Source organism: Sulfurovum sp. UBA12169 (assembly GCA_002742845.1).
Lineage (GTDB): Bacteria > Campylobacterota > Campylobacteria > Campylobacterales > Sulfurovaceae > Sulfurovum.
Genome location: DLUH01000005.1, coordinates 458437 through 573779 on the forward strand (window position 1 = coordinate 458437; position 115343 = coordinate 573779).

Here is a 115343-nt window from a genome sequence, read left to right on the forward strand (position 1 = left end):
GTGAACCCAATATTCCTAACTACCTTGAAGGCAAACCAAACCAGGGTCCCAAAATAAAAAATGGGATGGTTTTCTGCATAGAGCCTATGGTATGCAAAAAAAGTGGCAAACCGGTAATACTAGGGGATCATTGGTCGGTGGTGAGTGAGGATGGATTGCGAACGAGTCATTATGAGCATCAAGTTGCTATCGTAGATGGCAAAGCGATGATATTGACTCAAGCATAATATGGACAATGACAGTTTTAATAGCATACATTTCATAAAGGAATATAATGGCAAAAGATGACGTAATAGAGATAGACGGCAAAGTGGTAGAGGCGCTTCCCAATGCAACTTTTAGGGTAGAGCTTGAGAATGGTCATATTGTACTTTGTCATATTGCAGGAAAAATGAGGATGCACTACATTAAAATCCTTCCGGGCGATAAAGTAAAAGTGGAGCTAACGCCATATAGTTTAGACAAGGGTCGTATTACATTTAGATATAAATAGTATTTTCTGGCAATATGTCTTTTTTCAAGATGGTACCCAAGGTGAACCCGTGGGTATATTTTCAGTCCAAACTAAATTTCATAAGCATTAATTAATAATTATTTAGATAAAATCACTGTCCCTTAAACTCTAGGGATTTAAAACTGCGTGAAGAATCTTTGATTAAGTAGCACCGATTACTCAAGGATTGGATTATGATACTCGATAGTCCACGCAAACAAAGAGTGCCTTGTGCACTCTAGGTGCAAAAATATCGTAGGAGTAACCAATGAAGGTTAGACCATCAGTGAAAAAAATGTGCGATGACTGTAAAGTTATTAAGCGCAAAGGTATCGTACGCGTGATTTGTAAAAATCCAAAACATAAACAAAGACAAGGATAAGTATGGCACGTATAGCAGGTGTTGATTTACCTAAAAAGAAAAGAATGGAGTATGCCCTTACTTATATTTTTGGTATAGGGCTTACAACGTCAAGACAAATTCTTGACAGAACTGGCATAGACTACAGCAAAAGAGTTTATGAACTTACAGATGCTGAAGCAGCAATAATTCGTAACGACATTCAAGAAAATGCCATGGTGGAAGGTGATCTTCGCAAGAAAGTAGCACTTGACATCAAGGCACTTATGGATTTAGGAAACTATAGAGGTCTTAGACACAGAAGAGGACTTCCTGTTCGTGGACAAAGCACTAAGACTAACGCGCGTACTAGAAAAGGTAAGCGTAAAACTGTTGGCGCGGCATAAGGAGTAAATGAATGGCTAAGAAAAAAGCAAAAAAAAGTATTGCTAAAGGTATAGTGTACGTAGCTGCAACATTTAACAATACCGTAATTACAGTAACTGACGAAATGGGAAATGTTATTTCTTGGAGCAGTGCAGGCGCATTAGGCTTTAAGGGAAGTAAAAAATCCACACCTTTTGCAGCAGCAGAAGCTGTAGCAGACGCAATGGAAAAAGCAAAAGAAAACGGCATCAAAGAAGTGGGCATTAAGGTACAGGGCCCAGGTTCTGGTAGAGATACAGCAGTTAAATCTATTGGTGCAACAGAAGGTGTCCGTGTAACATTCCTCAAAGATATTACACCGCTTCCTCACAACGGATGCAGACCTCCTAAAAAGAGAAGAGTGTAATTTAATTAATAAATTAAAAATAGTAGTTTAGGTATGCATTGCAGCGCAATGCTTATATTTTTTACGAAAAATAAAAAGGTAATATAGATGGCAAGATATAGAGGTCCTGTTGAAAAACTAGAAAGAAGACTTGGTGTTGATCTTGGATTGAAAGGTGAGAGAAAACTTGCCGGCAAAAGTGCATTGGAGAAAAGACCATATGCACCAGGACAACATGGACAAAGAAGAACAAAAATTAGCGGATACGGTCTCCAGCTTAGAGAGAAACAGAAAGCTAAATTTATGTACGGCGTAAGTGAAAAACAATTTAGAACATTGTTTAAGGAAGCACATGCAAAAGAAGGAAATACGGGAAATATTTTGATCCAGCTTCTTGAGCAAAGACTTGATAATGTTGTGTATAGAATGGGATTTGCTACGACAAGAGCATCCGCAAGACAATTTGTTAATCATGGACATATTGTGGTGGACGGAAAAAGAGTAAATATTCCTTCATACAGAGTAAAAGCAGGTCAAAAAATTGAAATTAGAGAGAAAAGCAAAAGCAATTCTCAAATTCTTAGAGCAATCGAGTTGACTAACCAAACCGGTATGGTTGAGTGGGTTGATGTGGATAAAGAAAAACTTTTCGGACTTTTTACAAGAATTCCTGAAAGAGAAGAGATTTCAATCCCAGTTGAAGAGCGTCTAATCGTCGAGCTTTATTCTAAATAATCTTAGTAAAGGCTAGTTAATGAGAAAAATTAAAGTTGCACCATATATGCCAACAGAGGTGGAAGTAAAAGAAATTGATGCCAATAGAGCTGAAATTATTGCTTATCCCTTTGAGAGTGGATATGCAGTTACACTTGCGCATCCGCTAAGAAGACTTATCTTGGGAAGTTCTATCGGTTATGCACCTATTTCTGTAAAGATTGAAGGTGCTGCTCATGAGTTTGATAATATCAGAGGTATGCATGAAGATGTTGCTGTTTTTATTATCAACCTTAAAAATATTCGTTTTAAAATCAAAGACGAAAGCGATAAGGTAGAACTTAAGTACAGTTTTAGTGGACATAAAGAAGTGACTGCGCTGGATCTTAACAATGATCAGATTGAAGTGGTGAACGGAGATCTTCCTCTTGCAACACTCAACGAGGATGCAGAACTTAACTTTACGGTGGTTATCGCAAAAGGGATCGGCTATGTGCCCAGTGAAGATCTTAGGGATGATGTAGACAGAGACAGCATTGCTTTGGATGCATTTTTTACCCCGGTAAGAAAAGCAAACTATAAGATCGAACCGGTACTGGTAGAGGATAACCCTAATTATGAAAAAATTACGTTTGACATTGTAACAGATGGCCAGATCGGACCGGTAGAGGCATTTACCAATGCATTAGAGGTTATGAATAAGCAGCTTTCCGTATTTGGCGGTGTGCTCAATGTTGATATCGGCAATACTCCGGTGAAGAGAAACAACGATGACAGTGAACTTAAACTTTTCCTGCAGCCAGTGGATAGTCTTGGATTGAGTGCCAGATCATTTAACTCACTTGACAGAGCAGGATTAAAGTTTCTTGGCGAATTGGTATTGATGAGTGAAACAGAGATTAAAAATATCAAAAATCTTGGTAAAAAATCTCTAGATGAGATTAATGAGTGTCTTATCGAGCATGGATTTGGTTCAGAGTTTGAACTCCCGGACAATACAAGAGCAACTCTTGTAAAGAAATTAGAGCAACTAAAAGCATAGTTGTACAGACAATAAAGGATTAATATGAGACATAAGCATGGTTACCGCAAATTGGGCAGAACGTCTTCTCATAGAGCGGCACTTCTAAAAAATCTTTCTATCGCTTTAACAAAAGAAGGCAGAATAGAAACCACATTGCCAAAAGCAAAAGAACTTAGGGGTTACTACGAAAAGCTGATTACCAAAGCTTCCGTAGGTGATTTTAATGCCCATAGAGCTATTTTTGCGATGTTGCAAGATAAGGAGTGTACCAACAAACTTGTAAATGAAATTGCACCTACTTACAAAGAAAGAAACGGTGGATATACAAGAATTATCAAAACACGCATAAGAAAAGGTGATGCAGCACCTATGGCAATTATAGAACTCGTATAGTCGCCATTCTGCAAAACAGCAACTCAGGGCTTTGCCTTGAATTGTACCTCGCCCTGAATTTTCAAAAAAATCTCTATGTTGTCAGTATTGACAAACTCAATCTTTTAGTGTATAAAACACAATAAAATTATATGGAAACATTTACGATGCTTCTGTTATAATTAAATGGTATTTATTTGCACCAATAATAAAACAAAGGAGAGACTTTGATCCCTTTTACAGATGAAGAATTACAACCTGCGGTACAAGGAGTGGTAGAGAAGGTTAGGCCTTCTATCAAGCTTGACGGAGGCGATATTAAGCTAATAGCTATTAAAGAGGGTGTTGTATTTGTGCAACTACAGGGTGCATGTGTGGGATGCGCAAGCAGCAATACAACATTGAAATTTGGGGTAGAGAGACAAATGCAGACGCTGATTCATCCCGAACTTAAGGTGGTTAATGTGCCGGCCGGATTTGAAGATAAACTGGATCAATTGAATTAAAATGAGCAAAACAAGTAAACAAATCTTATTGCAAAGAGCAGAAAATGAATTTCTAAGAGGTGAATATGCCAATGCTTTGAGAAATTATGGGCTTATACTTAAAGATTATCCAACACTTGATGAGGCAAAAGTAGGGGTATACCTGAGTGACCTGGGCATTGAAAGAGAAGAAGAGGCGCAAGCATTATTTGATTATTATCAAATTATTAAATACCAAAAAGATAATGCCGCCCAAATTATTGACAGCATTATCACTTCACTGGAAGATACCAAGCTAAAAGTGCAAGATCTTTTAGCCGATTCCCTGGAAGAAGAGGTTGAGTATGGGGAGGGAATACGCTACGGTGATTTTCTTGAACTCGTCGAGCAAAGAGGCAGCTTTAAAAAAACATTTGAAGATATTATGTTTTCTACCAAAGTGGTAATTACAAATAAAGATGAATTTATTGATTTTGTTACGAGACTCTCCGGAGAGGGATTTGATGAAATGGCACTTAACTATCTCGATGCAAGCGCAAATCTTTTTGGGAATGATCAGGATATTTTAGCTCTTTATCATATCGTCAAGGGAGTGAAATAGTGAAAATACCTTTTGAAAAAGAAACATATCGCTTTTTAACCGACGATACCCACGAACTAGATGGTCATACGCTTTTTTTAAAAACATCACAAAACAATCAATACTATGAGGCTCTAGAAGAAAAACCTTCTATTGTTACGCCCGAAGAGCTTATTGCTTTTTGGAAAATAGACAAATTAAAGGTCGTGGGGGTAACGGGCACAAACGGCAAAACAACAGTAACTGCTGCTATATATTCTTTTTTGATCGATCTTGGAGAAAGACCTGCTTTACAGGGAACACGTGGGCTTTTTGCGCAAGAAAAGCGTATTGAAGAGAAGAGCATGACCACCCCGTCTGTTCTGGAAACACTTAACAATATGAAGAAGACCATGGATTTAGGCTGCAACTATTTTATTATGGAAGTCAGTTCACATGCGATAGATCAAAAGCGTATCGAGGGAATAAAATTTGCACTCAAAGTGCATACAAACGTGACAAGCGATCATCTTGATTATCATGGTACTGTAGAAGAATACAGAAGGGTTAAAAGTCTCTTTTTTGCCGATGAATCCCCAAAACTTCTCAATAAAGATGATATTAAAAATATCGCCTACAATCCCATTGGAGCACAAAGCTATGGCGTTGATCAGCCTGCTACGTTTAAAGTGCAAGCCTTCTCGCTGCTTGATGGTATTACGGCGGGAATCAAGCATTTAAAAGAAGAGGCGACCTTTCATTCTCCCATGGTTGGGCTTTTTAATCTTTTTAATCTAATGGCGGCGGTCGGTTCTGTAGCCATGCTTACCGGAAAAAAAGTAGAAGAAATCTGCGAAGTAGTAGAAAATTTTGCCGGAGTGGCAGGTCGCATGGAGGTGGTAAGCCGCGACCCGCTTATCATTGTCGATTTTGCACATACTGATGATGGAATGTACCAAGTGCTTGATTCTATCAAAGATAGGGATATCTCTGTTGTGTTTGGAGCGGGAGGAAATCGTGATAAGAGCAAACGCCCCCGTATGGGTGCGGTGGCGGGTAAGTTTGCCAAGAAAATTTATGTTACAAGTGATAATCCACGCGATGAAGTGCCTGAGATGATACTCGAAGATATTTTGGCAGGCCTTGAAGGCAAAAATCATGTTGTAGCCACGCCGGACAGAAAGCTGGCGATTAAAATGGCACTTGATGAACTTAAAAAAGGAGATGCGCTTTTAATCCTGGGTAAAGGGGATGAAGATTATCAAGAAATTAAAGGGGTTAAATATCATTTTGATGACAGGGAAGTTGTAAGAGCACTTTTGGCGCACGGCGCATAAAGCCGAACTCTTATCAGGCGGTGAAATTTTACCTGTAGATAAATTGGTTAATCTGCAATTAAGCAATTAGGAGTAGAATACTCTTAATTAAAATTTAAAGGATTTGTGATGATAGGCAGTATACCCCAACCAGCATTTTATATTTTCAAGTGTCAGCAGAGTGCACCTCCGGGAATGCCGAAACCAAGCTGCGTAAGCCAAAATGATCCGGAATCCCAGCAGCTTTTTCAGCACTTGGCGCAAAGTCTGATGATGAAAGGAATTATCGGTACTGTGCAGCCGGTACAGACGGGATGCTTAAATCGTTGCCAGCAGGGACCCGTTATGCTTGTTGAGCCTGGACACACAATGTATGTAGGATTGACAAAAGAAAAAATTGACCGCATTATAGAAGAACATATTATCGGCGGAAATGTGGTGAAGGAATATGTAATAGCTGAAGAAATGTGGGGGGAACCTACCCCGCCGGCGAGCATAGCCAGATAACAGCTGCTGTTAGTAAAAAATTGTTCGCCCCATACTTGCTTTGGGGCAACTTCATAGGTAATCATAAATTCAGAGACAAAATGAGAAGACGACAATTATTGTTTCACCTTCACTCCACAATTTTGAGTATAATAGTAATGAACAGATTTTGGTATAATTGCAAAAAAGTAGAGAAATGCAAGGTGTCGCTTATTTTGAAGGAGAACAGATATGAACATTACGATGCTTTATAGCAAAATTCATAGAGCAACAGTTACGGATGCAAATTTGAATTATGTAGGTTCTATAACAATAGATCAAGAACTTTTGGATGCTGCCAAGATGCGAGTGGGTCAAAAGATAGATATTGTCAATGTCAATAACGGCGAGAGGTTTTCTACCTATATTATCGCCGGAGAACGGGGAAAGGGTGATATTTGTCTCAACGGGGCTGCAGCCAGAAAAGTGCATAGGGGTGATAAGATTATTATTATTGCCTATGCGATGATGAGCGAAGAAGAGGCAGACAGCTATGTGCCAAAGATTGTGATCCTGGATGATGATAACACCATTTCACAAACTTTTGAAGGATTGAAATAGATGTTTGAAGGATTAGATTTGGGCAATATGAGCAAAATGCTCGAACAGATGCAGGAAAAAGCCAAGACACTTCAGGAAGAAGCCAAAAATATTGAGTTGACAGCGAAAAGCGGCGGTGGGCTCGTCGTAGTAAAAGCCAATGGCGCAGGGGAGATTATAGATGTTGAGATCGATGACAGCCTATTGGAAGATAAAGAATCGCTGCAGATTTTACTTATAAGTGCAATGAATGATGTGATCAAAATGGTAGAAGACAATAAAAAGTCTCAGGCGCTGGGAATGATGGGTGGATTCAATCCTTTCGGATCAAAATAGGTTTATAGTTTTTTGACATCGACAAGATAGTTGAATTCCTTGGATGATTGCAGTTTAACGATTGCTCTTGATGTTAACGAGTGATATCCATCTAACTTAATCACTTTTTTAAGGATTTTGCTTATTTTCATCTTGATTTCTCCTTTATAGTTTTTTGATCTCTCTTTGAGATAATAAAATCATACAATAGCAAGATTACCAAACGGTAACATAGGATAGATGATGAATGAAATGACAGAAGTGATAGCCAACGATTCTCTGGTAAAAATGAAATCAATGCTTGAAAACGGAGCAAGTGCAATCAAGCCGATCCTCATCGGGGAAGAGTATGATCTTGAAGAGTATGACGAGATCAGCCCGCTTTTTTATGCGATACGCAAATATGCTTCTATTGAAATGATAGAGCTTTTGCTTGCGCATGGAGCAAATATTTATGATGTCGATAGAGATGGAGTGAGTGCTCTTGATATCGCTATTAAGTTTAAGCGCAAAGAAGTTGTCAAACTTTGTATAAACAAAGGCATTGATCTAAATCAGACAAAACGAAAAAGCGGTATCTTGCCTCTGATGCTGGCTTCATGTTTTAGTGATTTAGAAATGATCGCACTTCTCATTGAGTCAGGCGCCAAGTTGGATGCAAAAGACGGCTCAGGAGCAACAGCAAAGGACTATGCAAAAAAACTAGGGCAGAAAAAGGTCGTTGAATTTTTAGAAGAAAAAGGAGCCAAGTTTAATCTCTATCCCAATGAATAATGTTGCCTGATTGAACCAATTCAATCTTTGAAAACACAAGCAAGCCGCGGCTTGCTTCCGCATCCTTTTTAACCTTCGGTTTATCATCGTGTAAAAACTTCATCTCAAAATACTCTGATTTTATATATTGCCAAAATGTTATCAAATGGTCTCGTTTGTTATCAATATGTTACGCCTGTTATTTATGATTCATGGCAAATTTGACAACAAGGAATACGCAATGAGTAAAAAAATAATTTTGTCGGCATGTGTTGCTTCGGCAATATTTATGTTTTCAGGATGCGACAGCAGCAACAGCGAAGCAGACGCGGAGGCAACCGGAACATTTATTGATGCGGCAGTTGTGGGGTTATCGTATACATGCGACAAATCAAACAAAAGCGGCGTAACGGACGGGGAGGGAAAATTTACCTGTAAAGTGGGAGACAGCATCTCATTTAAGCTTGGCGCTATGGAATTTGGGCCGGTTGAAGTGGAAGACGGCATGATCGTAACACCTTATATACTGTATCCTAAAAATGATACAGCAGCAGTCAATCTGGCGCAGCTTCTCCTGACGCTTGACAGTGATAATAATCCTGATAATGAAATTGTACTTGATCCAAAACAGGTAGAAGAAATTATAACCAATCCGCTTGATGCAGCAAGCAGCGAGTTTGAAGGAGATGCCCAAACGCTTCTTCGTCAGGCAGACCTTGTGCTGGTTGACGAGAAAACAGCGGTAGATCACCTTAAGAAATCCGATACAGAAGCACCTATTGTAACACTGCTCGGCGAAGAAACAGTTACTATCATGGCAAACGCGGCAAAAACAAGTTATGCAGATGCAGGCGCAACAGCCTATGATGCTTTTGAGGGCGCAATGGATCCTAAAAAGTCCGGTTCGGTCGATACTGCAACAGCAGGCACTTATATTATAACGTATACTGCGACGGACAAAGCAGGCAATAGCGCAAGCAAAACAAGAACCGTGATTGTTCAAGAAGCGCCAGTAGCCGATACGACACCGCCTACGGTAATACTAAACGGGGAAACGACCGTCACCATAATGGTGGGCGCAACGTATAGTGATGCAGGAGCGACGGCAAGCGACAACGTAGACGGCACATTGACACCGATCATGAGCGGAAGTGTCAATACAGCTGCAGCGGGTACCTATGTGATTACATGGACAGCTACGGATGCAGCAGGCAATGTGGGCACGGCAACTAGAACGGTCATTGTTGAAGAGGCACCTGTTGTTGAAGATACAACACCCCCGCAAATCACCCTAAACGGAGAAGAGCTGATAACGGTTTACAAGGGAACAGTCTTTACAGATCCGGGAGCAAGTGCAATCGATGAGGTTGACGGAAGCATCAATGTGGTATCAAGTGGTATAGTAGATACCCAAACGGTCGGAGAATACACGATAACGTATACTGCAACGGATGCAGCAGGGAATACAGCGACCCTAACAAGAACGGTTAAGGTAGTCGAATGCCAGAATGTTAACCCGATTACGGGCGGATGCGAAGACGAGCCCACGGCGCCAACGGAACCTACAGAGCCTACTGAGTGTCAAAATGTTAACCCGATTACGGGCGGATGCGAAGACTAAAACAAATAATAAAGGAGAAAAAATGTATTTTAAATCAAGATTTTTAGCCAGTTCAGTTGTTGCAGCCTCTGTTTTAAGTGGGTCGCTTTATGCAGCCGAGTATGCCAATACGAGTTTTTATGTTGCGTATGATAGCGCCGATAAAACGCAATATGCGCTAGTTATGCCTTCTGTAAATAAAATTTATACACATAAGGCAGGGCAAATCCAAGTTGAGGATCTTACGCAAATCGATAATCAGTTCAGCAGTTTTCCTGCTTACAATAACGGAGAACTTTGTTTCCCTGCCCTTAAAGAGGGCGCTACGGGAGATGGCGGTGCATCGACAATGGCCAATCATTGTTATGATGTAAATTTTTATTATATTCAAAAAGAGATCATTCCTACAGGTGCCGCATTCATGCTTTATTATGATGTTGGAGAGAAGGTTTATGAAGGGCTTGCGGGAAAACCGGATACCTTCCTTGTGGTTAAAGACGGGGAGACGATCAGCAATGAAAACAGTATCACCGAAGACGATTATGAAAATTTCAGTTTTGATCATACAACGGCTACAGCAACGATAGTGGACTCTGCTGTCAAACCCCAAGAGGCACTGCCAAGCAGCATTGCGGGAGAAATGATATTAACAAAAGACAAACTATGGCTGATCGATGGGCTGGTAGTGGTAGAGAGCGGCGCGACATTGACAATCGAGCCCGGTACGACGATTGCGGCTTATGACGGTACGGGAGAACAAACTTCTTATATGATCGTAGATAAAGGTGCGAAGATCATGGCTGATGGTACGGAAACTGAGCCGATTATATTTACTTCTACAAAAGCAGCGATTGACGGCGAAGCGCCTGCAATAGGACAGTGGGGCGGCTTGACAATCATCGGACATGCGGCTAACGATCAGGTTAAAGCGTATGAAGTCAATGCGGACTTTGTAGCGGATGCTACCAATATGGAAGATAACTCGGGTATCCTCAGACATGTGAAGATCCTCAACTCAGGTATCACAATGGAAGTCGATAAAGAGATCAACGGCCTTTCTATGGTGGGCGTAGGTTCGGGAACAGTCGTGGAGAATATTACAGTGGATCTTTCAGATGATGACGGTATCGAGCTATGGGGCGGCACAGTTAATCTGACAAATGTCAATATTACAAGATGTACAGATGACTATTTCGATGTTGATGACGGATTCTCCGGAACCGTAAAAAACCTCAATATCGCAACCACCACAGGCAACGCTGCAGTTGAGATGTCAGGTACGACACATGCGACGTTCGACGGATTTAACATTGTGCAAAACGGTTCGGCAAAAGAAGGCGGTATTTACTTTAAAGGTGATGGCATAGGCGGACATTTTAAAAACGGTACAATCGCAGACAACGTAAACGATACTTACGGCGCGTTCTATTCAATGAGCGGCGACAAAACTTCTGATACCGTCGATGCGGCCAACATTTCATTTGCCAATGTGACAATCGAAGGCACTTCTACAGGCGCTAGATTTACAGGTACTTCAGCGGCTACGCTTGAGGGGATTTTTGATAACGGTACAGAAAATACGAAATAACTCTTCCAACAAGCAGTATCAGCTGCTTGTTGTAACTGCAAAACCCCAATCATACAAATCCTTAAAAAATATTTTCATTCTGTAACCATTACGTTACAGGTTTTCATTAGAATTTCGCAAAATTACATCCTTTGGAGTATATAATGATTACTACACCCAAAAAGCTGCTGTTTTTGCTGGCAGCTTCACAGACTATCTTGTCTCCTATGCTTATGGCTGAAGATCAGATGGTTCAATCAATTATGCAATTAAGATCGGAAGTAGAGAAACTCTATACACAGATTGATGACAATAGAGATGCATACAAGTCGCAAATGAAGTCAAATGCATTGCAGGTTTCAGACAATGAAGCACAGATCAATCGCCAGGAAACCTCCTTGAAGCTTACAAATCAAAATATCGAGAAGGTGCAGAAAAAAATTGAAATGTTGGGAAATTCAACCATGGATTTTAAACCTATTGTTTTTGATGCGTTGGATGCACTTGAAAATGTGATCAAAGCAGGGGTGCCGTTCAAGATAGATGAACGAGTATCAGCTCTTCGCCAAATCAAAAACGATCTTCAAAGCGGTAATATTACCCAAGAAAAGGCGTTGGCACTTACATGGTCAAGCTATGATGATGCATTGCGCCTGACTAAAGAGATAGGCCAGTTCAAACAAGAGATTGTACTTGAGGGTAAATCTACTATGGCAAAGATCGCAAAAATCGGTTCTGTAATGATGTTCTTTGCAACTCCTGATAATAAAGTAGGGTATGTCAAACAAAACGGAAATCAGTATAGCTATGTTATTGCCAAAGATGACACAGAGCGTTCACAGATTATCGATTTTTTTGATTCTTTGCAAAAACAGATCCGTACCGGATATTTTACGCTGCCAAATGCACTACTACTTAGAGGAGCAAACTAATGAAAGCATCATCTATGATTAAATTATTTTATATGATAGCAGCATTACTGATGGTATCAACAGCCGCATATTCAAATGAACTTGAAAGAGCATATCAAAAAGAGTATGCCTATTTGAAAGCGCAGAAAGAAGAATTGGAAAAACGATTGATATCAGACAAGGTGCAGCAAGAAAAAGACCTGAATGCCTCAAAGCAGAAGATAGAAGAACTTCAAAAAAAGTTATTGGAGATATCCGAAGCATCAAAAGTCAGTGGCGAAAAACTTGAAAAACTCAATAAAGAACTTTCAGAAAGGGAAGAAAACGGCGGATTTGCAGGCGACGTAGTAAATCAGGCACGCATGACGCTTGAACCTTACGGGATTGTACTTGCCGATGACAATAAAACGACTGATCTCCAAAAGATTCAACAGGCATTTTCCTCGTCGATAAAGCTTTATGGCGAACTCTCTTCCCTGAGAAATGAAAAAGGCGAATTTTACCTTCCGGATGGGAAAAAGGCACAAGGAGATATCGTTAAAGTTGGGAATATCGCTGCCTACGGTATCTCAAAAATGGCCGCAGGTGCGCTGGCCCCGGCAGGAGACAGCGCTTACAAGCTGTGGAATGCAGCAGGATCGTCTGATGATGCAAAAGCAATGTTTGCCAAGGAAAAGACGGGCAATATCGATATCTTTGTATATGAAAACCTTGATAAAGAGGTGGATTATGTAAAAGAAAAAACCATAGAAGATACGCTTGCGGACGGAGGGATGATCGGGTATATCACTTTTGGTCTTGGTCTTTTCGGGTTGATACTTTTGGGATTGAGAGCGATTAATCTGATTCAGGCAAGTTCCAATGTCAATGAAATTACGTCGATTGTCGTTGAAAAGGTTCAAAGCGGAAAAATACATGAAGCACTTGAGGCGATCAAAAAGTATGAAGGCTCAACCGCAAGGGTGATCAAGTCGGCGCTGAGAAATATCGATAAAGACAGAGAACATATCGAAGATGTCATTATGGAAAATATCCTTAATGAAAGCAGCCAAATTGACAAGTTTGGAAGTTTTGTGCTGGTGATTGCAGCCGTTGCACCGTTGTTGGGTCTGCTTGGCACAGTGACGGGTATGATTGAAACATTTGATGTTATTACGGAGTTCGGTACGGGTGATCCAAAACTTCTTTCGGGAGGAATCTCCGCTGCGTTGGTGACGACTATGCAGGGTCTGATCGTAGCAATCCCGCTGCTTTTACTTGGAAACCTGCTCTCAGGATGGGCACAGAATATCAAAAATTCAATGGAGCAGAATGCCCTGCATATTGTAAACCTTTATGAGAAACATAGGGGTTGATATGCTCTCTCTACTTGAATTTATCAGCAGATTTGTTGAGCTTATGAATGCCGGAGGATCAGTAATGTGGGTCCTTTTTGTGCTGAACCTGTTTCTTTGGTATGGGCTTGGATACCGGTATTTGCTGCTCCAGAGAGGAACACAAGGAAATGTCCGCCGTTTGATAGACAAGCATTTATCCAGAGGCGAAAACCAATCTATGCGCGGCGTGCTCGATTATGCTATTGCTGATGCATTGAGCGCTGCCAACGAAGCAAAAGCTATCGGTGCAGATATACGAAAACATATCGACGGTGCTTTGCTTCCATACTATTCTGAAGTGAATACCTACAGAATTTTAACCAAGACGATTGTCGTACTTGCGCCACTGGTCGGACTTCTCGGAACCGTTATAGGGATGATAGAAACGTTCGATGCGCTTCAAAACAGTTCGATGTTTTCGCAGGGCACAAGCATATCGGGAGGTATTTCCAAAGCGCTCTTTACTACAGAATTGGGGCTGGTTGTAGCAGTACCAGGCCTTATCATCGGACGTATCTTCGATCGTAAGGCTGAGCGTTTTGAACTTGAATTTGAACAGATCACAGATATTATCGCTACGAAGGATGCAGCATGAGAATTAGGCCTAAAAAACAAGAAGTGGACAATATTGACGTATCCCCTCTGATCGACATGGTATTTATCCTGTTGATCTTTTTTATGGTAACAACAACATTTGTCAAAGATATGAAGCTGGACATCAACCGCCCCTCTGCAACAAGTGCCAGCAAGGCTGACTCTAAAGTGATACGTGTTTATATTGACAATACGAGCCAGGTCTATATAGACAATCAGCCTATACAGCTATGGGCGACCCAGAGTAAGATCAGAGATTTGCTCCGTACGTCTACCGATAAATCTGTACTAGTGATAACCGACGAGACCATTCCTGTTGAAACCCTCATAGACGTGGTTGACGAATGTCGTATGTCGGGTGCAAAAGATGTAGCAGTTTCTACCTCCAAAGAGATGGGATAATCCTGTCATGAATCGTGAAAAGTTTATAAAACGCAGAGCAAAGAACTATGCATTTCTGACAATGTTGGCCGGAATGGCCCTCATGGTGATACTGGTTGTCTCTTTTAATGCAAAGGTTGAGAAAAAAGAGAAAAAAGTAAAAGAACCTATGCGTTACGTAAAGGTTGCCAAACAGCCTCAAAAAGTGGAGAAACCCAAACCCAAACCCAAGCCGCAGCCCAAAGCGCAGCCAAAAGCACCGCTTCCGGATATTGGCGCAATGCTGGGAGGCATCGAAATGAACATACCGGAATTTGCCTCATCAGACATCATGGAAGATGGCAAGAATATATTGGGCGATGTGGCATCAGATGCGGCGATGAGCGAAGGAGCTGTCGATACAAAACCCAGGGTTGTTTCACGCGGACCGCTTGAATATCCCCAAGAAGCAGCAAAAAAGCGCATCAAGGGATTTGTGATGGTCAATTTGCTGATCGGGAAAGACGGAAGCGTAGAGATTGCCAAGGTGATTGCTTCCTCCCCTGCCGGTATATTTGATCAAGCGGCTTTAAGCGGTGTACGAAGTTGGCGTTTTGCTCCGGCCAAATATAAAGGCAATCCTGTCAAAGTATGGGCGAAACAGAAAGTTCGCTTCGATTTTAATTAAGGTGAAAAGATGTTAAAAACACTATTTATGTTATCGCTTGTTCCTTTTTTACTCTATTCACTTGAGGCAAAGGAACCTGCTGAACAAACGATCAACCATATGGAAATAGCAACCATTATGTATTATGACGGGAAATATGATAAAGCGCTTGAAGAACTCCAGGAAGCCAAGAACTCCCATATAGACATAGAGTGGGACAAATATTATTCAATGAGAGGTTTGATTTTTCTCAAAGAGGAGAAATACCAGGAATCCGTTCATGAATTTTTAGAGGCAATCAGGGCCCTTCAAAAGAAAGTCTATACTCCGCCGGCTGAAGAAAAACCTAAAAAAGAGGTTCTCTTTTCAGTCTTTTCAAAGGACAAAAAAGCAGATGAGGCAAGGGTTAAAAAGCCTATTTTTGACCCGGAAAAACTAAGAAAAGACCAAATTGAAGAAATTTATATTTATTTGTCTCAAGCCTATTATAAATCCGGCCAATATCTCAACGCCGTCCAGGCATTAGATGCTGCAGGAGATAAGGGGAGCGAACATGCTTCGCTGTTTACACTTAGAGCAGAATGTTACTGGAAAGCAGATCAAAAAGGGTCAGCGATAGAAGCTTTAAACCGTGGCACGCTGCTTTTCCCCGATGACGTCACTTTATTGAAACAAAAATTTTATTATTTCGGAGAGTTAAAGCTGTACCAAGCAGCAATTAAGGCAGCAAAAGCCTATATGAAAAAAGTTCCCGCAAAAGCCGAGGAATATATTCTCCTGGCACAAATGCTCGCCGGCGGCGGAGAATCCAATGAAGCGATTAAGATTTTGGAAGAGGCAAAGCTGAAATTCCCCTCATCGGCAAACATATATATCCTATTGGGACACTATTACAATCAAAATAATATGCCCTATACGACTGCGGATTTGTTTGAAAAAGGATCGTATTATGATTCAAAATATACAAAAGAAGCTGCCGAAATGTATAGAAGGAACGGTTTGCTTGCACATGCTCTTTATTTGAATTCAAAAATGACAGACAAGATCGAGAAAACGAAACAAAAAGTAGCCATCTATGTAAGCAGGGGCGAGTTTGAGATGATTATCGGACTTAGGGATGCATTGGATCGTTACGGATTGCTTAATGATGACAATATTCGTTATGCGTTGGCCTATTCTTATTATGTAGTTAAAGATTATGAGAGTGCAGAAACACATTTGAAGAAAATTCAAGATGATGAACTTTTCTCCAAAGCAACGGTGATACGTAAAAATATAGAGAAATGCAGAAGCAACAGCATGGAGTGTATCTAGATGAAAAAAGCAGTACGTTTTTTGCTTGTAATGATCTTGCCGGTCATTATTTTTGCCAGTGAATCAAAAGAGGGTACGCTTTCTGTATTGCTCTTTAGTGATGGAAAACCGCTTGTCTCCAATGAAGTGAAGATAGATGGCAGCAGTATATATAAAACAGATGCAGACGGAGCAGTGAAAGTAACGCTGTCAGCCGGGAAGCATCAGGTGGAAATTTTTGGCAAAACCCCCTCACGTGAAAATCTTGGGTATTTTAAAAAACCGGTTTTGGTCAAAGAAAATAGAAATACCGAAGTGATCGCGACGTTATCCAAAAGAGACGGCAACAGTATTGATATCGATACGCCTGTAGCTGTTTCCGTCATAAAGGACAAAGAGGAAGAAAAAGCGACAGGAACCGGAATTTTAAGCGGCAGGGTAATGTCTTCAGAAGGCAATATACCAATAGGCGGTGCAAGAGTATTTGTAAGAGGTACCGATGTCGATATGCGAACCGATGAGAGCGGATATTTTACCGCAACCGTACCATCCGGAAAAGCATTAAGCATTTCAGTCGTACACTCGGCATACAGTGCAGCTACGATAGGGGGAATAGTAGTCAAAAAAGACGGGAAAACATCCAAAACGGTCAAGTTGACTCCGGCCAGTATGGAATTGGAGGAGTTTGTCGTGCTTGCCCCAAAAGTAGAAGGGAGTATCGCCGATATCATGCAAGAAGAGAAAAAGAGCAGTGCCGTAACCAATATACTCGGCTCCGAAGAGATGTCGAAAAAAGGTGACAGTGATGCGGCAAGTGCGCTAAAAAGAGTGACGGGTGTAACGCTGATCGGCGGAAAGAGTATTTATGTGCGGGGGTTAGGCGATAGATACAGCAATATAGAAATGAACTCTATGCCCCTGCCTTCTCCGGATCCGACCAAAAGAGTGGTACCTTTGGATATTTTCCCTTCCGGTGTTATCGGTTCTATGAAAGTTCAAAAAAGCGCAACGGCAGATATCCCGGCAAGTTTTGGAGGGGGATATGTGGATATCAGGACAAAAGACAATGCAAACGATGATTATGTCAAAGTCACCTTGGGTTTAAAGGGCAACAGCAATACGGGAAAAAATGTAGTAGACTATCAAGGAAGCAGTACCGATTGGACCGGTTTTGATGACGGGTATAGGGACATTGACCAGAGCATACTGGATGAAACACGCATTGTTATCGGAGAGAGCCCCACTTCATTTACGACTCGGTACTATCTCAAGGAAGAGCTTTCTGAGTTTATACAGAACTATGTAGGCGACAGAAAATACAACATTGAATACAATCCGCTTCCTCTTGGCGGCAGTGCGGGGATCGAATTTTCTAAGCATTATGATATAGACGACGAGAACAAGATTACTGTTTTTGGAAACTATGAATATTCACAGGAGCATGAGTATCGTGAAGAAACAATCGCAAAATATGAATATGACCAAGAAAATGGCACCATGTATGACAACCCGAGCAGCACCGGATTTGCACTAAGATCCTTCTCGGACTATTCTCAGGCGGGAATATTTAATATCGGGTATAGTTTTGCAGATGTTTTTAATGTCAAATATACCAAGCTTTATACCCATAACGGACTGAAGGGAACTAAATTGTCCGTAGGAGAATTCGGTTCAAACCCCAATGAGATCTTTAATTATTACGATTTGGAATGGGAAGAGAGAACCTTGCTCGCAGACCAGATAAACGGAGACCTTAAATATGAAATTTTTGATACAAAAAGCGAGTTTGGCTTTGGATATGAAAAAGCATCCGCGCAATTGAACCAACCAAATAATTTTAGGTATATCTATGTAGATGACGACGGTTTGGACAGCGGGGAGCCTGCATATCTACAGAAGACATCAAACCAGTTTGCCAAAAGACTCGCTTCAAATGACGATGTAGATGCATTCTACCTTAAAAATAAACTTTTTATAGACATTTTTAGCGAAGAGGATTATCTTGATATCGGTTATGCCGGAAGTATCAAAAAAAGAAAATCACAACTTGACTCATATGGTATCAAAATCAATGGGGATGAAACAGAGTTCACTGATCCTATTGATACGATCTATGATGAGTATGTCCGTCCGGATATCTGGTTTGATGATCGACGCTTTACCTTGGAAAATAATACGCAGGCCAAGAACTATTTTGATGCGAATGTCGATGAGTCAGACTGGTATCAAAGTATTTTTTTAAAACCGGTTGAGTCTTTGGAGGTATTATTAGGATTAAGAGAAGTCAATGTTGAGCAGAAAACCACTTCTTATTATTTATATTCGCGCAGGGAACATCCTGGGGAAGAGTATGACCCAAGCAAAAATAATACCTATCAGAAATATGACCGTATTCTTGAGCTGGAAAACGAACTGTTCCCGAGCGCATCTTTTAAATACATAGTTGATGAAAATAATACGATAGATGTGGCATATGCAAAAACCTATATTCTTCCGGATTTGCGCGAAGCATCAAGCGGTATATATTCGCATCCTTACGAAATTGCCGACGTAAAAGGAAACCCGGATTTAAACTATACGATGATAGAGAGCTATGATATCAAGTACAGTCATTATTTCTCGTCAACAGAAAATATCAAAGTCGGTTTATTTTACAAAAAACTTGATCAGCCGATTGAGGATACCATGGTGCCTTCTTCGTCATTGCCAATATATTCATTTATGAACTCCCAAAACGCTACAATGTATGGAATTGAGTTTGACGGGAGAAAAAAACTCGATTTCATCAGTGAACGGATGAATGATTTTTACGTGTCAGGAAACTTTACCTATACAGATTCTGATGTGACCATAGGCCAGGCGCAAGAAGAGCTCCTGACATCAAATCATAGACAGCTGCAAGGCCTCTCCCAGATGGTAATCAATCTTGGACTGTCCTACGAAATAAGCGAAAGAAGTATAACGCTGGCATACAATAAAATGGGTGAAAGAATTCGGAAATTGGGAATGAAGGAAGATGGAGGAGAAGTAGTATACCCTGACTATATGGAGAATCCTGCTGCCATTTTTGATGTGGTATGGATTGAAAATTTTGATAACGGGTTTAATCTCAAGATGAAGTTTGGCAATTTGCTTGACGGCGAAACCGTTTGGTATCAGCAGGATGAAGATCATGCAACAAATAGATATAAGACAGGCAGAACATTCAGCTTCAGCGCCTCGTATAAATTTTGATATACGTTTTCAATCAAATTTGAATACAATAGGCTAAGCGATATAAATAAGAGGATATATTGATTGAAATAAGAAAAATTTTAAATTTTTGAATGGATTGTTACCGTTTTGTAACTTTTTTATTTTAAACTTTCAGCCAAACAAAACAAGGAAAAGAGATAATGAAAAAAATCGTACTTTCTGCGGTCGCTATTGCAATGATGGCAACCGCAGCAACTGCAAGCACAAGTTCTGAACTCAAAGAACTGAAAGCGCAAATGGCAGCCATGGCCGAAAAAATAGCCCAGCTGGAAGCAAAACAGGTCAAAGCAACCGAGGCTATTGAAGTGCAAAAGGTTGAAAATGCATCGCAGCTTACTTCCAAATCGCCGGTCATTGAACTCAGCGGCAAGCACTATCTTGGGTTTGTCAGCGATAATGCAGACGATACAAATGAGTTTGAAACTAGAAGAAACTACCTTCAGGTGAAAGGTTTCTTTGAGGACAATCCGAAGAATTACTTCAGGATCACACTTGATACGTTCCAAAATACAGGCGAAACAGACGCAGAAGATGGAGATAGCTGGGAAGTCAGGCTGAAGTATGCCTATCTCTATCTTGACAACGTGCTGCCTTATACGGGCGTAGAGATCGGCCAGTCGCACAGGCCGTGGATCGACTATGAGGAGCATGGCGGATGGAACTACCGTTCGATCTCCAAAGTTTTTGTTGAGGCAGATGAGGGAGCACACTTGACAAACTCGGCAGACCTCGGTGTAAACTTCAAGACAAAAATGCCTCATTTCTCATCTGAGCTTGGACTCTTTAACGGCGAAGGGTATCACGACTTGGAAAACGGAGACGGGCTCAGTGCCGAGTGGAGACTGACAGGCCACCTCCTCGGTACAGGCAAAGAGAAGAGAAAAGATGATATGACTTACGCGGACATATCGTTCTTTGGGCAGTGGAATGATGAGAGCAACAAACACAAAAACGAAGATCTAAACTGGTACGGGATGCATGCAGTGTACAACCAGCCGGAGTTTTTGGTGGCGGCTCAGTATGTCAGTACCGAAGATGCGAATGCAAAATATGCCGGTGACGGATGGTCTGTCAACGGCGAGTTCAGGCTGGCAACGCTTTCTAAAAGCATGAAAGACTACGGCATCATCGGCAGATACGACAGCTGGGACCTTGACAACTACACAGAAAAAGAAAGAAGAAGAACCATCGCCGGCCTTACCTACCAGTACAACAAATATGTAGAGTTTATTGCCAACTATATGAATGAAGAGATAGACGGCACTGATGAAACTGATGCCTTCATGCTTACGACAGAGGTAAACTGGTAACGTTTGTTTTTAGGGCGTAACTCTCATTTGAGAAGGCATCATTTTTGGTGCCTTTTTCTGCTTTTTACTTATAATTGTTTAATATTCTCTTCTTTTTCTTTTTTTGTTCATCACTTTATGCGCCAAGAGATGCTATACTTTACTCTATAGATTTGAAACAGGGGTAAATGCATGAATCACATGCTGAAGATAGGTTTGGGTGCGGGGTTTGCTATGGTTGTGGCATTTTATGTTCACAAAACAATGGGTAGTATGCCTCATGGCGGATTTTTGGTTCTGGCAGCGGTATTTGGCGCTTACATGGCGATGAATATCGGAGCCAATGATGTAGCAAATAATGTAGGACCCGCGGTGGGTGCGGGAGCACTTAGTATCGGCGGTGCCATTTTGGTTGCTTCTGTTTTTGAGGCGGCCGGCGCACTGATAGCCGGCGGCGATGTGGTGGGAACTATTAAAGAGGACATTATAGATCCTGCTGTTTTTGGCGATAATTCAAGCATGTTTGTCTATGCAATGAGCGCCGCACTTTTGGCTGCCGCACTTTGGCTTAATCTTGCAACATGGATGAAGGCGCCTGTTTCAACAACACACTCGATTGTCGGAGGTGTTGTGGGGGCAGGGATTGCCGCAGGAGGTTTGTCTGTTGTTTCATGGGGAACCATGGGAGGTATAGTGGCTTCATGGGTTATTTCTCCTGTTTTAGGAGGAGTGATTGCCGCAGGTTTTCTTTATATCATCAAATCAAAAATTTTATATAAAGAGGATAAGCTTGCAGCCGCCAAAAAAGTGATTCCTCTGCTTGTTGCTATTATGGTGGCTGCATTTGTCACCTATTTGACACTCAAGGGACTGAAGCACGTCTGGAAAGACTTGGTGGGGGCAGTGAGTTTTTTGCCGCAAAGTGATAAGCCCAGCTTTTCTCTTGCGCTCATTTTCGGCTTTATAGGAGGGGTGATAACCTATATTGCAGTTAAACCTCGGGTTGCAATGAAAATTGCAGGCATGAATGATGACAGAAGCGATTTGAATCTTCTTTTCACGCTCCCGCTTGTGTTCGCAGCCGCGCTGCTTAGTTTTGCTCACGGGGCAAACGATGTTGCCAACGCGGTAGGGCCTCTTGCTGCGATTTATGATGCGATGGCCAACATGGCGGTTTCCCAAAAAGCAGCCATACCTCCGTGGATCATGGTAGTAGGAGGCTTGGGCATCTCCATAGGGTTGGCATTGTTTGGTCCCAGGCTTATCAGAACGGTAGGAACCGAAATCACCGAACTTGATCAGATGAGAGCCTTTTCCATCATGATGGCAGCAGCAATAACCGTTGTGGTTGCTTCACAGCTTGGGCTGCCGGTTTCTTCTACGCACATTGCTGTAGGTGCAGTATTTGGCGTAGGTTTTTTAAGAGAATGGCTTGACAGTCAAAACATGAAAGAAAAACAAAAAGTATTGTTTGTTGAAGTAGAAAAACATCGCATGCTAAAAGAAAGACTAGAAGTGTTGACCCACGAGGAGTACAAAGACCGCATTGAGCTTCTAGAGGAGATTAAGGCGCAAAAGAAAAAGGTTAAAAAGATCAAAAATATTTTGAGAGAAAACTATGTAAAGAGGGACATGATAAAAAAAATCATAGCAGCATGGGTGATCACAGTTCCTGCCGCAGCAATGCTCTCCGCAATCATTTTTTATGTGCTTAAGGGAATGGGCGCATAAGGACAAGCACATGTTATCAAAATGTAATCATAAAACAGTAGTATCGGGCGAATGAAAAAAAATATAGAAATCATTTTGATAGAAGACGAAGAGGATATTTTAGAATTGCTTGAGTATCATCTTGCCAAAGAGGGATACGAGGTAACCGGTTTTCTCTCTACGGAAAATGTAGAACAGTTTTTAGAAGAAGAGAGTCCTTCGCTTATGATTGTAGACCGTAATCTTCCCGGGATGGAAGGGAGCGAATTTGTTTGCAAGTTGCGACAATTGGGCTATGAGATCCCTATTATTTTTTTAACCGCAAGGGATCAGGAAGGTGATCTTGAGGAGGGATTTAGAAGCGGGGGCGATGACTATATAACAAAACCGTTTAGCATTAAAGAACTTTTGCTGCGAATAGAAGCATTACTCAGAAGAAGCGGTGCCACAACAAATAATACAGTCCGATACAAAGATATGATGCTCGATCTTCAAAAACATCAGCTTTTCATCAATGAAGAGCCTGTTGATCTAACCAACTTGGAGTTTAGACTGCTTCATGCATTCATAAAAAATCCAAAACGGCCGCTAGACAGAGATTTTTTGCGAGACAAGGTGTGGGGGAACGACAGTGCAACCTTTCATGATAAAACGATCAATGTGGCACTCAATAGACTGAAGAAAAAAATAGATCCTATGAATAAAAAGAACTATTTTGCTCCTGTGTGGGGCATAGGATATAAATTGCTTTAATTGTTTCTAAAATTTTTAGTTGCCTTGCAAATCTCATGCCCCATTTTTTTATCAAAACCTCTCATTAAATCATAAACCAGAGTGCGGATCACGTCTGCAATGACAGAATTTCCGTCATCCAAAATTTGATTCCGTTATTCTAAACTATATTTTGGATTCAATAAATGAATTATTAAGAGGGCTCAATTTTTTGTAATCAAAATGTTATCGACTTATTTTATACTTTACACAATCCAAACGGATAACCTATTTTCTCAAGGAAAACACATGACATTTAAAAAAGTAATGACGACACTGGCGGCAGCGTCGTTTGTGCTTAGTGCCGCAAATGCCGACGAAATCAAAGGAAGAGGCGCATCGTTTCCCGGACCTGTGTATCAGGCATGGACATCAGAATATTACAATGCAACCCAAAACCAAGTAAACTATACACCTACAGGATCCGGAGACGGGATCTCTTCAGCTTCAAAAAGAATGGTAGACTTTGGCGGATCAGACAGCCCTTTAAAATCAGAAATTCTTAAAAAAGCTAAACTATTTATGTTTCCTACAGTAATAGGCTCCATTACACTATCATACAATATTGAGGGAGTGAAAGACGGCGAACTAAAACTGAGCCGTGCGGCAATTTCTGCGATTTTTTCAGGGAAAGCATCTTTCTGGGATGATGAAATCATTGCAAAAGACAATAAAGATCTTAAGCTTCCTCATGAGCCTATTACGGTAGCGGTTAGAGCAGATGAGTCAGGAACCACTTACAATTTTACCTATTTTTTAAATCAGATCGATCCTTCATTCAAGGTAAGCAAACAGCCTACCTGGAAAGCTGCAAAATTGGTAGCAGGTAAATCAAATTCAGGCGTATCTGCAAATATCCAGCAGATTAAAAATTCTATCGGCTATATTGAATATTCTTATAAAATTAAGCTCGGATTGCCTGCGGCGCAGATAGAGAACAAAGAAGGCAAATTTATCGTTCCGACTTTAGAGTCTTTCCAGGATGCGGCAAAATATGCTACATGGTCACCTGAAAATGACTTTTATGCGGTTATCGGGGATCCTGCAGGTGCAACTTCCTATCCTATCGTAGCGGCAACATTCATTTTGCTTCCTTCGGAAAAAGCAGATACCAACAAAAAAGTCACAGCGTTTTTTGATTGGGTGTTTGCAAACGGAGACAAGGCGGCGGAAGAACTTGGATATGTACCGCTTCCCGCATCGACAAAAGATCAGATAAGAGCATATTGGGAAAACAAAAAGATCAAATAATTTTTCTCCTTCGATACAATGGTGCAACGTCACCATTGTTTTTTTGTTATCAAAATGTAACCCTTTTCCTATAAAATTCCCATAATTTAAAATTAAGGTTAAGCATGAACGGAAAAGTCTTTAGGCAGCTCTCTTTGCTTTCTGCAACACTCACATTTTTCTTGCTGATCGGTATTTTTGCAATACTTTTTACCTATGCGCAGCAATCAATGCAAACATTCGGCTTTGACTTTTTAACGATTGAACACTGGGAAACGGATGAAGATGGCTATGGCGGTATATTCGGAGGATGGGTGCCCATTGTCGGTACGCTTTTAAGTACGCTGATTGCCATGGCTATTGCCACTCCGCTAGCGATGGGAATTGCAATTTTTTTAACTGAAATAGCCCACAGTAATCTCGTCAAACCTGTTTCTATGGCGATAGAGCTGCTTGCTGCTATCCCCAGCATTATTTATGGCATGTGGGGACTTTTTTATTTTGCTCCTATTATTCAAGAGTTGTTCGGCGGGAATGGTGTAGGATTGTTGACAGCAGGGGTCGTTTTGGCCATCATGATCCTTCCTTTTATGGCAGCGATCACCAAAGACGCAATGAATACAACACCGGGAATTCTTAAAGAGTCGGCCTATGCTATGGGAGCAACGACATTTGAAGTAATTAAAGATGTGGTGATGCCATATTCAAAAGCCGGCATTATTGGATCGGTTATACTGGCTCTGGGACGTGCGCTGGGTGAAACGATGGCTGTAGCCTTCTTGATAGGTTCAGTGATGAGCGTTGCGCAGAAGGTGACTGATTCAACTATCTCTATCCCTGTTTTGCTTGCCAACAATTTTTCCGAAGCGCAAGATTTGCAGCTTTCAAGTATGTACTATTTGGCGCTCATTCTTTTTGTTGTCAGTTTTGCCGTTATTTCTCTTGCGAAATTTTATTTTTTAAGAAGGGGAGTAAAATGAACCGCTTGCTGCTCAATAAAGTGATTCTGCTGGTTTCAACCGCATCGGCAATCATAGGAATAGGTTTTCTTTTTTGGATTTTGATTACTCTGGGCTATAAGGGGATAGACAGTATCTCGTTGACAACATTTACAAATGATTTGGTCAACGGGGGGATACGAAATTTACTTGTAGGTCAGTTTACTATGGCGCTGATTGCTACGCTGATCGCGGTTCCTCTGGGTATGATGGCAGGTATCTATTTGCGAGAATATAGCGGAGGAGGGAAGCTTGCGATGGTGCTTCGAAACCTCAATGATGTGATGATGAGCGCGCCTTCTATTGTGATTGGGGTATTTGTTTATGCCTTTATGGTCGCACCGTTTAATACTTATAATGGATGGGCAGGGAGTGCGGCTTTGGCTATCATGATGATTCCTATTATTGTCAACACCACCGACAACATGCTTTCCCTGGTGCCACAAGAACTCAGAGAGGCAGGTATTGCATTGGGCGGGAGCAGGCACAAGATTATCGTCCAAATTGTACTAAGGTCTGCAAAAACAGGAATAACTACAGGTATTTTGCTCTCTTTCGCACGTATTATCGGAGAAACTGCACCCTTGCTGTTTACCTCGGCAAACAATCAGTTTTTTACAATGGATATGAATGAGCAGTTTCCTTCTTTGACGGTCAGTATCTATAATCTGGCTACCTATCCGGATGAATCAAGCAGACAATTGGCGTGGGCCGCCTCATTTATTTTGACAGTGATCGTTTTGACAATCAATCTTTTGGGCCGCTATGCCACAAGAAACAAGAAAGGCAAATAATATGAAACAAAACATTATGGCTATGAAAGCAGAAAATCTTACTTTTACCTATGCCGGAGCTGCGTCCTCCTCTTTAAACAGCGTGACCTTGCCGATCGAACGCAATAAAATCACTGCGCTGATAGGACCAAGCGGATGCGGCAAATCCACACTGCTTCGCTGCATGAACCGAATCCATGATGTATATCCGGGAAATAAGTATGAAGGGAAAATTACACTTCATACCGCGTCTGGAAAAAATCAAAATGTACTAGAACTTAAGAAAGAGAATGAACTGATTGCGCTTCGTCAAACCGTAGGAATGATTTTTCAAAAGCCTACCCCTTTTCCTATGAGTATTTTTGATAATGTGGCCTATGGCCTAAAACTTTCAGGCATCAAAAATAAAACTGAACTGCAAGACCGTGTAGAAAAAGCGCTTAAGGGCGCAGCGATATGGGAGGAAACCAAGGATAGGCTGGGCGGGAGCGCAATGGGATTGAGCGGCGGACAGCAGCAAAGACTTTGTATTGCCCGAGCAGTAGCGCTTAAGCCTGAAGTGCTGCTTTTTGATGAGCCTACTTCGGCATTGGATCCTATCTCGACAGGAGCAATAGAAGAGTTGATTGCAGAGCTTAAATCGGAAATATCGGTGGCTATCGTGACTCACAATATGCAGCAAGCCAGCCGATTGAGTGATTATACGGCATTTATGTATCTTGGCGAACTTATAGAATTTGACAAAACAGAATCGGTATTCCTCAATCCTTCCAATAAAATGACAGAGGATTACGTAACCGGCAGATTTGGATAAAAACACTGCTTTTTGCGTAAATTACATAACAACCAAATACCAAGGAGAATTGATGCTAAGTATAGAAAATAAAGTTATACAGGTACGAGAAAAAACCGCTGCTGTATTGGAAGAGATGATGATTTCACAAAAGCTTGCCTTGCATGCATTGAGGGTCTGCGATGAACAAAGTTTTGAGCAGGCAAATATTCCTCTTGATTCAATCGATAAAAAAGTTGAAGAGATAGACAATCTTGTCTTGACAGCATTTGTACGCTTTTCCCCCGAAGCAAAAGATCTCAGGGAGATGGTCGCATTTTTAAAGATTACTTCCTCTTTGCAGCGCATTGCATCGAACGAAACAAATTATATAAAAAATATGAAAATCTGTAATCCCAAGGCGGATCCGCAAATAAAACGTATCATAAAAGAATCTCTTTCGATCAATCAGTGCACGATTCAAGCCATGAATTATACGATTGAAATGATCCGTGAGACAGAAGACAAAAATAAACTTTTAGATCTTGAAAGCAAGATTGATGTGGAGTTTAGTAAAACAGACGATATCTATTCAATGCTTGAAAAAGATGTGCTGCAAATCATGCATCAAACCCACGAAGTCAATGATGAATTTATCAATTTGCTTAAGTATATCAGAAAAAATATGAAGATTATCGACAGGCTTCAGGATATTGCTTCCAAATTACTCTTTGCCAGAATTGGCGGCAAACTTTAATTTTTGCTTTGATAACTCCATAGTGGTTTCATAGCCAAGATGAAACATCTCTTTAAAATTTTTAAAACGCAAGAGCGCGTAGTTTGAGAGCTTGGGGTCGGTGATGTAAAAATCACACAGTTTGAGGTGCTCTTGAATGGAGGCATGCCATGTCAAAAAGAGGGTGCGTTTTATGCCGCCGATGAAAGAAGGGGTAAACCCGTGAAAGAGCGGATGCAGATCCACTCCGATGATAGGATGATTGTACTTTAGCAGCGGCGCAACGGGAAGATTGTCCATGACACCCCCGTCTGCTAGATAGTATGCCCCATAAAGGAGCGGTTCAAAAAGGGGCAAGACGGCGCTGGAGGCAACACACAAAGGAATGGCTTCTCCTTTATCGAAACGTATAATCTCCCCGCTGATAAGATCCACAGCCGTAATATGCAATTTGATACGCGTTTTTTCAATATGCGAGATGGGGATAAGCTTCTTGAGAATATCTTGCTGCTGATCAATACGAAAGAAACCATTGCGAAACCCTTTGAGTTTAAAAATTTTCTTAAAAGCTTTGGATTCAAAAATTTCTAGTTGTTCTCTGGGTGCTACTCCGGCCGCATAGCTTGTGCCGATAATCGCTCCAATACTGGTCCCCGAAATGGCTTCAATAGAAAAACCGTTCTTTTCCAGTGCTTCAAGTACACCAAGATGAAAAGCACCCCGTGCAGCCCCACCCGATAATGCTAAACTAATTTTCATGACCCAACCACTCGGTAATTTCTGTTCATTCTCTCGCCCCTCAACCGCGATTTTACGGATATGCTCCATAATGATATCATTATATCTTTTATATTCCGGGTACTGTGGAAGTAGCGCTTCAAAGTCTGAAAAAGAAGAGAAATTATTTAAAGGATTGCAGCAGAAAAGGGAACGAAAAACAGCATTATATTCATGCAAGAAAAAAATATAGCTTTATGTTATTGAAATGTAATCAGCCTTTTTTATAATGATGAAACTTATCTCTAGGAGAGCTATCCATGCAAGCGGAATGTAACGTTTCAGATGAACATCTTGAAGAACTTTCAGCCAGAATCGCTAAATCATTTTTTATTACCGAAGAAGAAGCTTTAGAACTTATTTATGAAGAGTGGGAGAGAGTCGAAGCATTATTTGCAATTCATAAAAAAATAAACTTGGTACATCTGTATCTTATCGGCGAGATCAATGAGCTTTATAGGATAGCCTAATGCAGATAAGTATAGAAAATTATATAGAGCACCACTACCCGCAAATCACACAGGCCCCTCGGGCTTTAAAGCAATTGCTTTTCACCGGTTTGAAAAAATTTTTTCATGAAGACCAGATCAATATTTTTTTACGGGAAAATGTACAAAAGGATGCGTTTAGTTTCATCGAAGCAACGATAGATTATTTCGATATTTCAATTGGGCTAAAAAAAGAAGAACTCCGCCATATTCCCACCTATGGAAGGGTCGTAATCATTGCCAATCATCCTTTGGGCGCGTTGGACGCGATGGCGCTTATGCATCTGCTTAAAGACATCAGAAGCGATATCAAGATCGTAGCAAACGATTTTCTTTTAGGACTTGAAAATCTTAACGATGTACTTATTCCTGTGGATAATATCACCGGAGGGATGAATAAAGAGACGATTAGAAGCATATACCATGCTCTTGAAGAAGAACAGGCAGTCATCATTTTTCCTTCCGGGGAAGTCAGTCGGGCCCGACCAAGCGGCATTAAAGACACATCATGGAAGAGCGGTTTTTTAAAGATTGCTTCGAAGATGAAAGCACCGATCCTTCCGGTCTATATCAAGGCAAAAAATTCAAATCATTTTTATATCCTTTCTATGCTCAATCGCTCTTTGGCAACCATAACGCTTCCTCATGAAATGTTTAAGGCCAAAGGTAAAAAAATAGAATTTACGATAGGAAAATCCATACCGTTTGATGCCTATCATGTTCCTTCTTTGGGAAGCAATGATGTCGTAAAGCTTTTACGAAAACATTTTTATCATGTTGCCAAACATAAAAAACCGCTTTTTAAAACACAAAATGAGATTTCGATACCCGAATCTAGAAGCGAACTTAAGGCCGAACTGAAATATGGAAAGATTTTGGGAGAGACTTTTGACGGCAAAAAAATCATCCTGTACGAATCACCCATCGAAAACTGCGTGCTTAAAGAGATAGGAAGATTAAGAGAAGTGAGTTTTCGCCATGTGGGAGAAGGGAGCGGTAAAAAACGTGACCTTGACGAGTACGACTATTATTATAAGCATCTCATTATTTGGGATGATGAGGCTTTGGAGATAGCCGGGGCATACCGTTTGGGCGAGTCAAGAGAGATCATAGAAGAGTTTGATACAGAGGGGCTTTATACCAAAACACTTTTTGATTTTGATGAAAACTTTTTGCTCTATCTGGGCAGAGGATTGGAGCTTGGAAGAAGTTTTGTTCAACCCAAATACTGGAATAGCCGGGCACTGGATTATCTGTGGCAAGGCATTGGCGCATATGTGAAGCAAAATCCCCAAATCCGCTACTTGTTCGGGGCAGTAAGTTTGAGCAATGCATTCAATGACAAGGCCAAAGCGTTGATGATTTATTTTTTTCAACATTATTTTGGCTCGTCGGAGAAATTGGTTGTTCATAAAGTTTCCTATAGCATCCCTTTGGAGCTGAAGGCATATTGCCAAAGTTTGTTTGCGGGAGATAATTACAGAGAAGATCAGCGCAGGCTTAAGGAAGAACTGAGTTTAATGGGGTATGCAATTCCAACGCTCTATAAACAGTATGCGGAAGTGTGCGAAGAGGGCGGAGTGAAGTTTTTAGATTTTGGGTATGATAAAGATTTTAACAATTGTATTGATGGGCTTATCGTCGTGGATTTAAACTATCTCAAACCTGCAAAAGCAGAAAGGTATTTTAGATAAAAGATGTCAATTTGACATTTTTATAGGATCTTTTCTTTCAACTCGCTACAATTGCATCATGGACAAACAACAGACCCTCGAATATTATTTTGGATACAGCGCATTCAGGCCCCTGCAAGAAGAGATTGTAGATGCCATTTTGGCAAAGCGGGATGTTTTGATGGTCTTGCCTACGGGAGGAGGCAAATCCCTTTGCTATCAGCTTCCTACGCTTTTACTAGAGGGAATAACAGTCGTTATCTCCCCGCTGCTTGCACTCATGTATGATCAGGTGACCGCACTCAGAGCCAACGGCATTAGTGCGGCAATGCTAAGCTCTATGCAGGATCTCGAAGAGAGTATGCAGATACAAGAACAGCTCAAAAAAGGTGAGATCAAGCTGTTGTATGTTGCCCCGGAACGATTAACCAATGAATATTTTTTAGCACTTTTGCGTCAACTGCCTGTCAATTTCTTTGTGGTGGATGAGGCGCACTGCGTAAGTGAGTGGGGGCATGAATTTAGAGAAAATTATAGACGGCTCTCTTTGCTCAAGGAGCAGTTTCCTTCTGTACCGGTTGCAGCTTTTACAGCAACGGCGACCAAAGCAGTTGAGCAAGATATCATCGCAAATCTAGGTTTGATAGGCCCCAAGCGTGTGAGAGGTTCGCTCTTTCGCAGCAATTTGACGATAAATGCCCGACACCGCATTGGGGATGGCAGAGAACAATTGATAGAATTTCTTAAAGAGTATCAAGGTGATTCAGGAATCATCTATACTCTTTCTCGCAAATCCACCCAATCAGTTGCGCATTTCTTGCAAACCAAAGGCATTGTGGCAAAAGCCTACCACGCAGGCTTGCCAACTGAAGAAAAAAATAGTGTATATAGCGATTTCGTTGCTGACAGAGTGCAAATAGTGGTCGCTACCATTGCCTTTGGGATGGGTATAGACAAGAGCAATATTCGTTTTGTCGTACACATGAGTTTGCCTAAAACATTGGAAAATTTTTATCAAGAGATAGGCCGGGCAGGCCGGGATGGACTGCCATCAGAAACATTGCTGCTCTTCTCTGCTCAGGATATTGTTCAGCAAAAGATGTTTATTGATGATTTGCCCCAAATGCCCTACAAGGACCATGCGTACTATAAACTTGAGAGCATGGTGCGTTTTGCCAATTCCGAGGGATGCAGACACCAAAGCATTGCTGCGTATTTTGATGACAGGATTGAAACATGCAAAGATGGGTGTGACAATTGCGGTACGCCTTCGGCTGAAAAGATAGATATTACCAAGGCTGCACAAAAGCTCCTGTCTGCTATTTGGCGCACCGAACAAGCGTACGGCTTGCATTATGTGATCGATGTGTTGCGCGGAAGCAAAGAGCAGCGTATTGTGAAAAACGGGCACCATAAACTCTCTGTATATGGCATAGGAGAAGAGTATTCAAAAAGCCAGTGGCTTACCATAGGGGACAAATTACTGGAGCTTAATGCCATTGAAATGGGGGAATTTAAGGTGTATAGATTAACATCTTTTGGCGCAGAAGTGATCAGGGGCATGCATTGCATTGATTTAAAAAAAGAGAGGCTCAGCGTTAAAAAAGCGGAACTTAAAAAAGCCATAAGTTCTTTTCATGATTATGATGAGGAAATATACGGCAAACTCAAAGAGCTACGCATGCGCATTGCATCGGTTAACAATATCCCTCCCTATATCATTTTTTCAGACAAAACACTTAAGGATCTCAGCATAAAGTTGCCGCAAAACAAACATGAAATGCTCGAAGTGCATGGTGTTGGGGATATAAAATTTGAGCGCTATGGCGAAGAATTTTTGACACTGCTTGCTTCGAGGGTTTGAATGTTTAGTAAACCTCTTTGCGGCATCGATGAGGCGGGAAGAGGCCCTTTAGCGGGTCCACTTGTCATGGCCGGAGTAGTACTGGGTGTATCCATGAAAGGTGCGGGATTGATGGATTCCAAAAAGCTCACTGAAAAAAAAAGAGAAGCACTTTATGAGGAGATCGTTAAAAATGCCCGTTTCCATATTGTCTCTTTTTCGGCGGCACAAATTGATGCATGGGGACTTTCAAAATGTTTACAAAAAGGTTTACAGAGTATACAGGAGCACTTGCCGCAGTGTGATTATCTTTTTGATGGAAACAGCACGTTTGGAGCAAAGCAGATAAATACTATGGTTAAGGCAGACGAAAAGATAGCCGAGGTCAGTGCGGCGAGTATTTTGGCAAAAGTAACGCGAGACAGAGAGATGAAAGCTTTGGCTCAAAAATATCCGCAATACGGTTTTGAAAATCACAAAGGATATGGAACCAGAGAGCATATTCAGGCGCTCCGCAAGTATGACAGATGCGAGGTGCATCGCCGAACCTTTCGGATAAAAGAACTCGATGAGCCGTCGTTGTTCAAATTTTAAAATAGCATTTTATCAATAGATACAATAAAAACGAGTTTTTGATAATACTTCATTTTTTCTTCGGGCAGAAATATCATGGACGCCACATCCTCACTTTGGTTTCTTGCATAAAAAAACATACAAAGCTCAGATGAGAGATAAATATTTTCTTTATTTTTTGCTATAAAGCGCTTTGAGATGTTCCATTTTTTTACCCATATTAAGAAGCACCATATCGGCAAGCACCAGTGCCATCATTGTTTCACAGACAACGGCACCTCGGATTGCCACGCAGGGGTCATGACGGCCTTTGAGTTCGCATATAACCTCATTGTTCTGCGTTGTAATGGTTTGCTGCGGTTTAAAGATGGACGGGGTGGGTTTAAAGTGTGTTTTAACGATAACGGTATCGCCATTGCTGATGCCTCCGAGTATGCCACCGGCATGATTGCTTTTAAATCCGTTCAAAGTAATTTCGTCATTATTTTGGCTGCCTTTGAGGTGGGTGCTGGCGATGCCCTCGCCGATCTCTACAGCTTTGGCAGCATTGATACCCATCATTGCTTCAGCTAGCGCCGCATCAAGTTTGTAATAAAGGGGTTCACCTAGTCCCACAGGAACGCCTGTGGCTGTGGTCAGCACAACGCCTCCTACGGAGTCATGGTTATTTTTGGCATTAAGAATGGCTGCCTCCTGCGCTTTTTCCATAACGGGATCAAGGGCGTAGAGTTTGCTGGTTTTTGCATGGGCAAAATCCTGCACATGGCTTTTGATGCCGTCCACTTCACAAAGCCCGCTTTGTATGATGATACCAAGTTCCCGCAGCATCAGTTTGGCTATCGCTCCGCCTGCGACTCTTGCGGCAGTCTCTCTGGCCGAGCTGCGGCCTCCGCCTCTATGATCCCTTAATCCGTATTTGTGAAAGTAGGTAAAATCTGCATGCCCGGGCCGAAAAAGATCTTTGATATTGTCATAATCTTTGGACTTTTGATTGGCATTATAGATGACCATTGCAATAGGTGTGCCCGTGCTTAACCCTTCAAAGACACCGGAGAGTATCTCTACTTTGTCTTCTTCTTTCCTTCCTGTTTCAAGAGGGCTTTTGCCCGGCTTTCTGCGATCAAGTTCAGACTGGATAAATTCCTCATCTATGGGCAAACCGGCAGGCAAACCGTCAAGGATGCAGCCAATTGCTTTTCCGTGAGATTCTCCAAAAGTGGTAAGCGTGAGTTTTTTGCCAAAAGTATTCATATCTTTAATGCCTCCAGTGCGATCTGTGCTGCTCTTTGTTGCGCCTCTTTTTTGCTTTTTCCTTTTGCCGTTGCAATGGTGGTATTGTCTAAAATAACTGCAATTTCAAATTCTTTTTTATGATCGGGGCCAAAAGAGCTCAACAACTCATAAGAAGGGGTCACCCCATGTGTCGCCTGTGTCAATTCCTGTAAAGCAGTTTTGTAATCTTTTGAAAGCGATTGCAAATCGATTTGAGGATAATTTTCTTCGAGTAAGGCAACTGCAATTTCTCTTGCAGCCTGCAGACCGCCCTCAAGGTAAATCGCCCCAATGATGGCTTCAAAAGCGTTGGAAAGCAAAGAAGGCTTTTTTCGTCCGTTGTTATTTTCCTCAGCCGGAGAAAGAAAAATGTAGTTGCCTAAATTGATCGCTTTTGCCAGTAGCGTAAAGCCGCTTTCGTTGACAAGTGATGCCCGTATTTTCGACAAAAAACCTTCATTAGAATTTGGAAATTTACTAAAGAGATACTCACCTACGATCAGATCAAGGACGGCATCTCCCAAAAATTCAAGCCGCTCATTATTGTAAGGCTTTTTGTAACTTTTATGGGTTAAAGCCTCAATAATCAATTGCTTATTTTTAAATGTATAATTCAACCGTTTTTCAAGTTGACTGTAGTTGTTCATGATAAACCCTCTTTCTTTTTTATTTTTTCCGCTTCATATTTTGCCAGTTCATCGCATCTTTCGTTTTCAGGATGTCCGTTATGGCCTCGCACCCATGTTCCTTTTATGGTATGCAAAGCGGAAACATCAAGATATTCCTGCCATAGATCTACGTTTTTAACTTTTGCGAAATTTCTATTCACCCAACCGGGAAGCCATTCATTGATGGCTTTAATGACGTAAGAACTGTCAGAGATGATTTCGACGTCACAAGGCTCTTTGAGCAGCTTAAGTCCTTCAATGACGCCTTGAAGTTCCATACGGTTATTGGTTGTATGCGCGTCGCTTCCACTGTATTCTTTGCGATGGCCTTTAAACTCCAGTATACCCCCATAGCCGCCCGGACCGGGATTGCCAAGGCTGGAGCCATCAGAATAGAGAGTAATCTGTTTGCGGGTTTGCTTTTGCAATATTTTCCTCAACTTTTATAGAATTAATCGCCATACAGTTTGGACACCGGTTAAAGGATACCGGAAAGCTTTGTTTGCATTTATTGCACAAATAAGTAAAGCTTAAATCTCCACCTTCAAATCCGCCCTGCTTGGCTGTTGCCAGCAAATCAAGCGTAAAAATACCGCTTTGGGTGCAGGGATCTTGCAGATATCCTTTCGCATAGTAAAGTGTTGACAACGCCTTATGGGATGTAATTATATCCAAATCGAGTTGAGCCTGGGGTAAGAACCATAGGATGTCCATGATCTCCTTTAGTCGGCGAGTATCGACGTATCTCCATGCGCATTGAGTATCGAGTTGAAACATTGCATGTATTGCCGCCCTATAGAGTACATTTTTTTCTTCAAGAAGAGCGGTAAGACGAGCTATTTTTTCTTTTGCGGAAATTTTTTTATTTGAAATCAGTGCCAAAAAAGTAAGATAGTTTTTAAGATCATGCGTTTCTTCATTGAGCATTTCGAGCGGGTCCATCACCTCTTTTGCACGATCATACTCATGCATCATTTCATAAACCACGCCAAGCTCATAGAGTACTTTAGAGTTGCGGGGCTTGAGACGGAGTATCTCGGTATAAATAGATTTTGCCCGCTCCAAAAAACCTGCATTAAGATAGGTTTTCCCCAACCTTTCCATCAATTCAAGTTTACCGAACTGTTCAGGTACATTTTTCATCAGATACAAATAGATGCTGATTGCTTTGGGGTATTCACCGCTGTTCTCAAAAGCTTTGGCGAGCAGCGTAAGAGGCTTTAGCATATGGGGCTCAAAAGGCATGGTCGCTGTTTCAAGAGTACATTCTGCCCCATCAAATTTTTCTAAAAATTTTAAGAAATTTCCCTCTTCTTTTTGTTGTCTGTAAAGTCCCCATCCATACGTGGCAACTGCAATAATAAGACTGACAACCACAATAAGAAGGATGCTAAAAAGCGGATCATTATAGGCGGGTAAAATCTGTTCCAAATGTTGCCTTTGTGGTGAGCTTTATAGCCTAACCTCTTTAGAGTTTGGCAATAGATTATAGCAAATTAGATATAATGTTAAAATGATAGATAATACCTCGATAGAATCTTTAAAAGCCAGCATTGATATCGTGGATGTGATAGGCCATTATATAGAATTAAAAAAGACTGGAGCCAATTACAAGGCATGCTGTCCGTTTCACGGAGAAAAAACACCCTCTTTTGTGGTAAGTCCTTCCAAGCAGATTTATCACTGTTTTGGGTGCGGAGCAGGTGGAGACAGTATTAAATTTGTGATGGAGTTTGAAAAGCTTTCTTACCCTGAAGCGATTGAGAAAGTGGCATCGATGTATAGCTTTTCTTTGGCGTACACGCAGGGAAGCAGTGATTATAGCGATACAAAACGTGTGCTTGAAGCTTTGGAAAAATGGTATATAAAAAACCTTGATAGAAATCCTACAGCGACAAAGTATCTTTTAGGCAGGGGGGTAAGCCATGCTTCCATAGAGGCATTTGGGATAGGATACGCGCCTGGAGGAGCAGAAGTGATGCAGTTTTTACAAAGCAGTCTTCTGCCGTTACCAAAAGCAGAAGATGCGGGGATCATTGCTAAAGGAGAAGGCGGGAGGATGTATGCCAGACTGGTTGAGCGTATCACTTTTCCTATCTATTCGCCTAGCGGGGGATTGGTAGGATTTGGAGGGCGAACCATCACAAACCATCCCGCCAAATATATCAACTCGCCTCAAACGAAACTTTTTAATAAGTCAAAACTGCTTTATGGATATGAGCGTGCCAAAGACACTATCTATAAGCATAAAAAATTGATCGTATGCGAAGGCTATCTTGATGTGGTGATGTTCCATCAGGCAGGATTTCATGAGGCTGTTGCTACAATGGGTACTGCGTTGACAGCGGAACATTTGCCACTGCTGCGCAAGGGGGATCCTACAATCATCTTGGCATACGACGGTGACAATGCCGGAGTGGCAGCGGCACTGAAGGCAGCGCAAATGTTAAGTGTTGCGGGATTTGACGGCGGGGTTGTTCTGTTCCCTGGAGAGCAAGATCCCGCAGATCTTATTGCCAAAGGAGAAACACAAGCTGTCGCCAAGCTTCTTCGTGAAGCGAAACCGCTCATCCCTTTTGTGCTGGAAAAATTGATCCAAAGGCACGATCTCTATAGCCCCAGAGAAAAAGAGGCAGCTTTTAGCGAAGTTAAACAGTATCTTGAGGGATTAAGCCAGATCATCAAGGAGGCCTACATGCCTATGGCAGCCACACTTTTGGGCGTAGCTCCTGTGCATTTTGGCAATCAGGCAAATACGGTTAAAACAAAAGAGCGTTTCAGCCAAAAAAGAGACGACGTAGCACAGCTAAGCATTCTCAAAACGCTTTTGGAAAAACCGAATCTCATAGATGATGTCTTAAATGTGGTTGACGTGAATATGTTTGGAAAATATACAGAACTTTTTAGGGCACTCATTAAGGGAGAAAAGGAACATCCTTATCTGATGGGTCTTTCTATCAATGAGAGTTTGCAGGTAATGAGTGAATCAGAACTCAAAGACATTTTGCGCAATTTTTTAATCAAGCACTACGATGTGAGGCTCAAACATATCGTTGCAGACGCAACTATTCCTTTTGCAAAAAAGAGTTTTTTGATACGTAAAATAAAAACCGATATAATACCCAGATTAAAACGAGGAGAGCTGGTAGCCTATGAGAGCGATATCTCTATTTAGCGGAGGACTTGACAGCATGATTGCTATCAAGTTGATGAGGGATCAGGGTATCGATGTGACCGCGGTACATATCAAGACAGGATTTGGCGGTACAAAAGATATCGGTGTGATACTCAAAGAACGTGCTAAGATGGCAGGAGCTGATTTTCGTACAATCGATGTACGGGAGGAGTATATCCAAAAGGTATTGTTTTCGCCCAAATACGGTTATGGAAAAAACTTCAATCCCTGTATAGATTGTCACGGCTATATGTTCCGTGTAGGCAAAGCCGTCATGGAAGAGTTGGACGCTTCATTTATCTTCTCGGGCGAAGTTATCGGTCAGCGTCCGATGAGCCAGCGTCATGACGCGCTCAAGCAAGTCAGCACGATTGCTGAGGATAAAGAGGAGAAACTTATCCTGCGTCCGTTGTCTGCGAAATTGATGGAGCCGACAACGCCCGAACTTGAAGGGTGGGTCGACAGAGAAAAACTTCTTGATATTTCAGGAAGAAGCAGAGAGCGCCAGCTGGCGCTGGCAGCATCGTATGGATGGGAAGACTACGAGAGCCCGGGCGGAGGGTGCCTGCTCACAGAAGCTCACTACTCTGAGCGTATCCGCGAGTTTATAGCGTATGATGAATTTGAGGTTGAAGATATCGAGATCCTGAAATTTGGCAGACAATTCAGGCTGCCAGACGGAGCCAAACTGACAGTAGGAAGAGACCAAGAGGACAACGCAGGATTGGAGCGCATCCAAAGCGATAAGTACGTCAGTGTAAAACTTCCTATATCCGGACCTTTTTCGCTTTTAAGTGCCGATGCGAGCAAAGAAGAAAGAGTTTTGGCCGCCAGAGTGGCCATTACGTATGCAAAAAGCAAATCCGAAGAGCGTTATGCCGTTGAGGTAAACGGCGAGACGATAACCGTCTCTCCTTTTGCCAAAAAAGAAGAGGCCCAACGATACTTTTTTAATGCGAAAAAATAAAAAACAAAACGATAAAATCAAAAAAAGGAAAATAGTATGAAAACAGCAAGTGCCAGACATATTTTAGTAAAAGACGAAGTCCTCTGTAATGAACTTAAAAAGAAGATCAATGCAGGAGAAATCAGTTTTGAAGAGGCCGCAAGAGACCATTCGCTCTGTCCATCGGGAACTAAAGGCGGGGAGCTTGGAAATTTCAGACAAGGACAGATGGTTCCTGAATTTGATAAAGTGGTTTTCAGCGATGAGGTCGGAGTTGTTCACGGACCGGTAAAGACACAGTTTGGCTATCATCTTTTAGAAATCACAAGACGTTCATAAAATGTAAAAAAAGATAGGTAATTTTTACCTATCTTGTGGTAAAATTCTATTCTTCCAACTTGTGGGGCATTAGCTCAGCTGGGAGAGCGCTTCGCTGGCAGCGAAGAGGTCAGCGGTTCGAGCCCGCTATGCTCCACCATATAATAATCTTAATTCTCCAAATAAATCTTAAAGACAATAAAAATTATTTACACTGCAAACTCTAATCTCGTCTTGTTTTGATGTATATGTTTTATGCTTATGAAAAATATATATTAAATTTAATAAATTTATTAAATCATTTTATTGCATAGTAAATACATCTATTTTTTTAATAAAATATAATAAATTTATATTTAAAACAAAAATATTATGCTAAAATGAATTTCAATAAAAAAAAGGAGTCAGATCATGTTAAGAAAAATAGCAGTAATAGGTTTCATGGCATTCTTGTCCACATCACTTTTTGCGTATGATCTTAAATCGAATATGCAGCTTCTCAATTCAGAGCTTGGCGAAGTGCATAATGGATTTATCACAAGCGACAAAGAAAAGGTAAAAAGTGCCATTAAGAATTTTGCCAAACATTCGCAAGAATTGTTGGGAAATAAAGATAAATTTTCTGAAATGCTTCCGGAAAATAAAAAACATAAAGCCGGCGAAGCTGTTATGAGTGCACAGATTATAGCCCACAATGTTCAAATTATCCTGGATGCCATTGACAATAAATACAACCAGTCAGGCTTGGTGCGCAGAGAAGAGTCTCAAAGGGCTTATACTTACATAGAGCATGCATGTTTTCGTTGTCACAATATTCTGCGCGATGAATACTAAGATATAAAAAATTCTCTCCTGGTAGAATCCACTTTCGGTGAGGGTGGACGCCAAAAGAGAGTCTCGATCTCCAGTAAATAAAGGGATACGAGCATTCTTTTTTGTTTCCCTCATTCCCATCTCGGAGACGATGGGAATGAGGGAATGCATACTTGTATTTCGCACCACCAGAACTTCCCAATACCAAGCAGCCCTTTAATGCCTTCAAAAGCGAAAGAAACAGCCTTGTTCAGAAAGCGTATCAAGGAGGATCTTCGTATAAGATAAAGTATTAGAGCCGAACCAGTTGATAGTGCAGAAGATTATTAGGAGAGGGAAGCAATGATAGCATTGGCATCGCCTGGTTTCTTGTCTCGGTACGTTTCTGGGCCTATGGTTTAGCTTTTTCTTTATGGTAATGATTTTTTTACATATGTGATTAGACCTGTTTTTTTGGGAAAGATTGACGGATGAGTCCATTCGTATGTATAATGTTGATATGGGGGAATTTGAAATAAATTAAAAAAACCGATGATAAATTTACAGAATTATTCAGACACTATCGTGAAATGACTGTGTTTTAAGAAATACACATATCTTTAAAGAGGCAGATGTTAAGATGAAAACTATAAAATACTTATGGCTGCTGATACTCTTTACCACTTCTTTTTCACCTCTCTTCTCGGCTTCGAAAGCAGAAATCAGCAGTATAAAAACAGCGGTTATTTTTAATACACTCTGTGCAAGGTGTCATGAGGGCCAATGCAGCGGGAGACTCAGTTACGACACGGGGAGCAGCACAGTGGTCAGGCATATAAAACGCTATGCAGAAGATGCAAACATTTCCAAAGAGGAGACAGAAGAGCTTTTTAACCTTTTAAATCACATGAAAACAGAGTGCGCATTGTGGATGCCGGATAACAGGAAGTGGGATTCAAAGAACCTTGCGTCTTTTGCCCTGTCTTCGGCCAAAGGTTATTTTATTCCTCTGGGCATTCTGAAAGAGGGCAAATATCACGTCGAGATCAAGATAAAAGATAAGATTCTCTTCAAGGTTGAAGTCCTTTCAGATGATTTTGAGCATTATCTTTATGTATCGGTTTGTCCTGATGAAAAAGAAAAGACGCTTCAGTTTACGATAGACAAGCCCGCCAATATTTTTTTACGTATTCAAAGTATGGAGTCTTTGCAGATTATCGATCTGGAGATTAAAAAGGACAACTAGAAAATTGTTTGCGCACAATTCTATCACAATCGAAATTTAAACTTCCGGAAGTCCGTATTTTAGATGTTTTTTGTACTTTTAAAAAGATTGATGGCGGGAGCAGAGGGGATTAAGGCTTCTATTTTTTGGCGGCTTTAAAGCGTGCGAACGAATAAATCTATGACCGCGGATAGATATGGTCACTTCTGCTTTCTTTTAATGCCCCAAATTTTCGTTTATTCTGCTTGTTGAAAAAATCCCTGTCGGCGTCATGATATTGTCTATCGTTTTGACAAGTTCCAGAGTTTCGTCGTCGTAAACTCTGATCTTGTCGTCGTCCCAATCGCTCACAAAAACATAATCCCCGTCGGCGTCGGGTTCGGGGTGCAGGGTATATGTTCCGTCTGTTATTCTCTTGAGTACGTTAAACGGCGTAGTTTTTTCATGAACTGTGATCTCATTTTTTGAAGGCCCAAACATTGTGTCAAACCAAACATACTTCATCAGCGCCGTAGTCCTTGGATGCATTCCGCCGGCACTTGCGCTCACGCTTCCTAAAATTTCGAGGGTGTCCGGAGCGAAGATCGTATTTTTGCCCTCGCCCATATGGACGATCGAAGTATATTTTTTCCCATCAACCTCCCATGTTGCTGCGGATCCAGGGTGAGGCATAAGCCCTGTTTGTAGTTTTGCTTTGATTTGCATCGTGTTTGTATCTATGGCGGCTAAATGATCGTAAGAGGCTACAAAATAGGTGGAATTATCGTTTGAAAAATATCCATCGTGGAGCATCTCTCCCACGTCGGTTGCTTTCGTGATTGCAAAAGAGGGATCGTTATAATCTATTTTCCAAACCTCTCCGCCCTCTTTCATCGCCAAAAAGAAAAATCCCTCTGTATCGTTGACCGAGCAAACTCTCGAATGTATATCACTTGAATTTATAAATTTTATAAATTCAAGTGTTTTCGCATCAAGGATGACCGCCCCCTTTGGAACATAAAGTCCTGCAATCAAATATTTGCCGTCATTTGAAATCGCAATCCCCCTTGCATCAATCCCGACTCTTGTTTTGGTAGTAGCTTTGAGCGAATACAGGTCATATCTGTAAAGCCAGCCGTCTCTTCCAAGGTTGTAGGCAAATCTTCCGTCGGGGCTGAAAGTGTAGCCGTGTGCCCTGTATCCGGATTCAAACCTTCCGGCGATGCTTAGCGTATCGCCGTCGATGATCGCTATGCGCGAATAATCGCTCTCCGTCACAAGGAGCAAATCGCTCACCCTATGGGAGTGGATTGGGGCTGAAGGGAGGTTTGATTCTTCTATTAAGACTGATCTTGAGGCATTGATGTCGCCCTCATTCCATTCATAGAGTTCGTGTGAAATATCAGCATACCATTTATCGCTCTTTGAGCCGTAGCTACTAAAATTTTTTGCCAAAATTTCGTCGGTGATTTCGTCATAAACATTTTTTACCGGCTCCAAAACAGTATCTCTGCCGTAAATAAAACTTTGCTCCCCCACGATTGTTTTATAAGCTTTATTTAGAACCAATGCCCTCTGCACAGACGGATACAATAGGTGCGAAATATCGGCGTGAAGGGTTTTTATCTCGTCGGCTTTCAAAATACCCTCTTCATTAAAAAACTTTTCGTAAGCCTCTTTGTTTTCTCTAAATTCATCAGCCCCGCCGGTTGTGTCAAGATAAACGCTAAATTCATACGAGCCGTCTTCCATCACTCTTTCGGCGATTCCCTCAAGTCCTTTTTGGCTCCAGTGGCTCCACCCTTTTTGGAAAGCTTTATCGTCAAATTTGCGCTTGAATGCAAAAGTTCCGTCATCTGTGGCTCCGATCCCCGTATGGCAGCCGATACAAGATAGAGTCTCTTCATAAGTTTGTGGCCTTAAAAAGCCTTTTTCATCTTCGATAAATCCCTGATATGTCCATCCAAGACCGCCCATGAGACCATCTTCGCTGTTCCCTTCGACTTTTTTGAGCCTTTCAGGAAAATCGGCCTTTTCTTTTTCTTCGGCCATTACTGAGTTGAAAAGTTGCGGATATGTGCTCCAATATGTTTTTTTGCCGTATCGCAACTCTTTTAGCCGGGGGGAGAGTTTGGTTTTGTTTTGATCGTCAAAATCAACATATCGCACAGTATGCAAAAACTCGGTATTTTCAGGATAAAGCCCCGGCGCTATGTGGATTGCGTTTTTTTCAAGTTCTGTTTTTGCTTTTCCGACGTACGACATTGAAAAATCGTAATATTTCGAACCGTCATATTTTGGTGTGACCCATTTGTAAACGATTTTGTTGCTTTTGTCGAGTCTGCCGTTTTGGTTAAGGTCGACACCATAAAGATTTTCGTCTATTTCATCGATTGGGATATCTTTTCTTTTTATAAGGGCTTCAATGATTGCCAGGTTGATTTTGTAGATATTTATATCAAGCTCCCCTCGATTGTTTTGCATAAAAATTTCACCAAGCCGTATCAAAACATCATCCGTCGATCCGTTTGTAGGCCAAAAAGTTCCCAAAAAAGGATAATACGCAAACGCTCTCCATCCCGTATAGCCGCCGTCGTATTTTCTGTCAAACCCTTCGTTATCGAAATTGAAATAACAATCGGGCGTATAGCCTCCCCATTTACCGTCCTGATTGTAATCCCATTGCGCAGGGGGATTTTGGAGTATTTGGGCAAGTTCGATCGAACCGTCTTCTTTTAAATAATTGTTTGTTCTAACGTATGAAAGAATTTCATCATCGTTTATTTGTGAAATTAAAGTGCTTTTGTCTTTGAAAAGATTTGACCACCTGTTTTTGAGGGCATATTCCGGAAATTCGTAGCTTGTCTGCAAATCGTCGTCGTTAAGGTAGTTTGGCTCTATTCCTTTTGTGTGACAGCTATAGCATGGGTTTAGGATGTTTCCTTTTTCATCCTCTTTTTTGGTGTAGCATTGGGAGGGGATATAAGCTGCTTCGTTTTCGACTATCGTGCGGCTGGTTAGATCTAAGAATTGGCGTTCGCCGGTTTGATATGAACCGCTACTTTTGAAGGAGTATTGATCGGTTAGCTCTAAAGAATTTGTGTCCGAACCTTCGCTGCCGCATCCGATGGCGGCAAATAGCGTTCCTATCCCAAGCAAAGCCGGCAAAATAATAAAATTATTTCTTTTCATAATTTACCTTATAAATGTTATTAATTGCCATAATATTCAAAAAAGATTACGAAATTAAAACATTTGCTGCTTGAAATTGTAGTCAAAAAGTAATTTTTTATTTGTAAATTTTTGAGGAAATTTATCTAAAAAAAGGAGTTCATGTGAGAAAACATATATCTATAATTGCGGCAGCTTCAATAGCTGCCATGTTAAGCGGATGCGGAGATACAGGAAGCGATGATTCGGTTACAGTAGCCACTGCCACAAATCCGCAAGAGACGATTTCAGGAACAAATACGGTTTCTTTTACATCGATCCCAACCCCTACAACCGACGCTCAAAAACTAACTTTGCAGCATTCGGAAACGGTAACGATTAACGGCACGGTAAAACCTATCGATTTTTCGGTCATTATGGCAACAGACACAGCCGATAACGGCGAAATTTTTGGCCAAGCAAAAGATCAAAATGATCAGCCTATAACTTTTGCTGACGGAAGTCCGTATATTTGCAACGGAACAAACGACGGGGTGGGATCGGGGCTTGATTTTTCATCGATTTTGCAAAAAAACGGCAAACTTTACATGGTAAGCCAGTTTGAGTGTCAAATCGGTGCCATGTATAAATTTGAGCTTAACCAGGACACGACAACCGGAGCGTTAAGTGCAAAACCGGGAACGCTTGAATTTGTCAGCCAAAAAGATGAATTTGGCGGATTTGTCCACTGTGCCGGACAGGCAACCCCATGGAATTCGCACCTTGGATCAGAAGAGTACGAAACGGACGCCAGAATGGTGGAAGAGACTGCCGGAGCCGACGGCAAAACCGGAGATATTTATTACGATGAAACGGCTAAATTTTTTGGCGGAGATGCAACAAAATTAAGTCCTTATTTTTACGGCTGGAGCCCGGAGGTGAAAATCGGAGCCGACGGTAAAGCAGTTTATGCAAAACATTATGCAATGGGGCGTTTTTCTCATGAGCTTTCGTTTGTAATGCCCGATAAAAAAACCGTATATATGTCGGATGACGGCACCAACGTAGGTCTTTTTATGTTTAAGGCCGACAAGGAAGAGGATTTAAGTGCCGGAACTTTATATGCTGCAAAATTCATCCAAACAAGCACTGAAAATGGCGGAACTTTTACGGTTGAATGGATCGAGCTTGCCCATTTAAATGATTCTGCAGTTAGGGCTGAGGTTACAAAAATGCCGAAATTTTCGAATCTTTTTGATGCAGTCGATCCGGTTGATGGTGTTTGTGCCGAGGGTTATACCTCTGTCAATACCTCTTGGGGACATGAGTGTTTGAAGGTAAAAGCAGGCATAAGCGAAAGTACTGTTGCCGCCCTTGAAACCAGAAGATATGCGGCGATGAAAGGGGCTACGACGGAGCTTAGAAAAGAGGAAGGCATTTCTTATGATCCGGTGCGTAAAAAGCTTTATGTAGCTATGAGCGAAATTGATAAAGGGATGCTTGACAATGGGACCGGCAAATATGACATTGGCGGCCCAAACCATATTAAACTCTCAAAAAATGTTTGCGGAGCGGTTTATGAGTTTAGTGTTAACGAATCTATGATTACTACTGATATGCAAGCGGTTGTTTTGGGTGAAACGATAGAAACAGATGCCAACGGCAATAAATGCCACCTCGATAAAATTTCAAATCCGGACAACGTAACAATGTTGCCCGGAACTGATATTTTGATGATCGGCGAAGATACAAGCAGTCATGAAAACAATATTATCTGGGCTTTTAATACCCAAACAAAACAGCTTGATAGGGTTATTGCGACTTCAAGAGGTGCTGAAACTACATCGCCGTTTTGGTATACAAATGTAAACGGCTGGGGTTATATGACGGCTGTCACTCAGCATCCAGACGCAGATGCCGCCGAGACGGGGCAATCAACGGTGGGAGTTTTAGGGCCGATCAAGTTTAAATAATCGAGAGGGGCACTTTCCCCTCATTTCAATTTGTAGCTTATAATCATTGGGGGCAAATGCAGTAAGTGCGGCAAGCAAGACCTGATGTACTGCACTGCAATTTCTTTCACATTTTTTATTTTGTTGCTTTTTAAAGATTTTGCTCTATGCTTGACAAAAGGAATATCGGCATCATCTCACACCCATTATTCCATTATATTTCAGGGATAATTTTCTTTGTTCGGTGATAGATTTGAACCAATAAGCTTTGGATTATAAGAAGTCTGTTTTTGGTTTTTTTGTTATAATTGAAAAGTTTTATAAATAAGACATAGTAGAGTGGCACATGAAAAATAGCGGCATCCTTATTGTCATTACGTTATTAAGTATTTTTTTATTTAAAACTTGCGGAAAAGAGACACAAGAAAATTATGCAAATACTATAGAAAGCCTTAAAAAAACGGATCTTGATAGTCCTAAAAATACCTACGACAGTCGTGTCGAGGCGCTTAATATAGCCAATACAATACAAAATCCTGATACTTATCTAAATAGTCGTGTCAATGCGCGGGAGTCAGCAAAGAGGTCGGTACAGGAGAGCAACAAATGGATGGAAGAACAGGATAAAGCCATCAAGGCTTTAACAAAGTAAGTGCAGAAAAAGTTACTCTCATCAGAAAATAAGAGGACGGGCGATAATAATTGTTTTGACTCGTTTGCGTTTTGGTAATTCTTTTAAGGTCAGAAAGAATCATTTTATCTATGACGATACAAAAGCAGTTGCAAATTTTAACTGCTTTGAGTTTGATGATAGAGAGAACATTGAGGTAGCGTATGATTTTTACAGGATTGCCCAGATAGTTGCCTTTGCCTGCCCGACAAGATGTCTTGGTGACGGCAGAGAGGACGGTAAATGCTGCAAGAGTTTGAGTTTCGGGCCAAAAAGGGAGGAAGAGAAGGATAGCCTTCAATCTCAAACTCTAAAAACATCTTACTTTTTCAAGCTTAACCAAATGTTAACGTTGGCTTTCTTTACTTGCGGGATTTGTTTTTACGCCATTGGTAAATACCGTATAGGCTGATGGTTATCCAAAAAAATTCTATGACAAAAGAGGCCAGATTCCAATTGTGCATAAGAGAATACGCGATCAGTATAGAGCCAAATGCATTTAAAAAAGAGTACCAAAACCCTTTTGCGTCCATCTTTTGGATTTGGAGTAAAAAATAAGTGCTTACAACGATACTTACGCCTATGATGCCGATGATGTTTGCTATCATGCTTCTCTGTCTTTTTGAGATGCATTGTAGCATAATGTATGGCAAAAGAGAATTTATAAAAAACGTACCGTTTGGGTTTATTTTTTTAAAATAGATATAATCTTTTATTTATCGTTCTAGCGATACAATCATACGTTTAAAAACAGCCATATTTTATGAAAAATCCTAAAATTCTGCAGCTTTTTATAATACAAAATAAAGGAAACAGAATGTTTGAAAAAAGTGTATTGCTCGAAGGCAATGAAATGTTTGCAAACAGCTACTTTAAAAAACACGAGACGCAATTGCTCGAGTTGGTCAAAAACGGACAAAATCCCAAAGCATTGTTTATCGGCTGTTCTGATTCGAGGGTGGTTCCCGACCTTATCATTCAAACAAATCCGGGCGATCTTTTTGTGATTAGAAATGTCGGCAATTTCGTGGCTCCCTATAAGCCTGATGAAGATTATCACTCAACGGCGGCAGGGATAGAGTATGCAGTCACAGAGCTTGAAGTTTCAGAGATCATCATATGCGGGCATACGCATTGCGGCGCTATCGCAGCGCTTTACAAGGACATGGAGGACAAACCGTTTATCCATACGAAAAAATGGCTGACGCTTGGCAATAAAGCAAAGTCTCTGGCTATTTTGGCGCTTGGAAAAGATGCCCACGAAGAGGAGTTGAGAAAATTGACGGAAAAATTTTCCGTCATTTCACAGATAGAAAATCTGCTTACCTATCCTTATGTAAAGAAAAAAGTCGACAGAGGAGAGCTGCATATCCATGGCTGGATGTATGATATCCAAACAGGGGCCATAGAATATTATGACCCCGATGAGTGTGAGTTTAGATCTCTGAATGAAGCTTCGGAGTAGCCCGGGAAGGGAAGACACGTATTTTAAAGAGTTTTGGGGATAAAAAATCTTTTGACGCTTGACCAAAAGATTAGAATCTATAGGAAATTTGGGTAAAAAGTCCATAAGCATCGTCATCAGTGATAGATGCATTGCTCCGGCTCGCTTCTTTAATATAATCTCCGCTTTTAAAATACCCTATGCCGGCAAGAAGATGAATGGACGGACTGTATTGGTACGCTGCAACGATGTCGATCTCATCTCCGTATTTATCAGACTGGATGGAGGGAATCGTGTAGCTCATCCATTTATTGGCGGGTTCATCGGCATAAAAGGCATGGTATTCGAGTTTGATATTGGTTTTTGGCAATGGTTCTATGATCGCAAAAAGTTCGTAATCTTTGAGATTTGACCAGGACATCAAATTGAGCCTCCCGTAGTACACGTCGCTTGCTCCAAAGGCGGAATCAAAAGTTTCGCGATCAGCTGTGGCAGGATCATCTCCGCTTGCATAGGTGTAGCCTAGCCCAAGTTTTGTAGAGAGGCCTTCAAAACGATATCCGCCGTCTAGATGAAAACCAAAACCGTCGATATCCGTAGCAATTGCACTAAGATCCGTGTATTCTCCAAAAGATTTGAGACAGGTCATGTCGTAGAAATATCCATAAAAGTCTGTATCGTATATTCTTACACCCGCATAGTAATTTCGGAGTGACTGATAATTTTCATTGCCTGTTTTGTTTTCTTTGTAAGCAAATATCGGCTCGATAGCACCGGTTTTTCCATAGGCATAGTGTCCGTACATCCCGCCCCCATAATATCCGTGGCGATGATCCAAACTAAACTCATCAGGGTCATGAAGTATCGTGCCGCCGTAAAAAAAGTCTAAAAAATTACCCTCATCTTTAAAAGAAACCTTAACCGCATCCCATATCCATTTTCCTGAATTTTTCCATTCCCCGGGACCAAATACCCTGCCGTCTCCGTAGGTAATTTTCTGACGACCCGCTTTGACTGTTAAATGGGAGGCTGCATAGTGAAGATACGTTTCGTAAAGCTCAAGGGTATCTTTTTGCGGATTATGCTCTTGCATAAACTCTTTGTTGTACCAATCTTGATCATCAAAACCCCACCCTAGGACTCTTGAATCCTGCATAGAGAGTCTGGCTGTCCAGTGTTCATCAAATAGATATGTCATTCCCAGTCTTAATCTTGTGAACAAATAACCGTCTTCGCTTTCACCCAATTTTGGAGCGGCACCATAGTATTTTTCATTCATATGGTTAAAATACTCAAATCTAAGTCTTATCTCTCCGTCAAATTGCAAATCCGCACAAAGAAAGCTTTGAGATAAAAGTAGGGCCAAAAGCGGCAGTTTGGTTTGTTTCATGCGGTTCCTTTTTTTTTACGGCCAGTGGTATATAAAAATATATATAACGCTCAATAAAACAATAAGTTTTAATTTCAAATTTTAACACGTTAAAACTTTATATATTTTTATATATAACGAATATACGGGATCTTTTTGTGTCTTTTAAATGGGGGTAATGATCGGATTGAATGCTTTTGATGACAGAGTAACCCTTTGTCCTATCCTTAAATCTTCAATCTCCTCTTTTGTCGAGACCACCTTCACCACATCCTGTCCCACCAAAATACTCACGATAAAAATGATATCGCTTTGAGCGATATCTACAATTTCACCCGTAAATTTGAACTTGCCGCTTATCCTGCTTCCGCCGAATATATCGTTTGGCGTTCCTTTTCTGAGCACTTTTCCTTCTGCAAGCTCCAGGACAAAATTTGCCAACTTGTAGACTTCGCTTATATCGTGACTGACTAAAATGGTAGTGAGATTAAAATATCTTTGGATTTTAAGCAGTTCATCTTGGAGTTTGGCTCTCATCACAAAATCAAGGGCCGAAAGAGGCTCGTCAAGAAGAAGTATTTTTGGCTCTCTCACCAATGCTCTTGCAAGCGCTACTCTTTGTTTTTGGCCTCCGGAAAGAGAATCCGGTTTTTCATTCGCTAGATTTGTTAACTCGGTAATTTCAAGTATCTCATCCGCTTTAAATGTTTTTTTCTTGTCTTCAAGCGCATAAAGGAGATTTTGTCTGACACTCATATTGGGGAAGAGGGCATAATCTTGAAAAACAAAACCGACTTTTCTTTTTTGCGGAGGAAGGTTGATTTTTTTGCTGCTGTCGTACCAAACTTCATCGCCTATTACTATTTTACCGCCGGTTGGCTCAAGCAGCCCTGCAATCATTTTCAAGATAGTACTTTTGCCTGCTCCGCTTTTTCCAAAAAGAACGGTAAGTTCGCCGTGATTGAGCTTGGTGTTGATCTCGAGCGGAATAATTCCGTCCGCACCTCTTAAATCTTTTGAAAGTATGAGTTCATTCATGATAGTTCGGCCTTTAGAAAGTGTTTATTGATTGCATAGACAAAAAGCAAAATAGCAAAAGAGATGATAAAAAGCGTAAGCGCATAGTGATTTGCAGCGCTATAATTTAATGATTCTACTTCATCATAAATGGCAATACTTGCCACCCTTGTTTCTCCTGAAATATTGCCCCCCATCATCAAAACTACACCAAATTCACCTACGGTGTGGGCAAAGGAGATGACAATGCCTGTAAGAAGTGAGGGGCGAATGTTGGGCAGCAGCGCTCGAAAAAGAACATTGATTTTGCTTTTGCCTAACGTGTAAGCGGCTTGTGCAAGATTTTTGGGCAATGCGGAAAATCCGCTTTGTATAGGATGCACCATAAAAGGGAGCGAAAAGAGAATAGAAGCGACCACAAGGCCTTCAAAGCTGAAGACCAATCTCAGGCCCAATGATTCATCCAGCCATTGCCCAAAGGCATTTTTGGGGCTGAAAAAAACAAGCATATAAAATCCAAGTACACTGGGAGGCAGTACTAAGGGCATAGAAACCACAGCTTCAAATACCGGCTTGAATCTGTTTTTTGTAGTAGCCAGGTAGTATCCAAGCGGTATTCCTATCATCAGCAGAAACAAAGTTGTCACGCCTGCCAGTTTGAAAGTAAGCGACATGGTCTGCATAAAGCTTTCTTCTATCATTTGGTGCCTTTTTGGAGGGTTACCTCGTTTGCTTTGACAAACCATAAAAACTCTTTGCCGGTTTGAATTTGAAGTCTTTGAAGTGACGAGGCGGTGATAATCGATATGATATCGTTTCCTTCAAAATCAAAAAAGACTTCGCTGAGAATCTCGCCTTGATTGATCTTTTTTACCGTAGAGACAAAAGCATTGCTGGCGCTTACGATAGATTCATTTGTCCCGATAATGACTTCGGCTTCTTTGAAAAGCACTTTGATCTCTTTGCCGATGGCGATATCGCCAAAAGAGTCTATATCGATGACGAGAGAGACAAAGGTATGACCTTTAAGATCAATTTCTATTTTTGATAGCTCGTTGACGGTTTGTATTTGTTTGATTTTGCCGTGCAATACATTCATTGGTTATCTTCCTGTTTGGAAATTTTTATTTGGATATCCAGCGGTTTGGCATGATACGGGGATGAGGTGACCAGAAAATCAACCCCGCACTGTGCATATGCATAGGCGTTTTGCACAGTGATGCCGCCTGTTGCAGAGAGCAGCAGATGCGGGTATTGGGATTTGAGCGATACACATTTTTTGAGAGTATCAAAATCCATTTTTTCGCACTGCAAAATGTCTGCTCCCAAAGAGGCAAAATAGCGTGCTTCTTCATAGGTATCCACTTCTACGGCCACTTTTTTTTCAATAAATTTTGTTTTGAGCTGTTTGAAATGTGCTTCAAGTTTTTGTTTCTCTTCCAAAAAAATCAAATGCTGTTTAAAAATCAAAATAGAATCATACACGCCCAGTCTGTGAACAGATCCTCCCCCTGCCAAAACCGCTTTGATCATCATCTCTTTGGTATTGGGGAAGTTTTTTCTTGTGGTTGCAACGGTGATGTTTGGGTTTGCTTTTCTTGCATGAAGGAGCATATGGTGCGTATAGGTAGCAATGCCGCTTAAATACTCCAATAAATTTTGGGATATTTTCCATGCATAATGAAGGTTTTGTGCATTTGAGGCGCACTCTAAAATCAAGCTGTTTTTTACGACAAAATCCCCGTCTTTTGCATGCAGTATAAATTCGATAGAGAGTTTATTTAAAATTTGGGTCACATAGTCCAGGCCGCAAATGATCATGTCGTCACGGGCGATACATTCCATTTTGCCTTTATGCTCTCCTATATCTAAACCATAGGTGGTGGCATCAAATATCTGTATGTCTTCATTCATTAAATTTTCTATATTCATTTTATGCTCCTTTTTTTAATTAATAACATTTTAAAAGCCGACACAATCAGCAAACACCCTAAAAACAGCTCTATAAATAAACCATTTGCATGTCCCAGCAGGAGTACTCCCAGAAATGCACCGATGATGGAACCTCCGGCCATACACAGTGCAAAATCTTTGTTGTTCGCTATTGGATCAAGACCTAATTTCTTATGGTATTTGTAAAGCGATACCAGCAGTGTGGGGATACTGATAAGCAGGCTTAAGCTTCCGGCCAGTTTTATGTCAACACCGTATATTAATACGATAGCAGGAATGATCAGCTCGCCCCCGGCAACCCCAAGCATACTGCTCACAAGTCCTATAAAATACCCGCAAACGACGCTTAAAAGAAAGCGTATCGGCGGTGAAAATCCAAGTTTAAAGTCGCTCTCGAGGCAAGAATGGAGCATTAAAACAATACCAAGAAACAATAAAAAGACAAAAACTATTTTCTTAAGCATTGCCTCGTCGACCCTTGAAACCAAATTGGCTCCAACATAAGAGCCATAAAGTGACCCCATCAGGATATTTAAAACAATAAAAACATGGGTCCAAACTGACAAAATGTCAACTTCAAAGGCCCTGAAAATCAATGAAAAAGCAACGGTTACCAAAGAAATGGCAAGGTTTATAACTATAGCGCTTTTTAAATCAAATTTAAAAACAATATTAAGCAAAGGCAGCCTAAATTCTGCACCGCCTAAACCTATAAGCCCGCCCAAAGACCCAATAGCTGCGCCGCTGATAAAACTATAAAAATTTTTCAAAAAGTATCTCCTAAAGATAAGCAAATTTTCTAAGCCCCAAAAAGAGGCCGATAGAAATCACACCCAAAAGAAGCGACAATACGATCGCCTTATCGATCTCCCCGCTAAAAGAGTAGTTGTAGATAGCTAAAGAGATCGTATCGGTTTTGCCTATGATGTTGCCTCCGAGCATCAGGGTGATACCGACCTCGCCGAGTGATCTTCCAAAGCCTAAAAAGACAGAGACCAAAATTACTTTTTTAATGTTGGGCAGCAGGACAAAAATAAGCGTATACAGCTTACTTTTGCCAAGCGTGTAAGAAGCCTCTGCATACCTTTTTGACTGTTCATCTATGGCGGCTTGAACGGGTTTTACCACCAAGGGCAATCCGGCCACAAAAGAGGCTATCAAAACGCCCGTCATGCTAAAGATAATCTCTATATCAAACCGGGCAAACAGTTGGCCTATGATCCCGTTTTTGCCAAAGAGCAAGAGCAAAAAAAACCCCAAAGCAATCGGAGGGAAAACGATCGGTATCGTGACGAAAATATCAACAATAGATTTAATAAAAGTTTTGCGTCCGCTCAAATAGTAGGCGATGCCGATCCCTAAAAACAGGTGCAATATAATCGTGGCGACGCTTACTTTAAGAGATAAAAGTGATGGTTGATAGAGCCATTCCATCGATCAAAGCCCTTGTTCGTTTAAAATATTTTTGGCTTTATCCGAAGATAAAAATTCTATTAAAGCGTCTGTTTGGGGACTTTGTCTTCCGCTGAGCACAACACCGATTATTTTAATGGGAGAGTAGAGATTTTTTTCTATTTCAATCATTTTTCCCACATTTTGTTTTATGCCAAGATAGTCACTCTTGTTAATAAAGCCGGCATCCAGGTCACCGCTTACAAGATATGAGCTCACTTGCGGGGCGGCCTGGAATACATTCAATTTGTTTTTGAGCGTATGATGCAGATTCGCATGGTTTAAAAATTCATCGGCAGCTTTTCCGTATATGGTTTTTTGGGTATCTGGCAATCCTATTTTTTTGATTGTCTCAAGCGACAACGCTTCAATATCGGAGACGTTTTGGTGATTTTTTGAAAAAACAAGCACCAAAGATCCCATGCCAAGTTCAATTTTTTGAGAATAATCTATTTTGAGTTTCTTGATAAAATCTTCATCGCCAACAAATACCGCTATCTTGTCACTGTATTTTATCTGTTTGGAAATTTGCTGCATATTGCCGTATATTTGATTGACTTTAATTTGTGTTTTTTGTTCAAAAACAGCGGAAAGCTCACTGATAGCTCTTTTGTATCCCGCTACACTTGCTATGTATATTTCATTTGCCGCTAAACCGGCAGATAGGGCAAGAAGCAGAAACAATGTTCTCATTGTGCTCTCCTGAAGCCATATTTTTCTAAAATGACTTGACCTTTTTCGGAAAGAACAAAGTGTGCAAACTCTTGTGCCAAGGGTTTATTTTTAGCATATTTCGTGAGCACAAAAGATTGATAAAGCGGGGCGTAGAGCGACTGGTCTACAAGTTTGTATACCCCCTTGGGAGCATTTGTTTCTTTTAGCAATGAAAACGCAATAAGTCCCATATCAGCAGCGCCGCTGTCTACAAAATGAATCGCCTGGGATAAATTCTCACCCAGAACAATTTTATGTCGGACAGCTTCAAGCAATGAAGCATTTTTGAGTACTTCCATGGCCGCTGTTCCATAGGGAGCCACTTTCGGATTTGCTATCGAGATCTTTTTTATTTTGTCAGTTGCTGCTGTTTTGATCCCTTCATCGATCAGTTTTTGATCCAGCGAATAAAAAGCCAACACGCCTATAGCGTACACCGTGGATGGGGTGATGGCATTGCCGTCGGCAACGATTTGTTCAGGGTATTTAGAATCAGCAGAGAAGAACATATCATAGCGCATGCCGCTGTTAAATTGCGTATAGGCTTTCCCGGAAGAGCCGGCATAAAATTTAATTTCATCGCCCTGTCTTTTTTTTAAAAATTCAGTTCGCAGTTCTTCCATTGCATATTTGGTTGCGGTTGCTCCAAAAATGTTTAGTTGATCGGCAAAAAGAGTTATGGAGCAAAGCATTAAGAATGATAGAATTGATTTTTTCATTGTTTTTCTCCTAGTTGTTTGATGACGCGCTAAAGCCATATTTTTTCATACTCTCAATGGCCTCTTTGGTTTCCATAAAATCATAAAATTTTCTTGCAAGCGGCAAGCTTGACCCCGCTTTTGTAATGCCGTATCCTTGAGTGAGCGGATCGTGAAGCCTGTCGTCTATGAGATAATAGGCATTGTGATCACTGTTTGCTATGGCCGGCGCACATGCAAGGGAGAGTGCGATGATACCTGCATCTGCCGCGCCATTTGCTATAAATCCGGCTGTCTGAGAGATATTTTCTCCCATCACGAGCTTTGATTTGATGTCATCATAGATACCGGCTTTTTGCATCGCCTGCTTTGCTTTTTCACCGTAAGGCGCATGGGTTGGGTTTGCAATGGCAATTTTTTGAGCCCATGAAGCTTGTAAATTTTCAAATCCGAGCTCCGGTTGAAAGTTTTTATGTTTGCTCCAAATGACAATCCTGCCAACCGCATAAAGCTTTGGCTTTGTAGCCACATCCCCCTTTGCATAAAGTTGCTCTACAAAATCCATATTTGCAGAGAAAAAGAGATGATAGGGGGCACCGTTTTCTATCTGGCGCATCCCTTTTCCTGATGAACCGTAAATGATTTCGATCTGATCTTTCGGATTTTGTACTAAAAACAAATTTTTAATACCATCTAGTGCAAACTTCAAATCGCTTGCCGCAAATACAGTTATCTTGTCTGCCGACAACATAGTGCATAACAGCATGCTTGTCAGTAACAATTTTTTAAACATTTGATCTCCTTGAATTAAAACAGATAATTAATTTCAAATCTCAAGTCCCTATAGGAAGGGTCATCCTTAGGTGAGCCGTCCATGGCAACCGTATCGTCTTTCCCGTCACTAAACCCCATACCTATTTTAGTAGAAAGATTTGGTGCGGATTTGTATGTCTTGATGAGATGTATCGTGAACACGTTGCTGTCTGCCTGCACTCCCGGCTTTGTGTCATCAAAATTTTGTATCGCGTAGCCGGCTTTGGCTTTTAGTCCCGAAATAAGCCCCGCTTTTCCAAAATCGTATTTGCCGTCTATTGCAGTTGTTTTGGTGTTTGCGTAGATGTTGTACTGTCCCATGAGTCTCGTGTAGCCGCTGGTTGGAAATTTTCTCCAGGGGGCGATGAGGTCTCCTTTGTCTCGAACCTGAGTGTAGCCTAACCCGATATCCCATACACCTTGCAACAGGTCGATTTTTGCACCAAACAGACCGCTGTCAAGACTATTTGGATCATCATAGCCGATGGTATTTGTGACGAGATTTGCACCGCCTATTTTGCCCGCCCCTTTGTCCATTTGATGCATGTATCGTAGTGAAGAAGTGATGTTTACGTTATTGTTAAGATGAAACGTATAGGCTCCATTGATGGTTGCTGAAGCGATCAGTTCAGGCACAGCAGTATAGTTAAACATCAGTTCGAGATCGGAGTTTACCGCATGTGCGGCTTCGAAGATAACAAGCCGGTCATCGATCCCCTCTGCCTGGAGCTTGGAGAGGGTCAGGCCTTGGTGCATGGCACTGTCATCATTGTCAGCCCAGCCGGCACCCAGCACTGTCGGATTGTCTCCGTAAGCAAGAAGATGATGGAATGTTTCATGATCTCTGAGTTTTTGACGCGTAAGATAGGCTGTTTTGACGGATAGGAAAGGAATATTTCCAGAGTGTAGCGTGATGCCTTCAAAGGTATTGGGAACCATTTTGGTGTCATTGCTTGCGGTTAAAAAGCTCTCAAATATCTGGCGGCCCGCCTTGATGGAGAGTTGTTTGTTTTTGTATTCCAGATACGACTGTGCAAAGGTGGCCAAATCAAACCTTCCTCCATGAAGCACTTCGAAGCGTGAAAAAAGATCTTTGCCTGACTTGACAAATCCGACATCTTCTGCATCCATATGCAAAGGATTGTAAGAGGTGTAAAGGCCCGCAGTGAAACCAAAACCGTCAAGATAGGCGCTTTTGTAAATCAAGCTGCTGCCAATTGCGGTTGCCCAGTTGTTTTGATTTTGATCGGTTTGTATTCCCCAATTCCATTTAAAGCTGTTCAGACGAAGTCTTCCGTAGAATATACCTTTCTCAAACATCTGTGTAAAAGTTTCTGCAGACCCAGGCAACTGGTTGTACACTTCTGTCATATTGGTTTTGAGTGTACGTTTAGGAATTTGGTCGGATGCATCGGCTATTTTTGTGTGCAGAAGGAGGATTGATACAATGAGGCAAAATCTAAAAATTGACATCATCCTCTCCTTTTTGCTCATTTTTAAAATCATATCGTTATATAACTTATAACATAACGATTTTTTAAAATATTTCAAGATCTTTTGATGATTTTTTGTACAGTATAGTTAATCTATATGGCTAATAATGCATTTGAAATATCAAACGAAGCCCAGATTTTATCTTTTAGGGCTAAAGACTGCTCTCTTAAATTTTCGGTTGGGATAGATGCGATAAGCGTCTGCTTTCCTTCAAGCAAGACTGTGACTTCGCTTTGTGCTTCATCTTCTTCAATGCATGTAATTGTCCCGTTCAGATAGTTTTTTGTCTCTTCCGGGGCAGCCGGTTTGGTTTTAAATAAAGAGATCCAAGCGGCTTTAAGCAAAACATAGAGTGCGGCCCCTTTTTGGATATCCATCTCTTTAAGGCTCTGCTTGGTGATTATAACAGCAACTTGTGTTTTGTCGTCTATCTTTATGATGAGTTTTGCCTGATTTTTGTTTGTTTTGATTTCTAAAACAGTGCCCAGAAGCTGATTTCTTGCGCTGGTTCGCAAAGTCAGTTTGGAGATAAAAGCGGAAAACTTATCGTTGTCATCAGTATAATGCTCGAGTGTTTCAAAAAAGAGATGCTGGGCATGCTCGATCTTTTTATAGAGGGTGATGTATTCTAGTCCTTTAGGGGTAAGGCGTGTGCCTCCGCCTCCTTTGCCTCCTGTGGAGCGTTCCACTAGCGGTTCTTCGGAGAGTTTGTTGATCGCATCGATGGCATCCCAGGCAGCTTTGTAGCTCATTTTCATGATTTTGGCAGCGCCGGAGATGGAGCCCGTTTGATGAATATGTTCAAGCAGTTCAATGCGCCCTCTGCCTAAAAAATTTTGTTTGGCTTTGCTGATCCAAAGTCTTCCGTCGATATGGTTATGCATGAATACCCTTGCTTTTTTGATCCGGTATGGGGAGTAAATAAATGAATATCGAAAAATACAATTGATAAAAAACAATTCAAATTTTTCATTTATCAAGTATGTATATCAATTTATGGATTGAAAAAGTATAGCAAAAAGAAGATTTTTTTACAATAGTGTAAGTGGTGACCCCACGGAGACTCGAACTCCGGTAACATGGATGAAAACCATGGATCCTAACCGCTAGACGATGGGGCCAAAACTATTTAAAGAAAAAACAAGTTAAAATGGTGACCCCACGGAGACTCGAACTCCGGTAACATGGATGAAAACCATGGATCCTAACCGCTAGACGATGGGGCCATTACAACTTGTGGACGAAATTATATAAATTGAGCGCTTAAAAAACTCTTAAAGTGAGAAAATTTAAACAAAAAAGGAAAAAACATTGAAAATAGTATCTTTTGTATTTTTTATAATGGGTATATTCTTTCTTGGCGCGTGCGCACCCAAACAGTATATAAAACAAAATGCGGCCCTGATTATTTTTAAAACACCGGCATTTCAGTATGCTGATTTGGGATTTATTTACGAGAATAAAGAGGAAACAAAAGTAGAAATTTACAGTAATGCTCAACCATTAATGTCGCTTAAAATATTAAAAGAAACAATTTGTATGAGTTTTTTGAAATGCATGTCCAAAGAGACATTCAATCAAAAAGTACTAAGTGCCTACTATCCTCAAGATACCCTTGCGCATATTTTTCACGGAAAACCTATTTTTGAACAGACGGGATTAGAAAAAAATCGTAACGGCTTTACGCAAAAAATCGTAAGTCCAAAAAAATATGACATTTTTTATAGTGTTTTAAATGATGAAATTATTTTCCGTGATACAATCAACCAAATACTCATCAAGGTGAAAAAACAATGAAATTTGTAGGCGCGCACGTCAGCATAAGCGGAGGGATAGAAAATGCTCCTTTAAATGCCAAAGCTATCGGGGCAAAAGCTTTTGCCCTTTTTACAAAAAACCAAAGACAGTGGGCAGCAAAATCTTTGCTGCAAGAAAATATTGATGCTTTTCATCAAAATCTAAAACTCGCAGGCATTCTGCCCAAACATGTGCTTCCGCATGACAGTTATCTGATTAATCTGGGGCATCCTGAAGCCGACAAGCTTGAAAAATCCCGCGAAGCATTTATCGATGAACTGGAGCGCTGCGGTATATTGGGGCTTGACAAACTCAATTTTCACCCCGGTTCGCATTTGACAAAGATTAATAAAAAAGATCCTTTATATGATGCGTTGTTGGCAGATGCGGAACAATCCTGCCTGGACGTGATAGCTGAATCAATGAACAGGGCCATAGAGGCAACCAAGGATTCCGGCGTCAAGCTTGTGATAGAAAATACTGCCGGCCAAGGCAGCAATCTTGGGTATAAGTTTGAACAGTTGGGGTATCTAATCGATAAAATTGATGACAAAAGCCGTGTAGGGGTCTGTTTGGATACCTGTCACACCTTCACGGCAGGCTATGATCTGCGCACCAAAGAGAGCTATAATGAAACAATGGAGGCATTTGAACGCATTGTTGGATTCAAATTTCTTAGCGGTATGCATCTTAATGACTCTAAGCCAAAACTGGGCTCAAGAGTGGACAGGCATGCTTCTTTGGGCCAAGGGGAGCTTGGCTGGGATACGTTTGAATGGATTATGAATGATCCGCGTATGGATGACATTCCTTTGATACTCGAAACGATCGATGAATCTCTTTGGGCAGAGGAGATCAGAGGATTGTATGCGCTGATCAAATAATATAGATAAAATGAGTTGCCATAAAGGAGGGCAAGGGGGATGAATACAACAAAAGGGTGGATACTGAGTGTTATGACAGGCACGATGGCTATGGCAGGAGGGTATAAGATCCCTGAGCAGTCGCTTAATTCGATGGCTTTGGGAGCGGCATATGTTGCCCATACCACTGAAGCGGATACGGCATATTTTAATCCTGCAAACATGAGTTTTATGAACGAATCGCAATACGTTGAGGGAGGTCTGACGCTGGCGCATCTTCCTTCAAATATTTATACGCTGATTGATCCGTATTCAGGGGAGTCTAAGACGGAAGATATCCTTATTCCCCACTTTCATTATGTATCCGCATCTGCAGGAGATTTTAGGTGGGGGGCAAGCTTGACGGTACCTGCGGGGTTGACAAAACGCTGGGATACGCCTTATCAAAAACTGTATGCCAAAGAGTTTACACTGAAAGTTTTAGAATTTAATCCATCGCTTTCCTATAGGGTGTCGGATCATTTGAGTATGGGCGGAGGAGTAAGATTTGTTTACAGCGAAGGGACGGTGAAAAGCGAAGGGGATGTTTCACGGGACATGGAAGGCGATACGTTTGAGACAGGATACAATCTGGCACTGGCATACAAGCCTGTTCCGGATGTCGATTTTGCAGCAACATACCGATCCAATATCGATCTTAATGAAGAAGGAACCGCAAAACTTTTTTACGGAAGCGCTTTGCTTTACAACGGCGATGCAAGCGTTTCGGTTCCTCTGCCCGCTTCGCTCAATATCGCCATCAGCAAAACATGGCAAGAAAAGTTCACTTTAGAATTCAATTATGAAAAAACCTATTGGTCAAAGTATAAGACATTGGATTTTAAATATGGCGGCACAGATATTGGGCCATTGACACCTTATTTTGATGACCCTATTGCCAAAAACTGGAAAGATACCGATACCTTTAGGATCGGAGCAACCATAAAAATGGACAATCAGTTGACAGCCATGTTCGGTTTTGCAATTGATGAGACCCCCGTTCCCGTAGAGACCGTCGGTTTCGAATTGCCCGACAGCGATGCCAAGATCTTTTCGATGGGATTTCGCTATCGGCAAACAGACAATCTTTCATGGGGTGCTGCATTTCTTTATGACAGCAAAGAGAGTTTTTCTGTGCCCGCAGGCGTTAATCCAAATGCGGTACTTGCAAATGGCGGAAGCTTTGATGAAGGAGGAGCTTTCTTGACGACCATAGGAATTTCTTACGAGTATTGATATGGATGAAGTGTTTAATAATTTTTATGAGCTGATCTCTTTTAGAGCACAAAAGGACAGAAGAAAAGTAGCGCTTCTTATTGATGAAGAAAAAATCAGGTATGGCCAGCTGCTTGAAAAAATAGATGCGTTTGCAGGATTTTTGGCACATAAGGGCATTAAAAAAGGCGATAAGATCGCACTTTTTTTGCGCAACTGTCCAGAGTTTATCTATAGTGTTTTTGCTGCTTCAAAAGTCGGGGCTATTGTTGTGCCGATCAATACTTTTCTAAAAGAAGAAGAACTTTCTTATATTCTTGAAAACAGCAAAACGACCATACTGATAGCTTCTGCAGCTTATGAAAAAATAGTGAAAGCAAGTCGTGCTTATGCACTATGCGCAAATGTGATATGGGAAGGGGATCTTGAAACAAAGAGCAATTTTGATTGCGAATACAAAGAGGCTATAAATTCAACATTTCATGTATCACAAGCAGGCACGACACCCGAAGATATAGCGGTGGTCATCTACACCTCCGGGACTACCGGCAAACCAAAAGGGGCGATGCTAAGCTATAAAAATATTTTTTCCAATACTCGCTCAGGAACAATTACAATCAATGTTACGTCCAAAGATCGAGCCATTGTTTTTTTACCGATGTTTCATTCTTTTACTTTTTCTATAGGGGTAATGCTGCCGTTGTATGTGGGGGCAAGCATTGTCATCATCAAATCCATACAGCCTTTTTCAAATATTTTTAAACAGGTATTGCTTAAACGTGTAACCATTTTCTTCGGAATACCTGATGTATACAATGCGCTTTCAAAAACAAAACTGCCTTGGTATTTTATGTGGTTTAACTGTGTGCGCGCTTTTATTTCCGGAGCAGCGCCCTTACAGCCCAAAACGCTTGATGCAATGGCAAGCAAATTTAAAAAAGCAGTTTTGCTCGAAGGGTATGGTTTAAGCGAAGCATCACCCGCGGTCAGTATAAATACATTTAAAAAACAAAAAGCCGGATCAGTAGGAACGGCGCTATACGGGTATGAGATAAAGATTGTAGATGAAAATCTGGTTGAAGTGCCACGGGGTGCAACGGGTGACATTATCGTCAAGGGGGATAATGTCATGAAGGGCTATCTTGGGCTCCCGGAAGCTACAGCCCAGACCATCGTCAATGGGTGGCTGCTTACCGGCGATATGGGGTATATGGACGAAGAGGGATTTTTGTTTATTGTTGACAGAAAAAAAGATTTGATCATCTCAAAAGGAATTAACATTTACCCGCGTGAGGTTGAAGAGGTAATCAACGGCTTTAAAGGAATCGCTGCTTCTGCAGTAATAGGGGCAGAAGATGAAAAAAGCGGCGAAATACCTATAGGGTATTTGGAACTTGAAGAAGAACTCGATCACATAGACGAAGCAGAGCTTAAAGCCTATGTGCGTCAACACCTTGCCGATTATAAGATACCTAGACAATTTCATATTGTCAAGGCATTGCCCAAAAATGCAACGGGAAAAGTGCTAAAGCGCGCATTAAAAGAGCAACTAAAAGAAAAGCATTTGTTTGAAGATTCGGGAGTTATTAAAGCGATCGTCAATGCCAGACTGTTTCTTGAGGAGGAGATAATAGAAGGAAAAGTATTGCTTTTTGGCAAGAAGATTGTCGGTATTGTCGACGTGCCTCCTGAAAATATAGAGATCATTGATGCAAAAGGGGCTTGCGTGAGCGCAGGTTTTATCGATTTGCATATTCATGGCTCTGGTGGCGCGGATGTCATGGATGCCACACCTTTGGCATTGGAAACGATCTCTTCAACACTTCCGCAGACGGGCACAACCTCTTTTTTGGCTACAACGATGACGATGTCAACAGAAGCGATATGCAATGCTTTGAAAAATATTCAAGCAAGCAAACAAAAGGTAAGCGGCGCAAAGATATTGGGAGCGCATTTGGAAGGGCCATTTATCAATCCCTTAAAGCATGGCGCACAAAATAAGGCATACGTGCAAACACCCAATACGGCATGGATTGAGGCATATGCGGATGAGGTGAAAATGATTACGCTTGCTCCTGAAGTGGAAGGAGCACAAGAGTTTATTCGGTATATTGCAAAACAATATCCTTATATTGTTTTAAGCATTGGGCATAGTGATGCAAGCTATGAACAAACCAAAGCAAGTTTTGCGCAAGGCATTTCTCATGCGACACACCTCTTTAATGCAATGAACGTTTATCATCACAGAAAACCGGGTGTCGTCGGCGCTGTATTTGATGCGGACGTTACATGTGATATTATTGCAGACTTGGTACATACGCATCCTTCTGTCTTGGCGCTTACATATCGGCTTAAAAAAGATAAACTGATCCTTGTTTCTGATGCAATGCGCGCAGGATGCATGAAAAACGGGACATATGATTTGGGCGGACAAAAGGCGGAGGTTTCAAAAGGAAAAGCGTTGCTCGAAGACGGCACGCTCGCGGGCAGCGTATTAAGGCTGAATGAGGCATTGAAAAATATGATAACCTTTACTCCCATGACGCCGCTGGAAGCAGTGAGGAGCGTGACAGCGCTTCCCGCCCAAAAGCTCAGCATAAAAAAGGGAGCACTTAAAGCGGGGTATGATGCAGATATAGTGATGTTTGATGAAGATTTTAGTATCATGCTAACAGTCATTGACGGAGAAGTAAGCTATCAAAGGGGATAAATGTTTGGATTTTTTAAGCGCAAAGCAAGGGAGATAAAGTCTCCCGTAGATGGAATGGTGGTAGCACTTGAAAGTGTCAAGGATGATGTTTTTTCCCAAAAAATGGTGGGAGACGGGGTGGCTGTGATACCAATGTCTGAGATATTTACAGCACCTATTGACGGCGTGGTCGTAAAAATTTTCCCAACCAATCATGCCTATAGCATTAAATCAGATAAAGACTTGACTGTTATGGTACATATTGGTTTGGATACGGTTGAGTTAGAGGGAAGAGGGTTTGAGCGCCTTGTCAATGAAGGGGATACCGTTTCTTGCGGGGACGCGATCATTCGGGCAGATCTGCCTTATTTGCGCCAACATGCAAAAGATATCATCACGCCGGTTATTATTTCTGATGAAAGTGATGTTAAAAAGATCGAAAAAAAATACACTATTGTCAAAAGCGGCGATAGTATAATGGAAGTAATGTGATACCGGAAGTTGACAGCTATTACCACTATATTGCATATGCAGTTATTGTTGTTGTTTTCTTTTTGGTCTTAAAGTTGCCTAAAAAGAAAGATTAACGCTTTAGTGCCTCTTTGATCGATTCGGCAATATGTTGCGCTTTTGTGCCAAGCACGATCTGGATAGATGTATCGTCAGGCCGTATTACTCCTTTGGCTCCCAATGCTATAAATGCTTTTTCATTAAGCCCCTTGTTTTGTTTGAGACGCATTCTTAGCCTTGTAATGCATGCATCTGTATGGATAATATTGTCTGCTCCTCCCAATGCATTGATAAAGGCCAAAGCTTCATTGCCGGCTTGGGGCTTGGGTGTTTCTGCGGATTCTTCAAATAGTTTCAGCCTAAAATATTTGATAACGTAATAGCTGACAACAAAATAGATAAGCGCAAATACTATTCCCAGCGGAAGGATAAGCAGTGGGCGGGTAGCAAGTGTATAGTTGATGAGATAGTCTATAAATCCTGCAGAAAAACCAAAGCCCGCATGGATATCAAGTAACTGCGCCAAGGCAAGTGCCAAGCCTGTGAGGAGCGCATGCACAATAAAAAGAAAAGGCGCTTCAAACAAAAATAAAAATTCCATAGGCTCGGTAATTCCTGTAAGAAAAGAGGTAAAAGCAACACCTCCTAAAAGTGCTCCTGCCTTTTTTCGATATGCTTTTGCTGTACCAAGGTACATTGCCAGCGCCATGCCTGGCAATCCAAACATCATGACTATGTAAAATCCCGACATATACACGCCGGCAGTTTTGTCTCCTGCAAAAAAACGGTGCAGATCGCCGTGCGCAATGATCTCTTGACCTTCTTTGATGTAGCTGTAATCGCCCAATTGAAACCAAAAAACAGAATTAAGAATATGGTGCAATCCTAAAGGAATAAGCAGACGATTGAGAGTGCCGTAGATAAAGGTACCCCATGCCTCCAGCCCTATAATTGCGCTGGAAAACGTATCGATACCGCTTTGAGCATAATGCCAAAAATACCCGGCCAGCACCCCCACAAAGATCGCAGCAAAAGAAGTGACAATAGGTACAAAGCGTTTGCCTCCAAAAAAACCGAGATACTCGGGAAGTTTGATATCATGAAAGCGATTGTAAAGACTGCCTGCAAGTACGCCGATGATGATGCCTATAAATACACCCATGTTGACGTTCTCATCGATGTTTACATAGACTGCTTTGGCTATCAGTACGCCTATTGCACCAGAAAGCGCAGCGGCTCCGTCGTGGTTTTTGGAAAGTCCATAGGCGATTCCGACACCGAAAAGAAGATCAAGATTGGTAAACACAGCATCTCCGGCACTTTTCATCACCGAAGCTATTTGTCCGTCAAAAATGTCACCAAAGCCCAAACGAAGCAATAGTGCCGCAACGGGCAGTACCGCTATGGGGGTCATCAAGGCTTTGCCGATACGCTCAAACAGGCTAAACATGCCGTATCTCCTCTTTAACGGTGCTGATCATTTTGGGAGAGACGCTCAATGTCTCGATCCCTAGAGTTATCAGTTTGGGTATTGCCTTAGCCTCTGAGGCAAGTTCTCCGCAGAGGCTAAGAGGTTTAGCAGCTTCTTTGACAATCTTTTCCAGCACATCAAAAAGTATGCTCGAATGCGCATCGAGTTTAAGCGTGGGGTGGGTACGCTCAACGGCAAAAAGATATTGGCTTAGGTCATTGGTGCCGATCGAATAAAAATCAACTACACTATTGAACCGCTGCAGCAAAAAGAGTACCGAAGGAACCTCTATCATAATGCCAAATTGGATAGAAGAGATATCAAGTTCATGCTTTTGAGCGATGCGATAGGCAAACGCTTTGGCTTCAATAAACTCCTCTACTTGAGCAACCATCGGGAACATAATTTTTATAGGTTTTTTTTGTGCAGCAACAAAAATGGCATGCAGTTGTTCTTCAATGATTTCAGGATGTGTCCGGAAAAGACGTATGCCCCGTACGCCCAAGAAAGGATTGTTCTCATGCGGGAGCCGGATGTACGGCAATGCTTTGTCTCCTCCTATATCCAGTGTACGAACAGTAATGTTGTCAAAGAGGGCAAAGATCTCCTTATAGGCGTGCACTTGAGTCTCAAACGAGGGTTTTACCTGGGTAAATAAAAATTCACTGCGCAAAAGACCGATGCCTTCGGCGCCTTCTTCTTTGGCTTCTTTGGCACTTTTGACATCCGAGACATTGGCAAGAAGATGAATTGGTTTGCCTTGTGTGGTGAGCGCCTTTTTGAAACGTTGAGACCGGATATGTCTTTTTGTGCGTTTATTCTTTTGTAAACGCTCTGTCGCTTTTTGTAAATCATTTTGGCTTGGTGTGTAAATCAGTACCCCGGCATAGGCATCCAATACAATCACATCAGGAACAAGAGTACACTCTGTATCGTCGGGTAAGGCAAGGATAAGCGAAGGTATCCCTGCTGCGCGCAGCAAAATAGCAGCATGTGAACGTAAAGAGGATTTCTTAAGGATGACACCTTGCACCCGGCTTTGTGTCAACTGCTCTATTTGGTTAGGAAGAAGATCCTCTGCAAAAAGAATAAAAGGTGTTGCCGGAAGTACCATTTTTTCTTCTATTCCCAAATGTTTTTTCACGCGCCAAAGGAGATCTTGGTAGTCGCTTATTTTGGCTTTCATCGAAGTTTCCCCAAGAGAACATGAAGCCTGTTGAACGGCATCCTCAAAATCTTCCAGCGTATTATTTTTTTGTGTCAATGTTTTGAGTAGTTCTTTTTGTGCAAGATAGATACTCGCATCAGGTGTTGTTTGGTGTAGGGTGTGCAGCATGTCAAGCTCCTGCAGGCTATTTTTGAGAGCCTCTTGAAAGCCTAAGCTGTTTTGTGTCGATACCTCTTGTGTCGTATGCTCATACAGCTTGGCTATAGCAATGCCTTCTGCGATGATGTCTCCTTCGAGAATTTTTCCTTCATAGGCAATCTTTTCTTTTTGTATCGGGTGTATTTCCTGGTCGTTTTGCATGAGAAAAGAAAACTGTTTTGTCAAGGCCTCAAGCGCTTCTTCTGCTTTTCTGCCTTGAGTGATAAGCGTAAAGCAGTCTTGTGTGTCCAGAGAAAGCGAAAGCAGCGCATTAATGTTTTTGGCATCGACTTTTTTATCCTTAAAAGAGGCGAAAATACTGCATGGAAACTGTTTTGCCGTACTGGCAAAAGAAGCCACGGGCCGCAGATGAAATCCATTAGCTGATGTAACGCACAGGTGCGCTTGATAGGGTTTATAAAAAATTGTAGTTAAAAATGACATTTATATATTATTATCGCATAGGCTTATGGTGTACTTTTGGTACACGGCATAAAGAGAGTACGGTTTAAATATAAAGATATATTTACCGCATCCGTCAGCCTGTGCATACTTTATTCCTTAAGGATGGGGTGTCTTAGTCAAAGTATAGCAAATCTTTGTTATACTCAAAGAAAAAATAGGAATTTTAGTGAAACACCTTATTGATTTCATCGAAACAAAAGATGTCTGCAAAGCATCGATTTACGAGCACCTTAAATGCACCAAAGAGGAGGCGGAGCTCATTCAATATGTGTGTAAACGCTATGTCAAAGGACTTGAAGAGGTTTCCGTGCTGGAGATGCTCCAGGAAATTTTTTCAGAGAAAGATTATATTTATCTTAAGAAGCTGGCATTAATAAAAAATCTTTTGGATTTAGGATGGATTATTCAAATCAGTTTCGGGCAGATAAAAGCCCATGAAGCGTCACAGCTTGAATTGCTGAATGTCTCGATAGCCCCGAGTATCTCTTTGCTGCGTTTGCTTGAAGAGGGCTCTTTGGAAATATTTCTTCCGGAAGTGAAACCCTATACGGATCATCTTGAATACCTTCAGGACCAGTTTGACATGGTAGCACTGCTTCATAAAATAGCCACATACAAACAAGGGCTTGCAGACAATTCGCTCAGTATCGGACGCTTGAAAAACAAGTTGACTCTTTTGACTGCACGCATAGAAGAGCGCGTGAAGATGACCCAAACACCTATTGTTGTTGAGGAGTTTTTTAAAGAAAAAGGACTGGATGAAAAAGAAAAACGCCTTTTTTTGGCACTTCTTAAAGAGGAGTATAGCGGGGGTGAGGGGCATTTTAGAGATATGAATACGCTTATAGAGCTTATCAGTTTTGATGAATATGAGAAGATAAAAAACCGTGCATTGCTTGAAGACGGGGCAAAACTTATCACCGAAGATATTATTGACTATGAAGAGATTCTCAATATGTTCGGAGGAGTGAGCCGTTCATTTTACCTTCAAGAAGAGGTAATGCAGCGCATCATTCATCCCACTAAAAATAAAAAAGTTACCAAACTCAAGCTGGACGCCTTGGTTCAAGAGCAGGAACTTTTCGAATACCTTAAGCCCGTCACAACACTTGATGATGTGGTATTGCATCCCAAAACAAGAGAGACGCTCAATACGCTGATCAAACAGGTGGACAAAGAGGTATTTAAAAAACTCAAAGAGTGGGGAATAAAAGATAAACGCAAGGGGATCGATGCGCGCATTATTTTTTATGGCCCTCCGGGTACGGGAAAGACAATGACGGCAATGAGTTTGGCAAAAACACTCAAAAAGCCTATTTTGTCTTTTGACTGCTCAAAAATCCTTTCAATGTATGTAGGAGAGAGCGAAAAAAATGTGCGCAGAATATTTGATGATTTTAAAGAGTTAAGCCAAAAAGCTAAAGTTGAACCGATATTGCTGCTTAATGAAGCCGATCAGTTTTTGGGTTCAAGAAGTGAAGGCCTGGCAAGCAGTGCAGATAAGATGCATAACCAGATGCAAAATATTTTTCTTGAACAGATAGAAAAATTTGAAGGTATACTTATTGCTACAACCAATCTGCTCGGCAATATTGATAAAGCTTTTTCACGCCGTTTTAACCATAAAATAGAATTTAAAAAACCGGGCAAAAGAGAACGGTTGAAACTGTGGCAGTTTATCCTTCCGCAAAATGCAGAATATGAAGAAGGCTTTGACGTCAATATGCTTGCGGTACATGAGCTTACCGGCGGGCAGATCAGCCTTATTGTTAAAAATACAGCATATAAAGTGGCTGTACGCGAAGAGAGTCTTTTTGCAATGCAGGATTTTCTCGAAGAGATAGAAAAAGAAATGGGCTCTAGTTTCGAAGGAGAGAAGAGCATGGGATTTAAAATCTGATTTTTAGATAGATTTTTAAAACTTTTTCTTTGTTTCACATGGTTACATACCTAAAACTAATTTTTTAAAGCATTCAAACACCAAAACACTTTAATATTCTTTTAGATAATATGAAAGCAATATTCTGAGAATACTCTCATAATACGATGCCTTACTTTTTTAGTGAGTGTGCATCAGTGCGGGAGGAATCTGGGGTGAGGGGATGCAAAAGTGGGCAGAAAGTGCCCTCCGGTGTATACTCCATCTTCAAGAAGAATGACAAAAAAGGGGATTTATGATGACTCATGTAATTACAGAACATCCGTATTTTGGGGTATTTGTTCTATTTGCACTGACGGCAGTTGCATTTCCGGCAACGCTTTTTTTAGCACGTTTTATCAGCAGAAAGCTTGCAAGGCTCGATACTGAAAAACTCAAACTTACGATATATGAATGTGGACCTGAAGTAACAAAGCAGCCCAACACCATCTCTTCTCAATTTTATCTAATAGCACTTTTATTTATTTTGTTTGATGTTGAGATTATTTTTATGTTCCCGTGGGCAATTGATTTTAAATTGCTTGGTTGGTTTGGTTTTGTGGAGATGATACTGTTTATCTTGTTACTCGCAATCGGTTTTGTATATGCATGGAAGAAAGGGGCACTAGAATGGCACAGCATCAAGTAAATTACACTTCATCGGCAGGTTTGCCGATTGCATTGACTTCGGTTGATAAACTCGTAAACTGGGGGCGCTCAAATTCACTTTGGCCGTTGACTTATGGTTTGGCATGTTGCGCAATAGAGATGATGGCATCAGGAGCAAGCCGCTACGACTTTGATAGAATGGGAACTATCTTTAGGGCTTCTCCCAGACAAGCCGATGTGATGATTTTGGCAGGAACGCTCTCTAAAAAACATTCAGAGTTTGCCAGAAGATTGTATGACCAAATGACAGAACCCAAATGGGTTATTTCGATGGGTTCATGTGCCAACACCGGCGGTATGTTTAACACCTATGCAACCGTTCAAGGGGTTGATCGTATTGTGCCGGTAGATATTTATCTGCCCGGATGTGCGCCAAGACCGGAAACGCTTCAGTATGCATTGATGATGCTTCAAAAGAAAATTCGTAAAGAGTCAGCTGATATGAAGAAAAACAAAAAACAAAACTTGAGGTTAGTGTAATGAGAAAATATACGCCAAAAGATAATGTCCAGGCAAAATCTTACTATACAGACAGATTTTGGGTAGCTCCGCGCGTGCCCAGAGAGGCAATAGAAGAAGGGACACATTTTGAAAAAGTGGTTGCTGCTTTGGGGGCACAAGCTAAAGAAGTCTATATCCAGCTGGGCCAGCTTGTCGTGCATATAGAAGCTGCCGAAAATTTTCAGGTAATAAAAATGCTTAAAGAGCAATGCGGATATGTGCAATGTTCAGAGCAAAGTGCTGTTGACTACCTTGCCAAAGACGGCGAATTTGAACTTTTTTATCAGCTTTTAAATGTCCATGAAGCCAAAAGGGTCAGAGTGGTATGCCGAATCAAAAAAGATGAGGCAATTGAAAGTATTGTACCGTTGTTTAAATCTGCCAATTTTGCGGAACGGGAAATGTTTGATATGTTTGGTATCAGAGTAAACAACCATCCTTTCCTGAAAAGAATTATCATGCCTGATGACTGGGAAGGGCATCCGCTCCTTAAGACATACCCGTTGCAGGGAGACGAATTTGCCTCATGGTATGAAGTGGATAAAATCTTTGGAAAAGAGTACAGAGATATTATTGGGCCGGAAAATAGAGATCCTGCGCGTATAGACAGGTACGATACAAAACGTTTCTCCAGAATAGGATACGAGGTGCCGTTTGGTGCAGATATTTCCGGCGGCGAGACAGAACAGCCGATCGAATATAGCGAAACTTTCATGGTAAATTACAATAAATCATCTAAACAATTAGATGAGAGAAAGTAGGGAGGGAAGATGCAACAGCCGAATAAACTAACCCCATTTTTTGAAAACCTCAATTTTGAACGCGAAAACAACACAATGGTCATTAACTTTGGCCCGCAGCACCCTTCTGCTCACGGTCAGCTCAGGCTGGTACTTGAGCTCGATGGAGAGCTTGTGATCAAAGCCTATCCGGATATCGGGTATCTGCACCGCGGAATTGAAAAAATGGCTGAAAATATGACGTATAATGAGTTTTTGCCTACAACCGACAGACTTGATTATATTGCATCAACGTCAAACAATTATGCTTATGCCCACGCGGTAGAAAAGCTGCTTGGCATAGAAGCCCCCAGAAGAGCACAGGTCATCAGAACTATACTCCTTGAAATCAACCGTATCATTTCCCATCTTTTCTTTTTGGCAACACATGCGCTGGATGTGGGCGCTATGTCAGTTTTCCTCTATGCTTTCCGAGAGAGAGAGTTTGCAATGGATTTGATGGAAGACTATTGCGGCGCAAGATTGACCCATTCGGCAGTACGTATCGGCGGCGTGCCGCTGGATTTGCCTGCGGGATGGATTGAAAAGCTCGCTGTCTACGTTGAAAAATTGCCGGAAGCGGTTAAGATGTATGAGGATTTACTTACAGAAAACCGTATTTGGAAAATGCGTTTGGAAAATGTTGGAGTTATTTCAGGGGAAGAAGCACTCAATTGGGGATGTACAGGGGTGATGCTTAGGGGATCAGGGATTAAATACGACATTAGAAAAGAAGAGCCTTATGAGTTGTATTCTGAATTGGATTTTGATATTCCGGTAAGTGACAGATGCGATTCTTACGGGCGTTATAGACTCTATATGGAAGAGATGAAAGAATCTGTAAAGATTATCAAGCAGCTTATTCCTATGTATCCGGAAACTGAGCCTCAACTCATGGCGCATGCTCCTCAATATATCTCTGCACCCAAAGAAGAGATTATGACACAAAACTACGCGCTTATGCAGCATTTTGTATTGGTTGCGCAAGGGATGAGACCACCCAAAGGAGAAGTCTATGCACCCACAGAGTCTCCAAAAGGCGAACTTGGTTTTTATATCAAATCAGAGGGAGAGCCGTATGCTTACAGGCTCAAATGCAGAGCGCCGAGCTTTTTCCATACGGGGCTTTTGCAAGAGATTTTAGTGGGGACATATATTGCAGATGTTGTAACCATTATTGGAACAACCAATATTGTATTTGGTGAAGTAGACCGTTAAGGAGAGCAGGCATGAAAAGATACGACTTAAGACATCTAAAAGATGATTTCTACGGAAGAATGGTTGAGCTTATTGAGAAGGGGCTCAATGTTGGAGAAGTGGGGATATTTCTTTTTGAGGTGGGGGATTTTTCTTCTATCCAAAAAAGCGCTGATGTCGTCAAGGCAGCCGGGCATGACCTGATGAACTCGCTTAAATTCAATGAAGTTGATTGGACAATCGTTGTAAAAAAATCTACTCCACAGATACAAAAAGAGCGTCAGGAACAAATGAAAGCGGCACAAGAAAATGCAGAGCAAAATGCTCAAGAAGTCGAAGAGAAGGCCGAATAATGTCAAAGATTGTATTCTCTACTTGGAGGGATGAGTTTATCGATAATCGCGGCAAACCATCAGAAGAGTTGAGTGAATCTGCGTTTAAACTGCCCGAAGCATACCATGGGGACAGGGATTCAAAAGCGTTCATCGGATGGGACGGTGTTGCCATTTTTGAAGAAGATATTGATGCAGTTGAATTGGCATCCCAGTACGCAGCTCAGTATCAGCAGTATTCTGAAGCATGCGGGCGTTGCGCACCGGGCAGATGGGGCGGAAGAATTCTTTATGACCTGCTTGATAAAATAGCACGCGGAGAAGGCTCGCATGATGACATGGTACATTTAAAGGAGATCAGTCAGACGATGATGATGACCTCTAAATGCGAAATAGGCAAAACAGTACCTAAGCCCATTCTGGATTTGATGGAGCACTATAAAGATCAATTTGATGATGCAATCAATCATCAAAAGCCATCAAAACATTATGGAGGAGATACCAGCTATATTGCAAAGGTGACCGCTCCTTGTACCGATATGTGCCCATCTCACGTCGATATACCCGCTTATATCGAAGGGGTAAGAGATATGCTCTTTGGAGACTCTTTGGCAGCAACAAGACAAACGATGCCTCTTGCACACACTTGCGGACGCGTATGTCCTCATCCATGCGAAGATGCCTGCCGCCGTACAAATCTTGATGAGCCCATTTCCATTATGGAACTCAAAAGAATGGGCGCAGACTACGAGACAGACCATGGGTTGCCTTGGCATCATCCGTATGCACCCCAACCATTGAGAAATGACGGAAAGAAAGTAGCCATTATCGGTGCCGGTCCGGCAGGACTTACCGCCGCTTATTATTTGGCGCTCGAAGGCATCAAGGTAGATATTTTTGAGGAACTGCCTGTTCTTGGAGGAGAAGTGGCAGTGGGCGTACCTGAGTATCGAATGCCTATAGATAAATACAATAAAGACATAGAGCTTGTAACCTCTTTAGAGGCAGTAGATGTATACAGCAACCATCGTGTCAATGCTGAACGCCTGAAGGAAATAGATGCAGAGTACAATGCAACACTTTTAGCTTTTGGAACAAGACTTTCAAAAAAGGTGTATGCTCATAATGAAAATCCAAAAATAGGTGGATATTGGGGTGCTATCGCAATGCTAGACCAGGTGAATCTTTGGAATAAGTATAAAATAGGTGAACCCGCATCCAATCAGCTTAAAGATAAAGTCGTTGTATGTGTGGGCGGCGGATTTACTTCAATGGACGTGGTAAGATGTTCTATTCGCGAGGGCGCAAGAAAAGTAATTATGCTCTACCGTCGCGATGAAAAGACAATCATCCGCAATACAACCTATGAAGAGTATCACGAAGCGGTAGAAGAGGGAGTTGAGTTTATTTTCCACTCAGCAGTTGAAGAGATATTTGATGATGGAGAAAAGATCACCAAGCTCAAAGTCAACCGATTTGAACTTGTTCCGGATCCAAACGGCGGAAGAGCAGAGCTTGTAAAAATAGAAGACGGAGATTTTGAAATAGAATGTGACTACCTTATTCCGGCAGTATCTCAGGCGGCTGATTTGCAATTGCTTCCTGAAGAGTGGAATATTGAACTTACCTCCTGGAATACGCTTCTAACAAACGGCAAAGACTACATGACGTCACGTCCAGGACTTTTTGCCGCCGGAGATTGTGAATATGGACCAATGACTATTGTTAATGCAGTTGGACAGGCAAAAAGAGCAGCTTCGGTAATATCGCGTTATATCTATGAGGGAAAAATAAGTCTTACAGACAATGAAATCATGGAAGACCATCTGGCTAAACTCAAAGTGTATGACAAGAATGAGAAAATTACAGGATGGATGCCCGGACTGCCTCGTGCAGTAAGCGAAAAATTGAGTGTAGACGAGAGAAAGACGAACAATAAAGAAGTAAACCTCGGCTTTAGCGGCGAAGAGGCGATAGCAGAAGCGGAAAGATGCATGCGATGTTATTATATTTCTATGGTGGCGGTATAAAATGAATGTCCATAATTTTATTGATAAAAACAAAGAGATCACCGTAACTATAGACGGCAGACTATGTCACAGCACATTCGGAAAAACGATACTCCAGATAGCAAGAGAAAACGATATCTATATCCCGACAATGTGTTACCTCACCAAAGTGCTTCCCATAGGGTCATGCCGTATGTGCATGGTAAAAGTGGAGGGTGTGGACGGCTTTATTCTTTCGTGCCAAGAAAAAGCAACCGACGGCGCAGTGATTTATACACAAACTGATATGCTTTACAAAGAGCGTCAGAATATTATGAAACTTTATGGCGTCAATCATCCTTTGGAATGCGGTGTATGTGATAAAAGCGGAGAGTGTGATCTTCAAAATAAAACGACAGAATTTGACATTAAAGAACAAAATTTTACAGCAAGAGACCAAGCTAGACAAGTAGAGAATTGGGGGCATGTGTCCTACGATCCTTCACTTTGTATTATGTGTGAAAAGTGTGTGAGAGTTTCCACAGAAATTACAGGCGATGAGGCGCTACAAGTCAAATTTGGAGGATATTCCTCATCTATCATCAATGTCAAAAAAGAAAAAAATTATGCTTCTCTTGGAGAAGCAGCAGCAGTATGTCCCGTTGGCGCATTGGTGAGTACAAATTTTAAGTATACATCCAACGCATGGGAATTGGACAAAATACCCAGCTCCTGTCCTCATTGCGGCGGCGGCTGCCAAATGTATTATGAAGTAAAACGCGACAAGATTTATCGCGTAACCAACAACTATGAATTTACGAGTATGTGCGGGGCGGCCAGATTTGGTTTTGATTATGCCAATGGAGAAGTTGTTAAAGACACAAAAGCATTTCAAGCAGCACTTGAAGCATTTAAAAATGCAGGAAGCATTCTTTTTTCAAGTGTGATATCCAACGAAGAAGCATTTATTTTGCAAAAGATTAAAGAAAAGTATGGTTGTAAACTTATTTCGCATGAGGCAAGAGCTTACCAAAAATTTATGCAGTCCTATAGCGGGGTAAGCGGAAAAAATCTTTATAACGGAACGCTCAAAGCGCTCTCTGAATCAAAGGGAATTATCGTTTTAGGAAGCAAAATCAATGATGATGCGCCGATAGTCAAATACCACATCAACATGGCAAGCAAATGGCATAGAGCAAGAGTGGCTTATCTGCATCCCATAGAAGATACAGAAATAAAAAATATCGTAACTCAATTTATCAAATATGAAGCCGGCAGCGAAGAGGGTGTTGCGGCATTGTTGGCGGAGACTTTACTCCAAGAAACAGAACTTCCCGAAAATATTAGAAACTTTTTAAATGATTTGGATATAGGTAATTTGAGTGCCGAATGCAATGTGGGGGAGGAGGAGTTGTTTACACTCAAGCAATCACTCAGTAAAAAATCCGGTTTTTCTTTGGTCGTGGGAGCAGATCTTTATGCGCACCCGCGTGCCGCTCATATTGCAAAAATTATTGCATTATTTGAAAAATATGCAGGCTTTAATGTGTTGTGCATCCCGCCTGCAGGCAATGCAATGGGTGTCTCGTTGATTTGTGAGCTGGATGATACGATTGAAGGGCCAACGGTAGGCTATAATGTTTTGGCAGATTTTACTCTGAGTGCTTTGGGCGAAGGCGATTTGGATATGCCTGCAATGAATCAACAAGAAGGAACGCTTACAACTTTTGATAAGCGTGTTGTGCCCATGCATGTAGCATTGCCTTACGGGGGTTATGTTTTAAATGATATTGCCAATGCATTGGGATTAAAGGCGGCATACACTATTGACTATACCAAAGAGCTTCCTCAAAGCAAAGGCTTCAAATGTATAGAGTTTGACAGTTTGCCTGATTCTTTCGATCTTGTCGGTAATGAAAATAGGGGCTACCTACTCCAATCTACGGAGATTCAAACAGATGAACTACTCGAAGAGGTGTTGGATATAGAAGAGTTTGACGGTGCTGTAGTGTATTGCTGTAATACATCAGAACAGTTTTCTCCGTTTACGGCAAAATGTGATTTACTTGATAGTAAAACAGCACTTTGGGGTTCACAACAATTCGCAATGGTTACAAAACTTCAAGAAGGCGACCATATATCTTTTACAATAGATGGAGTATGTTTCACTAGAATGTTTAAGATTGATACATCCATGAAAGGAACAATTGCGATTAATCCTACGTTTGATATGGGATTAAGTAGTGCTTTGCTATCCTCTTATAGGTTTAGCAGGTTAGAATTTGAAAGAGTAGGAAGAAGCTAAAATGAGCGATGGAAAAACGGTAGAAAACTTGATTACTATAACAATTGACGGGAAAGAGTATAAGACAAAAGAAGGTGAGTATATTCTTAATGCCGCACGTGCAAACGATGTTTTTATTCCTGCGATTTGCTATTTAACACGATGTTCTCCGACATTGGCATGCCGCCTTTGTCTTGTAGAGGCTGATGGCAAACAGGTATATGCATGCAATTCAAAAGTAAAAGAGGGATTGGAGATAGTTACGCAAACACCGAATATTCTTGAAGAGCGTCGGGCAATCATGGAGGTTTATGACGTCAACCATCCCTTGCAATGCGGTGTATGTGACAAAAGCGGAGAGTGCGAACTTCAAAATTACACACTTGAATTAGCAGTAGATTCGCAAAGCTATATGATTCCTGATACCAAAAGAGAAACAGCCAACTGGAGCTCGGTACTGCATTATGATGCAGGTCTATGTATCGTATGTGAGCGCTGTACAACAGTCTGTAAGGATATGATTGGTGATGCGGCACTCACGACGGTCAAGCGGGGGGGAGCAGAATTAGACAAGACCTATAAAGATACGATGCCAAAAGATGCTTATGCGATGTGGAATAAATTGCAAAAGTCAGTTATTGCGCCAAGTAACGGAACAGAGCACACCAATTGCTCGGATTGCGGTGAATGTATTGCTGTGTGTCCCGTGGGAGCACTTTCAAGCAGAGACTTTGTTTATACTTCCAATGCGTGGGAATTAAAACGTATCCCTGCAGTCAGTGCCCATTCAAGCGACGGATTTCAGATTTATTATGAAGTTAAGCCTACATCCATAGAAGATAGAAGCGAAAAAATATACCGTGTGACTAACGAATGGAATTATGTCTCTCTTGATGGATCTGCACGTTTTGCTTATGATTTTGAAAACAGAGGTGTGACAAAAAATAAAGAGGCGTTTGCACATGCGATTGAAGCTTTTAAAAAAGCAAAAACGGTACGTTTTAATTCTGTGATTACAAATGAAGAAGCACTTATGTTGCAGACACTCAAAGAAAAAATGGGATTAAAGCTTTATAATCCGGAAGTAAGAGCATTTCAAAAGTTCTTAGCATACTATACAGAAGCTTCAGGCCAATCACTTTACAGTGCCGATATGGATAAGATTATGAAAAAAAGTGATTTTGTGATATCGGTGGGCATAGCACTCAGAAATGACAGCCCGGGATTAAAATACGCTTTTAACAATGTACAAAAATTAAATAAGGGTGCAGGACTCTATTTCCATCCTGTTGGAGATACGTTGATCCCCGGTTTTGGCAAATCCGTTGAATGTTTTGTTCATAAGCCGGGGAGAGAAGAGGCAGTACTTTATCTTATCTTAGATTTATTTGCAGACAAAGAAAAGCTTCCAGAAGAAGTAAAAACATATATAAACAGCTTTAAGCGCATCAGCAAAGAAACAATCAAAGAAAAAGTAATGAAAGAAGTTGTTGAAACTGTGACAGACGAAGAGACAGGTGAATCCAAGGAAGTAAAGAAAAAAGTACCTGAAACAATAGAAAAAGAGATTGAGGTTGAGCAAAACGGCTTGATTGAGTTTTTGGGTAAAGAAAGCAGCGCATTTACTGATGCTTTTACAAAAATGTTAAGCAAAAAAGAGACTTTCTCTCTTATGATAGGTGAAGATCTCTATTATCATTCGAAAGCAGAAAATCTAGCAAAACTTGTAGCGCTTATTGAAAAGACTTGTGCAATGGACGTAGTGATGGTTCCGCCAAAATCAAATGCATTGGGCGTTGCATTGATTTGTGATCTTGATGATGAGGCAGAAGGCTATACGATCGGCTATAATGAAAATGGTGACTTTAAGCTTTCTGCTTTGGGCGAAGGCGATCTTGATATGCCTGCAATGAATCAACAAGAAGGGACACTGGCAAACATGTCCAAAAGGGTAGTCCCCACCAACGCCGCATTGGAATACGGAGGTTATGAACTCAACGATCTTGTAAGGGAACTTATTGGAGCGCCCAAAGAGACGATAGGGTGGACTGCAAAATTGCCGATCTCCAAAGGCTTTAAAGCAGTAGAATTTGATACTCTTGCTAACGGATACACAAATGACGGAGTTGAAAACAGAGGATACCTTCTTGATATTCTGGTCAAAGAAACGCAAATGCCTGATGTTGAGAAGTTTGACGAAAAGGATACAGTGGAAGGAGAAATCGCTTACAGATGTAATCCTGCAAGACAATTTAGTGATTTTACAGATAAAGCTCATGAGATATTTGAGCCTTTTGCACTCTATGCAAGCAGAGCCAAAGCAGAAAGCTTGGGGGAAAAAGTGGAAGTAGTGTTTAAAAATGGAAGTATCATGTTAGACGTGATAGCAGATGATAAAATCTTGGGCGATATTGTAAAGGTGCCTGATTTTAAAAGCGCCGAAAATGTCTATGAACTCTTCGATGGTTTAAGATATCAAAATGTAACAATAAGAAAGGTGTAATGCAATGGAAGCAACAACATTAGGTATAGTCATCAAAGCCATTATTATTTTGGCAATCATTTCAGCAGTAGCGGGATTTGGTACCTACCTGGAAAGAAAGGTGCTTGCATTTATGCAGCGTCGTTTGGGTCCAATGCATGTAGGACCTTATGGATTGATGCAAATTTTGGCAGACGGGATCAAATTGTTTACGAAGGAAGATATTATTCCTCAAAATGCCAATAAATTGATTTTTGCACTTGCCCCGGCCATCACAGCCGCAACAGCATTTATAGCGCTTTCAGCCGTTCCTGTATTTCCGGATTTTACTATTCCTTCATGGATACCGCTGCTTGGAGGTACATTTGTACCCTCTATAGCCGCAGATATCAATATCGGTATTTTATTTGTGCTCGGGATGATGGCAGCAGGACTTTACGGCCCTTTGCTTGCAGGTATGGCACAAGCAAACAAATGGGGAATTATCGGTGCAGCAAGAACGGCAATTCAATTTTTAAGTTACGAGGTAGTCACAGGATTATCAATATTGGCACCCATCATGATTGTTGGATCACTCTCTTTGGTTGATTTTAATAACTATAGCAGTGAGCATGCATGGCTTATGTTTACTCAGCCTGTAGCCTTTGTACTTTTTTTGATTGGCGGTTTTGCAGAGACAAACAGAACACCATTTGACCTTTTGGAGCATGAAGCCGAGGTTGTTTCGGGATATGCAACTGAATATTCCGGCATGAGATGGGGGATGTTCTTTATAGGGGAATATGCGAATATGATTACGGTTTCAGTGTTGACCGCAATTGTATTTATGGGCGGCTACAATGATATGTGGTTTCTTCCGGGCTGGCTGGCTATCCTGCTAAAGATCGCATTTGTATTTTTCCTTATGTTGTGGGTGAGGGCGTCATGGCCGCATGTCAGACCGGATCAATTGATGTGGTTGTGCTGGAAGGTATTGATGCCGATCGCAGTGATCAATGTGGTTATTACCGGTATTGTGATAATGGTATAAGGAGGAAGAGATGGGTTTAGAACAGTTTAAAAATAGAAATATCGGTACACAAACGTATAGAATGCTTGATTTGGGGCAAACACCTACCCGTGGTTCTGATAAATTCAAGCAGGTCGTCCAAAGAACCTTTAAAGGTGAGCTTTTTGTCGGACTTTGGGTAACACTAAGAGCAATGATAAATTCACTTTTTCGCGGAGAACTGCACACAGTAAAGTATCCGTTTGAAAAACTTCCTATTTCTCCGAGATATAGGGCAATACATGAAATGCTCAGACTTCTTGAAAGCGGACATTACAGATGTATAGGATGCGGACTGTGTGAAAAAATATGTATTGCAAACTGTATTAGCATGAATACGCGTTATGATGAAAATCAGCGTAAAGAAGTAAGCGAGTACACCATTAATTTTGGCCGCTGTATTTTTTGCGGTTATTGTGCAGAGGTATGTCCTGAACTTGCAATTGTCCATGGTTCCAGATACGAGAATGCATCTGAACAAAGAGCAAGTTTTTCACTTTTTGAAGATATGTTGACGCCAATTGATAAGCTCAGTTTGCAAGAAGAATATGATGGATTTGGTGCAGTGACACCTTATGCAGATGACCATATTAAAAAAACGCCATTAGCGTATTAAGGAGAGTATAAATGTATGAACAAATAGCATTCTATCTATTTTCGGTTTTAACGGTGATACTCTTTTTAATCACCGTAATGAGTAAAAATGTACTGTATGCGATGACGTCTTTGGCCTCAGGGATGGTGCTTATCTCTGGATTCTTTTTTATCTTGGGTGCAGATTTTCTTGGTGTTGTACAGCTTATCGTGTATGTAGGTGCTGTGATGGCGCTCTATTCTTTTGCGATGATGTTTTTTGACGCAACAAGAGATGTTAAAGAAAAAAATACTAATTCGGCATTGGTGTTTATCTTGGGCGGAATGAGCGCTTTGGTGTTAGTGCTTATGTTTGCGGCACCCATTTTCAGTGAAAATATTCAGGCACTTTATCCGATGCATCCTGAGGTAGGCAATGCTCAAGATGTGGGTATAGTGCTTTTTACTAAGTATCTTATTCCTTTTGAAGTTGCAGCAGTAATGCTTTTGGTTGCCATGATAGCAGGAATTATTCTTGCAGGTAAGAAAATGGATCAAAGTTTTACGCAAGATATGAGTGTAGATGAAGAAATTTTGAAACAAAAGGACACAAAATGATAGGACTTAACCACTACCTTATCGTTTCCGCACTACTCTTTTCTATTGGATTGGTGGGAGTATTAAGAAGGAGAAATCTGTTGATGCTTTTTTTCGCAACAGAGGTTATGCTTAATGCGGTAAATATTGCATTTGCAGCTATTTCACACTACTATAATGATCTTACAGGCCAAATGTTTGCATTTTTTGTAATCGCAATTGCGGCAAGTGAAGTTGCAGTAGGTTTGGGTATTTTGATCGTATTGTATAAAAAACAAGGAAGTCTTGATCTTGATGAGCTCGCGACTATGAAGGGGTAACAATGGAAAACTTAGTATATATAGCGCTATTTGCACCGTTAATTAGTTCACTGTTTGCCGCTTTATTTGGTATGAGCCCAAGACAGACATTTGTTGGCGTCATCTCTTCGGCATTACTTTTCGTATCAATGACTGCATCGTTGATGCTTGCCTATCATATATATCAAACAGGCATGCCGATTCATGTGACAATGATGGAATGGATCAGCATGGGTGACCTGTTTATACCATTCGGTTTTCTTGTTGACCAAGTTTCTGTAACGATGATGAGTGTTGTCACATTGGTTTCTACGGTGGTTCACGTTTATTCGATCGGATATATGGACCACGATAAAAGTTTTAATAGATTTTTCTCTTATCTCTCTGCCTTTGTATTTTCTATGATGGTTCTTGTGATGAGTGATAACTTCGCGGGTCTCTTTATAGGATGGGAAGGCGTAGGTGTTTGTTCGTGGCTGCTTATCGGTTTTTGGTATCATAAACCTGACCAATCAAGAGAAGAAAATCCGTCCATTTCGCCTTCATGGGCTGCAAATGAGGCATTCATTGTAAACCGTATTGCCGACCTTGGGATGTTAGTCGGAATTTTTATTCTTTACTGGAATGTAGGTTCTTTGCAATATGACGAAGTTTTCGCAGCACTTCCTCACCTTAGTGAAAGTATTTTAACTATGGCAGCTTTGGCGCTCTTTATCGGTGCGATGGGTAAGTCCGCTCAATTCCCGCTCCATACTTGGCTAACAGACGCAATGGAAGGGCCTACCCCTGTATCGGCACTGATCCATGCGGCAACAATGGTAACTGCCGGGGTATTTTTGGTCATCAGAGCAAATCCTCTTTTTTCAATGACGCCCGAGGTAAGTTTCTTTATTGCAGCACTTGGTACGTTTGTAGCATTTTTTGCAGCTTCAATGGCTTTAGTAAACAGAGACCTTAAAAGAATTATCGCATTCTCTACACTCTCGCAGCTGGGATATATGTTTGCAGCAGCCGGACTTGGTGCTTACTGGATAGCGCTTTTCCATTTGGGGGCACATGCATTTTTTAAAGCGCTATTGTTCTTGGGCGCGGGTAACGTGATGCATGCGATGCATGATGAGCTTGATATTTTTAAGATGGGCGGACTTAAAAAGCAGATGAAATGGACCTACATTTATATGGGATTGGCTTCATTGGCACTAGCAGGTATCCCGCCTTTGGCAGGATTCTTCTCTAAAGATGCCATTATCGAGACTGCATTTAATGAAGGCACATTGGTTTTGTGGGCTATTTTGGTTGTGACTGCAGGAATGACGGCATTTTACAGTTTCAGACAGGTATTTTTAACCTTTCACGGCGATGAAAGATATAAAGCTTTCGGCATCCATCCTCATGAGATGTACAAATTTGTTCTTATAGCGCTGTCTCCGTTAGCACTGTTAGCTGCGATTGCAGGATTTTTCCAAGGCGGATTCCATGATTTTGTCACCCGTTTGCTTCCTGAATATGAAATGAGCGAACACACCCATCATCTGGCATTGTTATTGGGCGCAATAGTGCTTGCATTTGCGGTAGGAGGGATTGCTTTAGCATATAAAAAATATGCCAATGGACTTAAAAGGGATGAAAAAGTTGAGAACGGATTCCTCTATAAACTCCTTGCTAACCAATACTATATTCCTCATTTGTATGAGGAGATCATTTCAAAACCATACAAAATGATCTCAGATCTGATGTGGAAAAATGTGGATTTGAAGATAGTGGATGCAACGGTAGACGGCATTGCTAAATTCCTCTATAAAAGCGGTGACGGAACAAGAAAGATGCAAACAGGTAACCTCTCAAGTTATCTAAACTGGATGGCCATCGGCGGGATATTGCTCCTTGTTGTTGCGATGCTTTCGGCAATGTTAGGTTAAGGAGTAGATAGATGGAAAATATTTTAAGCGTATTAGTTTTTTTCCCGGCAATCGCAGGATTGTTGGGGTTTGTTGTCAATAAAGAAAGTGCAAGAGTCTATGGTATTACAGTGGCCGCCATAGAATTTTTTCTCTCTTTATGGCTATGGTTTGCATTTGATGGCAATAATGCAGGAATGCAATTTGTAGAAATGATTCCCATGATTCCTGACTTTGGAGTGAGCTATTATTTGGGAGTAGATGGTATCAGTCTCTTTATCGTGTTGATGAGCACTTTAATGACACTTATAGGTATGATGAGCATGAATATTACTAAAAATGTTAAAAACATGGTCATTACTCTTCTTTTCCTTGAGATGACAATGGTAGGCGTATTTCTTTCGCTGGATGCGATTATTTTTTATCTCTTCTGGGAACTTTCGCTTGTGCCGATGCTTTATATTATCGGTGCATGGGGCGGGCCTTTGAGAATTTATGCATCTATCAAATTCTTTCTTTACACCTTTATGGGCTCATTGATTATGCTTGTAGGAATGCTGTTTGTAGCCTATATTTACCATGATCTTACCGGCGTATGGAGTTTTGCGCTTACAGACTGGTATGCCTTGGTACTTCCTGTAAATTACCAATTGTGGCTTTTTGCAGCATTTTTTATCGGTTTCGCTATTAAGGTGCCTATGTTTCCTTTTCATACGTGGCTGCCTTATGCACACGGTCAGGCACCTACTATCGGTTCAGTGATTCTTGCAGCAGTTTTGCTTAAAATGGGAACGTATGGATTTGTAAGATTTTCTTTACCGATGTTCCCTGACGCTTCTGTGATTGCAATTACGCCTATTGCAATCATTTCGATTATTATGATTATCTACACGGCAATGGTGGCTTATGCGCAAAAAGATATGAAACAGGTGATTGCCTACTCTTCAGTCTCTCATATGGGGATCATTATGCTCGGTGTTTTTGCAATGAATGCCGAAGGGATCGGCGGTTCGGTCTTTCAAATGCTTTCTCACGGTATCGTATCGGGAGCTTTGTTTATGCTGGTAGGAGTGATCTACGACAGAAGACATACTAAAATGATGGATGAGTTCGGAGGTTTGGCTTCAGTGATGCCAAAGTATGCTGTGATTTTTGGAATCATGCTGATGGCATCTGTTGGCCTTCCGCTGACAATCGGATTTGTAGGAGAATTCTTAGTCTTGATCGGTTTTTATCAAGTATCGCCAATCATGACTATTTTGGCGGGAACGTCGATTATTGTCGGAGCAGTTTATATGTTGTCTGTATACAAAAAAAGTTTTTTTGGCCCTGTCACGCATGAGGCAAATAAAACACTTAAGGACCTAGATGTCAGAGAGACTGTTTCGTTGGTTCCGCTAGTGCTGATCGTCGTATGGCTGGGAGTTTACCCTAAACCTGTTTTGGAGCCGATCAATAACTCTGTCAAAGCGATGTTAAGTTTTATGGACGAAAAAGCCATTACTCAAGAGGCTAAAGAGATGATAAAAGTAGCCAAATCAACACAGGAGATAAAGTAATGTTGGAACCTATTAAAGTAAGTTTAGAGAGTCTCAATCTCATTACACTTGCACCGATGCTGATAGCAATTGCGGGCGGCTTGATCATTTTGTGTATTGATTTGCTTAAAGAAAATTTAGATAAATCTCTTTATGTAATGCTGACAATATTGATACTTGTGGTTGATTTTGGTTCAGTGATGGGCTTAAATACCAATGAACGCGGCTTCTTTGATGTAATGCTGATCGATGGCATCTCAATTATTTCGCAACTATTGATAGTAGTAGGTTCAATGCTCTTCATTCCTCTTGGGTTGACTTCAAAAAGATTTCATGAATACGAATACCCTGAGTTTTTTGCACTCTTTTTATTTATGGTTGCAGGGTTCCAGTTTATGGTTGCCAGCGACAATCTAATTTTGATTTTTGTAGGCCTTGAGACAGCATCGTTGGCACTTTATACTTTAATTGCTATGCACAACAGAAGCGATTCGTATGAAGCAGCAGTTAAGTATTTTACCATGGGCGCTCTTGCCTCAGCATTTTATGCAATGGGATCAGCCGTAGTTTATGCACTCACAGGAAGCGTAGAGCTTTATCAGGTTGCAGAAGTTCTCTCTTCACGTTTGGATGAGGCAGGCATAATGATAGCTATTTTTGGCGGCTCAGTACTCTTGTTGACGGCACTAGCCTTTAAGCTTTCTCTTTTCCCTTTCCACACATGGGCACCGGATGTCTATCAAGGGGCTTCGGCACCGCTTGCGGGATATATGTCTGTTGTCCCCAAGATAGCCGCTTTTGTGGTTTCTATCAGAATTTTTGGCATGTATATAGAGTTGGGCATCGAATGGGTAAGAATCATTATATTGATTATTGCCGTACTTACGATGACATTGGGGAACATCATGGCATTGGTGCAAGAAGATGTCAAGCGTATGCTGGCATACTCTTCGATTTCTCATGCCGGTTTCGTAGTGGCAGCCTTGGCTCTGGATACAACTGAAGGCAACACAGCCATATTCCTTTATTATGCGCTCTTTATGTTTACCAACCTTGGTGCCTTTGCAATGCTATGGATTTCTCGTCATAAACAAAGAAGGTTTGATGACCGTTTTGACAACCCCTATGAAAAATTTGCAGGTCTTATCAACATCATGCCGATCGGCGCAGTAATTATGGCTTTATTTATGCTTTCGCTTGCAGGGGTGCCGCCGTTCTCTGTATTCTGGGGAAAAATTTATGTAATGCAAGCAGCCGTCAATGCAGGATATGTATGGCTGGCTATTGTGATGGGACTTAACTCGGCAATTGCAGCGTATTATTATTTAAAACTTGTAGTCTATATGTTCCTTAAAGAGCCGGTCAAAAGTGTGGATGTAGTGTACTACAATCTCTCTAAACCGTTAATGGCAATTATTGGTTTGGCTACAGTGGCTACTGTCGGGGCAATTTTCTATGTACAGCCATTGGTCTCATATTTTTATTATATGATAAGCGCAAGCGGATATTAATAGGAGGGGAGACCCCCCCGTTTTTTGGTATTTCCTAGAGTCGGAAATATAAAATAGTTTCGTTTTTTTATAACATTAAAACAATAGCCAAAGCCCCACTAAAAAGACTCAATTATTAAGAATAATTTTTTCTAGCTCTTGGGCGTTTCCCATGATTGTGTTGTCAAATTGAGAGCGGTTAAAGGTGGTTTGCCTTTTGGCAAGCTGGGCTGTATGGACAGTAATTTTTTCGTGAAGCATTTTTTTATCATATGCGCCGTCAAGATATGCCAAAGTTTCTTTAATGCCTATAGCTTTCATACAATTGGGCCTACGTGTATATTTTTTTTCCAATCCGCAGATCTCATCAATAAGTCCATTTTCTATCATCTGTTTGGTTCTAAGCGCAATGCGGGATCTCAGCGTCTCTCTGTCAACCGCAATTTGATAAATAGAAGGAGTTGCTTTGATGGTTGGTTTTGGAGGAAATTGTTTAAAATATTCACTGGGCACAAAAGATGTTTCAAAGTAAATGTTTAAAGCCTTTTCAATGCGATAAGAGTCATTGGATGCAATTTGTGACATATAGCAAGGATCAAGTTCTTTTAACCAATTGTAAGATGTATGAAGCGATTTTAAACAGTTTTGTGTTTTGAGTTTTGTCTGCGGGCTAATCATCGGCAAAGTACTGATGCCTTCTAGGAGCATCTTAAGATAGAAGCTGGTTCCCCCAACAATTACAAGATTTTTTTTATTTTTTAAGGCTAAGGCGTAAACATCTTCATAAAGTTTAATAAAAGTGGTGACATCAAAATTTTGATCGGGACAAAGGTGGTCTATCCCAAAATGTTCAATCGCTTCACGCTCTTTAAGAGAAGGTTTGGCAGATACAATATCAATCTCTTTATAGATGGAAAGTGAATCCAAAGAAAGAATATAGGCATCTATTTTTTGTGCTATTTTGATAGACAAAGCTGTTTTGCCTGATGCTGTAGGACCGATAAGGGCAAGTTGTTTTGGTGTGCTCATAAGTAGAATGATAGCAAAACCATAAAAAACTAGCAACCGGTGCATCAAAGCTATAATCACCCTATAATCGCAATCACGGTAAAATGAGAAAATTTTATTGGGGTATATATGGATTTATTAGATAAAAGTAATCGTTTTAATCTTGCCAATTTGATCACCTTTGGAAATATTGCATGCGGTGTGGTCGCTATCTATTTTATTGTCAAAGGTGATTTTTTGACCGCTATTGTTCTGGCCTGGATTGCAGGAGGTTTAGATATTGCAGACGGTAAGGTGGCAAGAAAGCTTGATCTCTCTACAGATTTTGGGGTTCAGCTTGACAGTTTTGCGGATTTTCTTTCTTTTGTGGTTATGCCCTCATTCTTACTTTTTTATGCGTTGCAATCCGGGATGACGGGCCAGGCGCAAGAGTTGATTGTAGGGACCGTTTTTGTGCTCTACATCATCAGCGGACTCCGAAGGCTTGTTGAGTTTAACTTAAAAGCAGATGTGGGAGGAGTGACAAAGTTTTTTGAAGGCGTGCCCACACCGCTTGGTGCAATTTTGCTGTGGATGCTCTATCTTATTTATAGTTACGGATTGGTGGAAAATGTATATGTTATTGCATTGCTTGTGATAGCGGTAGCATGGTCACTCAACAGTAAACTCAAAATACCTCATCCTTGAAATATACAGAAAGTAATTTACGGTGAATCATGATTATGACTAAATTGTCTTGGAAAGAAAAACTGGCTCATTTTTCAGAGCTGGTTATGTTTAAACACTCGGTTTTCGCTTTGCCTTTTATCTTTATAGCCATGCTCATTGCTTCAAAAGGTTGGTTTGGCTGGAAGCTGTTTTTTTTAGGTATATTTGCAGCAGTAAGTGCCAGAAATTTTGCCATGGGCGTCAACCGTTATTTGGACAGAGATATCGATATTCTTAATCCGCGCACCAAAAACAGGCCTTCTGTGGACGGAAGGGTATCCGGAGTGCAAATGGTATGGTTTATTGCGATCAATGCATCGGTGTTTATTGCGGTCGCTTTTCTTATCAACCCTTTGGCTTTTGCGCTTTCTCTGCCGATCTTGATCGTATTGGGCGCTTACACGTTTTTTAAGCGTTTTTCTGCAGCCGCACATTTAGTCTTGGGGATTAGTTTGGGGCTTGCACCTATTGCGGGTGTTGTTGCCGTTTTAGGCGATATAACGCTGTGGTCAGTGTACCTTGGTTTGGGGGTGACGTTTTGGGTTGCGGGGTTTGACCTACTTTACTCGCTGCAAGATATTGAGTTTGATAAAGCCCACGGCCTTCATTCTATTCCTTCTCGTTTTGGCGCACAAAATACGATGCATATAGCGAGCATATTACATATACTTACGGTTGTATTTTGGGCAGGATTTGTTTATGAGGCAGACTTGGGAATTTTTGCCGGTTTGGCGGTACTGTTTTCTGCGGGAATGCTGGCTTATGAACATAGCATTGTTCATAAAGACTTTACAAAAATAGACAAAGCTTTTTTTACAGTCAATGGATATTTGGGATTTGTATTTATGCTTTTGATTGTCATAGAGGTAATATAAGATGGAGATAATGGATTATATTATTTTGGGCGCACTCCTTACGCTTGTATTCATACTTTTTATACTGCTTCATGCAAATAGCACGCTCAAAAAAGAGAATGAAAAACTAAGAGAGTTGCTGTATAGTAAAGAAAAGATGATTGCAAATTTAGAAGATTCTCGTGTGGCAGCCAAAGATGTTATGGATAATCTCTCCTCCCAAAAAGAGGTGATGTTTTTGCTTGGCGCGGGAGAAAGCAAAGAGGTTATTTCTGAAAAATTGGGTATTCCTCTCAATAAATTAGAACTTATCATCAGGTTTGATAGCATCAAAAAAGAGAAACAGTTTCGTGTATAATGACTGGGAAGAGATCCTCGATAAATCCTATCGAGCGCTGGATATTGACTATCAAGCTTTTTTAGAAAATAGTTCTGCCTATTTTCCTTCGAAAGAGACCTACTTTAACGCATTTAAAACGCTGCCAAAAGCACAAGTTAACTATGTTCTTTTCGGACAGGATCCTTATCCGCGCAAAGAGAGTGCCATGGGCTACGCTTTTATTGATGCCAAGGTTGATTGTATCTTTTCCGAAAAAGGATTAAGCAAAGAAGTCAATCGTGCGACAAGTCTTCGTAATTTTATCAAGATGGCATTGGTAGCAAGAGGAGATTTGAAAGCAGAAGACAGTTCCCAAGAAGCTATCTCAAAAATTGATAAAAACAATCTTATATCTTCCATAGAAGAACTGCGTATGAATTTTGAAAAAAATGGCGTGCTGCTTCTCAATACAGCGTTGGTTTTTACCGATAAAAAAAGTTCTTCCAGGCACATCAAAGCATGGAGTCCGTTTATGCAGAATCTATTGCATTCCCTGGAGGAAAATGCCCCAAAACTCATCTTGTTCGGTACTCATGCAAAAGAATTGAAAAAAAGGTTTTCTTTGCAGTCGTTTGAAACGATCGAGCTTGAGCATCCCTACAACTATTCGTTTATTTCCAATACCGCTGCATTAAATGTATTTGGAAACATGAAACTACTTGAAAAATAAAGAAAATTTTGCTACAATCACGACTCCTAAATATCGCTACTTAATTTTAGTGCACTCATAGCTTAGCTGGATAGAGCATCGGTTTGCGGTACCGAAGGTCTCAGGTTCGAATCCTGATGGGTGTACCATTTCTTAATTTTCAAATCCTAAAACCAAGACATAACCAAATTTATACTACAATAATATAAATACCTTTTGGAGTATATCTATGCATATTTTACTCATCAATAATAATCCTGTTGTTTCTAGGCTTCTTTCTCTTTGTATGCGTGATAAAGCATTTTCTTTGGAAGAGGCAGGAAATGCAGATGAGATCAAGGATGACACTTACGATCTCATCTTTGTAGATGACGCATCTTACAGTGATGAAGTACAAGAGCGCATTGATATGCTTAATGCTGCAAAAACAGTTTTTTTGACGCGCCGCAATGAAGAAAATCGTTTATTTGGCAAAACGATTGTAAAACCTTTTTTGCCCTCGCAAATTATGGAGGTGATCAAAGAGGTAAAAAAAGAGGAAAATCAAGCCATTCGCCTAAAAGACCACTTTATTTTTCCTCTTTCTGCTGAAACGCTTGAAGATGAAAGCGCAGAGGCGCTGGAAGATGATTTTATGAAAACAAATATCCTCAATGACAAAGAGATAGAAAAGATAAAAAATCTTTTGGATATGGATGAAGATGAAGACCTTTACGCTGTAAGCGATGAAATGAATGAAGAGGGAAAAATTGAAATCATTAAGCGTCAATTGGTAAAGGATGGATTGGAAATTATAGACGAAAAAGAATTTTTTGAATCTTTTGCCAAAAGCGACAAGGCCGATAAGGAATCTCCGGCTCCAACTGACGAAAAACAAACAATAAAACCAAAGCAGCAAGACACCCATTTGGCTTTTGAAGAGGCGCTATTCCAGGCCATAGCAGGCATGAAAGTCAAAAAAATAAGAAAATTGCTTAAGGGCGCAGAGGTAAGTATCACGATTCGCTTTAAGGACAAAGCATGATAAAACGAGTAGGTCATGGAGCTATTTTGGTGCTTTCCGGACCTAGTGGAGCGGGGAAAAGCACTATTATTCATGCTGCCTCCAAAGAAATAGGCGAGTATTATTTTTCTATCTCCACTACTACGCGTGCCCCCAGAGCAGGAGAAGTACATGGAAAAGATTATTTTTTTGTCTCAAAAGAAAGTTTCAAAGAAGATATTAAGGCAGGGAATTTTCTTGAGTATGCGCTGGTGCACGGCAATTATTACGGTACTTCATTGAAGCCTGTAAGGAAAGCATTAGAGGAAGGCAAACTGGTTATCTTTGATATTGATGTGCAGGGGCATAGGCTGGTGCGTGCAAAAATGGGAGATATTACCACTTCGGCATTTATCACTCCTCCGACACTCAAAGAATTAAAAATAAGGCTAAATAACAGATCCACCGATGATGACTCTGTTATTGCCAAACGCATAGAAAATGCCAAAGAAGAGATACGTGCAGTAGGGGAATATGATTTTACGATCATTAACAGTATTGTAGAAGAAGCTGCCGAAGAGTTCGTGGTGGTAGCCAAGGCGGCAAGACTGAAACAAAGCAAAGAAGAAGAAACAAGATTTATTCAAAACTGGTTAAACAAAGAGTAGCTATTGTGCAAAACATAAGAGGTGCTCTTAAACATTTTTGAGTATAATTGTTAAAATTTTATATTACACTCAATAGTTGAGTACAAAGGATTGATATGGGAATGCCAAGTATGCCGGAATTATTGGTTGTATTAGCAATAGTAGTGCTTCTTTTTGGAGCAAAAAAAATTCCAGATCTTGCAAAAGGTATAGGAAAGGGAATTAAAGACTTTAAGAAAGCGGTAAAAGAAGACGAAGAGGAAGAAAAAAAAGAAATTGCTTCCAAAGAAGAACCGAAAGTTGAAGCTCCAGCCAAAGAAACAAAAAGCGAAAACGTGTAAAAATCTTTTCCCATAATCTTTATGGGAAAGCTTATATGTTTTAAATAAAGAAAACTTCTTATCACCGTTAGGGTCCATAGGCATTCTTAGTCAAAAACTTGAGAATGGGAAACAGACTACTACCTATTCATGGAAAATATATGAAATTAAAATCAGAAATAAATACTATTATCAAAGAAGCTTTTGAAAAAGCTGGGATAGATGCTTCGGTAGTGTCAGTAACAGAAGCGACGAAACCTGAGTTTGGAGATTTTCAGTTTAACGGAGTGATGGCATTGGCCAAAACACTCAAGCAAAATCCAAGAGAGATTGCACAAAAGCTTGTATCGCATATTGATCTTACAAGTGTTGTAGCTAAGGTCGAAGTGGCAGGGCCCGGATTTATCAATTTATGGCTTCATCCTTCATGGATAGCTTTGGCATGTGAACAGGCTTTGCAAGACGAGCGACTTGGTGTGTCCAGACGGGAAAGGCCCATAAAAGCGGTAGTTGACTATTCCGGTCCCAATATGGCAAAACAGATGCATGTGGGACATTTGCGTTCGACTATTATCGGCGATACCCTGGCAAATCTTTTAACTTATCTTGGCGATGAGGTCATTCGTCAAAATCATATAGGAGACTGGGGAACACAGTTTGGTATGCTAATTGCTTATCTTGAGGAAAAAGGAAGTGATGGAAGTGCCAATCTGAAGGATCTTGAACAATTTTACAAAGAAGCCAAAACCCGTTTTGATGCAGATGACTCTTTTGCAAACAAAGCAAGAGAGTATGTTGTCAAAATACAAAGCGGAGATCAGCACTGTCTTAATCTTTGGCAAAAGTTTATTGATATTTCGCTTGGACACTGTGAAGATGTATACGGCAAACTTTGTATCAAGCTCACAAGAGAAGATGTCAAGGCGGAAAGTTTTTACAATGAAGACCTTCCGAATGTCATAGAAGATTTAATCAAGCAGGGACTCCTTAAAGAAAGTGATGGAGCACAATGTGTCTTTTTAGAAGGAGAAGAGATCCCGGTGATCGTTCAGAAGGGAGATGGCGGATATCTCTATGCTACTACCGATCTGGCGGCCTTAAGGTACAGAGCCAATGTTCTTGACGCGAAGAGAATTTCCTATGTGGTGGATGCCAGACAGTCAGAGCATTTTAAACAAGTATTTAAAATAGCAAAAGAGTCTGGATTTGTGCCAGAAGATGTAACTCTTGAGCATATTGCTTTTGGAACCATGATGGATAAAACCGGCAAGCCTTTTAAAACACGCGACGGCGGTACGGTCAAGTTGGCAGATTTGCTTGACGAGGCTGTTATCAAAGCCAAAGGAAGCATTAAAGACAAAGAGAACCTTTCTCCGGAAGAACTTGAAAGTTTGGCAAAAATTATAGGTATCGGCGCGGTTAAATATGCTGATCTTTCCATCAACAGAGAATCTAATTATATTTTTGATTGGGATAAAATGTTGAGTTTTGAAGGCAACACCTCGCTGTATATGCAATATGCCTATGCAAGAATCCAAAGTATTTTTAGACGTTTTGACGGAGAAATTCAAGGGCATATCGTGATCAAAGATCAGATAGAGCATCGTCTGGGTGTGATGCTGCTGCGTTTTGAAGAGATGCTTTATCGCGCAGCAGAAGAAGCAGCCCCCAACCAAATCACAAGCTACCTTTATGAGCTTGCTACCCTCTTTATGCGATTTTACGAGCAAAATCCTATACTAAAAGAGGGGGTTTGTGAGGAACTGCAGATGAGTCGTTTGGCTCTTGCGCGCTTGACGGCACGAACGATTAAAGAGGGATTGGATATTCTTGGGATAGAAGTGGTCGATAAGATTTAGCGAGAAGTTCTTTTTTTAAAGAGTACTTTGTTTATCCTGTAGATATTTTAGGTGGGATGAAAATCTGTTTTTCAATACGCAGGAATGAGGGCCGCTGTGTATTGAAAAAGTGTATATTAATTACAATTTTTTTTGGGTCGCTGTTAATTCGCTTAAAAATGTTTCAAGAGAATAGCGTTGTCGGTATTCTGGTATCATGATATGAATGAGAATATCACCCAAGTCAATGACTGCCCACTCATCACTGATATCGGCAGCAAGGAATGTTTCACCTTTTGGTTTAAGTGTATTTTTGAGCTGATCAACAAGTGCCTGGGTGTGCTTTCCGTTGAGCGAGTTTGCTATAACTACACGCTTTGCAATGTAGTCTGCGTTATCAAGATTGAACACCTCGATCTCTTCAGCTTTTTTTTCATCGAGTAAGGTAACGATATTTTCTATACGTTGTTCCATTGTCATATTTTGTTGTCCTTTTAATAATTTTTTGACAGATTCTCTGATCTGTATGTCAACATCTTCCAATTGCTTCGTGTCGCGAATTTTTGAAGAACTGACGGGTGTATTTATCTCTAAAATCTTCCATTTTTTGAGCATTTGAGTTTTCAGATGGCTACCTTCACGTGTTGCAATCACCCAAGTGATTTCATTGTTGAGCCACTCAAATTCATGCCAGTTCGACAACGTTGTCAAATTGTCGGCGCCGATTACAAGATACTTTACGTGATAAATTTGTTTAAAATGTTTTACGGTTTGTGAGGTGGCAGTACCCTTTCCTTCTTGTATCTCATAGCTGCTCACCTCTACTTTTTCTATCGGATCAAAAAGTGTATGACACCATTGAAGCCGAAGCGCGGCAGGAGCTAAAGAGGAGAACTTGAAGGGGTTAAGATAGGCGGGTATAACGAGCAACTTCTCTATATCAAGAGAATGCACAGCCTTCTCAATAATAGCCCGGTGTCCTTGATGGGGAGGGTCGAAGCTCCCGCCAAAGATCGCTACAGTCGGCTTCTCTTGTTTAACCAAATAATAACCTCAATTAGTGTAAAATTGCATAATTTTAGCATAATAAGGTACAAATATGGCTGTAAAAGTAGCAATTAGCGGACTGGGTAGGATTGGTAGATGTGTGGCACGTATCATTGCCGACAGAAATGACATAGAACTTGTAGCGGTAAATGCAAGCGGTACGCCAGAAATGTTAGAGTACAACGTAAAATATGACAGCGTACACGGTATCAGAAAAGATGCAGCAGTGCGAGACGGATATTTGTGCATAGGCAAAGACAAAGCCAAGATTTTAGAGGAACGCGATCCTGCAAAATTAGATTTTGCTTCGTACGGTGCAGAAGTTGTGCTGGAATGTACGGGTGCCTTTTTGACGCAAGAAAGTGTACAGCCCTATCTTGAGAACGGAGTCAAGAAAGTAATTTTTTCTGCTCCGGCCAAAGATGACACTCCAACGTTTGTCATCGGTGCCAATGAAGAGAGCTATGCGGGCCAATCGATTATTTCAAATGCAAGTTGCACAACCAACGGTTTGGCCCCTATAGCTAAAGTGCTTGATGATGTTTTTGGTATCGAAAAAGGATTGATGACAACCATCCATTCTTATACCTCTTCGCAGCCTATCTTAGACGCAAAACACAAGAAAGACCCAAGAAAAGGACGTGCAGGGGCGACCAATTTGGTTCCGACTACAACGGGGGCGGCTAAGGCGATTTCCAAAGTGCTTCCAAATCTTGAAGGTAAACTTAACGGTCAGGCAATCCGTGTGCCGACTGCTGATGTTTCAATGGTTGATTTGACAGTAACATTAAGCAAAAATGTCACGCTTGATGAAGTGAAAAATGCTTTTAAAATGGCTAGCGAAGGTTCTCATAAAGGCATATTGGGCATAGACGAAGAGTATAGAGTCTCTCAAGATTTTGTAGGCGAAGAACTCAGTACGGTTGTGCCGCTTGACACGATTCAGGTAATAGGCGGCAATATGGTAAAAGTACTTTCCTGGTATGACAACGAGTGGGGATACTCATGTCGTTTGGTTGACATGGCAGTACATGTAAGCAGAAAGCAGGAATCATGAAGGTGAAAACACTAAAAGATTTGGATATCGAAGGCAAAAGAGTATTTATACGATGCGACTTCAATGTTCCCAAAGATGAATTTGGCAATATTACCGATGACAGGCGCATCCGTTCAGCACTCCAAACTATCCGTTATTGTATTGATAGAGATTGCAAAATAATTTTAGCTTCGCATTACGAGCGTCCGGAGCCGGGCAAATATGAAGAGCAGTATTCGTTGGCTCCTGTAGCAAAAAGGCTGCACACGCTATTGAAAATCAAAAATGATATCTATATGGCAAATGATGTGGTGGGAGAAGACGCTAAAGCAAAAGCAGACAAACTTGAAGCGGGAGATGTATTGTTGTTGGAAAATCTTCGCTACGAAGCGGGAGAAACAACCGATAATGAAGAGTTTGCAAAACAATTGGCTGATTTTGCAGATTTTTATATCAACGATGCCTTTGGCGCCTGCCATAGAAAACATGCTTCTATCCATGCAATTACCAAATTTTTTGACAAAGAGCACAAAGCAGCAGGCTTCCTCATGGAAAAAGAGATCAATTTCTTTTCCAAGGTAATCGAAAAACCCACTAGGCCTTTTGTTGCCGTGGTGGGCGGAAGCAAAGTCTCAGGCAAGCTTCAGGCATTAACGAATCTGTTGAATAAAGTAGATAAATTGATCATCGGCGGCGGGATGGCATTTACTTTCTTGAAAGCGCAAGGCTATGAAGTGGGAAATTCTCTTGTGGAAGATGATCTTTTGGATGAAGCAAGAGCGATTATGGCTAAAGCCAAAGAGCTTAATATTAAATTTTATCTTCCTGTAGATGTGGTGGTTGCACCTGAATTTTCTGAAAATACGACAGTAAAATTTTTGCCTACGCAAGAGATCCCAAAGGGATGGTATGGATTGGATATAGGTCCGGCAAGTTCTAGACTTTTTCGTGAAGCACTCAATGATGCTCGGACAATCATTTGGAATGGACCCATGGGAGTTTATGAGATGGACAGATTTTCCAAAGGAAGCATTGCAATGTCTCACAATATTGCCCAAACCCATGCAACAACGATTGTAGGAGGCGGAGATACTGCAGATGTAACACAAAGAGCAGGTGATGCAGACGAAATGACCTTTGTGAGCACAGGCGGCGGAGCAAGTCTAAAACTAATCGAAGGGGAAGTGCTTCCCGGACTTGAAGCACTCAGATAATTGGCGATTCAGACCAAGCAGTAAAAAAGGCAGAGAAATGATTTTTGCAGCAAATTTTAAAACAAACCATACACGCAAGAGCACAAAAGAATACATAGAAACGCTGCTGACAAAAATCATAGCAAAAAAAGATGGAGATAAAGTATATATTTTTCCTCCGGCAACTGCTTTAGATCGTTTTTCCGGTGATATTACTTTGGGGGCCCAAAATGCCTATATGGCACAAAACGGTGCGTTTACAGGAGAGATAGGGCTAGAACAGCTTGAAGAGTTTGGAATTAAAACCATTCTTGTAGGACACAGCGAAAGAAGAGAAATTTTAGGCGAAAGTCAAACGTTTATAGCCGAAAAATTTGCCTACTTTCAATCTCACGGATTTGAGATTATCTATTGCATAGGCGAACCTCTGGAAATACGTCAACAGGGACAGCACAGTGTTGTAGAATACCTTCTTTCTCAGTTTGAAGGGATTGATACTTCTTATGAAAAACTGATTGTTGCCTATGAACCTATCTGGGCGATTGGTACAGGAAGATCTGCTACATTTGAAGAGATTGCCAGCACCCATGAAGCATTAAAGAAAACACTCCGGAAGCCACTGCTTTATGGGGGGAGCGTGAAGCCCCAAAACAGCAAAGAGATTATTGCTATTCGCGGAGTAGACGGTTTGCTTGTGGGGAGTGCTTCTTTGGATGCAGAAAGTTTTGCCAGGATGATAATAGATTAAGAACTGTTCGTCATTCCCCGTTATCTAAACCTAGACAGACGGGGAGCGTATGGATTTATTTAAATAGATCCGCCAATGCTGAAGTGTCAGTTGTTTTTTCTGTTTCACCGGACTCCATCCCATTTTCTGTTTGTCTGTCCACAACCCCTTCAACCTCGTTGAGTTCAATGGTATAGCCTGTAAGCATGGAAGCCAAACGAATATTGATACCGCTTTTACCTATGGCTTTTGCTTTTTGATCAGAGGTGATATTGACTATAGCTTTTTTTGTTGAAGCATCCACTTTGATGCCTTGCGTGATCGCGGGACTTAATGCCCGGGTAATAAAGATTTCCGGGATGGGCGAATATTCGATACAATCAATATTTTCTTCGTTGAGTTCATGGCTTACGGCATTGATTCTTACCCCTTTTACGCCTACGGCCGCACCAATAGGGTCGACATTCATTTGGTCTGTTTTAAGAGCAATCTTGGCACGTTCTCCGGGAATTCTTGCTGCGCCGACGATCTCTACCACGCCATCAGCAATTTCAGGAACCTCTTTGGCCATGAGCTGTTCTAAAAATTTAGGTGAAGTTCTTGTGAGTTCAAGAAATAAACCGTATTGAGGGTCAACACTTACATAGCGCAGTAAAGCTTTAATGGTATCGCCTTGTTTGAATTTTTCACCCTTAATACGATTTCTAAGCGTTAAAACACCTTTTAGCTCCCCGATTTCAACATACGTATTGTCTTCTGCGTCAATACGGTTGACCACACCGATCATAATCGTATTGAGCTTCTCTTTATATTTTTCAAAAAGATCTTGCTCTATACGTCTTTGGACATGGTACTCAAGCTCTCTAAAAAGATTTGAAGAGGCGGTGCGTCCATAATTTTCAAGGATAAACTCCTCTTTAAGCTGATCTCCTAATTCAATAGAATCATCAAAATCTTTTGCTTCACTCAAAGAGATGTAGCTATCTGGCTCTGTGTCTAGGCGTGTATCGTCATCCTTGACAACCGTAATCACTTTATGAATTTGATATGTTTTAGAAGAGGGATCTATCATCACTTCAAAAGTGCTGGTGTGACTGGTAAGTTTTTTTGCGGTATTAATAAGCGCTTCTTTAAAGGCTTCAATGGCATGATCTTTAGTAATATTTTTTTCGTGTGCAATCGCTTCAATAATATCTAATATTTTTTCCATAAATATTTTCCTTACAATTTGTTTAATAGTTTTTCAAATCTACCGCTACAAGAGGTAACAAAACAGTGTTAAGAACGTCTGGGAAGTAGTTTTTTTGAAGATTATAATTATAGCTCATGCAACCTTTACGGAAAATAAAGTATAATAAATCAATTATAATCACGCACAAAAGGAATATAGATGAAACTTAAACTCGCTAGAACAACACTTAAGGCAAAACCAAAGATCGTTGAGATTACAAAAATAGAAGAAGAACTAGCAGACAAGTCTATATTTTATTTCGATAAAGACAATTCCCATAAAGAGCTTAAGGCGGTAATTGAATATTTTGAAGAGAAAGGCTATAGTGTTTATATGCGTGAAGTAAAATATGGACTAGATGAGAATGAATACATCTATGAAGTACACATCATAGCTTAATACAAAAGAGACTTTTTGAGTAAAAAATTATTTATAGAAACTCTGGGTTGCGCAATGAATGTGCGTGACAGTGAACATATGATCGCGCAACTCAATCAAAAAGAACCTTATGGGCTTACTGATAAAATAGAAGACGCTGACCTTATCATCATCAATACATGCAGCGTAAGAGAAAAGCCCGTAGCGAAACTATTTTCAGAAATAGGGGTATTTAATAAGCATAAAAAACCCTCCGCAAAAATAGGAGTAACCGGATGTACTGCATCGCATCTTGGAGATGAGATCATCAAGCGCGCACCAAGTGTAGATTTTGTACTGGGTGCGAGAAATGTTTCTAAGATCAATGAGGTGGTTGATAAGAAGCATGCGGTTGAGGTTAGCATTGATCATGATGAGAGCACCTATGAATTTGGAGAATACAGAACCAACCCTTTTAAGGCACTGGTTAACATCTCCATCGGGTGCAATAAATCGTGTACTTTTTGTATCGTGCCTGCTACCAGGGGAGAGGAGATCTCTATACCCCCTTATTTGATCATCCAGGAAATTACCAAAGCTGTGGCTTCAGGTGCCAAAGAGGTGATGCTGCTAGGGCAGAACGTCAACGATTATGGCAAAAATTTCAGTACCTCTGATGAGCCGTGTGATTTTACGCAGCTGCTGCAAAAAATATCCAAGATAGAGGGTTTGGAACGTATCCGATTTACTTCGCCCCATCCTTTGCATATGGATGATGCATTTCTTGAAGAGTTCGCCTATAATCCAAAAATATGCAAACAGATTCACGTACCGCTTCAAAGCGGTTCCAGCTCATTGCTCAAATCAATGAAAAGAGGCTATACCAAAGAGTGGTTTTTGAACCGGTGTGAAAAAATTCGTACATTGTGCCCCGAGGCAACCATTTCAACAGATATTATTGTAGGTTTCCCCGGTGAAAGCGATGCGGATTTTGAAGACACGATGGATGTGCTTGAAAAAGTGAAATTTGAACAGGTTTTTTCCTTCAGGTACTCTCCTCGCCCCCATACCAAAGCAGCTCTTTTTGATAATCAGATAGAAGCTGAAGCAGCTTCAAAAAGGCTCACCAGGCTGCAAGAGAGGCATATGGAAATGCTTTCTGAAATGATGGACAGTCAGTTGGGTAAAATGCATCGAGTCTATTTTGACGAACTTAAACCTGGAGGCAGAATTTCAGGGCGCAGTGATGACGGAAAACTTATTTTTGTCAAAGGAAGCGAAGAGCTTTTGGGCCAAATCAGAAATGTAAAGATCACCCATACTTCCAGAGCCGCATTGGACGGCGAGATAGTCTAGGATATGAAATCCGCGGCAAGAGCTATAGCCAAGGCAATATTTCCTGTAGTGGGATACATACTGGCGAGATTTTTTTGGTATACCTCCAAAAAATCATTTGATATCGAAGGGGAGATTACGCAAGAACAATGCGTAGCAGTATGTTGGCATGGCGAACTGCTTATGTCGCCCCAGGCCTATAGATATTTTCATAAACACCAACGCTCCTTTGCAATCATTTCGAGACATTTTGACGGAGAGATGATCGCAAGAGTGATGGTGTTTTTTGCTATCGGATCTTTGAGGGGATCAAGCAGCAAAGGTGCAAAACAGGTGCTGCTTGAAGCGTTTCGTGCCCTAAAGAGAGGAAGCGATCTACTGGTGACTCCTGATGGTCCGAGGGGTCCGCGTTATAAAGTGAGTGACGGGGCGCTTGCTTTGGCACGCAAAGCCAATGTGCCCCTGGTAATTATCAATTATCATCCAAGCAGCTACTGGCAGCTAAACAGTTGGGATAAGTTTATCATCCCAAAACCTTTTTGCAAGATCACCTTTTATTTGCAATCATTGAGCCTTGAAGGTATGGAGTTGGATGAAGCCAGAGAGTATCTGCAGCAACGGATGCTTGCGCATGCAATTACATAAGAGCAGGTGATGGATTTAATACATAAAATTGAATCGTTTCTCTCTTATCTTTTTGAGGTGAGAGGGTACAGTGAGACGTCAATCATCACGTACGAAGTGGCATTAAGACAGATGCAAGAGGCCAGCCATTTTTATCAAGAAGAGGGGGTAATGATTTTAGATATTACTTCTTTTCGATTTAAGATAGTCAAAAATAACAAAAAAACCATTGTAAAAAAACTTTCAGCCGTGCGTTCTTTTGTACGATACCTGCAAGAGCAAGAACATCTGGTGATAAAACTTATCGCGGATGAGTCTATAAAGGTTCCCCATAGCCTTCCAAAGCCTATTGAGGCAACCTATATAGAGGAAGTCTTGAGCAAAGCAAATTTAGAGGAAAAATTGCTTGTTTCAATGCTGTATGGTTTGGGACTTCGTATCTCTGAGCTTTCCCATTTGAAACTTGAAGAGATCAAGAGAGGATGGGTTCAGATACACGGGAAAGGAAACAAAGTACGCGAATTGCCTCTTTTGAATGTACTGCAACAACTTATTAAGCAGTACACAGACGAAAAAATGCCAAAAAAATATTTGTTTGAAAAAGGAAATGCGCCCATGAACAGTGCGCAATTGCGCTATAAGTTGACCAATTTGTTTAAAGCTTCAGGGATTAAAGCCACCCCTCATCAGCTTCGGCATTCCTTTGCAACGCATTTGCTCAATGAAGGCGCAAGAATAGCCGATGTCAGCCAATTGCTTGGACATGCTACGATGGCTACCACGCAGGTCTATACCAAATTGGGTTCAGCAAAGAAGATGCAAGAGTATATGAAAGCACACCCTTTGGCAAAGAGTGAAGAATGAGGAATTGGTAATTAGAAATTGGCGAGTGGCGAGGAGCGACACGTCATTCCTGTGCAGGCAGGAATCCCCAGGCTCCTTTGACGTTATGGATCCCCGGGTAAAGCCCGAGGATGACGAAGATATCGTATTCCTGCCTCTTCACGGCATTTCGGACTTGCACCCCAGGGGGGGATTTTCAGGCAGGCATCCAAAATCCCTTAAAATTCGCTGTGATTGGTTGAGATTCTGACTCCGTCATGCTGAACTTGTTTCAGTATCAGGATAACGGAGTCAAAACAATAGTGAAGAGTAAGTAAGTTGGAATTGGCGTTAGAAATTAGAAATAAATAATGAAGGGTTGATACCGGCTTCAAAAAGATAGGCGCGTATTTTGGAAGGAATCTTTGCAATTCTGCATGCTTCTTTGAATTTTTTTGGCATGTAGATAATTTTATAAGGGGCGATAAAAAGCAGATCGTTTTGAAATTCCACGGCCCATTGTCCTCCGACAACAAGCGAAGATTCTTTTTCTATTTCATTGCGTTGTGCCGCCGAGAGAAGATATCCTCGTTCCTTGAGAATCAGATCGGCCGCTCTAGCCTTGGCTGAGGAGGCGTGCAGGCGGAGGACTTTGAGTTCTCTGTCTGAGAAAAGTACTGTAAAATCCTCTTGCATTTTTCTTTTATCTTGCCTTAGATAGTCAAAACTGCGCTTGATACCTTTGTGGTATCTGGCTATCAAAGGGTCGGCGAAGCGCTGTCTAAAATAATTTCGTTCGTATCTTTCATCGGTATTGCTCTCATCTACAAAATAAGGATGGCCGTGTGCATGAAGATAATCAAGCAGTTCTTCTTTGGTATGGCTAAGCAGCGGACGAACAATCGTGTAGTTTTTTCTTTGGCTGAGAGGTTCGAGGCCTACGAGTTCGCATACTCCCGCCCCTTTGGTGAGCCGCATAAGCAGCCATTCAAGCTGATCGTTGAGCTGGTGCGCCATCAGGAGCGTCTCATAGCGGTGCTGTTCGATGATGCGATCGAAAAATGCATACCGGAATTTACGCGCATTAGCTTCAAAATGGCTGGTAAAAGAGGGGGCTTTGATGCTATGGCATACAAGGTTATATTTTACGGCCAAGGCTTTGGCGTGCGCTTCTTCTTTGCCGCTGTTTTTCCTTGTGCCGTAGTTGACGATAGCGATATCAAAAGGGATATTGTTTTCTAGCAGCAGAAAAAAAAGAGCTGAAGAATCAACCCCGGCAGAGAAAGCCAGGAGATTCTTTTTGTCAGTGAGCAGTGAACAGTGAGCAGTGAACAGTTTTGGTTTCATTGTTTTTTTACTGTTTTTGTACTGGATATAAGAAGTTTAAGCAGTTCCTTAATATCTGGATCAATACTATTGAACATCTTTTCATCAATATACTTTGATTCAAAAAGAAGAAGCAGCCAATACTCAGTTTCATTTGCCTCTTTAAGAGCAATCATCAATTTATGTAAAAAATCTGCTTTCGATTGAGTATATTGAGCTTCTCTAACTAAAGCACCGATAGAAGTTCCGCTGCGCAATATTTGCTTTGAAAGGATATACTCCTTATGCTCTTCCTGTAAATATTTTGATAACTTAATGATACGAAGAGCAAACTGAAAACTTTTATTGCGTAAAATACTTTTATCTTCCATGCGAATCCGTTCTTAACTGCTAGTTGCTCACTGCTAGTTGCTCACTCACAAGTGTTGCCAGCAATTGGCTCCCTGCCAGCTCTGTAATGCGCGCTTCATACATTTTGCCATACTCTACAGACAGATCGGAAGTATCATTGATAAGGATTTCTCCATCGATATCTACCGCCCAGGCAAGCGGCCTGGCACTCAGCAGATACTCATGTTCCTCACTTTCTCCGTCTATTGCGACAGTGACGGTTTTGCCTAGCATTTTTTCAAGGGAGTTGAGGGTAGATCGCTTGGCGATCTCTCCAAGGATTTGTGTCCGTTGTTCTATAACCTCTTGGGGAAGCTGTTCCATCGTGTATGCCGGGGTCGTCTCTTCGTTTGAGTAGGCAAAGGTGTTAAACCGGTCAAAACCAAACTCCTCCATAAATACACAAAGCTTTTTAAAGGCTTCTTTACTCTCTCCGGGATGGCCTGCGATGACGGAGGTGCGGATAAAGGCGTCCGGTTTGCTTTTCATGTAGTTAAGCAATTCGATAGTCTTTTGTTCGCCGAAACCTCTTTTCATCGTTTTAAGCACACCGTCATCGATATGCTGGATGGGCATATCATAGTACGTTTGAAAAACTTTAGAGTCGGCAATCGCATCAATGAGCTTCAATGTCGTTGTGCTCGGATAGAGGTAGAGAATGCGCGCAGACTTTACCCCTTCAATCGCCTCTATGGCACAAATAAGGTCAACAAGCCCGTCTTGCAATCCCATGTCTCTTCCGTAGCTTGAGCTGTCTTGAGAGATAAAAGAAAAGTCGTAAAACCCTTCAGACACCAGATTGCGGACCTCTTTTTGGATAGAAGCAAGCGTTCTGGAGTGCAGTTTGCCTTTGAAGCTTGGGATCGCACAAAAGGAGCACTGCTGGTTGCATCCTTCGGCGATCTTGATGTAGGCATGGTAGCTCGAACCTGTAATGACGCGGTTTGAGTTTTCGTTGGCAAGGTAAACTTCAGGAGAGAAGGTGCTGCGTTTTGAGGCGATGATCCCGTCTATTTTTTCATAGTCTCCCACACCCGTGAAGATGTCGATCTCAGGCATCTGTGCTTGCAGTTCCTCTTTGTAGCGCTCGCTCAGACAGCCGCTCATCACAAGAAGCGAACCTTCTTTTCGCTCTTCATGCAAGGTAAGCACTGTGTTGATGCTCTCTTCTTTGGCCGCATCGATAAACCCGCAGGTGTTGACGATGATGACATCGGCTTGCGTGCTGTCATCAGTGATCTCGTAGGACTTGAGGCGTCCCAGCATTACTTCGCTGTCGACCAGGTTTTTGGTGCAGCCAAGGCTGACAAGGTGTAGTTTTTTATTTTTCATGATTTTTCTACTTGTAGTGATATTTGCAGGTGATGATGATCATATCTTCAACTCTTCTGTGTCTGCATGATAGATCGTCTGCATAGCAACTTCTTTATTTTTGGCATTATAACATAATATCAGGAAACGATGATGTCGCTCATTTTTACCCCCTCATGCACACACTCATAATCAATACAAAAATCCAAATAACCAAAGCGGTATTTTATTGCCAAAACCGACTTCTATATCATCAGCTGCAACAAAAGAATTTGGCATGTCTTTTATCTGGCTAAATGATTTATTTTTCCCTCCAATTTCAAATATATACTGATCATCTATCAAAAAATCTCCTTTTTGCGGATAACTTAATCTATGGTTCACCCTAGCTTGTGTTGCAAAAAACTGTTCTCGCATTGTTCCGATATCTAAACTATCACAATAATAGTTGTTTAAATTGGTATTGTTTAAATAGAGTTTATTCGGTTTTGTAAAAATATTATTGCTTTTTCCTTTTGATTTGACAGCATAAAATATATTTCCCAAGCTAAGGTATTCTATATATTGATAGAGCGTTGTTCTGTTTATGCCGATTCTTGAAGATAGCTCGCTAATATTTAATTGATAAGGTTTTGATATGCATATAAGGCTTATCAGTTGCTTGAGTTTTTGTATATGTTGCGGTTCGATATTGAAAATGATAGGCAAGTCGCTTTCTATGACGGCATTGATCGTCTCTTCAAGTTTAAGTCCATAAGTATTTTGATTTGCAAAATAATACGGATAGTATCCGCTCTTGATGTATTCTTCCAGATGCTCAAACGGTTTTATTTCTTTTAATATATCATGTGTAATAGCTACATGATTTTCCAATATCTCATCAAGCGGAAAACTTTCAAAACTCATACCCAGTTTTAGCTCCAAAAATTCTCTAAAAGAAAGTCCCTGAACTCTATATAAAACCGCTCGTCTGCTTAGATCAGCTTTTTTGTGTTCTATCTGCATTGCAGAAGAACCGCTAAATATCACTTTTAAATCCAAAAAATCATATATCTCTTTTAGATCAATCTCGTAATTTTTATATTTATGTATCTCGTCGATCGCCAAAACCGCGCCGCCGCTTTTGCTAAATGTATCCGCAATGTCATAAAGCCTGATATTGCTCAGCGCTATGCTGTCAGCGCTAAAATAGAGTTTTTTTTCAAGCGGTATGTCAAGACTATTTAAGTATTGCAGAATCGATGTTGTTTTTCCTGTGCCTCTAGCGCCGATTATACCGACCATTTTTTCAGAAAAATCTATTTTGTGATAAAAATATCTTTTATAATGATATGTTTGGAGTTTGGAAATTTTTAAATACTTTTCAAATAGTCCTTCTATATTCATTGGAAACCTTTGTTGTTTGAAATATACAAATTATATCATATTTTGTTGTTTAAAATAAACAAAAAATGATGCAACATTTAGATTTTAAGTTATTCAGAGGGTTCAATAAGAAAAAAGAGAGGATAGAGCCAGGCAAAAAAGCCTGAACTCTAAGTAAGAAGTAATTCTTAGAAGTTGTATCTTCCGATTACACGGATAACATTGTTAGTGTCATCAAAATCTTCAACATCTGCATCCATGAAAGCATACGCTGCAGTAAGATCAATGCTGTCAGTCACTTTCGCAGAGTAAGAAAGATCAAACTCGTTGTAGTCACCCATTCCCATATCTGACATGCCGTATGCTGCACATACTTTACCGCCAAATACATCCGCACCTACTTTTACCATGAAAGTATCACTGTCAAATGCGATTGCACGCTCATTAAACATCATTTGTGTGTAAAGCGCTGTTTGCTGTCCGCCTACGTTAAATACGCCAAATCCGCCATCATCAACAGATGAGAATGCAAGCGCGCCATGGAAGATATCGTATTTCCCGCCGATCATTGCACCGAATGCCACCGTATCGTCACCACTGTTAAAAGTTTCAAATGCATCATGCATTACCGTACCACCTTGCAATCCTAGAGTGTAGTTTTGCATAAAGTTGTACTGCGCGTCACCCCATAGGATGTTAAGATCGTCATTTGTAAGGAATTCATTTGAATAGTACCATGAACCTGTCAAAGTCAAGTTTTCGATCGATTTGTTTTGTGCTGTTAGCATAAACACACCGTGATCACCGTTGATCTCTTCAAATGAGTTCATATCAGATGCAGGTGTACCCAATATTGGAGGCATACCAGCTTGGAAATTAAAGCTTGGATTAAACCCATTCATAGCACCCAATCCGTAACCGTTTTGGTTTGCACTTCTTACCCATGCACCTACCAATGTTGTGTTAGAAATATCACTGTTTACAACAAGCAGTGCATCGTATGTGTTTTTAAATACGTTCCACTCTTCAGAGAAAGCAAACGGCGAAAGCGCTTTTGGAAGCTCTTGACGGCCTAGTTTGAATGATGTATTGTCAAATCCGTATGTCAAATACATTTGAGAAATCCATCCGCCATCAAGGTCGTCCGTACCAAATCCTTGCATTACATCACTTACTACGCTGTTTTCAAGGTCAAAAGTTGCCAAACCGCTTACTTCTACACCTGCACCGATGCCGTTGTAAAGATCAGCATTTACTGCTCTTAATTGAAGACCTGCGTTAGCTGCTGAAGAATCTTGATCGAAAAGATCGCTATAGCCAAACGCATCATGTGTTTGATAATAAAGTGCTGCTTGTCCTGAGAATTCCCAGCCAGACACTGCCGGAGCCGGAGTTTCTACTACTGGCTCAACTGGAGCGATATCCCCGCCCGCCATAATCATTGTCGACGCTACTACTGAAAGTAATAATGTTTTTTTCATTGTAATCTCCTTGATTTTGAATACAGCCAAAGTATAACACATAATATTAAACAATGTCAACAAAATTAATAAAAAATTAACAGATCGTTAATCAAGACCTTTCAGCCCCGTAAATACGGCACTTTTTTCATAGGCAGCAGAGCAAAATAGATATATAAATTGCCCCATAATTGATTGTGTTTAAGGAAAGCCGACCATTTTTTAAGGTTTTAGATACATATTTTCGTGAAGTTTTATGAAATAGATTGAAAAAGGAAGACATGTGCTTGATCAGGTTTGGCCCAAAAAACCAAAACGGCTAGGATTTGGTTGGTTTTGGTTTGATTTTTGCCATGATGAATTGAATAAGTATCATGATAAAAACCACTTCTATCATCGCCGCCAAGACAAAAGCATAGTATTCATTAAGGCTGATAGCGTTGTTGTTGACCGCTATGGTAGCAATCGCAATCAAAAATGTCAGTGGCATTGAATCGCCAAAACTAAACAGGACGGTATCTCTGAAGCCTAAGTATTTATAGTAGGCAACCAAAGAACTTATCAATCTTGCAGAGACCATCGCTAAGACAATCAACCCCGCAGTCGTGACAATCTCTTTGGTGAACAAAACTTTAAGATCAAGCGTGGTACCCACGTAGATGAAAAAAAGCGGCACCAAAAATCCAAAGCCCACCGTATGCAGCGTATGGGGCAACTCTACTTTATGAGCAAAGAAGTTGGCAATAAATACTCCGGCGATAAATGCTCCTAACACCATATCGATACCTAGATACTGCATTACGGCAATAAGGATAAAAAAGAGCGCCATAGATACACGGATATCCTGGCTCATGTTGTCAATTTCGGGCATGATGATTTTTCGAAGCTCAGGAAACCACCACAGCAAAAGGCGTAACGCCCGAAAGAGGTAAAAAGAGACCGCCAGTATCAGTATCAAAATACCGATATTTTTATAAAACTCCATACTGATTCCATGCGCTACAATCGCATCAAAGATAACCAAAGCGGAGATGCTGATCAGTTCCCCGATCACTCCGATAATCAAAGAGAGTTCCAGCCATTTATGGGTCTTCCCGTGTTCATTGATCAGTGCCATAATCATTCCCAAGGAGACGATGGGAATAGCCACAATATAGACAGGATTGAGCCCCAATACAAAGTAAAGCAAAAAGGAGATACCGTACAAGCAACCAAAATAGAGCAAAACGTTTTTGATAAATTTATCTTTGAAGCTGACAAACTTTTTGATATTGATCTCAAGTCCTGCCAAAAACATCAGGTAAAAAAACCCGATCTTGGCAATAGTTTTAAAAATTTCATTGTCCGCTTCAATGAAGCCTGCCCAAACAACCAATGTACCCAGGATAATCTCAATTACGGCCACAGAAATCTTAAATGTTCTTGCAAAAATGGGTGCAACGACAATGAGAAGTGCAATTTGTGATAAAAAAGTCAAATTTTGCATAGGAACCTTACAAATCAAATAAGATGTATTGTAGCCAAACAACTCTTAAAGGGGCAGCCCGTAAAGTACGAATGGGATAGTTGCTGATTTCGTTTGGATTGAAAGAAATATTTTAGGATTATATTTAAGTGGTGGCGCGAGAGGGAATCGAACCCCCGACACAAGGATTTTCAATCCTTTGCTCTACCGACTGAGCTATCGAGCCATTTATTTTATACGTGAAGTGGATGAAATTATAGCTTTTTAAACTTATATATTGCTTAAAAATAATTTGAAGAATAAAAATCAATGCGTTGAGATCCTGAACCTGATTCAAGATGACCACACTGCACGTCATTCCTGTGCAGATGAAAAGCGTTAAGCAAAGTCAAACTGCTTTCTCACAGAGAGTGCAAGCACAAGGACTTTGTAGGTTTGGAACTGAAGGCGATGTGCTTTTACACCGTCGAAGGAGAATTCACAGGCTCCTTTGACGTTATGGATCCCCGATCGGAGTCGAGGATGGCACGGTATGGATCCCCGGGGCAAGCCCGAGGATGACGAAGATACCGCATTTCGCCCCTTCTTCACGTCATTTCGGGCTTGACCCGCAATAAGCCTTGCATTAGAAGTCGTACGTAATACCAAAGCTGACAATATTTGCTCTGTAGTCCCTTGGGCCTTCATCATGCATCAAGTTTTGATAATCTACAAAAAGACCCCAGCCTTTTTCCTGATCGCCGTGGCCATCGAAAGATCTGTCGTATTCGCCTTCTTCTTTGTCGGCATCACGGCTTGAGAGGTCATACTCAAGACCTATCCCGTAGCTCAAACCGTCATGTTTAAATGTTTCATGGAAGGTACCGCAGTCTGCATCGATCTCGGTATGACCATAGCCAAGCAAACCATAGACATTCATTCGATCACCGATGGGCATCATCGGTTTTAGGAAGATGCCGTAATGTTCCACGTCATAAAAGTCGCTGCTGAGATTTGTTGTGAGCGCTCGTGCTTCGATACCGAAGTACTGATTGAAATCGTATCCTGCTCTGATGATGCCGCCCCAGCTCGAATCTTCCGCTCGTGCGCGGTCATGTACCTCACCTGTGGGCGTAAGACAGATGCAGTCGCTACTTACTCCGGCCCAGAGGATGCCGAGCCCCAGATAGAAAGGATTGGGATCAATGTGCACGGGTATGGGCACAATCACCTCTTCGGCAGGAACAATGTCCCCGCCGCCAAACAGAGTGCTTGTCGCGACAACTGCGCTAAGGGTTATGGTTTGTATTGCTTTTTTCATTTTTGCTCCCTCCTTATCTTTGGTTAAGCTCTTCTCTTCTTACAAAGAAAAGGCCAAGCATAAGCGTTATCAGTATCATTAATCCTGCTGAAATATGGTTAAGTGCCGGAGAACCGTCGCTTTTTACATCATAGCAGGTACAGTAGATCCCTGTATCAAGGGTGTTGTCAACCTCACCTGATTCGACACTGACAGACGATATCATACCGCCGCTGTCTGCATCAGAATCAACCGCATCATCGCTGCCCATATTGGTTTTTGTGAAGATGTAGTTTTCAGGCAATCCTGAGAATCTTATGCTGTATATTCCTGGCTCCACGTCAAATCCATAGCTGCCGTTTGCGTCGGTGAGCATTGTTGCTACGACTGTGCCGTTTGCATCCAAAAGCGTCACAGTAAGTCCTTCTACGCCTTCTTCCTCGGCATCCTGGATACCGTTATAGTTGTCATCGTACCACACATAATCACCGATATGTGCCGTTTGCGAAAGAGCTGAAATGGCAATAGTTGCTTCAGCATAGTTGTTGGTAAGATTTGTATCGTGCTGATCCAAAGCTGTAAGTCCAACCCTGTTGGTATAGGTTTCGCCGGCAGTCCCCGTATTAATGGTTGCAGTTACATAGAGCGTAGCTGTCTCATTTACGTCAAGATTTCCGACATTCCAAGTTTCATCACCATCCATACTTCCTGTTTGGGGGTCAAATTGCAAGTCACTTGCAATAGCATCAATCAAGTAGGTATCTTCTGAAATTTCAACACCTGTTGCAACAATTGGCCCGTGATTGGTTACCGTGATGGTGTACTTAATCGTTTCACCTTCTGTCGGTGTTGTATTGTTGACCTCTTTGGTGACAGAGAGATCAAGATCGTCCAGCACGGTAATGTTTTCATCGTCGCATATCTCGGTGCCTTCTATGCAGGCAGTATTGGTGATCGTTTCTCCGGCAACACCGGCAACTATCGTCACATTGATTTCTACCGTTGCAGAATCGCCAGGCTCTAAAATACCGCTATAGGTACAAGATAGCGGATCCCCACTGCAAGTCCAATCCGTTCCGTTGTAATCATTATATGCAACACCATCGGGCAACTCATCGGTTATGTTGATATCGGTTGCATTGCCGTCTCCGGTATTGGTGAGGGTGATGGCATAAATAACACTATCGCCTTCGGCAGGGAAAGGAGTACTGGCAACTTTTTCTATCTCGAGGATCGCTTGACGAACGGTAAGATTGACATCGTCACACACCGGGGTACTGTTTTGATCGCTCACTGCACATGCTTCGTTTGAGATCGTATTTCCTGCCTGGTCTGCGCTGATGGTGGCTGTGATATTGAGTTCTGCCTCAGCGCCGCCTGCAAGTGTAGGGATTGACCATACATGAGTTGTTGAATCATAGCTTCCTGCTGATGCAGAAGAGCTTACATAAACAGTACCGCTTGGCAACATATCTGTTACATTGATATCAGTTGCCGTATCTGCTCCATTGTTAGCAATGTTTATAGTGTAGACGATCGTATCTCCTTCACTTGGTCTTGCATCGCTAACTGTTTTGTGGATCCATATTCCGGCATCCGGACTTCGCGGGATGATGGTTGCCTCATCACACTCGTTGAGCGTCATATTGTCATCCGAGTTTACGCACGCATTGTTTGCAAGTGTATCTCCCACTAGATTCGGATCATTTTCCACAAAAGCAAAAACGTCAAAACTGCTGCTTGCGCCGCCGGCAAATAAACTTTCATAGGCGCAGCTTAGCGTCCTTGAAGTCGCATTGTATTCACAGTCCCAATCCTCTCCTCTAAAGCCTTCATATGTCACGCCTTCTGGCAGTGTATCATTGACGACGACTCCGGAGGTACTGTCGCCATTGTTTGTAACGGTCACCGTGTAGGTGATCTCGCTTCCGATTGCAGGAGTAGAATCACTCACCGTTTTGTTGATATCTAGATCGATAATCGGAGCAGCCATCAGCGGGCAGTTCCCCATATTGTCATCGATCTGATCCGGAGGGACATTGTCGTTTATTTCAGCGTTCGTGGTGCTGATATGGTAAGTAATCCGTTCAAACGGCGACATGCCGACGGTACTCCATTTTACGCGCCACTCCATTTGGGCGCCGTCTGCGCTGCCTTTTCCGATAAGATCGGGTGATGTACGACAGTTTGTTAATCCCCCGGCTATCGTATAGCCATCCGCACTGCCTACCCATGATTCAGGAACAGTTGTTCCGCCGGGATAAAGAAGGGGAGTTCCGACATCAGAGTCTTGCCATACCATCGGGTCACCTGCTGCGTCAGCAGGCACATAATCACAGATTTCCATCTCTACTGTTCCGGTATTGCCTTGCCATCCTGCAACTAGAGCAATATCACCACTTTCCATCAAACCATCA

Annotated in this window: 112 protein-coding genes, 5 tRNA genes and 1 pseudogene (2 of these 118 only partly in view); 84 read left to right on the forward strand and 34 right to left on the reverse strand. The window is 41.2% G+C overall.

Translation table 11 applies throughout. From position 1 onward, the window contains the following. From map to CFH81_07495, 32 genes are all read left to right on the forward strand, one after another. Positions 1 to 227, forward strand: the 3' end of a protein-coding gene (gene map / locus CFH81_07340) for a type I methionyl aminopeptidase (GenBank protein DAB40018.1). Its footprint begins 529 nt before the window's first position; the window shows 227 of its 756 coding nt (coding positions 530–756); its start codon lies beyond the left edge, outside the window; the stop codon is at positions 225 to 227. A 47-nt stretch (positions 228 to 274) separates the two neighbouring features. Then, a complete protein-coding gene (locus CFH81_07345; protein DAB40019.1) occupies positions 275 to 493 on the forward strand; it encodes a translation initiation factor IF-1 in 219 nt (72 codons plus the stop codon). A gap of 268 nt (positions 494 to 761) precedes the next feature. Beyond that, positions 762 to 875, forward strand: a complete 114-nt coding sequence (gene rpmJ / locus CFH81_07350) for a 50S ribosomal protein L36 (GenBank protein ID DAB40020.1) — start codon at positions 762 to 764, stop codon at positions 873 to 875. 2 nt (positions 876 to 877) lie between these two features. After that, a complete protein-coding gene (locus CFH81_07355; GenBank protein ID DAB40021.1) occupies positions 878 to 1240 on the forward strand; it encodes a 30S ribosomal protein S13 in 363 nt (120 codons plus the stop codon). Between the two features lie 11 nt (positions 1241 to 1251). After that, entirely contained in the window at positions 1252 to 1626 is a 375-nt protein-coding gene (locus tag CFH81_07360) for a 30S ribosomal protein S11 (GenBank protein DAB40022.1), read from the forward strand. An 87-nt stretch (positions 1627 to 1713) separates the two neighbouring features. After that, positions 1714 to 2340, forward strand: coding sequence for a 30S ribosomal protein S4 (locus tag CFH81_07365; protein DAB40023.1), 627 nt, complete (start codon positions 1714 to 1716; stop codon positions 2338 to 2340). 19 nt (positions 2341 to 2359) lie between these two features. Continuing rightward, positions 2360 to 3361 (forward strand): DNA-directed RNA polymerase subunit alpha, encoded by a 1002-nt coding sequence (locus CFH81_07370; protein DAB40024.1) that lies wholly within the window; start codon positions 2360 to 2362, stop codon positions 3359 to 3361. Positions 3362 to 3385: 24 nt separating this feature from the next. Beyond that, positions 3386 to 3736: a 50S ribosomal protein L17 gene (locus tag CFH81_07375; GenBank protein DAB40025.1), complete on the forward strand. Its 351-nt coding sequence runs from the start codon at positions 3386 to 3388 to the stop codon at positions 3734 to 3736. Between the two features lie 206 nt (positions 3737 to 3942). Further along, positions 3943 to 4221 carry a hypothetical protein gene (locus CFH81_07380; protein ID DAB40026.1) on the forward strand — a complete coding sequence of 93 codons (279 nt, stop codon included), beginning with the start codon at positions 3943 to 3945 and terminating at the stop codon, positions 4219 to 4221. 1 nt (position 4222) lies between these two features. After that, positions 4223 to 4801, forward strand: a complete 579-nt coding sequence (locus tag CFH81_07385; GenBank protein DAB40027.1) for a hypothetical protein — start codon at positions 4223 to 4225, stop codon at positions 4799 to 4801. Continuing rightward, complete coding sequence (locus CFH81_07390; GenBank protein DAB40028.1) at positions 4801 to 6096, forward strand: UDP-N-acetylmuramoyl-L-alanyl-D-glutamate--2,6-diaminopimelate ligase; 1296 nt, start codon at positions 4801 to 4803, stop codon at positions 6094 to 6096. The genes CFH81_07385 and CFH81_07390 overlap by 1 nt, the downstream gene beginning before the upstream one ends. Before the next feature lie 108 nt (positions 6097 to 6204). After that, positions 6205 to 6582 carry a ferredoxin gene (locus CFH81_07395; protein DAB40029.1) on the forward strand — a complete coding sequence of 126 codons (378 nt, stop codon included), beginning with the start codon at positions 6205 to 6207 and terminating at the stop codon, positions 6580 to 6582. A 210-nt stretch (positions 6583 to 6792) separates the two neighbouring features. Continuing rightward, positions 6793 to 7161, forward strand: coding sequence for an aspartate 1-decarboxylase (panD, locus tag CFH81_07400; GenBank protein ID DAB40030.1), 369 nt, complete (start codon positions 6793 to 6795; stop codon positions 7159 to 7161). Continuing rightward, positions 7162 to 7476: a nucleoid-associated protein, YbaB/EbfC family gene (locus CFH81_07405; protein ID DAB40031.1), complete on the forward strand. Its 315-nt coding sequence runs from the start codon at positions 7162 to 7164 to the stop codon at positions 7474 to 7476. Positions 7477 to 7698: 222 nt separating this feature from the next. Further along, positions 7699 to 8229 carry a hypothetical protein gene (locus CFH81_07410; protein DAB40032.1) on the forward strand — a complete coding sequence of 177 codons (531 nt, stop codon included), beginning with the start codon at positions 7699 to 7701 and terminating at the stop codon, positions 8227 to 8229. Positions 8230 to 8374: 145 nt separating this feature from the next. Beyond that, positions 8375 to 9829 carry a hypothetical protein gene (locus CFH81_07415; protein ID DAB40033.1) on the forward strand — a complete coding sequence of 485 codons (1455 nt, stop codon included), beginning with the start codon at positions 8375 to 8377 and terminating at the stop codon, positions 9827 to 9829. A gap of 22 nt (positions 9830 to 9851) precedes the next feature. Continuing rightward, positions 9852 to 11396, forward strand: coding sequence for a hypothetical protein (locus tag CFH81_07420; protein DAB40034.1), 1545 nt, complete (start codon positions 9852 to 9854; stop codon positions 11394 to 11396). A 143-nt stretch (positions 11397 to 11539) separates the two neighbouring features. Beyond that, positions 11540 to 12307: a hypothetical protein gene (locus CFH81_07425; GenBank protein DAB40035.1), complete on the forward strand. Its 768-nt coding sequence runs from the start codon at positions 11540 to 11542 to the stop codon at positions 12305 to 12307. Then, a complete protein-coding gene (locus CFH81_07430) occupies positions 12307 to 13641 on the forward strand; it encodes a flagellar motor protein MotA (protein DAB40036.1) in 1335 nt (444 codons plus the stop codon). Before CFH81_07425 ends, CFH81_07430 begins: the two co-directional genes overlap by 1 nt. Then, the gene (locus CFH81_07435) at positions 13622 to 14257 is read left to right on the forward strand and encodes a flagellar motor protein MotA (GenBank protein ID DAB40037.1); all 636 of its coding nucleotides are present in this window, start codon (positions 13622 to 13624) and stop codon (positions 14255 to 14257) included. Before CFH81_07430 ends, CFH81_07435 begins: the two co-directional genes overlap by 20 nt. Next, the gene (locus CFH81_07440; GenBank protein DAB40038.1) at positions 14254 to 14658 is read left to right on the forward strand and encodes a biopolymer transporter ExbD; all 405 of its coding nucleotides are present in this window, start codon (positions 14254 to 14256) and stop codon (positions 14656 to 14658) included. Before CFH81_07435 ends, CFH81_07440 begins: the two co-directional genes overlap by 4 nt. 7 nt (positions 14659 to 14665) lie before the next feature. Continuing rightward, positions 14666 to 15304: a hypothetical protein gene (locus CFH81_07445; protein DAB40039.1), complete on the forward strand. Its 639-nt coding sequence runs from the start codon at positions 14666 to 14668 to the stop codon at positions 15302 to 15304. Between the two features lie 9 nt (positions 15305 to 15313). After that, positions 15314 to 16597 carry a hypothetical protein gene (locus tag CFH81_07450; protein DAB40040.1) on the forward strand — a complete coding sequence of 428 codons (1284 nt, stop codon included), beginning with the start codon at positions 15314 to 15316 and terminating at the stop codon, positions 16595 to 16597. Beyond that, positions 16598 to 19810 carry a hypothetical protein gene (locus tag CFH81_07455; GenBank protein ID DAB40041.1) on the forward strand — a complete coding sequence of 1071 codons (3213 nt, stop codon included), beginning with the start codon at positions 16598 to 16600 and terminating at the stop codon, positions 19808 to 19810. Positions 19811 to 19971: 161 nt separating this feature from the next. Beyond that, positions 19972 to 21141 (forward strand): hypothetical protein, encoded by a 1170-nt coding sequence (locus CFH81_07460; GenBank protein ID DAB40042.1) that lies wholly within the window; start codon positions 19972 to 19974, stop codon positions 21139 to 21141. A gap of 171 nt (positions 21142 to 21312) precedes the next feature. After that, a complete protein-coding gene (locus CFH81_07465; protein DAB40043.1) occupies positions 21313 to 22851 on the forward strand; it encodes an inorganic phosphate transporter in 1539 nt (512 codons plus the stop codon). A 51-nt stretch (positions 22852 to 22902) separates the two neighbouring features. Next, the gene (locus CFH81_07470; GenBank protein ID DAB40044.1) at positions 22903 to 23583 is read left to right on the forward strand and encodes a DNA-binding response regulator; all 681 of its coding nucleotides are present in this window, start codon (positions 22903 to 22905) and stop codon (positions 23581 to 23583) included. 267 nt (positions 23584 to 23850) lie between these two features. Then, entirely contained in the window at positions 23851 to 24852 is a 1002-nt protein-coding gene (gene pstS, locus CFH81_07475; GenBank protein ID DAB40045.1) for a phosphate ABC transporter substrate-binding protein PstS, read from the forward strand. Between the two features lie 104 nt (positions 24853 to 24956). Beyond that, positions 24957 to 25811, forward strand: a complete 855-nt coding sequence (gene pstC / locus CFH81_07480; protein DAB40046.1) for a phosphate ABC transporter permease subunit PstC — start codon at positions 24957 to 24959, stop codon at positions 25809 to 25811. Continuing rightward, positions 25808 to 26623 (forward strand): phosphate ABC transporter, permease protein PstA, encoded by an 816-nt coding sequence (pstA, locus tag CFH81_07485; protein ID DAB40047.1) that lies wholly within the window; start codon positions 25808 to 25810, stop codon positions 26621 to 26623. The genes pstC and pstA overlap by 4 nt, the downstream gene beginning before the upstream one ends. A gap of 1 nt (position 26624) precedes the next feature. Further along, complete coding sequence (gene pstB / locus CFH81_07490; GenBank protein DAB40048.1) at positions 26625 to 27416, forward strand: phosphate ABC transporter ATP-binding protein; 792 nt, start codon at positions 26625 to 26627, stop codon at positions 27414 to 27416. A 52-nt stretch (positions 27417 to 27468) separates the two neighbouring features. Continuing rightward, entirely contained in the window at positions 27469 to 28131 is a 663-nt protein-coding gene (locus CFH81_07495) for a hypothetical protein (protein ID DAB40049.1), read from the forward strand. Here CFH81_07495 and CFH81_07500 read toward each other — a convergent pair. Beyond that, positions 28099 to 28938 (reverse strand): patatin, encoded by an 840-nt coding sequence (locus CFH81_07500; protein DAB40050.1) that lies wholly within the window; start codon positions 28936 to 28938, stop codon positions 28099 to 28101. The genes CFH81_07495 and CFH81_07500 overlap by 33 nt on opposite strands. 209 nt (positions 28939 to 29147) lie before the next feature. Between CFH81_07500 and CFH81_07505 the strand changes: the two genes are divergently transcribed. The 4 genes from CFH81_07505 to CFH81_07520 are packed head-to-tail and all read left to right on the forward strand — an operon-like array spanning position 29148 to position 33485. Further along, positions 29148 to 29357 (forward strand): hypothetical protein, encoded by a 210-nt coding sequence (locus CFH81_07505; GenBank protein ID DAB40051.1) that lies wholly within the window; start codon positions 29148 to 29150, stop codon positions 29355 to 29357. Continuing rightward, complete coding sequence (locus tag CFH81_07510; GenBank protein ID DAB40052.1) at positions 29357 to 31069, forward strand: GNAT family N-acetyltransferase; 1713 nt, start codon at positions 29357 to 29359, stop codon at positions 31067 to 31069. The genes CFH81_07505 and CFH81_07510 overlap by 1 nt, the downstream gene beginning before the upstream one ends. Positions 31070 to 31127: 58 nt before the next feature. After that, positions 31128 to 32912, forward strand: a complete 1785-nt coding sequence (recQ, locus tag CFH81_07515; protein DAB40053.1) for a DNA helicase RecQ — start codon at positions 31128 to 31130, stop codon at positions 32910 to 32912. Beyond that, a complete protein-coding gene (locus CFH81_07520; protein ID DAB40054.1) occupies positions 32913 to 33485 on the forward strand; it encodes a ribonuclease HII in 573 nt (190 codons plus the stop codon). Between the two features lie 150 nt (positions 33486 to 33635). Here CFH81_07520 and CFH81_07525 read toward each other — a convergent pair whose 3' ends face one another. The 4 genes from CFH81_07525 to CFH81_07540 are packed head-to-tail and all read right to left on the reverse strand — an operon-like array spanning position 33636 to position 36835. Next, positions 33636 to 34715, reverse strand: a complete 1080-nt coding sequence (locus tag CFH81_07525; protein ID DAB40055.1) for a chorismate synthase — start codon at positions 34713 to 34715, stop codon at positions 33636 to 33638. Beyond that, a complete protein-coding gene (locus CFH81_07530) occupies positions 34712 to 35383 on the reverse strand; it encodes a ribonuclease III (protein DAB40056.1) in 672 nt (223 codons plus the stop codon). The genes CFH81_07525 and CFH81_07530 overlap by 4 nt, the downstream gene beginning before the upstream one ends. Then, positions 35380 to 35832, reverse strand: a complete 453-nt coding sequence (locus CFH81_07535) for a ribonuclease HI (GenBank protein DAB40057.1) — start codon at positions 35830 to 35832, stop codon at positions 35380 to 35382. The genes CFH81_07530 and CFH81_07535 overlap by 4 nt, the downstream gene beginning before the upstream one ends. Continuing rightward, complete coding sequence (locus CFH81_07540) at positions 35792 to 36835, reverse strand: hypothetical protein (protein DAB40058.1); 1044 nt, start codon at positions 36833 to 36835, stop codon at positions 35792 to 35794. The genes CFH81_07535 and CFH81_07540 overlap by 41 nt, the downstream gene beginning before the upstream one ends. A gap of 82 nt (positions 36836 to 36917) precedes the next feature. Between CFH81_07540 and dnaG the strand changes: the two genes are divergently transcribed. The 6 genes from dnaG (at position 36918) to CFH81_07570 (ending at position 41881) form a co-directional block, all read left to right on the forward strand. Further along, positions 36918 to 38579: a DNA primase gene (gene dnaG, locus CFH81_07545; GenBank protein ID DAB40059.1), complete on the forward strand. Its 1662-nt coding sequence runs from the start codon at positions 36918 to 36920 to the stop codon at positions 38577 to 38579. Next, positions 38557 to 39546, forward strand: a complete 990-nt coding sequence (locus tag CFH81_07550; GenBank protein DAB40060.1) for an ATP-binding protein — start codon at positions 38557 to 38559, stop codon at positions 39544 to 39546. Before dnaG ends, CFH81_07550 begins: the two co-directional genes overlap by 23 nt. Positions 39547 to 39582: 36 nt before the next feature. Then, positions 39583 to 39864, forward strand: coding sequence for a peptidylprolyl isomerase (locus CFH81_07555; GenBank protein ID DAB40061.1), 282 nt, complete (start codon positions 39583 to 39585; stop codon positions 39862 to 39864). A 63-nt stretch (positions 39865 to 39927) separates the two neighbouring features. After that, positions 39928 to 40003: transfer RNA gene (locus CFH81_07560), tRNA-Ala, on the forward strand. A 251-nt stretch (positions 40004 to 40254) separates the two neighbouring features. Then, entirely contained in the window at positions 40255 to 40677 is a 423-nt protein-coding gene (locus CFH81_07565) for a hypothetical protein (GenBank protein DAB40062.1), read from the forward strand. Positions 40678 to 41275: 598 nt separating this feature from the next. Next, positions 41276 to 41881 carry a hypothetical protein gene (locus CFH81_07570; protein ID DAB40063.1) on the forward strand — a complete coding sequence of 202 codons (606 nt, stop codon included), beginning with the start codon at positions 41276 to 41278 and terminating at the stop codon, positions 41879 to 41881. Between the two features lie 195 nt (positions 41882 to 42076). Here CFH81_07570 and CFH81_07575 read toward each other — a convergent pair whose 3' ends face one another. Continuing rightward, complete coding sequence (locus tag CFH81_07575; GenBank protein ID DAB40064.1) at positions 42077 to 45031, reverse strand: hypothetical protein; 2955 nt, start codon at positions 45029 to 45031, stop codon at positions 42077 to 42079. A 188-nt stretch (positions 45032 to 45219) separates the two neighbouring features. Between CFH81_07575 and CFH81_07580 the strand changes: the two genes are divergently transcribed. From CFH81_07580 to CFH81_07595, 4 genes are all read left to right on the forward strand, one after another. Further along, positions 45220 to 46962: a hypothetical protein gene (locus CFH81_07580; protein DAB40450.1), complete on the forward strand. Its 1743-nt coding sequence runs from the start codon at positions 45220 to 45222 to the stop codon at positions 46960 to 46962. 325 nt (positions 46963 to 47287) lie between these two features. Then, entirely contained in the window at positions 47288 to 47593 is a 306-nt protein-coding gene (locus CFH81_07585) for a hypothetical protein (protein DAB40065.1), read from the forward strand. Between the two features lie 64 nt (positions 47594 to 47657). Continuing rightward, entirely contained in the window at positions 47658 to 48023 is a 366-nt protein-coding gene (locus tag CFH81_07590; GenBank protein DAB40066.1) for a hypothetical protein, read from the forward strand. 405 nt (positions 48024 to 48428) lie between these two features. Beyond that, positions 48429 to 49076 carry a carbonic anhydrase gene (locus CFH81_07595; GenBank protein ID DAB40067.1) on the forward strand — a complete coding sequence of 216 codons (648 nt, stop codon included), beginning with the start codon at positions 48429 to 48431 and terminating at the stop codon, positions 49074 to 49076. Positions 49077 to 49146: 70 nt separating this feature from the next. On the opposite strand, the gene CFH81_07600 is transcribed toward CFH81_07595, so the two are convergent. The 14 genes from CFH81_07600 to CFH81_07665 form a co-directional block, all read right to left on the reverse strand. Then, a complete protein-coding gene (locus tag CFH81_07600) occupies positions 49147 to 50445 on the reverse strand; it encodes a hypothetical protein (protein DAB40068.1) in 1299 nt (432 codons plus the stop codon). A gap of 144 nt (positions 50446 to 50589) precedes the next feature. Beyond that, positions 50590 to 51462: a molybdenum ABC transporter ATP-binding protein gene (locus CFH81_07605; protein ID DAB40069.1), complete on the reverse strand. Its 873-nt coding sequence runs from the start codon at positions 51460 to 51462 to the stop codon at positions 50590 to 50592. Then, positions 51459 to 52142 carry a molybdate ABC transporter permease subunit gene (gene modB, locus CFH81_07610; protein ID DAB40070.1) on the reverse strand — a complete coding sequence of 228 codons (684 nt, stop codon included), beginning with the start codon at positions 52140 to 52142 and terminating at the stop codon, positions 51459 to 51461. Before modB (CFH81_07610) ends, CFH81_07605 begins: the two co-directional genes overlap by 4 nt. Beyond that, positions 52139 to 52540, reverse strand: coding sequence for a molybdenum-pterin-binding protein (locus tag CFH81_07615; protein ID DAB40071.1), 402 nt, complete (start codon positions 52538 to 52540; stop codon positions 52139 to 52141). The genes modB (CFH81_07610) and CFH81_07615 overlap by 4 nt, the downstream gene beginning before the upstream one ends. Then, complete coding sequence (gene modD / locus CFH81_07620; protein ID DAB40451.1) at positions 52537 to 53367, reverse strand: ModD protein; 831 nt, start codon at positions 53365 to 53367, stop codon at positions 52537 to 52539. Before modD ends, CFH81_07615 begins: the two co-directional genes overlap by 4 nt. A 2-nt stretch (positions 53368 to 53369) precedes the next feature. Then, entirely contained in the window at positions 53370 to 54164 is a 795-nt protein-coding gene (locus tag CFH81_07625) for a permease (GenBank protein ID DAB40072.1), read from the reverse strand. Between the two features lie 10 nt (positions 54165 to 54174). Next, positions 54175 to 54828: a molybdate ABC transporter permease subunit gene (modB, locus tag CFH81_07630; GenBank protein DAB40073.1), complete on the reverse strand. Its 654-nt coding sequence runs from the start codon at positions 54826 to 54828 to the stop codon at positions 54175 to 54177. Between the two features lie 3 nt (positions 54829 to 54831). Continuing rightward, the gene (gene modA, locus CFH81_07635; protein DAB40074.1) at positions 54832 to 55539 is read right to left on the reverse strand and encodes a molybdate ABC transporter substrate-binding protein; all 708 of its coding nucleotides are present in this window, start codon (positions 55537 to 55539) and stop codon (positions 54832 to 54834) included. Then, entirely contained in the window at positions 55536 to 56279 is a 744-nt protein-coding gene (gene modA, locus CFH81_07640; protein ID DAB40075.1) for a molybdate ABC transporter substrate-binding protein, read from the reverse strand. Before modA (CFH81_07640) ends, modA (CFH81_07635) begins: the two co-directional genes overlap by 4 nt. A 10-nt stretch (positions 56280 to 56289) precedes the next feature. Next, positions 56290 to 57051 (reverse strand): molybdate ABC transporter substrate-binding protein, encoded by a 762-nt coding sequence (gene modA, locus CFH81_07645; protein DAB40076.1) that lies wholly within the window; start codon positions 57049 to 57051, stop codon positions 56290 to 56292. A 14-nt stretch (positions 57052 to 57065) separates the two neighbouring features. Then, a complete protein-coding gene (locus CFH81_07650; GenBank protein ID DAB40077.1) occupies positions 57066 to 58577 on the reverse strand; it encodes a hypothetical protein in 1512 nt (503 codons plus the stop codon). 80 nt (positions 58578 to 58657) lie between these two features. Further along, positions 58658 to 59449 carry a molybdenum-dependent transcriptional regulator gene (locus CFH81_07655; GenBank protein ID DAB40078.1) on the reverse strand — a complete coding sequence of 264 codons (792 nt, stop codon included), beginning with the start codon at positions 59447 to 59449 and terminating at the stop codon, positions 58658 to 58660. A 162-nt stretch (positions 59450 to 59611) separates the two neighbouring features. After that, positions 59612 to 59686 (reverse strand) — tRNA-Glu (locus CFH81_07660). A gap of 30 nt (positions 59687 to 59716) precedes the next feature. After that, positions 59717 to 59791: transfer RNA gene (locus tag CFH81_07665), tRNA-Glu, on the reverse strand. 115 nt (positions 59792 to 59906) lie between these two features. On the opposite strand from CFH81_07665, the gene CFH81_07670 reads away from it, so the two are divergent. The 6 genes and pseudogenes from CFH81_07670 to CFH81_07695 all read left to right on the forward strand — a co-directional run bounded on the left by CFH81_07670 (position 59907) and on the right by CFH81_07695 (position 65660). Continuing rightward, positions 59907 to 60362, forward strand: a complete 456-nt coding sequence (locus CFH81_07670; GenBank protein DAB40452.1) for a hypothetical protein — start codon at positions 59907 to 59909, stop codon at positions 60360 to 60362. Further along, a complete protein-coding gene (locus CFH81_07675) occupies positions 60359 to 61246 on the forward strand; it encodes a deoxyribonuclease IV (protein DAB40079.1) in 888 nt (295 codons plus the stop codon). Before CFH81_07670 ends, CFH81_07675 begins: the two co-directional genes overlap by 4 nt. Before the next feature lie 39 nt (positions 61247 to 61285). Beyond that, a complete protein-coding gene (locus CFH81_07680) occupies positions 61286 to 62500 on the forward strand; it encodes a long-chain fatty acid transporter (protein ID DAB40080.1) in 1215 nt (404 codons plus the stop codon). A gap of 1 nt (position 62501) precedes the next feature. Further along, positions 62502 to 64046, forward strand: a pseudogene (locus CFH81_07685) (long-chain fatty acid--CoA ligase). Between the two features lie 18 nt (positions 64047 to 64064). Then, a complete protein-coding gene (nagA, locus tag CFH81_07690; GenBank protein DAB40453.1) occupies positions 64065 to 65189 on the forward strand; it encodes an N-acetylglucosamine-6-phosphate deacetylase in 1125 nt (374 codons plus the stop codon). Next, complete coding sequence (locus CFH81_07695; GenBank protein ID DAB40081.1) at positions 65190 to 65660, forward strand: PTS N-acetylmuramic acid transporter subunit IIBC; 471 nt, start codon at positions 65190 to 65192, stop codon at positions 65658 to 65660. A gap of 91 nt (positions 65661 to 65751) precedes the next feature. Here CFH81_07695 and CFH81_07700 read toward each other — a convergent pair whose 3' ends face one another. Beyond that, complete coding sequence (locus tag CFH81_07700; GenBank protein ID DAB40082.1) at positions 65752 to 67128, reverse strand: PTS sugar transporter; 1377 nt, start codon at positions 67126 to 67128, stop codon at positions 65752 to 65754. Then, positions 67121 to 68959: a PTS fructose transporter subunit IIBC gene (locus CFH81_07705; protein ID DAB40083.1), complete on the reverse strand. Its 1839-nt coding sequence runs from the start codon at positions 68957 to 68959 to the stop codon at positions 67121 to 67123. The genes CFH81_07700 and CFH81_07705 overlap by 8 nt, the downstream gene beginning before the upstream one ends. A 187-nt stretch (positions 68960 to 69146) precedes the next feature. Between CFH81_07705 and CFH81_07710 the strand changes: the two genes are divergently transcribed. The 16 genes from CFH81_07710 (at position 69147) to CFH81_07785 (ending at position 88594) form a co-directional block, all read left to right on the forward strand. Beyond that, entirely contained in the window at positions 69147 to 70880 is a 1734-nt protein-coding gene (locus CFH81_07710) for an AAA family ATPase (protein ID DAB40084.1), read from the forward strand. A gap of 277 nt (positions 70881 to 71157) precedes the next feature. Next, positions 71158 to 71547, forward strand: a complete 390-nt coding sequence (locus tag CFH81_07715; protein DAB40454.1) for an NADH-quinone oxidoreductase subunit A — start codon at positions 71158 to 71160, stop codon at positions 71545 to 71547. Next, complete coding sequence (locus CFH81_07720; protein ID DAB40085.1) at positions 71529 to 72047, forward strand: NADH-quinone oxidoreductase subunit B; 519 nt, start codon at positions 71529 to 71531, stop codon at positions 72045 to 72047. Before CFH81_07715 ends, CFH81_07720 begins: the two co-directional genes overlap by 19 nt. Further along, on the forward strand, positions 72047 to 72829 hold the full coding sequence (locus CFH81_07725; GenBank protein ID DAB40086.1) for an NADH-quinone oxidoreductase subunit C: 783 nt from the start codon (positions 72047 to 72049) through the stop codon (positions 72827 to 72829). Before CFH81_07720 ends, CFH81_07725 begins: the two co-directional genes overlap by 1 nt. A 9-nt stretch (positions 72830 to 72838) precedes the next feature. Then, the gene (locus CFH81_07730; protein ID DAB40087.1) at positions 72839 to 74065 is read left to right on the forward strand and encodes an NADH-quinone oxidoreductase subunit D; all 1227 of its coding nucleotides are present in this window, start codon (positions 72839 to 72841) and stop codon (positions 74063 to 74065) included. A gap of 11 nt (positions 74066 to 74076) precedes the next feature. Beyond that, a complete protein-coding gene (locus tag CFH81_07735; protein ID DAB40088.1) occupies positions 74077 to 74397 on the forward strand; it encodes a hypothetical protein in 321 nt (106 codons plus the stop codon). Next, positions 74397 to 76406 (forward strand): formate dehydrogenase, encoded by a 2010-nt coding sequence (locus tag CFH81_07740; GenBank protein ID DAB40089.1) that lies wholly within the window; start codon positions 74397 to 74399, stop codon positions 76404 to 76406. The genes CFH81_07735 and CFH81_07740 overlap by 1 nt, the downstream gene beginning before the upstream one ends. 1 nt (position 76407) lies before the next feature. After that, positions 76408 to 78669, forward strand: a complete 2262-nt coding sequence (locus CFH81_07745) for a ferredoxin (protein DAB40090.1) — start codon at positions 76408 to 76410, stop codon at positions 78667 to 78669. A gap of 1 nt (position 78670) precedes the next feature. Continuing rightward, on the forward strand, positions 78671 to 81151 hold the full coding sequence (locus tag CFH81_07750; GenBank protein DAB40091.1) for a ferredoxin: 2481 nt from the start codon (positions 78671 to 78673) through the stop codon (positions 81149 to 81151). 4 nt (positions 81152 to 81155) lie between these two features. Then, positions 81156 to 82160, forward strand: a complete 1005-nt coding sequence (locus CFH81_07755; GenBank protein DAB40092.1) for an NADH-quinone oxidoreductase subunit NuoH — start codon at positions 81156 to 81158, stop codon at positions 82158 to 82160. Between the two features lie 10 nt (positions 82161 to 82170). After that, positions 82171 to 82794, forward strand: coding sequence for an NADH-quinone oxidoreductase subunit NuoI (locus CFH81_07760; protein DAB40093.1), 624 nt, complete (start codon positions 82171 to 82173; stop codon positions 82792 to 82794). 11 nt (positions 82795 to 82805) lie between these two features. Continuing rightward, complete coding sequence (locus tag CFH81_07765; GenBank protein ID DAB40094.1) at positions 82806 to 83369, forward strand: NADH:ubiquinone oxidoreductase subunit J; 564 nt, start codon at positions 82806 to 82808, stop codon at positions 83367 to 83369. Beyond that, a complete protein-coding gene (locus CFH81_07770; GenBank protein DAB40095.1) occupies positions 83366 to 83668 on the forward strand; it encodes an NADH-quinone oxidoreductase subunit NuoK in 303 nt (100 codons plus the stop codon). Before CFH81_07765 ends, CFH81_07770 begins: the two co-directional genes overlap by 4 nt. 2 nt (positions 83669 to 83670) lie before the next feature. Continuing rightward, positions 83671 to 85566, forward strand: a complete 1896-nt coding sequence (locus CFH81_07775; protein ID DAB40096.1) for an NADH-quinone oxidoreductase subunit L — start codon at positions 83671 to 83673, stop codon at positions 85564 to 85566. A gap of 11 nt (positions 85567 to 85577) precedes the next feature. Continuing rightward, complete coding sequence (locus CFH81_07780) at positions 85578 to 87104, forward strand: NADH-quinone oxidoreductase subunit M (protein ID DAB40097.1); 1527 nt, start codon at positions 85578 to 85580, stop codon at positions 87102 to 87104. Then, positions 87104 to 88594 (forward strand): NADH-quinone oxidoreductase subunit NuoN, encoded by a 1491-nt coding sequence (locus CFH81_07785; GenBank protein DAB40098.1) that lies wholly within the window; start codon positions 87104 to 87106, stop codon positions 88592 to 88594. The genes CFH81_07780 and CFH81_07785 overlap by 1 nt, the downstream gene beginning before the upstream one ends. Positions 88595 to 88702: 108 nt before the next feature. Here the strand turns inward: CFH81_07785 and CFH81_07790 are convergent, their stop codons facing one another. Further along, positions 88703 to 89602: a tRNA (adenosine(37)-N6)-dimethylallyltransferase MiaA gene (locus tag CFH81_07790; GenBank protein DAB40455.1), complete on the reverse strand. Its 900-nt coding sequence runs from the start codon at positions 89600 to 89602 to the stop codon at positions 88703 to 88705. A 108-nt stretch (positions 89603 to 89710) separates the two neighbouring features. On the opposite strand from CFH81_07790, the gene CFH81_07795 reads away from it, so the two are divergent. The 9 genes from CFH81_07795 to CFH81_07835 all read left to right on the forward strand — a co-directional run bounded on the left by CFH81_07795 (position 89711) and on the right by CFH81_07835 (position 95979). Further along, positions 89711 to 90268, forward strand: coding sequence for a phosphatidylserine synthase (locus tag CFH81_07795; GenBank protein ID DAB40099.1), 558 nt, complete (start codon positions 89711 to 89713; stop codon positions 90266 to 90268). A gap of 35 nt (positions 90269 to 90303) precedes the next feature. Continuing rightward, positions 90304 to 91164, forward strand: coding sequence for a 4-hydroxybenzoate polyprenyltransferase (locus CFH81_07800; protein ID DAB40456.1), 861 nt, complete (start codon positions 90304 to 90306; stop codon positions 91162 to 91164). 1 nt (position 91165) lies between these two features. Further along, on the forward strand, positions 91166 to 91501 hold the full coding sequence (locus tag CFH81_07805) for a hypothetical protein (protein DAB40100.1): 336 nt from the start codon (positions 91166 to 91168) through the stop codon (positions 91499 to 91501). Beyond that, entirely contained in the window at positions 91494 to 92192 is a 699-nt protein-coding gene (locus tag CFH81_07810; GenBank protein DAB40101.1) for a uracil-DNA glycosylase, read from the forward strand. The genes CFH81_07805 and CFH81_07810 overlap by 8 nt, the downstream gene beginning before the upstream one ends. 51 nt (positions 92193 to 92243) lie before the next feature. Further along, positions 92244 to 92320: transfer RNA gene (locus tag CFH81_07815), tRNA-Arg, on the forward strand. 80 nt (positions 92321 to 92400) lie between these two features. Then, positions 92401 to 93195 carry a hypothetical protein gene (locus CFH81_07820; protein DAB40102.1) on the forward strand — a complete coding sequence of 265 codons (795 nt, stop codon included), beginning with the start codon at positions 92401 to 92403 and terminating at the stop codon, positions 93193 to 93195. Next, entirely contained in the window at positions 93192 to 93821 is a 630-nt protein-coding gene (locus CFH81_07825) for a guanylate kinase (GenBank protein DAB40103.1), read from the forward strand. Before CFH81_07820 ends, CFH81_07825 begins: the two co-directional genes overlap by 4 nt. Before the next feature lie 95 nt (positions 93822 to 93916). Then, positions 93917 to 94141: a twin-arginine translocase TatA/TatE family subunit gene (locus CFH81_07830; protein DAB40104.1), complete on the forward strand. Its 225-nt coding sequence runs from the start codon at positions 93917 to 93919 to the stop codon at positions 94139 to 94141. Between the two features lie 140 nt (positions 94142 to 94281). Then, a complete protein-coding gene (locus CFH81_07835; GenBank protein DAB40105.1) occupies positions 94282 to 95979 on the forward strand; it encodes an arginine--tRNA ligase in 1698 nt (565 codons plus the stop codon). 120 nt (positions 95980 to 96099) lie between these two features. On the opposite strand, the gene CFH81_07840 is transcribed toward CFH81_07835, so the two are convergent. Further along, entirely contained in the window at positions 96100 to 97002 is a 903-nt protein-coding gene (locus tag CFH81_07840; protein ID DAB40106.1) for a ribosome silencing factor RsfS, read from the reverse strand. A 55-nt stretch (positions 97003 to 97057) separates the two neighbouring features. Between CFH81_07840 and gap the strand changes: the two genes are divergently transcribed. From gap to CFH81_07855, 3 genes are read left to right on the forward strand one after another with little or no spacing between them, the layout of a single operon-like run. Then, positions 97058 to 98062 (forward strand): type I glyceraldehyde-3-phosphate dehydrogenase, encoded by a 1005-nt coding sequence (gene gap, locus CFH81_07845; protein ID DAB40107.1) that lies wholly within the window; start codon positions 97058 to 97060, stop codon positions 98060 to 98062. Next, positions 98059 to 99255, forward strand: coding sequence for a phosphoglycerate kinase (gene pgk, locus CFH81_07850; GenBank protein DAB40108.1), 1197 nt, complete (start codon positions 98059 to 98061; stop codon positions 99253 to 99255). The genes gap and pgk overlap by 4 nt, the downstream gene beginning before the upstream one ends. A 37-nt stretch (positions 99256 to 99292) precedes the next feature. Further along, entirely contained in the window at positions 99293 to 99982 is a 690-nt protein-coding gene (locus CFH81_07855; GenBank protein DAB40109.1) for a triose-phosphate isomerase, read from the forward strand. A 55-nt stretch (positions 99983 to 100037) separates the two neighbouring features. Here the strand turns inward: CFH81_07855 and nusA are convergent, their stop codons facing one another. Further along, positions 100038 to 101171 carry a transcription termination/antitermination protein NusA gene (gene nusA / locus CFH81_07860; GenBank protein DAB40110.1) on the reverse strand — a complete coding sequence of 378 codons (1134 nt, stop codon included), beginning with the start codon at positions 101169 to 101171 and terminating at the stop codon, positions 100038 to 100040. Between the two features lie 180 nt (positions 101172 to 101351). Between nusA and CFH81_07865 the strand changes: the two genes are divergently transcribed. The 4 genes from CFH81_07865 to CFH81_07880 are packed head-to-tail and all read left to right on the forward strand — an operon-like array spanning position 101352 to position 104372. Then, entirely contained in the window at positions 101352 to 101591 is a 240-nt protein-coding gene (locus tag CFH81_07865; GenBank protein DAB40111.1) for a hypothetical protein, read from the forward strand. Positions 101592 to 101606: 15 nt separating this feature from the next. Then, a complete protein-coding gene (locus CFH81_07870) occupies positions 101607 to 102905 on the forward strand; it encodes a tRNA (N6-isopentenyl adenosine(37)-C2)-methylthiotransferase MiaB (protein ID DAB40112.1) in 1299 nt (432 codons plus the stop codon). A 3-nt stretch (positions 102906 to 102908) separates the two neighbouring features. Further along, entirely contained in the window at positions 102909 to 103529 is a 621-nt protein-coding gene (locus tag CFH81_07875) for a hypothetical protein (protein ID DAB40113.1), read from the forward strand. Between the two features lie 9 nt (positions 103530 to 103538). Next, positions 103539 to 104372 (forward strand): integrase, encoded by an 834-nt coding sequence (locus CFH81_07880; protein DAB40114.1) that lies wholly within the window; start codon positions 103539 to 103541, stop codon positions 104370 to 104372. A gap of 309 nt (positions 104373 to 104681) precedes the next feature. Here CFH81_07880 and tilS read toward each other — a convergent pair whose 3' ends face one another. The 9 genes from tilS to CFH81_07925 all read right to left on the reverse strand — a co-directional run. Next, on the reverse strand, positions 104682 to 105677 hold the full coding sequence (gene tilS / locus CFH81_07885; protein ID DAB40115.1) for a tRNA lysidine(34) synthetase TilS: 996 nt from the start codon (positions 105675 to 105677) through the stop codon (positions 104682 to 104684). Continuing rightward, positions 105674 to 106027 carry a four helix bundle protein gene (locus tag CFH81_07890; GenBank protein ID DAB40116.1) on the reverse strand — a complete coding sequence of 118 codons (354 nt, stop codon included), beginning with the start codon at positions 106025 to 106027 and terminating at the stop codon, positions 105674 to 105676. The genes tilS and CFH81_07890 overlap by 4 nt, the downstream gene beginning before the upstream one ends. Before the next feature lie 19 nt (positions 106028 to 106046). Then, positions 106047 to 107378 carry a 30S ribosomal protein S12 methylthiotransferase RimO gene (rimO, locus tag CFH81_07895; protein ID DAB40117.1) on the reverse strand — a complete coding sequence of 444 codons (1332 nt, stop codon included), beginning with the start codon at positions 107376 to 107378 and terminating at the stop codon, positions 106047 to 106049. A gap of 171 nt (positions 107379 to 107549) precedes the next feature. Then, positions 107550 to 108743 carry a hypothetical protein gene (locus tag CFH81_07900; protein ID DAB40118.1) on the reverse strand — a complete coding sequence of 398 codons (1194 nt, stop codon included), beginning with the start codon at positions 108741 to 108743 and terminating at the stop codon, positions 107550 to 107552. A gap of 167 nt (positions 108744 to 108910) precedes the next feature. Next, positions 108911 to 110203: a hypothetical protein gene (locus CFH81_07905; GenBank protein DAB40119.1), complete on the reverse strand. Its 1293-nt coding sequence runs from the start codon at positions 110201 to 110203 to the stop codon at positions 108911 to 108913. Positions 110204 to 110501: 298 nt separating this feature from the next. Then, the gene (locus CFH81_07910; GenBank protein ID DAB40120.1) at positions 110502 to 111668 is read right to left on the reverse strand and encodes a sodium:proton antiporter; all 1167 of its coding nucleotides are present in this window, start codon (positions 111666 to 111668) and stop codon (positions 110502 to 110504) included. A gap of 129 nt (positions 111669 to 111797) precedes the next feature. After that, positions 111798 to 111873: transfer RNA gene (locus CFH81_07915), tRNA-Phe, on the reverse strand. Between the two features lie 399 nt (positions 111874 to 112272). Then, complete coding sequence (locus CFH81_07920; GenBank protein DAB40121.1) at positions 112273 to 112947, reverse strand: hypothetical protein; 675 nt, start codon at positions 112945 to 112947, stop codon at positions 112273 to 112275. A 13-nt stretch (positions 112948 to 112960) separates the two neighbouring features. Next, a protein-coding gene (locus CFH81_07925) for a hypothetical protein (GenBank protein ID DAB40122.1) crosses the window boundary here: on the reverse strand, positions 112961 to 115343 show its 3' portion. It continues 710 nt past the right edge of the window; the window shows 2383 of its 3093 coding nt (coding positions 711–3093); its start codon lies beyond the right edge, outside the window — the gene reads right to left on this strand; it ends in the stop codon at positions 112961 to 112963.

Excerpts from the sequence above, each read along its gene's own strand:
- CFH81_07365 (DAB40023.1), top strand. The coding sequence starts at position 1,714 with ATGGCAAGATATAGAGGTCCTGTTGAAAAACTAGAAAGAAGACTTGGT.
- modA (DAB40075.1), bottom strand. The coding sequence starts at position 56,279 with ATGAAAAAATCAATTCTATCATTCTTAATGCTTTGCTCCATAACTCTT.
- CFH81_07530 (DAB40056.1), bottom strand. The coding sequence starts at position 35,383 with ATGAACAACTACAGTCAACTTGAAAAACGGTTGAATTATACATTTAAA.
- CFH81_07550 (DAB40060.1), top strand. The coding sequence starts at position 38,557 with ATGAGAGCGATATCTCTATTTAGCGGAGGACTTGACAGCATGATTGCT.
- CFH81_07600 (DAB40068.1), bottom strand. The coding sequence starts at position 50,445 with ATGAAACAAACCAAACTGCCGCTTTTGGCCCTACTTTTATCTCAAAGC.
- CFH81_07420 (DAB40034.1), top strand. The coding sequence starts at position 9,852 with ATGTATTTTAAATCAAGATTTTTAGCCAGTTCAGTTGTTGCAGCCTCT.
- CFH81_07700 (DAB40082.1), bottom strand. The coding sequence starts at position 67,128 with ATGTTTAGCCTGTTTGAGCGTATCGGCAAAGCCTTGATGACCCCCATA.
- CFH81_07355 (DAB40021.1), top strand. The coding sequence starts at position 878 with ATGGCACGTATAGCAGGTGTTGATTTACCTAAAAAGAAAAGAATGGAG.
- CFH81_07385 (DAB40027.1), top strand. The coding sequence starts at position 4,223 with ATGAGCAAAACAAGTAAACAAATCTTATTGCAAAGAGCAGAAAATGAA.
- CFH81_07675 (DAB40079.1), top strand. The coding sequence starts at position 60,359 with ATGAAATTTGTAGGCGCGCACGTCAGCATAAGCGGAGGGATAGAAAAT.
- CFH81_07890 (DAB40116.1), bottom strand. The coding sequence starts at position 106,027 with ATGGAAGATAAAAGTATTTTACGCAATAAAAGTTTTCAGTTTGCTCTT.
- CFH81_07435 (DAB40037.1), top strand. The coding sequence starts at position 13,622 with ATGAGAAACATAGGGGTTGATATGCTCTCTCTACTTGAATTTATCAGC.
- CFH81_07405 (DAB40031.1), top strand. The coding sequence starts at position 7,162 with ATGTTTGAAGGATTAGATTTGGGCAATATGAGCAAAATGCTCGAACAG.
- panD (DAB40030.1), top strand. The coding sequence starts at position 6,793 with ATGAACATTACGATGCTTTATAGCAAAATTCATAGAGCAACAGTTACG.
- pstA (DAB40047.1), top strand. The coding sequence starts at position 25,808 with ATGAACCGCTTGCTGCTCAATAAAGTGATTCTGCTGGTTTCAACCGCA.
- pstC (DAB40046.1), top strand. The coding sequence starts at position 24,957 with ATGAACGGAAAAGTCTTTAGGCAGCTCTCTTTGCTTTCTGCAACACTC.
- CFH81_07345 (DAB40019.1), top strand. The coding sequence starts at position 275 with ATGGCAAAAGATGACGTAATAGAGATAGACGGCAAAGTGGTAGAGGCG.
- modB (DAB40073.1), bottom strand. The coding sequence starts at position 54,828 with ATGGAATGGCTCTATCAACCATCACTTTTATCTCTTAAAGTAAGCGTC.
- CFH81_07575 (DAB40064.1), bottom strand. The coding sequence starts at position 45,031 with ATGAAAAGAAATAATTTTATTATTTTGCCGGCTTTGCTTGGGATAGGA.
- CFH81_07580 (DAB40450.1), top strand. The coding sequence starts at position 45,220 with ATGTTAAGCGGATGCGGAGATACAGGAAGCGATGATTCGGTTACAGTA.
- CFH81_07725 (DAB40086.1), top strand. The coding sequence starts at position 72,047 with ATGAGAAAATATACGCCAAAAGATAATGTCCAGGCAAAATCTTACTAT.
- CFH81_07525 (DAB40055.1), bottom strand. The coding sequence starts at position 34,715 with ATGAATACTTTTGGCAAAAAACTCACGCTTACCACTTTTGGAGAATCT.
- CFH81_07470 (DAB40044.1), top strand. The coding sequence starts at position 22,903 with ATGAAAAAAAATATAGAAATCATTTTGATAGAAGACGAAGAGGATATT.
- CFH81_07500 (DAB40050.1), bottom strand. The coding sequence starts at position 28,938 with ATGGAGCATATCCGTAAAATCGCGGTTGAGGGGCGAGAGAATGAACAG.
- CFH81_07720 (DAB40085.1), top strand. The coding sequence starts at position 71,529 with ATGGCACAGCATCAAGTAAATTACACTTCATCGGCAGGTTTGCCGATT.
- CFH81_07520 (DAB40054.1), top strand. The coding sequence starts at position 32,913 with ATGTTTAGTAAACCTCTTTGCGGCATCGATGAGGCGGGAAGAGGCCCT.
- pstB (DAB40048.1), top strand. The coding sequence starts at position 26,625 with ATGAAACAAAACATTATGGCTATGAAAGCAGAAAATCTTACTTTTACC.
- CFH81_07495 (DAB40049.1), top strand. The coding sequence starts at position 27,469 with ATGCTAAGTATAGAAAATAAAGTTATACAGGTACGAGAAAAAACCGCT.
- CFH81_07900 (DAB40118.1), bottom strand. The coding sequence starts at position 108,743 with ATGAATATAGAAGGACTATTTGAAAAGTATTTAAAAATTTCCAAACTC.
- nusA (DAB40110.1), bottom strand. The coding sequence starts at position 101,171 with ATGGAAAAAATATTAGATATTATTGAAGCGATTGCACACGAAAAAAAT.
- CFH81_07705 (DAB40083.1), bottom strand. The coding sequence starts at position 68,959 with ATGTCATTTTTAACTACAATTTTTTATAAACCCTATCAAGCGCACCTG.
- CFH81_07455 (DAB40041.1), top strand. The coding sequence starts at position 16,598 with ATGAAAAAAGCAGTACGTTTTTTGCTTGTAATGATCTTGCCGGTCATT.
- CFH81_07670 (DAB40452.1), top strand. The coding sequence starts at position 59,907 with ATGGGTATATTCTTTCTTGGCGCGTGCGCACCCAAACAGTATATAAAA.
- CFH81_07430 (DAB40036.1), top strand. The coding sequence starts at position 12,307 with ATGAAAGCATCATCTATGATTAAATTATTTTATATGATAGCAGCATTA.
- CFH81_07370 (DAB40024.1), top strand. The coding sequence starts at position 2,360 with ATGAGAAAAATTAAAGTTGCACCATATATGCCAACAGAGGTGGAAGTA.
- CFH81_07795 (DAB40099.1), top strand. The coding sequence starts at position 89,711 with ATGGATTTATTAGATAAAAGTAATCGTTTTAATCTTGCCAATTTGATC.
- CFH81_07505 (DAB40051.1), top strand. The coding sequence starts at position 29,148 with ATGCAAGCGGAATGTAACGTTTCAGATGAACATCTTGAAGAACTTTCA.
- CFH81_07375 (DAB40025.1), top strand. The coding sequence starts at position 3,386 with ATGAGACATAAGCATGGTTACCGCAAATTGGGCAGAACGTCTTCTCAT.
- modA (DAB40076.1), bottom strand. The coding sequence starts at position 57,051 with ATGTTTAAAAAATTGTTACTGACAAGCATGCTGTTATGCACTATGTTG.
- CFH81_07650 (DAB40077.1), bottom strand. The coding sequence starts at position 58,577 with ATGATTTTAAAAATGAGCAAAAAGGAGAGGATGATGTCAATTTTTAGA.
- CFH81_07570 (DAB40063.1), top strand. The coding sequence starts at position 41,276 with ATGAAAACTATAAAATACTTATGGCTGCTGATACTCTTTACCACTTCT.
- CFH81_07750 (DAB40091.1), top strand. The coding sequence starts at position 78,671 with ATGAGCGATGGAAAAACGGTAGAAAACTTGATTACTATAACAATTGAC.
- modB (DAB40070.1), bottom strand. The coding sequence starts at position 52,142 with ATGATAGAAGAAAGCTTTATGCAGACCATGTCGCTTACTTTCAAACTG.
- CFH81_07410 (DAB40032.1), top strand. The coding sequence starts at position 7,699 with ATGAATGAAATGACAGAAGTGATAGCCAACGATTCTCTGGTAAAAATG.
- pstS (DAB40045.1), top strand. The coding sequence starts at position 23,851 with ATGACATTTAAAAAAGTAATGACGACACTGGCGGCAGCGTCGTTTGTG.
- CFH81_07605 (DAB40069.1), bottom strand. The coding sequence starts at position 51,462 with ATGAATGAACTCATACTTTCAAAAGATTTAAGAGGTGCGGACGGAATT.
- CFH81_07510 (DAB40052.1), top strand. The coding sequence starts at position 29,357 with ATGCAGATAAGTATAGAAAATTATATAGAGCACCACTACCCGCAAATC.
- CFH81_07880 (DAB40114.1), top strand. The coding sequence starts at position 103,539 with ATGGATTTAATACATAAAATTGAATCGTTTCTCTCTTATCTTTTTGAG.
- CFH81_07770 (DAB40095.1), top strand. The coding sequence starts at position 83,366 with ATGATAGGACTTAACCACTACCTTATCGTTTCCGCACTACTCTTTTCT.
- CFH81_07785 (DAB40098.1), top strand. The coding sequence starts at position 87,104 with ATGTTGGAACCTATTAAAGTAAGTTTAGAGAGTCTCAATCTCATTACA.
- CFH81_07440 (DAB40038.1), top strand. The coding sequence starts at position 14,254 with ATGAGAATTAGGCCTAAAAAACAAGAAGTGGACAATATTGACGTATCC.
- CFH81_07460 (DAB40042.1), top strand. The coding sequence starts at position 19,972 with ATGAAAAAAATCGTACTTTCTGCGGTCGCTATTGCAATGATGGCAACC.
- CFH81_07775 (DAB40096.1), top strand. The coding sequence starts at position 83,671 with ATGGAAAACTTAGTATATATAGCGCTATTTGCACCGTTAATTAGTTCA.
- CFH81_07755 (DAB40092.1), top strand. The coding sequence starts at position 81,156 with ATGGAAGCAACAACATTAGGTATAGTCATCAAAGCCATTATTATTTTG.
- CFH81_07415 (DAB40033.1), top strand. The coding sequence starts at position 8,375 with ATGGTCTCGTTTGTTATCAATATGTTACGCCTGTTATTTATGATTCAT.
- CFH81_07805 (DAB40100.1), top strand. The coding sequence starts at position 91,166 with ATGGAGATAATGGATTATATTATTTTGGGCGCACTCCTTACGCTTGTA.
- dnaG (DAB40059.1), top strand. The coding sequence starts at position 36,918 with ATGATAGATAATACCTCGATAGAATCTTTAAAAGCCAGCATTGATATC.
- CFH81_07825 (DAB40103.1), top strand. The coding sequence starts at position 93,192 with ATGATAAAACGAGTAGGTCATGGAGCTATTTTGGTGCTTTCCGGACCT.
- rimO (DAB40117.1), bottom strand. The coding sequence starts at position 107,378 with ATGAAAAATAAAAAACTACACCTTGTCAGCCTTGGCTGCACCAAAAAC.
- CFH81_07565 (DAB40062.1), top strand. The coding sequence starts at position 40,255 with ATGTTAAGAAAAATAGCAGTAATAGGTTTCATGGCATTCTTGTCCACA.
- modA (DAB40074.1), bottom strand. The coding sequence starts at position 55,539 with ATGAGAACATTGTTTCTGCTTCTTGCCCTATCTGCCGGTTTAGCGGCA.
- CFH81_07585 (DAB40065.1), top strand. The coding sequence starts at position 47,288 with ATGAAAAATAGCGGCATCCTTATTGTCATTACGTTATTAAGTATTTTT.
- pgk (DAB40108.1), top strand. The coding sequence starts at position 98,059 with ATGAAGGTGAAAACACTAAAAGATTTGGATATCGAAGGCAAAAGAGTA.
- recQ (DAB40053.1), top strand. The coding sequence starts at position 31,128 with ATGGACAAACAACAGACCCTCGAATATTATTTTGGATACAGCGCATTC.
- tilS (DAB40115.1), bottom strand. The coding sequence starts at position 105,677 with ATGAAACCAAAACTGTTCACTGCTCACTGTTCACTGCTCACTGACAAA.
- CFH81_07465 (DAB40043.1), top strand. The coding sequence starts at position 21,313 with ATGAATCACATGCTGAAGATAGGTTTGGGTGCGGGGTTTGCTATGGTT.
- CFH81_07730 (DAB40087.1), top strand. The coding sequence starts at position 72,839 with ATGCAACAGCCGAATAAACTAACCCCATTTTTTGAAAACCTCAATTTT.
- CFH81_07765 (DAB40094.1), top strand. The coding sequence starts at position 82,806 with ATGTATGAACAAATAGCATTCTATCTATTTTCGGTTTTAACGGTGATA.
- CFH81_07395 (DAB40029.1), top strand. The coding sequence starts at position 6,205 with ATGATAGGCAGTATACCCCAACCAGCATTTTATATTTTCAAGTGTCAG.
- CFH81_07615 (DAB40071.1), bottom strand. The coding sequence starts at position 52,540 with ATGAATGTATTGCACGGCAAAATCAAACAAATACAAACCGTCAACGAG.
- CFH81_07360 (DAB40022.1), top strand. The coding sequence starts at position 1,252 with ATGGCTAAGAAAAAAGCAAAAAAAAGTATTGCTAAAGGTATAGTGTAC.
- CFH81_07865 (DAB40111.1), top strand. The coding sequence starts at position 101,352 with ATGAAACTTAAACTCGCTAGAACAACACTTAAGGCAAAACCAAAGATC.
- CFH81_07875 (DAB40113.1), top strand. The coding sequence starts at position 102,909 with ATGAAATCCGCGGCAAGAGCTATAGCCAAGGCAATATTTCCTGTAGTG.
- gap (DAB40107.1), top strand. The coding sequence starts at position 97,058 with ATGGCTGTAAAAGTAGCAATTAGCGGACTGGGTAGGATTGGTAGATGT.
- CFH81_07855 (DAB40109.1), top strand. The coding sequence starts at position 99,293 with ATGATTTTTGCAGCAAATTTTAAAACAAACCATACACGCAAGAGCACA.
- CFH81_07425 (DAB40035.1), top strand. The coding sequence starts at position 11,540 with ATGATTACTACACCCAAAAAGCTGCTGTTTTTGCTGGCAGCTTCACAG.
- CFH81_07745 (DAB40090.1), top strand. The coding sequence starts at position 76,408 with ATGAATGTCCATAATTTTATTGATAAAAACAAAGAGATCACCGTAACT.
- CFH81_07715 (DAB40454.1), top strand. The coding sequence starts at position 71,158 with ATGACTCATGTAATTACAGAACATCCGTATTTTGGGGTATTTGTTCTA.
- CFH81_07920 (DAB40121.1), bottom strand. The coding sequence starts at position 112,947 with ATGAAAAAAGCAATACAAACCATAACCCTTAGCGCAGTTGTCGCGACA.
- CFH81_07450 (DAB40040.1), top strand. The coding sequence starts at position 15,314 with ATGTTAAAAACACTATTTATGTTATCGCTTGTTCCTTTTTTACTCTAT.
- CFH81_07835 (DAB40105.1), top strand. The coding sequence starts at position 94,282 with ATGAAATTAAAATCAGAAATAAATACTATTATCAAAGAAGCTTTTGAA.
- rpmJ (DAB40020.1), top strand. The coding sequence starts at position 762 with ATGAAGGTTAGACCATCAGTGAAAAAAATGTGCGATGACTGTAAAGTT.
- CFH81_07820 (DAB40102.1), top strand. The coding sequence starts at position 92,401 with ATGCATATTTTACTCATCAATAATAATCCTGTTGTTTCTAGGCTTCTT.
- CFH81_07910 (DAB40120.1), bottom strand. The coding sequence starts at position 111,668 with ATGCAAAATTTGACTTTTTTATCACAAATTGCACTTCTCATTGTCGTT.
- CFH81_07595 (DAB40067.1), top strand. The coding sequence starts at position 48,429 with ATGTTTGAAAAAAGTGTATTGCTCGAAGGCAATGAAATGTTTGCAAAC.
- CFH81_07655 (DAB40078.1), bottom strand. The coding sequence starts at position 59,449 with ATGCATAACCATATCGACGGAAGACTTTGGATCAGCAAAGCCAAACAA.
- CFH81_07780 (DAB40097.1), top strand. The coding sequence starts at position 85,578 with ATGGAAAATATTTTAAGCGTATTAGTTTTTTTCCCGGCAATCGCAGGA.
- CFH81_07740 (DAB40089.1), top strand. The coding sequence starts at position 74,397 with ATGTCAAAGATTGTATTCTCTACTTGGAGGGATGAGTTTATCGATAAT.
- CFH81_07735 (DAB40088.1), top strand. The coding sequence starts at position 74,077 with ATGAAAAGATACGACTTAAGACATCTAAAAGATGATTTCTACGGAAGA.
- CFH81_07800 (DAB40456.1), top strand. The coding sequence starts at position 90,304 with ATGACTAAATTGTCTTGGAAAGAAAAACTGGCTCATTTTTCAGAGCTG.
- CFH81_07695 (DAB40081.1), top strand. The coding sequence starts at position 65,190 with ATGTTTGGATTTTTTAAGCGCAAAGCAAGGGAGATAAAGTCTCCCGTA.
- CFH81_07445 (DAB40039.1), top strand. The coding sequence starts at position 14,666 with ATGAATCGTGAAAAGTTTATAAAACGCAGAGCAAAGAACTATGCATTT.
- CFH81_07905 (DAB40119.1), bottom strand. The coding sequence starts at position 110,203 with ATGAAAAAAACATTATTACTTTCAGTAGTAGCGTCGACAATGATTATG.
- CFH81_07760 (DAB40093.1), top strand. The coding sequence starts at position 82,171 with ATGGGTTTAGAACAGTTTAAAAATAGAAATATCGGTACACAAACGTAT.
- CFH81_07830 (DAB40104.1), top strand. The coding sequence starts at position 93,917 with ATGGGAATGCCAAGTATGCCGGAATTATTGGTTGTATTAGCAATAGTA.
- CFH81_07680 (DAB40080.1), top strand. The coding sequence starts at position 61,286 with ATGAATACAACAAAAGGGTGGATACTGAGTGTTATGACAGGCACGATG.
- CFH81_07555 (DAB40061.1), top strand. The coding sequence starts at position 39,583 with ATGAAAACAGCAAGTGCCAGACATATTTTAGTAAAAGACGAAGTCCTC.
- CFH81_07790 (DAB40455.1), bottom strand. The coding sequence starts at position 89,602 with ATGAGCACACCAAAACAACTTGCCCTTATCGGTCCTACAGCATCAGGC.